At 61.0% G+C, this 115,343-nt stretch carries 96 protein-coding genes and 4 tRNA genes (2 of these 100 only partly in view); 38 read left to right on the top strand and 62 right to left on the bottom strand.

Translation table 11 applies throughout. The annotated features are described in order from the left end of the window. Window positions 1-1,257: the 5' portion of an FAD-dependent oxidoreductase gene (locus V9L13_RS02690; RefSeq protein ID WP_338801384.1), read on the bottom strand. The gene continues 135 nt to the left of window position 1, outside the view; 1,257 of the gene's 1,392 nt are visible here — the first part of the coding sequence; the start codon lies at window positions 1,255-1,257; its stop codon lies beyond the left edge, outside the window. 70 nt (window positions 1,258-1,327) lie between these two features. After that, window positions 1,328-2,653 (bottom strand): MFS transporter, encoded by a 1,326-nt coding sequence (locus tag V9L13_RS02685; RefSeq protein WP_103521220.1) that lies wholly within the window; start codon window positions 2,651-2,653, stop codon window positions 1,328-1,330. Between the two features lie 270 nt (window positions 2,654-2,923). On the opposite strand from V9L13_RS02685, the gene V9L13_RS02680 reads away from it, so the two are divergent. Further along, the gene (locus tag V9L13_RS02680) at window positions 2,924-3,796 is read left to right on the top strand and encodes a LysR family transcriptional regulator (RefSeq protein WP_103486580.1); all 873 of its coding nucleotides are present in this window, start codon (window positions 2,924-2,926) and stop codon (window positions 3,794-3,796) included. A gap of 121 nt (window positions 3,797-3,917) precedes the next feature. On the opposite strand, the gene V9L13_RS02675 is transcribed toward V9L13_RS02680, so the two are convergent. Next, window positions 3,918-4,778, bottom strand: a complete 861-nt coding sequence (locus V9L13_RS02675) for a LysR substrate-binding domain-containing protein (RefSeq protein WP_338801383.1) — start codon at window positions 4,776-4,778, stop codon at window positions 3,918-3,920. A 113-nt stretch (window positions 4,779-4,891) separates the two neighbouring features. Here V9L13_RS02675 and V9L13_RS02670 point away from each other — a divergent pair, with 113 nt between their 5' ends. The 3 genes from V9L13_RS02670 (at window position 4,892) to V9L13_RS02660 (ending at window position 7,720) form a co-directional block, all read left to right on the top strand. Continuing rightward, a complete protein-coding gene (locus tag V9L13_RS02670; protein ID WP_338801382.1) occupies window positions 4,892-6,001 on the top strand; it encodes a 2-aminoethylphosphonate--pyruvate transaminase in 1,110 nt (369 codons plus the stop codon). Window positions 6,002-6,146: 145 nt separating this feature from the next. Continuing rightward, window positions 6,147-6,974: a phosphonoacetaldehyde hydrolase gene (phnX, locus tag V9L13_RS02665; RefSeq protein WP_027614594.1), complete on the top strand. Its 828-nt coding sequence runs from the start codon at window positions 6,147-6,149 to the stop codon at window positions 6,972-6,974. 197 nt (window positions 6,975-7,171) lie between these two features. Continuing rightward, window positions 7,172-7,720 (top strand): cytochrome b, encoded by a 549-nt coding sequence (locus V9L13_RS02660; RefSeq protein WP_103486576.1) that lies wholly within the window; start codon window positions 7,172-7,174, stop codon window positions 7,718-7,720. A gap of 160 nt (window positions 7,721-7,880) precedes the next feature. Here the strand turns inward: V9L13_RS02660 and V9L13_RS02655 are convergent, their stop codons facing one another. Both V9L13_RS02655 and V9L13_RS02650 read right to left on the bottom strand, forming a co-directional pair. Continuing rightward, complete coding sequence (locus tag V9L13_RS02655; RefSeq protein WP_338801381.1) at window positions 7,881-8,807, bottom strand: pyridoxal-phosphate dependent enzyme; 927 nt, start codon at window positions 8,805-8,807, stop codon at window positions 7,881-7,883. Between the two features lie 227 nt (window positions 8,808-9,034). After that, the gene (locus V9L13_RS02650; protein WP_103486574.1) at window positions 9,035-11,071 is read right to left on the bottom strand and encodes an NADPH-dependent 2,4-dienoyl-CoA reductase; all 2,037 of its coding nucleotides are present in this window, start codon (window positions 11,069-11,071) and stop codon (window positions 9,035-9,037) included. Window positions 11,072-11,277: 206 nt separating this feature from the next. Between V9L13_RS02650 and V9L13_RS02645 the strand changes: the two genes are divergently transcribed. Further along, complete coding sequence (locus V9L13_RS02645) at window positions 11,278-12,408, top strand: nitrilase-related carbon-nitrogen hydrolase (protein WP_338801380.1); 1,131 nt, start codon at window positions 11,278-11,280, stop codon at window positions 12,406-12,408. Between the two features lie 3 nt (window positions 12,409-12,411). Then, a complete protein-coding gene (locus V9L13_RS02640) occupies window positions 12,412-13,452 on the top strand; it encodes an AraC family transcriptional regulator (protein ID WP_003223644.1) in 1,041 nt (346 codons plus the stop codon). 388 nt (window positions 13,453-13,840) lie between these two features. On the opposite strand, the gene V9L13_RS02635 is transcribed toward V9L13_RS02640, so the two are convergent. Both V9L13_RS02635 and V9L13_RS02630 read right to left on the bottom strand, forming a co-directional pair. Continuing rightward, window positions 13,841-14,728, bottom strand: coding sequence for a DUF2242 domain-containing protein (locus V9L13_RS02635; protein ID WP_338801379.1), 888 nt, complete (start codon window positions 14,726-14,728; stop codon window positions 13,841-13,843). Between the two features lie 92 nt (window positions 14,729-14,820). Continuing rightward, window positions 14,821-15,720: a LysR family transcriptional regulator gene (locus tag V9L13_RS02630; RefSeq protein ID WP_338801378.1), complete on the bottom strand. Its 900-nt coding sequence runs from the start codon at window positions 15,718-15,720 to the stop codon at window positions 14,821-14,823. A gap of 120 nt (window positions 15,721-15,840) precedes the next feature. Between V9L13_RS02630 and V9L13_RS02625 the strand changes: the two genes are divergently transcribed. Next, window positions 15,841-17,037: an MFS transporter gene (locus V9L13_RS02625; protein ID WP_338801377.1), complete on the top strand. Its 1,197-nt coding sequence runs from the start codon at window positions 15,841-15,843 to the stop codon at window positions 17,035-17,037. A gap of 596 nt (window positions 17,038-17,633) precedes the next feature. On the opposite strand, the gene V9L13_RS02620 is transcribed toward V9L13_RS02625, so the two are convergent. From V9L13_RS02620 to V9L13_RS02575, 10 genes are all read right to left on the bottom strand, one after another. Further along, on the bottom strand, window positions 17,634-19,505 hold the full coding sequence (locus V9L13_RS02620) for a SurA N-terminal domain-containing protein (RefSeq protein ID WP_003223636.1): 1,872 nt from the start codon (window positions 19,503-19,505) through the stop codon (window positions 17,634-17,636). Between the two features lie 236 nt (window positions 19,506-19,741). Further along, window positions 19,742-20,014: an HU family DNA-binding protein gene (locus tag V9L13_RS02615; protein WP_008077714.1), complete on the bottom strand. Its 273-nt coding sequence runs from the start codon at window positions 20,012-20,014 to the stop codon at window positions 19,742-19,744. Window positions 20,015-20,161: 147 nt separating this feature from the next. Then, window positions 20,162-22,558 carry an endopeptidase La gene (lon, locus tag V9L13_RS02610; RefSeq protein WP_338801376.1) on the bottom strand — a complete coding sequence of 799 codons (2,397 nt, stop codon included), beginning with the start codon at window positions 22,556-22,558 and terminating at the stop codon, window positions 20,162-20,164. 162 nt (window positions 22,559-22,720) lie between these two features. Further along, on the bottom strand, window positions 22,721-24,004 hold the full coding sequence (clpX, locus tag V9L13_RS02605) for an ATP-dependent Clp protease ATP-binding subunit ClpX (RefSeq protein ID WP_003223632.1): 1,284 nt from the start codon (window positions 24,002-24,004) through the stop codon (window positions 22,721-22,723). A gap of 112 nt (window positions 24,005-24,116) precedes the next feature. Next, window positions 24,117-24,752: an ATP-dependent Clp endopeptidase proteolytic subunit ClpP gene (gene clpP / locus V9L13_RS02600; protein ID WP_003223631.1), complete on the bottom strand. Its 636-nt coding sequence runs from the start codon at window positions 24,750-24,752 to the stop codon at window positions 24,117-24,119. Window positions 24,753-24,844: 92 nt separating this feature from the next. Further along, window positions 24,845-26,155 (bottom strand): trigger factor, encoded by a 1,311-nt coding sequence (tig, locus tag V9L13_RS02595; RefSeq protein WP_003223629.1) that lies wholly within the window; start codon window positions 26,153-26,155, stop codon window positions 24,845-24,847. A gap of 398 nt (window positions 26,156-26,553) precedes the next feature. Continuing rightward, window positions 26,554-26,629: transfer RNA gene (locus tag V9L13_RS02590), tRNA-His, on the bottom strand. A 76-nt stretch (window positions 26,630-26,705) separates the two neighbouring features. Continuing rightward, window positions 26,706-26,790 (bottom strand) — tRNA-Leu (locus V9L13_RS02585). A 58-nt stretch (window positions 26,791-26,848) separates the two neighbouring features. Further along, a tRNA-His gene (locus V9L13_RS02580) sits at window positions 26,849-26,924 on the bottom strand. A gap of 32 nt (window positions 26,925-26,956) precedes the next feature. Further along, window positions 26,957-27,033 (bottom strand) — tRNA-Arg (locus tag V9L13_RS02575). Between the two features lie 275 nt (window positions 27,034-27,308). On the opposite strand from V9L13_RS02575, the gene folD reads away from it, so the two are divergent. Together folD and pbpG are read left to right on the top strand one after the other, a co-directional pair. Next, the gene (gene folD / locus V9L13_RS02570; RefSeq protein ID WP_003223627.1) at window positions 27,309-28,163 is read left to right on the top strand and encodes a bifunctional methylenetetrahydrofolate dehydrogenase/methenyltetrahydrofolate cyclohydrolase FolD; all 855 of its coding nucleotides are present in this window, start codon (window positions 27,309-27,311) and stop codon (window positions 28,161-28,163) included. 229 nt (window positions 28,164-28,392) lie between these two features. After that, complete coding sequence (gene pbpG, locus V9L13_RS02565) at window positions 28,393-29,331, top strand: D-alanyl-D-alanine endopeptidase (protein WP_338801375.1); 939 nt, start codon at window positions 28,393-28,395, stop codon at window positions 29,329-29,331. 151 nt (window positions 29,332-29,482) lie between these two features. On the opposite strand, the gene V9L13_RS02560 is transcribed toward pbpG, so the two are convergent. From V9L13_RS02560 to V9L13_RS02550, 3 genes are all read right to left on the bottom strand, one after another. After that, the gene (locus V9L13_RS02560; protein ID WP_003223623.1) at window positions 29,483-29,677 is read right to left on the bottom strand and encodes a hypothetical protein; all 195 of its coding nucleotides are present in this window, start codon (window positions 29,675-29,677) and stop codon (window positions 29,483-29,485) included. A 12-nt stretch (window positions 29,678-29,689) separates the two neighbouring features. Beyond that, window positions 29,690-29,896, bottom strand: coding sequence for a DUF6021 family protein (locus V9L13_RS02555; protein ID WP_201138179.1), 207 nt, complete (start codon window positions 29,894-29,896; stop codon window positions 29,690-29,692). Window positions 29,897-29,985: 89 nt separating this feature from the next. Then, entirely contained in the window at window positions 29,986-30,657 is a 672-nt protein-coding gene (locus V9L13_RS02550; protein WP_201138180.1) for a peptidase C39 family protein, read from the bottom strand. A 210-nt stretch (window positions 30,658-30,867) separates the two neighbouring features. Between V9L13_RS02550 and V9L13_RS02545 the strand changes: the two genes are divergently transcribed. Then, window positions 30,868-31,059 carry a hypothetical protein gene (locus V9L13_RS02545; protein ID WP_045122375.1) on the top strand — a complete coding sequence of 64 codons (192 nt, stop codon included), beginning with the start codon at window positions 30,868-30,870 and terminating at the stop codon, window positions 31,057-31,059. Between the two features lie 59 nt (window positions 31,060-31,118). Here V9L13_RS02545 and V9L13_RS02540 read toward each other — a convergent pair whose 3' ends face one another. Then, window positions 31,119-31,868, bottom strand: a complete 750-nt coding sequence (locus tag V9L13_RS02540; RefSeq protein WP_338801374.1) for a TerC family protein — start codon at window positions 31,866-31,868, stop codon at window positions 31,119-31,121. 29 nt (window positions 31,869-31,897) lie between these two features. After that, window positions 31,898-32,140 carry a hypothetical protein gene (locus V9L13_RS02535; RefSeq protein ID WP_007965379.1) on the bottom strand — a complete coding sequence of 81 codons (243 nt, stop codon included), beginning with the start codon at window positions 32,138-32,140 and terminating at the stop codon, window positions 31,898-31,900. A 229-nt stretch (window positions 32,141-32,369) separates the two neighbouring features. On the opposite strand from V9L13_RS02535, the gene nhaR reads away from it, so the two are divergent. Beyond that, window positions 32,370-33,269 (top strand): transcriptional activator NhaR, encoded by a 900-nt coding sequence (gene nhaR / locus V9L13_RS02530; RefSeq protein WP_045122374.1) that lies wholly within the window; start codon window positions 32,370-32,372, stop codon window positions 33,267-33,269. Here nhaR and V9L13_RS02525 read toward each other — a convergent pair. Then, a complete protein-coding gene (locus tag V9L13_RS02525) occupies window positions 33,264-34,427 on the bottom strand; it encodes an MFS transporter (protein WP_338801373.1) in 1,164 nt (387 codons plus the stop codon). The two genes, nhaR and V9L13_RS02525, sit on opposite strands and share 6 nt — an antisense overlap. Before the next feature lie 334 nt (window positions 34,428-34,761). On the opposite strand from V9L13_RS02525, the gene sstT reads away from it, so the two are divergent. Then, window positions 34,762-35,994, top strand: coding sequence for a serine/threonine transporter SstT (gene sstT / locus V9L13_RS02520; RefSeq protein WP_338801372.1), 1,233 nt, complete (start codon window positions 34,762-34,764; stop codon window positions 35,992-35,994). A gap of 66 nt (window positions 35,995-36,060) precedes the next feature. Here the strand turns inward: sstT and V9L13_RS02515 are convergent, their stop codons facing one another. Further along, window positions 36,061-36,570 carry a DUF1993 domain-containing protein gene (locus V9L13_RS02515; protein ID WP_338801371.1) on the bottom strand — a complete coding sequence of 170 codons (510 nt, stop codon included), beginning with the start codon at window positions 36,568-36,570 and terminating at the stop codon, window positions 36,061-36,063. Between the two features lie 125 nt (window positions 36,571-36,695). On the opposite strand from V9L13_RS02515, the gene V9L13_RS02510 reads away from it, so the two are divergent. Continuing rightward, complete coding sequence (locus V9L13_RS02510; RefSeq protein WP_003223608.1) at window positions 36,696-37,340, top strand: DUF480 domain-containing protein; 645 nt, start codon at window positions 36,696-36,698, stop codon at window positions 37,338-37,340. Between the two features lie 111 nt (window positions 37,341-37,451). Here V9L13_RS02510 and V9L13_RS02505 read toward each other — a convergent pair whose 3' ends face one another. Then, window positions 37,452-37,970 (bottom strand): cupin domain-containing protein, encoded by a 519-nt coding sequence (locus V9L13_RS02505; RefSeq protein WP_338801369.1) that lies wholly within the window; start codon window positions 37,968-37,970, stop codon window positions 37,452-37,454. 187 nt (window positions 37,971-38,157) lie between these two features. Further along, window positions 38,158-38,976, bottom strand: a complete 819-nt coding sequence (locus V9L13_RS02500; protein WP_003223606.1) for a shikimate 5-dehydrogenase — start codon at window positions 38,974-38,976, stop codon at window positions 38,158-38,160. 256 nt (window positions 38,977-39,232) lie between these two features. Here V9L13_RS02500 and V9L13_RS02495 point away from each other — a divergent pair, with 256 nt between their 5' ends. The 3 genes from V9L13_RS02495 to V9L13_RS02485 all read left to right on the top strand — a co-directional run bounded on the left by V9L13_RS02495 (window position 39,233) and on the right by V9L13_RS02485 (window position 40,292). Further along, window positions 39,233-39,562: a hypothetical protein gene (locus tag V9L13_RS02495; RefSeq protein ID WP_003223605.1), complete on the top strand. Its 330-nt coding sequence runs from the start codon at window positions 39,233-39,235 to the stop codon at window positions 39,560-39,562. A 250-nt stretch (window positions 39,563-39,812) separates the two neighbouring features. Further along, window positions 39,813-40,007: a hypothetical protein gene (locus tag V9L13_RS02490; protein ID WP_003223604.1), complete on the top strand. Its 195-nt coding sequence runs from the start codon at window positions 39,813-39,815 to the stop codon at window positions 40,005-40,007. 102 nt (window positions 40,008-40,109) lie between these two features. Beyond that, on the top strand, window positions 40,110-40,292 hold the full coding sequence (locus tag V9L13_RS02485) for a hypothetical protein (RefSeq protein ID WP_258679342.1): 183 nt from the start codon (window positions 40,110-40,112) through the stop codon (window positions 40,290-40,292). Here V9L13_RS02485 and V9L13_RS02480 read toward each other — a convergent pair. Further along, window positions 40,289-41,350, bottom strand: coding sequence for an AI-2E family transporter (locus V9L13_RS02480; protein WP_338801368.1), 1,062 nt, complete (start codon window positions 41,348-41,350; stop codon window positions 40,289-40,291). The genes V9L13_RS02485 and V9L13_RS02480 overlap by 4 nt on opposite strands. Before the next feature lie 110 nt (window positions 41,351-41,460). Further along, window positions 41,461-42,078, bottom strand: a complete 618-nt coding sequence (locus tag V9L13_RS02475; RefSeq protein WP_247868469.1) for a cysteine hydrolase — start codon at window positions 42,076-42,078, stop codon at window positions 41,461-41,463. A 274-nt stretch (window positions 42,079-42,352) separates the two neighbouring features. On the opposite strand from V9L13_RS02475, the gene yegQ reads away from it, so the two are divergent. Further along, window positions 42,353-43,687, top strand: coding sequence for a tRNA 5-hydroxyuridine modification protein YegQ (yegQ, locus tag V9L13_RS02470; RefSeq protein ID WP_338801367.1), 1,335 nt, complete (start codon window positions 42,353-42,355; stop codon window positions 43,685-43,687). A 49-nt stretch (window positions 43,688-43,736) separates the two neighbouring features. Here the strand turns inward: yegQ and V9L13_RS02465 are convergent, their stop codons facing one another. Then, entirely contained in the window at window positions 43,737-44,600 is an 864-nt protein-coding gene (locus V9L13_RS02465; protein WP_338802823.1) for a LysR substrate-binding domain-containing protein, read from the bottom strand. Between the two features lie 101 nt (window positions 44,601-44,701). Between V9L13_RS02465 and V9L13_RS02460 the strand changes: the two genes are divergently transcribed. After that, window positions 44,702-45,595 carry a DMT family transporter gene (locus V9L13_RS02460; RefSeq protein WP_338801366.1) on the top strand — a complete coding sequence of 298 codons (894 nt, stop codon included), beginning with the start codon at window positions 44,702-44,704 and terminating at the stop codon, window positions 45,593-45,595. 178 nt (window positions 45,596-45,773) lie between these two features. Here the strand turns inward: V9L13_RS02460 and V9L13_RS02455 are convergent, their stop codons facing one another. Both V9L13_RS02455 and V9L13_RS02450 read right to left on the bottom strand, forming a co-directional pair. Continuing rightward, entirely contained in the window at window positions 45,774-46,004 is a 231-nt protein-coding gene (locus tag V9L13_RS02455) for a hypothetical protein (protein WP_003223599.1), read from the bottom strand. 385 nt (window positions 46,005-46,389) lie between these two features. Next, window positions 46,390-47,262 carry a LysR family transcriptional regulator gene (locus V9L13_RS02450; protein WP_045122372.1) on the bottom strand — a complete coding sequence of 291 codons (873 nt, stop codon included), beginning with the start codon at window positions 47,260-47,262 and terminating at the stop codon, window positions 46,390-46,392. A 160-nt stretch (window positions 47,263-47,422) separates the two neighbouring features. Here V9L13_RS02450 and ampC point away from each other — a divergent pair, with 160 nt between their 5' ends. Continuing rightward, window positions 47,423-48,589, top strand: coding sequence for a class C beta-lactamase (ampC, locus tag V9L13_RS02445; RefSeq protein WP_338801365.1), 1,167 nt, complete (start codon window positions 47,423-47,425; stop codon window positions 48,587-48,589). Window positions 48,590-48,691: 102 nt separating this feature from the next. Here ampC and V9L13_RS02440 read toward each other — a convergent pair whose 3' ends face one another. Then, the gene (locus V9L13_RS02440; RefSeq protein ID WP_338801364.1) at window positions 48,692-49,264 is read right to left on the bottom strand and encodes a DUF4174 domain-containing protein; all 573 of its coding nucleotides are present in this window, start codon (window positions 49,262-49,264) and stop codon (window positions 48,692-48,694) included. A gap of 209 nt (window positions 49,265-49,473) precedes the next feature. Between V9L13_RS02440 and V9L13_RS02435 the strand changes: the two genes are divergently transcribed. Continuing rightward, window positions 49,474-49,947, top strand: a complete 474-nt coding sequence (locus tag V9L13_RS02435; protein WP_338801363.1) for a GNAT family N-acetyltransferase — start codon at window positions 49,474-49,476, stop codon at window positions 49,945-49,947. Window positions 49,948-50,015: 68 nt separating this feature from the next. Here V9L13_RS02435 and V9L13_RS02430 read toward each other — a convergent pair whose 3' ends face one another. The 3 genes from V9L13_RS02430 to V9L13_RS02420 form a co-directional block, all read right to left on the bottom strand. Then, window positions 50,016-50,801 carry a sulfite exporter TauE/SafE family protein gene (locus tag V9L13_RS02430; protein WP_338801362.1) on the bottom strand — a complete coding sequence of 262 codons (786 nt, stop codon included), beginning with the start codon at window positions 50,799-50,801 and terminating at the stop codon, window positions 50,016-50,018. Between the two features lie 230 nt (window positions 50,802-51,031). Beyond that, a complete protein-coding gene (locus V9L13_RS02425; RefSeq protein ID WP_338801361.1) occupies window positions 51,032-52,246 on the bottom strand; it encodes an MFS transporter in 1,215 nt (404 codons plus the stop codon). A gap of 176 nt (window positions 52,247-52,422) precedes the next feature. Continuing rightward, window positions 52,423-53,172 carry a hypothetical protein gene (locus V9L13_RS02420; RefSeq protein ID WP_338801360.1) on the bottom strand — a complete coding sequence of 250 codons (750 nt, stop codon included), beginning with the start codon at window positions 53,170-53,172 and terminating at the stop codon, window positions 52,423-52,425. Window positions 53,173-53,406: 234 nt separating this feature from the next. Here V9L13_RS02420 and V9L13_RS02415 point away from each other — a divergent pair, with 234 nt between their 5' ends. From V9L13_RS02415 to V9L13_RS02405, 3 genes are all read left to right on the top strand, one after another. Further along, entirely contained in the window at window positions 53,407-54,555 is a 1,149-nt protein-coding gene (locus tag V9L13_RS02415) for an aldose epimerase family protein (RefSeq protein ID WP_338801359.1), read from the top strand. Between the two features lie 179 nt (window positions 54,556-54,734). Then, entirely contained in the window at window positions 54,735-55,556 is an 822-nt protein-coding gene (locus V9L13_RS02410) for an aldo/keto reductase (RefSeq protein WP_338801358.1), read from the top strand. Window positions 55,557-55,584: 28 nt separating this feature from the next. Then, window positions 55,585-56,055, top strand: coding sequence for a DUF1810 domain-containing protein (locus tag V9L13_RS02405; RefSeq protein ID WP_338801357.1), 471 nt, complete (start codon window positions 55,585-55,587; stop codon window positions 56,053-56,055). Here V9L13_RS02405 and V9L13_RS02400 read toward each other — a convergent pair. Further along, window positions 56,020-58,380, bottom strand: a complete 2,361-nt coding sequence (locus V9L13_RS02400) for a DNA polymerase II (RefSeq protein ID WP_338801356.1) — start codon at window positions 58,378-58,380, stop codon at window positions 56,020-56,022. The two genes, V9L13_RS02405 and V9L13_RS02400, sit on opposite strands and share 36 nt — an antisense overlap. Window positions 58,381-58,709: 329 nt before the next feature. On the opposite strand from V9L13_RS02400, the gene V9L13_RS02395 reads away from it, so the two are divergent. Further along, complete coding sequence (locus V9L13_RS02395; protein ID WP_338801355.1) at window positions 58,710-59,150, top strand: CBS domain-containing protein; 441 nt, start codon at window positions 58,710-58,712, stop codon at window positions 59,148-59,150. 155 nt (window positions 59,151-59,305) lie between these two features. Here V9L13_RS02395 and V9L13_RS02390 read toward each other — a convergent pair whose 3' ends face one another. Both V9L13_RS02390 and V9L13_RS02385 read right to left on the bottom strand, forming a co-directional pair. Next, on the bottom strand, window positions 59,306-59,929 hold the full coding sequence (locus V9L13_RS02390) for a glutathione S-transferase N-terminal domain-containing protein (RefSeq protein ID WP_338801354.1): 624 nt from the start codon (window positions 59,927-59,929) through the stop codon (window positions 59,306-59,308). 70 nt (window positions 59,930-59,999) lie between these two features. Further along, entirely contained in the window at window positions 60,000-61,088 is a 1,089-nt protein-coding gene (locus tag V9L13_RS02385) for a DUF1615 domain-containing protein (protein WP_338801353.1), read from the bottom strand. A 258-nt stretch (window positions 61,089-61,346) separates the two neighbouring features. On the opposite strand from V9L13_RS02385, the gene V9L13_RS02380 reads away from it, so the two are divergent. Beyond that, complete coding sequence (locus tag V9L13_RS02380; protein ID WP_338801352.1) at window positions 61,347-63,551, top strand: TonB-dependent siderophore receptor; 2,205 nt, start codon at window positions 61,347-61,349, stop codon at window positions 63,549-63,551. A gap of 208 nt (window positions 63,552-63,759) precedes the next feature. Next, the gene (locus V9L13_RS02375; protein ID WP_338801351.1) at window positions 63,760-65,295 is read left to right on the top strand and encodes an FAD-dependent oxidoreductase; all 1,536 of its coding nucleotides are present in this window, start codon (window positions 63,760-63,762) and stop codon (window positions 65,293-65,295) included. Window positions 65,296-65,419: 124 nt separating this feature from the next. Here V9L13_RS02375 and hemB read toward each other — a convergent pair whose 3' ends face one another. Both hemB and V9L13_RS02365 read right to left on the bottom strand, forming a co-directional pair. After that, complete coding sequence (hemB, locus tag V9L13_RS02370) at window positions 65,420-66,394, bottom strand: porphobilinogen synthase (RefSeq protein ID WP_003223551.1); 975 nt, start codon at window positions 66,392-66,394, stop codon at window positions 65,420-65,422. A 243-nt stretch (window positions 66,395-66,637) separates the two neighbouring features. Further along, entirely contained in the window at window positions 66,638-67,336 is a 699-nt protein-coding gene (locus V9L13_RS02365; RefSeq protein ID WP_338801350.1) for a glutathione binding-like protein, read from the bottom strand. Between the two features lie 296 nt (window positions 67,337-67,632). Here V9L13_RS02365 and V9L13_RS02360 point away from each other — a divergent pair, with 296 nt between their 5' ends. Then, complete coding sequence (locus V9L13_RS02360) at window positions 67,633-68,307, top strand: hypothetical protein (RefSeq protein ID WP_045122368.1); 675 nt, start codon at window positions 67,633-67,635, stop codon at window positions 68,305-68,307. A 137-nt stretch (window positions 68,308-68,444) separates the two neighbouring features. On the opposite strand, the gene mnmH is transcribed toward V9L13_RS02360, so the two are convergent. From mnmH to V9L13_RS02320, 8 genes are all read right to left on the bottom strand, one after another. After that, the gene (gene mnmH / locus V9L13_RS02355; protein WP_338801349.1) at window positions 68,445-69,548 is read right to left on the bottom strand and encodes a tRNA 2-selenouridine(34) synthase MnmH; all 1,104 of its coding nucleotides are present in this window, start codon (window positions 69,546-69,548) and stop codon (window positions 68,445-68,447) included. Next, a complete protein-coding gene (selD, locus tag V9L13_RS02350; protein WP_338801348.1) occupies window positions 69,548-70,582 on the bottom strand; it encodes a selenide, water dikinase SelD in 1,035 nt (344 codons plus the stop codon). The genes mnmH and selD overlap by 1 nt, the downstream gene beginning before the upstream one ends. Before the next feature lie 197 nt (window positions 70,583-70,779). Continuing rightward, the gene (locus V9L13_RS02345; protein WP_338801347.1) at window positions 70,780-71,145 is read right to left on the bottom strand and encodes a DUF4440 domain-containing protein; all 366 of its coding nucleotides are present in this window, start codon (window positions 71,143-71,145) and stop codon (window positions 70,780-70,782) included. 184 nt (window positions 71,146-71,329) lie between these two features. Then, window positions 71,330-72,460 carry a hypothetical protein gene (locus V9L13_RS02340; protein WP_338801346.1) on the bottom strand — a complete coding sequence of 377 codons (1,131 nt, stop codon included), beginning with the start codon at window positions 72,458-72,460 and terminating at the stop codon, window positions 71,330-71,332. Next, a complete protein-coding gene (locus V9L13_RS02335) occupies window positions 72,450-76,004 on the bottom strand; it encodes a toxin VasX (RefSeq protein WP_338801345.1) in 3,555 nt (1,184 codons plus the stop codon). Before V9L13_RS02335 ends, V9L13_RS02340 begins: the two co-directional genes overlap by 11 nt. Continuing rightward, window positions 76,001-76,867: a DUF4123 domain-containing protein gene (locus tag V9L13_RS02330; RefSeq protein ID WP_338801344.1), complete on the bottom strand. Its 867-nt coding sequence runs from the start codon at window positions 76,865-76,867 to the stop codon at window positions 76,001-76,003. The genes V9L13_RS02335 and V9L13_RS02330 overlap by 4 nt, the downstream gene beginning before the upstream one ends. Further along, window positions 76,864-78,867 carry a type VI secretion system tip protein VgrG gene (locus V9L13_RS02325; RefSeq protein ID WP_338801343.1) on the bottom strand — a complete coding sequence of 668 codons (2,004 nt, stop codon included), beginning with the start codon at window positions 78,865-78,867 and terminating at the stop codon, window positions 76,864-76,866. The genes V9L13_RS02330 and V9L13_RS02325 overlap by 4 nt, the downstream gene beginning before the upstream one ends. Before the next feature lie 156 nt (window positions 78,868-79,023). Continuing rightward, window positions 79,024-89,544: an autotransporter-associated beta strand repeat-containing protein gene (locus tag V9L13_RS02320; RefSeq protein ID WP_338801342.1), complete on the bottom strand. Its 10,521-nt coding sequence runs from the start codon at window positions 89,542-89,544 to the stop codon at window positions 79,024-79,026. Window positions 89,545-89,997: 453 nt separating this feature from the next. Between V9L13_RS02320 and V9L13_RS02315 the strand changes: the two genes are divergently transcribed. Beyond that, the gene (locus V9L13_RS02315; protein WP_003223538.1) at window positions 89,998-90,957 is read left to right on the top strand and encodes a nucleoside-specific channel-forming protein Tsx; all 960 of its coding nucleotides are present in this window, start codon (window positions 89,998-90,000) and stop codon (window positions 90,955-90,957) included. A gap of 15 nt (window positions 90,958-90,972) precedes the next feature. Continuing rightward, a complete protein-coding gene (locus V9L13_RS02310) occupies window positions 90,973-91,995 on the top strand; it encodes a purine nucleoside permease (RefSeq protein ID WP_338801341.1) in 1,023 nt (340 codons plus the stop codon). 122 nt (window positions 91,996-92,117) lie between these two features. On the opposite strand, the gene V9L13_RS02305 is transcribed toward V9L13_RS02310, so the two are convergent. From V9L13_RS02305 to V9L13_RS02295, 3 genes are all read right to left on the bottom strand, one after another. Beyond that, window positions 92,118-93,074, bottom strand: coding sequence for a zinc-binding alcohol dehydrogenase family protein (locus V9L13_RS02305; protein ID WP_338801340.1), 957 nt, complete (start codon window positions 93,072-93,074; stop codon window positions 92,118-92,120). 31 nt (window positions 93,075-93,105) lie between these two features. Next, window positions 93,106-93,279 carry a DUF1427 family protein gene (locus V9L13_RS02300; RefSeq protein ID WP_338801339.1) on the bottom strand — a complete coding sequence of 58 codons (174 nt, stop codon included), beginning with the start codon at window positions 93,277-93,279 and terminating at the stop codon, window positions 93,106-93,108. 211 nt (window positions 93,280-93,490) lie between these two features. Further along, a complete protein-coding gene (locus tag V9L13_RS02295; RefSeq protein WP_338801338.1) occupies window positions 93,491-94,258 on the bottom strand; it encodes a helix-turn-helix transcriptional regulator in 768 nt (255 codons plus the stop codon). A 146-nt stretch (window positions 94,259-94,404) separates the two neighbouring features. Here V9L13_RS02295 and V9L13_RS02290 point away from each other — a divergent pair, with 146 nt between their 5' ends. Together V9L13_RS02290 and V9L13_RS02285 are read left to right on the top strand one after the other, a co-directional pair. Further along, complete coding sequence (locus V9L13_RS02290; protein ID WP_003223528.1) at window positions 94,405-94,632, top strand: DUF6555 family protein; 228 nt, start codon at window positions 94,405-94,407, stop codon at window positions 94,630-94,632. A gap of 40 nt (window positions 94,633-94,672) precedes the next feature. Continuing rightward, window positions 94,673-94,945 carry a hypothetical protein gene (locus V9L13_RS02285; protein ID WP_003223526.1) on the top strand — a complete coding sequence of 91 codons (273 nt, stop codon included), beginning with the start codon at window positions 94,673-94,675 and terminating at the stop codon, window positions 94,943-94,945. A 22-nt stretch (window positions 94,946-94,967) separates the two neighbouring features. On the opposite strand, the gene V9L13_RS02280 is transcribed toward V9L13_RS02285, so the two are convergent. The 3 genes from V9L13_RS02280 to V9L13_RS02270 all read right to left on the bottom strand — a co-directional run bounded on the left by V9L13_RS02280 (window position 94,968) and on the right by V9L13_RS02270 (window position 97,138). Further along, window positions 94,968-95,135: a metallothionein gene (locus V9L13_RS02280; RefSeq protein ID WP_003223525.1), complete on the bottom strand. Its 168-nt coding sequence runs from the start codon at window positions 95,133-95,135 to the stop codon at window positions 94,968-94,970. 1,059 nt (window positions 95,136-96,194) lie between these two features. Then, window positions 96,195-96,650, bottom strand: coding sequence for a DMT family transporter (locus V9L13_RS02275; protein WP_121184635.1), 456 nt, complete (start codon window positions 96,648-96,650; stop codon window positions 96,195-96,197). A gap of 2 nt (window positions 96,651-96,652) precedes the next feature. Further along, window positions 96,653-97,138 carry a DMT family transporter gene (locus V9L13_RS02270; protein WP_201138544.1) on the bottom strand — a complete coding sequence of 162 codons (486 nt, stop codon included), beginning with the start codon at window positions 97,136-97,138 and terminating at the stop codon, window positions 96,653-96,655. Window positions 97,139-97,252: 114 nt separating this feature from the next. On the opposite strand from V9L13_RS02270, the gene V9L13_RS02265 reads away from it, so the two are divergent. Continuing rightward, window positions 97,253-98,188: a LysR family transcriptional regulator gene (locus V9L13_RS02265; protein ID WP_338801337.1), complete on the top strand. Its 936-nt coding sequence runs from the start codon at window positions 97,253-97,255 to the stop codon at window positions 98,186-98,188. Window positions 98,189-98,312: 124 nt separating this feature from the next. On the opposite strand, the gene V9L13_RS02260 is transcribed toward V9L13_RS02265, so the two are convergent. Together V9L13_RS02260 and V9L13_RS02255 are read right to left on the bottom strand one after the other, a co-directional pair. After that, entirely contained in the window at window positions 98,313-99,995 is a 1,683-nt protein-coding gene (locus tag V9L13_RS02260) for a methyl-accepting chemotaxis protein (RefSeq protein WP_338801336.1), read from the bottom strand. A gap of 193 nt (window positions 99,996-100,188) precedes the next feature. After that, on the bottom strand, window positions 100,189-101,508 hold the full coding sequence (locus V9L13_RS02255; RefSeq protein ID WP_003223519.1) for a Na+/H+ antiporter NhaC family protein: 1,320 nt from the start codon (window positions 101,506-101,508) through the stop codon (window positions 100,189-100,191). A 454-nt stretch (window positions 101,509-101,962) separates the two neighbouring features. On the opposite strand from V9L13_RS02255, the gene V9L13_RS02250 reads away from it, so the two are divergent. Next, window positions 101,963-104,110 (top strand): methyl-accepting chemotaxis protein, encoded by a 2,148-nt coding sequence (locus tag V9L13_RS02250; RefSeq protein WP_103522020.1) that lies wholly within the window; start codon window positions 101,963-101,965, stop codon window positions 104,108-104,110. Between the two features lie 202 nt (window positions 104,111-104,312). Here the strand turns inward: V9L13_RS02250 and V9L13_RS02245 are convergent, their stop codons facing one another. The 4 genes from V9L13_RS02245 to V9L13_RS02230 are packed head-to-tail and all read right to left on the bottom strand — an operon-like array spanning window position 104,313 to window position 106,923. Further along, window positions 104,313-105,626 carry a sensor histidine kinase gene (locus V9L13_RS02245; RefSeq protein ID WP_338801335.1) on the bottom strand — a complete coding sequence of 438 codons (1,314 nt, stop codon included), beginning with the start codon at window positions 105,624-105,626 and terminating at the stop codon, window positions 104,313-104,315. Beyond that, window positions 105,623-106,291, bottom strand: coding sequence for a response regulator transcription factor (locus tag V9L13_RS02240; protein ID WP_338801334.1), 669 nt, complete (start codon window positions 106,289-106,291; stop codon window positions 105,623-105,625). Before V9L13_RS02240 ends, V9L13_RS02245 begins: the two co-directional genes overlap by 4 nt. Window positions 106,292-106,294: 3 nt before the next feature. Continuing rightward, window positions 106,295-106,615, bottom strand: coding sequence for a PepSY domain-containing protein (locus V9L13_RS02235; RefSeq protein ID WP_338801333.1), 321 nt, complete (start codon window positions 106,613-106,615; stop codon window positions 106,295-106,297). Then, on the bottom strand, window positions 106,615-106,923 hold the full coding sequence (locus V9L13_RS02230) for a PepSY domain-containing protein (RefSeq protein WP_003223509.1): 309 nt from the start codon (window positions 106,921-106,923) through the stop codon (window positions 106,615-106,617). The genes V9L13_RS02235 and V9L13_RS02230 overlap by 1 nt, the downstream gene beginning before the upstream one ends. Before the next feature lie 261 nt (window positions 106,924-107,184). On the opposite strand from V9L13_RS02230, the gene V9L13_RS02225 reads away from it, so the two are divergent. The 4 genes from V9L13_RS02225 (at window position 107,185) to codA (ending at window position 111,697) form a co-directional block, all read left to right on the top strand. Further along, window positions 107,185-108,264, top strand: a complete 1,080-nt coding sequence (locus V9L13_RS02225) for a patatin-like phospholipase family protein (protein ID WP_003223508.1) — start codon at window positions 107,185-107,187, stop codon at window positions 108,262-108,264. Between the two features lie 95 nt (window positions 108,265-108,359). Further along, the gene (queD, locus tag V9L13_RS02220; protein WP_003223505.1) at window positions 108,360-108,716 is read left to right on the top strand and encodes a 6-carboxytetrahydropterin synthase QueD; all 357 of its coding nucleotides are present in this window, start codon (window positions 108,360-108,362) and stop codon (window positions 108,714-108,716) included. Between the two features lie 447 nt (window positions 108,717-109,163). Then, a complete protein-coding gene (codB, locus tag V9L13_RS02215) occupies window positions 109,164-110,435 on the top strand; it encodes a cytosine permease (RefSeq protein ID WP_338801332.1) in 1,272 nt (423 codons plus the stop codon). Between the two features lie 14 nt (window positions 110,436-110,449). Continuing rightward, entirely contained in the window at window positions 110,450-111,697 is a 1,248-nt protein-coding gene (gene codA, locus V9L13_RS02210; RefSeq protein WP_338801331.1) for a cytosine deaminase, read from the top strand. Window positions 111,698-111,826: 129 nt separating this feature from the next. On the opposite strand, the gene V9L13_RS02205 is transcribed toward codA, so the two are convergent. Beyond that, window positions 111,827-112,807 (bottom strand): diaminopimelate epimerase, encoded by a 981-nt coding sequence (locus tag V9L13_RS02205; RefSeq protein ID WP_338801330.1) that lies wholly within the window; start codon window positions 112,805-112,807, stop codon window positions 111,827-111,829. 372 nt (window positions 112,808-113,179) lie between these two features. Here V9L13_RS02205 and V9L13_RS02200 point away from each other — a divergent pair, with 372 nt between their 5' ends. Continuing rightward, window positions 113,180-114,331 (top strand): MFS transporter, encoded by a 1,152-nt coding sequence (locus V9L13_RS02200; protein WP_338801329.1) that lies wholly within the window; start codon window positions 113,180-113,182, stop codon window positions 114,329-114,331. A gap of 118 nt (window positions 114,332-114,449) precedes the next feature. Here V9L13_RS02200 and V9L13_RS02195 read toward each other — a convergent pair whose 3' ends face one another. Further along, window positions 114,450-115,343, bottom strand: partial view of a TonB-dependent siderophore receptor gene (locus tag V9L13_RS02195; RefSeq protein WP_338801328.1) — the 3' portion only. The gene runs 1,530 nt beyond the window's last position; the window shows 894 of its 2,424 coding nt (coding positions 1,531-2,424); the start codon falls outside the window, past its right edge; its stop codon occupies window positions 114,450-114,452.

Below are 115,343 nucleotides of genomic sequence, written 5' to 3'. Positions count from 1 at the left end.
ACGAATCGGCTCCGGCGGAAAATACCCCAGCGGCCCATTCACCAATGGCGAACGGGTCCAAGGGTTATCAAGCCCCTGCACCAACGAAGCGAGAATCTGCCCGCCCATGTGACACGGCCCGACACCACTGCCGGAATAACCAAAACCATAAAACACATTGCCACTGGCACTCATCTGGCCAAAAAACGGCAACCCGGTCACCGAGCGATCCGACGGCCCATTCCAGGTCGCATCGACCTTGACCTCGGCAAACGCCGGAAAAAACTCCCCAAGGCTGCGCTTGAGCAAATCCGCATAGGGCGACGGCTGATCAAACACCGGCAACATCCGCCCACCAAAAGCGAAGGTGTTACCCCCCTTGCCAAGCATGATCCGGCCGTCCGGCGTGTTGTGGTAGTAGTGCACGAAAATCCGCGAATCGAGCACCGTGACGCCGCTGGTCAAACCGATGTCCTGCAACAGATCCGGGCGTGGCTCGGTGATCAGCATGTCGCTGGAAACAATCGCCACGCTGCGCTCGAACTGCGGGAACGCGCGGGCCATCCACGCGTTCATCGCAAGCACCACCCGGTCAGCAATCACACTGCCGCCGGCGGTGTGAATACGCGCCGGGCGACCTTCTTCCAGGCCGGTCATCGCAGTGTTTTCATGGATCTTCACGCCGAGCTGCAACGCCACCCGGCGCAGGCCGCGCACCAGTTTGCCCGGTTGCACACTGGCAGCTGCCGGCGAGAACCAGCCCTCCAGGTGCTTGCTGGAACCGGCCATGCGCTGCACATCGGCCACCGGCCGCTGGCTGAACGAGTTGATGCCCTGCCGCTCCAGCGCCGCGATCACTGCGTCAGTCGAGCCGACCTGCGCCTTGTTTGTAGCGGTGTACAGCGTGCCGTCGATACGGTAATCGGCCTCGACGCCGTACTGTTCGCAGAACGCGCCGATGGCGTGGATGCTGCGCTCGGATTCCTTGACCAGACGTACCGCCTCCTCGACGCCGAACAGCCGCTCGAGGGTGAAATACTTGGCTGACCACGACAACGCACAACCGCCGTTGCGCCCGCTGGCACCGGCGCCGCAGATGTCGGCTTCGATCAGCAGCACATCGAGTTCAGGGTTCTGCTGCTTGAGCATGATTGCCGTCCACAACCCGGTGTAGCCGCCGCCGACGATGCACACGTCGGTGCGCACTTCGCCTTGCAGCGGTAGGCACGTTGCGGATGGATCGGCCTGCAAGGCCTGTTCGAGCCAAAACGGTCGCATGGGATTCTCCAGTCAGATGGCCACGATACAGCCTGCCGCGAGCGCCGCAGCAGGCCGCGAGGCAAGGGTTTCAGTTACGCAGGGGTTTGATGGTCAGCGGGCAATTGGGGATGGACGCGCGCGGTTCCATCACCCCGACCGGGCGGCTGTTCCAGTGCGGAATCAGCACCAGCGCCGAGAACAATGCGCAGCCGGCGAAGACGATGAACACCGTCACCGAATCGAAGTAGCCCGGCAGCAATCCGCCGAGCACTGCGCCGACCGAGCCGCAGCCGTTGACGAAACCGGCCGCGGTGGCACCGGCCTTGGCCTTGCCGAAGTCGATCGCCGCCGCGCCGCTGATCATCGAGTCCGGCCCGTACAGGGTCAGGCCCATGACAAACAGCAGCGCCACCACCAGCATCACGCTGCCGGTGTGCAACGCGCCCATGAACAGCGCCAACGTCACGGTCAGGGCCAGCAGGCTGAGGACGCAGGCCGGCATGCGCCGGGCGCCGAACAGTTTGTCCGAGGCCATGCCGATCATGATCGGCCCGAGCAGACCGGCCAGTTCGAACGAGGTGGGAATGATCGCCGCGCCGACCTTGCCGACACTGGGCATCTGTTCGAAGACAATCACCGGGCCCCACAGCAGAATCGCGTAGCGCGCCGGTTTCAGCATGAAATAAGCCAGGCCCAGCACCAGCACCGTGCGATTGCGCAGGATTTCCTTCAACGGCTCCCAGACGCTGAGTTTGCTGTTGGCTTCGGTCTCTGCCGCACTCAATTCCGGCTCCGGCTCCACCGCTGGCAAGCCGACGTCTTCCGGTTTGTTGCGCTGGAATATAAAGAACAGCACCGCCACCGCCGCCACTACCGCCGCACTGGAAATGAACGCCGCGTGCCAGGTGCCCATCAGCGTATACGCCCACCAGCCGGCGAACGGCGAGGCCACCAGACCGCCAAACGCGTAGCAGGAACTCCACAGACCGAGTACCCGCCCACGCTGTTCGGCGGGGAAGAAACTGCCGAGGTTCTTGCACAGCCCGGACCAGCCAGTGGACTGCGCCAGGCCCTGAATCAACATGCAAGTGGCGAAGATCGGCAGCGTGGCGAAGCTGCCCATCACCAGTGCCGCACCCGCGGAAATCAACAGCCCGCCGAGCACCACAACCCTTGGGCCAAAGCGGTCGGCGAGCATGCCCCAGGTGAATTGGCCGATGGCGTAGGCCGCCAGATAGATCGCATCGAGGTTGGCCATGGCCATCTTGTCGAGCATGAACGTCGGGTCTTCGGCGATGCCCAGTTTGGCCACCGAAAACGCTTTGCGGGTGAAATAGAAAGCGGCGTACGCGAGCCAGGTGATAGCGAAAATCTGCATGCGCCAACGCGCAATGGTGCCGATGTGCTTGTTCATTGTGGTTCTGACCTCAGGGTGTGAGTGTGCCGGCAGAATCGTTAAGTAAACGCCTGTGTTTTTTATTGTTGAGCACGGCGCCAGCGCCCCATCCCTGATGGCGATAGCGGTCAGATGAGTCCTGTTGTTGCACGCACAGGCTCATCGCCAACCCTGCTGTCCGAACAGACAGGCAGCGATGGCGTGAGCGGATCAAAGCAATTACTGTTTAATAAATAAAATCGATTTATCGTATTTCACACATAAGCTCAGCTTGTTACTGGAGGCTGCATGTCGGTGTCCCACGCCCAGCTCAAAGCCTTTCACGCCGTGGCTGTCCACGGAAGCTTCACCAAAGCCGCCGAACGGCTTTTTCTCACACAACCGGCGATTTCCGACCAGGTGCGCAAACTCGAGGAACGCTTTGGCGTGTTGCTGTTTCACCGCAACAAGCGTTCGGTGCGCCTGACCGATCTCGGTGAGCGTCTGCTGGCGATTACCCAACGGCTGTTTGTGATCGAGGCTGAGGCACAGGAGTTGCTGCAGGATTCCCGGGCCTTGCAAACCGGCAGCCTGATTCTGGCAGTGGATGCGCCGGTGCATGTGCTGCCGCAGATCGCGCGGTTTTGCGAGCGCTACCCGGGGATCAGCGTGAAGATCGAAACCGGCAACACCGATGAATCGCTGTTTCGCCTGTTCAACTATCAGGCCGATCTGGCGCTGCTCGGGCGCGATGTCACTGATGAGCGCCTGCTGTGCGTGCCACTGCGCAACGACCCGATGGTGGCGTTCGTTTCGCGCCATCACCCGTGGGCCGAGCGTGAGTCGATCTGCCTGGCCGATCTCGACGACACGCCGCTGGTGCTGCGCGAACACGGCTCGGTGACCCGGCAGACCCTGGAAGAAGAAATGGCCCGCGCCGGGTTCCGTATTCGCCCGGCGATTCAGGTCGAGGGCCGGGAAGCCGCGCGTGAGGCGGTGGTGGTGGGAATTGGTGTGGGGGTGGTGTCGGCGGCGGAGTTTGGCGCGGATTCGCGAGTCTGCGCGTTGCCGATTACCGATTGCACCCGGCGATTGACCGAGACGCTGGTGTGCTTGCGTGAGCAGAGTTCGCGGCGGGTGGTGGCGACGTTTCTCGATATGGTGCGCGAGAGCCTTGCGTAAACAGGTCTGGCCCCTTCGCGAGCAAGCTCGCTCCCACAGGGTTCTCGGTCGTTCACACATTATGTACACGCCACAATACCTGTGGGAGCGAGCTTGCTCGCGAATGACGCGCCGCGAATTGTCAGACTGTCGTCAGACCAAAGAACGCCTGAATCAAGCGCAACTCCCGCCGCCGCTCCATGCACCCGATCATGTGCCGATTGACCAACCCGTCCCCGACAATCGGAATCGCCACTACCCGCGGGTCATGGCTGACCTCCACCGAAGACACCACACCTACCCCCAGCTCCGCCGCCACCGCTTCGGTCACCGCCTCGCGACTGTCCAGCTCCAGCAACACTCGCGGATGCACCGCCGCCTGCATGCAGGCCTGATCAAAGGTGCGCCGGGTGATCGAACTCGGCTCGCGCAGCACCATGATCACCTGATCCAGCTCCTTGAGTTTTAGTTCGCCAGCACGCTGCGCCCACGTATGCCCGGCGGGCACCAGCGCGCAGATCCGCGATTCGCTCAAGGCTTGCAGGTGCAGGCCCTTGCGCGGTTCGACCTCGGTCAGCACCGCCACGTCCGCATGCTCGGATAGCAGCGCGGCGAGAGTTTCCTGCGCATTGCCCAGACGCAGATTCACCGTGATCCCCGGATAACGTGCGCGCAGGCTGGCGAGCATCGGCATGACCATGTGCGGACCGTCCGCCGCCACCTCCAGACGCCCGGTGAGCAACTGGCGGTTGGCCTCAAGCATGGTCTGCGCTTCTTCGGCCAGACCGAACATGGCGCGGGTGATCGCCGCCAGTTTGGTGCCCTCCTCGGTCAGTTCCACCCGGCGTGCCGTACGGCGCAACAAGGTGATCTGGTAGTGCTCCTCCAGCGCCTTGATGTGTCCGGTGACCGCCGGCTGGCTGATAAACAAGCGCGCAGCGGCGCGAGTGAAGCTGCCTTCCCGGGCCACGGCGTCGAAGGCACGCAGCTGGAACAGATTCATGAATAACCCTCACTGATGGCTGGCATAACAACAAACAATTTGATTGATGCAGCGGCGAATTGCAACGTATGCCCCGTAGCTTCATCCCACAGCGCTTTCGCGAGGACACACGAATGAGTACTGCCGCCCCCATCCTGCTCACTCCCGGCCCGTTGACCACCTCGGCGCGCACCCGCCAGGCAATGATGGTCGACTGGGGGTCATGGGATGACCGCTTCAATCAACTGACCGCCAGCCTCTGCGAGCAACTGCTGGCGATCCTCAACGGCGCTGCCACTCACCACTGCGTGCCGTTGCAGGGCAGCGGCACCTTCGCCGTCGAAGCTGCCATCGGTACCCTGGTGCCGCGTGACGGTAAAGTCCTGGTGCTGATCAACGGCGCCTATGGCAAGCGTCTGGCGAAGATCTGCGAAGTGCTCGGCCGCTCGTTCAGCACCTTTGAGACTGCCGAAGACGAACCGACTACCGCCGCCGACGTCGATCGTCTGCTGCGCGCCGACGGCGACATCACCCACGTTGCGCTGATTCACTGCGAAACCAGCACCGGCATCCTCAACCCGTTGCCGGAGATCGCTGACGTCGTTGCGCAACACGGCAAGCGCTTGATCATCGACGCCATGAGCTCGTTCGGCGCACTGCCGGTGGACGCGCAAAAAGTGCCGTTCGACGCGCTGATCGCCGCCTCCGGCAAGTGTCTGGAGGGCGTGCCGGGGATGGGTTTCGTCTTTGCTCGCAAACAATCACTGGCCGCAGCCGCCGGCAACTCGCACTCGCTGGCGATGGACCTGTACGACCAGCACAGCTACATGCAGAAGACCGGTCAGTGGCGCTTCACCCCGCCGACCCACGTGGTCGCGGCGCTGCACGAAGCGCTGCTGCAATACAACGAAGAAGGTGGCCTCCCCGCTCGCCATGCGCGCTACGCCGCCAACTGCCAGGCGCTGATGGAAGAGATGGGCAAGCTCGGGCTGCGCAGCTTTCTGCCGGCGGCGATCCAGGCGCCGATCATCGCCACCTTCCATGCCCCGAAGGACCCGCGCTACCAGTTCAAGGACTTCTACGAACGGGTCAAGGCCAAGGGTTACATCCTCTACCCCGGCAAACTGACTCAGGTCGAAACCTTCCGCGTCGGCTGCATCGGCCACGTCAGCCCGGACGAAATGCGCCAGGCCGTCGCGGCAGTGGGTGAAGTGCTGCGCGAGATGGAAGTCCTCGAGATCTGAACAACACCCTAATCCCCCTGTGGGAGCGGGCTTGCTCGCGAAAGCGGTTGAACATTCAACATTAATGTCGACTGACACAACGCCTTCGCGAGCAAGCCCGCTCCCACAGTTTTGAACCGTATTGCCAACTCAGGAATTGATTGCCATGAACTACACGAACCCAAGCAAACTGCAAGCCGCCATCCTCGACTGGGCCGGCACCGTGGTCGATTTCGGCTCGTTCGCGCCAACGCAGATCTTCGTCGAAGCCTTCGCCGAATTCGATGTGCAGGTGTCCATCGAAGAGGCGCGTGGCCCGATGGGCATGGGCAAGTGGGACCACATCCGCACCCTGTGCGATCAGCCGCAAGTGGCCGAGCGTTATCGCAAAGCGTTCGGCCGCACCCCGACCGATGACGACGTCACCGCCATCTACAACCGTTTTATGCCATTGCAGATCGAAAAGATCGCCGAACACTCGGCGCTGATTCCCGGCGCACTGGAAACCATCGCCAACCTGCGCCAGCAAGGGATCAAGATCGGCTCCTGCTCCGGCTATCCGAAACAGGTGATGGACAAGGTCGTGGCCCTCGCTGCCACTAATGGCTACGTCGCCGACCACGTGGTTGCCACCGACGAAGTACCAAATGGCCGTCCATGGCCGGCCCAGGCCCTGGCCAACGTGATCGCCCTGGGCATCGACGACGTCGGCGCCTGCGTGAAAATCGACGACACCGTGCCGGGCATCCTCGAAGGCCGTCGCGCCGGGATGTGGACTGTGGCGCTGATCTGCTCGGGCAACGCGCTGGGCCTGGATTACGCGGGCTACCGTGCATTGGGTAGCGACGAACTGGCCAGTGAACGCAAACGCATTCACGCGCTGTTCGCCGATTCGCGTCCGCACTACATGATCGACACCATCAGCGACCTGCCGGAAGTGATTGCCGATATCAACAAGCGCCTGGCCAACGGTGAAATGCCACAATCGAGCTGATCGCCGCTGCGTTAAAAGAAAAAACGCCAGTGTCTTCGTGACACTGGCGTTTTTTTATGAAAAAGCAGCACAACACCTGATTCAGCGCATTAAAAGACCGATCAGCATCAGGCAAATCCGTCAAAGCGGATTACAGTTAAAGCATGCCGTCGCACAAGAACGGCACGCAGCGACTCTGATCCGTGAGGAAATACCGTATGCCGTGGACAAGTTCCGAATCCCGCTACAGCACCGTGTCCGTGCTGCTGCATTGGCTGATGCTGGTCCTGTTGATCCTGGTGTATGCCAGCATGGAGTTGCGCGGGATCTTTCCCAAGGGCAGTGGCGGCCGCTCGCTGATTCGCGAAGTGCATTACATGCTCGGCCTGACCGTGTTCGTGCTGGTGTGGTTTCGTCTGGTGGCCCGCAGCATCGGCCCGGCACCGAAAATCTTCCCGGCGTCCCCCCAATGGCAGACCTTGCTGGCGCGGGTGATGCACTGGCTGTTGTACCTGTTCATGATCAGCATGCCGATCCTCGGCTGGCTGATCACCAGCGCCGAGGGGCATCAGGTGATGTTCTACGGCTTCGATCTGCCACTGCTGGTCAATGAAGACAAGGCTTTCGCCAAGCAGGTGGAACACTGGCACGTGTTGATCGGCAACATCGGCTACTGGCTGATCGGCCTGCATGCGCTGGCGGGGCTGTATCACCATTATGTGGTCGGCGATAACACCCTGTTGCGGATGATGCCCAAGCGCAATTGAACATTGGTTCAGTGACATGCCCTGTGGCGAGGGAGCTTGCTCCCGCTGGGCTGCGCAGCAGACCCAAATTCTGAAAATGCGGACAGTCAGGCAGAACACTGTCGCTGGACTTGCGACGGCTGCGCCGCCGAGCGGGAGCAAGCTCCCTCGCCACATAAGTTCAACTGCAGGAACTGAATCCGCGGCGCCCCTGCAAGCCGCCGGTATGCACGAAGATCAGCCGCGTGCCGTGCTCGAACCTGCCCGCTTCAACCTGCTGCTTCAGCGCCAATAACGCCTTGCCGGTGTACAGCGGCTCCAGCGGAACGCCGCTACTGCGCTCAGTGCTGTCGATGAATTCAAGCAACTGTGCATCAACCTTGGCGAAACCACCCCGGCTCGCGTCGAACAGCGCGTAGTCCACCGCAACCTGCCCCGCCTCCTGAACAATCGCCTCAACCTGCGGCGCCACGCCATGATCCTCCGGCACCGCCAGCGCACCGTACACCGGATGCTCTCCCGCCTCGGCGAGCACCAGCCCTGCCAACGTCGTCCCGGTGCCGCAGGCCAGCCACCAGCCGTGATAATCGCTCCAGCCCAATCCGGCCAATTGCGCGTTGACCTGCGCCTTCAGCGCCGCACAACCGAGCGCCCCGGGCAATCCGCCGCCGCCCTCCGGCACCGCATGAAGGTCCGGATACTGTGTCTGCCACGGCTGCCAGAACCCCGGCGCATGCCGATCCCGATAGCCGCCAAACCCCAGCCAGTGCAGTTGCATGCCGAACGCCTGCAAATCTGCAACCGTGGGCGTCTGCTGCGGATGCCCGCGCAACAGGCCGACTGTTTTGAAGCCCAGACGTTTGCCCGCCGCTGCGAGCGCATGCAGATGATTGGAATGCGCGCCACCAAGACTGATGATGCCTCGCGCCCCGGCGCGATCGGCGGCCTTGAGGTGCTCAACGAGTTTGAACCACTTGTTGCCACTGACCAGCGGGTCGATCCGGTCCAGACGCAGGATGGCGACCTCGATACCGGCGGCGCTGAGCCAGTCGAGCTGAAGTCGTTCGAGGGGGGCTTGGGGTAGCCAGTTGGCGGGAGGAAGAAGCATGGCCGAATGATCATTCTGGACTGAGCCGGCATTCTAATCGCTCACAGGACGCCATCGCGAGCAGGCTCACTCCTACAGGCTCCGCGCCATGCATAAATTCTGCGAACACCACAAATCTACTGTGGGAGCGGGCTTGCTCGCGAAGGCGTCGTGTCAGTCGACATGTGTATTGGCTGACACTCCGCTTTCGCGAGCAAGCCCGCTCCCACATTGGAGATTTGTGGGGCTTAGAGTTCAGCAGCCAGACGCGAACCCTGATTGATCGCGCGCTTGGCATCCAGCTCCGCCGCCACATCGGCGCCGCCGATCAGGTGCACGTTCTGCCCCGCCGCCACCAGACCGTCCTGCAGCTCACGCAGCGGATCCTGGCCGGCGCAGATCACGATGTTGTCCACTGCCAGCACTTGCGGCTCGCCGGTTTCGCCGATACGGATGTGCAGGCCTTCGTCGTCGATCTTCAGGTATTCGACGCTGTTGAGCATCTGCACCTGCTTGTTCTTCAGGCCAGTGCGGTGAATCCAGCCGGTGGTCTTGCCCAGACCGTCGCCGACCTTGGTTTTCTTGCGCTGCAACAGGAACACTTCACGGGCCGGTGCATGCGGCGCCGCTTTGATCCCGGCCACGCCACCACGGGCTTCCAGATTCGTGTCGATGCCCCACTCTTTCCAGAACGCGGTGCGATCCAGACTGGTGGCCACGCCTTGGTGGACAAGGAATTCCGAGACGTCGAAACCGATACCGCCCGCGCCGATCACCGCCACGCGTTTGCCCACCGGTTTGCGCTCGAGGATCACGTCCAGGTAGCTCAGCACCTTGGCATTTTCGACACCCGGAATCGCCGGCACACGTGGCGCGATGCCGGTGGCGAGGATGATTTCGTCGTAACCGCCCTCGACCAGTTTCGCCACGTCAACGCGAGTGTTCAGGCACACCTCGACATGGGTGGTCTGCAGCTTGCGCTTGAAGTAGCGCAGGGTTTCGAAGAACTCTTCCTTGCCCGGCACACGCTTGGCGATGTTGAACTGGCCACCGATTTCGCTGGCCGAATCAAACAACGTCACCTGGTGCCCGCGCTCGGCGGCCACGGTCGCGGCGGACAGACCGGCAGGGCCGGCACCGACCACCGCGATCTTCTTGATCTGCTGCACCGGCAGGTAGTTGAGCTCGGTTTCGTGGCAGGCACGCGGGTTGACCAGGCAACTGGTGAGTTTGCCGCCGAAGGTGTGATCGAGGCACGCCTGGTTGCAACCGATGCAGGTGTTGATTTCATCGGCGCGACCTTCCGCGGCCTTGTTGACGAAGTCCGGATCGGCGAGGAACGGCCGCGCCATCGAGACCATGTCGGCATCGCCTTCAGCGAGGATCTGCTCGGCGATTTCCGGGGTGTTGATGCGGTTGGTGGTAATCAGCGGAATGCTCACCGAGCCACGCAGTTTGGCGGTGACCTTGCTGAACGCGGCGCGCGGCACTTTGGTGGCGATGGTCGGAATGCGTGCTTCGTGCCAGCCGATGCCGGTGTTGATGATGGTCGCGCCGGCCTGCTCGATGGCTTTGGCCAGGGTCACGATTTCTTCCCAACTGCTGCCGCCCTCGACCAGATCGAGCATCGACAGGCGGAAAATGATGATGAAGTTCGGGCCCACCGCTTCACGTACACGACGGACGATTTCCACCGGCAGGCGCATGCGGTTTTCGTAGCTGCCACCCCAGCGGTCGGTACGGTGGTTGGTGTGCGCGGCGAGGAACTGGTTAATGAAATAACCTTCCGAGCCCATGATTTCCACGCCGTCGTACTCGGCGCTCTGCGCCAGTACCGAACAGGTGACGAAATCGCTGATCTGTTTCTCGATGCCTTCCTCGTCCAGCTCTTTGGGCTTGAACGGGTTGATCGGTGCCTGAATCGCACTCGGCGCGACCTGTTTCGGGCTGTAGGCATAACGCCCGGCGTGGAGGATCTGCATGCAAATCTTGCCGCCCGCTTCATGCACCGCGCGGGTCACGATGCGGTGCTTGAGCGCTTCTTCCTCGGTGGTCAGTTTGGCTGCGCCGGAGTACACGCCGCCCTCATCGTTCGGGCCGATACCGCCGGTGACCATCAGGCCGACACCACCCCGGGCGCGCTCGGCGAAGTACGCCGCCATGCGTTCGAAGCCGCCCGGTTTTTCTTCGAGGCCAGTGTGCATCGAACCCATCAGGGTGCGGTTGCGCAGCGTGGTGAATCCCAGGTCCAGCGGGGCCAACAGGTGCGGGTAATGGGCGGTCATCGGTAACTCCACAACGGGCGATCACGGAAATTGCGGGAGCTCTGCGTCCCCCGTCAGTCATGTTCGACAGACTAAGAGTCGCACTGCTGTCACTCAATGACCGAAACTGACAACTTATTGATCCAAATGCGCAGCGCCCCTTGGCAAGCGCCGGCATGCGCCCTACCCTAGTCGCCACACCCTGTACCCGGCTGTTGTTGGTTTTCATGCGCAAACTTCTGTATCTGTTTTTCTCCATGGCCATCGTTGCCGCCCTGAGCACCTACGCCATGTGGGCGGCGGACCGGCCGGCGGGGCATTACCTGTCGGACCTGCGCATCAAACTGGCGGTCGATCAGGGCACCCCAGCTGATCGAGGCAATCTGCTGGGCATCCAGCCGGAACTGTTCCCTACCGACTACCAGAGCCCCGAGCGCCTGCACCGCAAATTCGCGGCCTATCTGCAGCAAGCGCAGGATCAAGGATTGCTCAACGAAAAAACCGTAGTCGTCCTGCCCGAGCATGTCGGCACATGGCTGATGATCAGCGGCGAGAAAGACGAGCTGTACCAGGCCCCGACTCTCGTCGAAGCGATGAACTGGCTGGCGGCGAGCAATCCGTTGCTGTTCGCCCGCGCCTGGCTCACTGCCAAGGGCGAAAATCGCCTCGACGACGCGCACCTGCGCATGAAGTCCAAAGTCATGGCCAAGGATTACCAGGCGCTGTTCGGCGGGCTGGCCAAAGAATTCCACGTGACCTTGGTGGCCGGTTCTATCGTCTTGCCCGAACCGAGCATCCGCGACGGCCAGCTCAAGCCCGGCAGCGGCGCGCTGTTCAACAGTAGCGTGGTGTTCGGCCGTGATGGTGTGCCGCTGGGCCAGCCCCAGCGGCAGATGCACCCGATCTTCGAACAGCGTGACGTGATCAATAGCGAAGACGAGCATGCGATCAACGTGATCGAGACCCCGGCCGGGCGTCTGGGTGTGCTGATCGGCAGCGACAGCTGGTACCCCGACAACTATCGCCGACTCGACGAGCAAGGCGCGCAACTGGTGGCGGTGCCCGCCTTCGTCGTCGGTCACGACGCCTGGAATCAGCCGTGGGCCGGCTACAAGGGTTCGAGCACAGCGGGTTCGGTCAGCCTCAAGCCCGGGGAAATCAGTGAGGGTCAGGCCTGGCATCGCCTGACGCTGACCGCGCAGCCGCCGAGCAGTCGCGCGATTGCTGGGATGAGTGTGTTCCTGCGCGGCCAGTTCTGGGACAAGCCTGGTTCGGGACAAAGCTTCCTCAGCAGCAACGGCCAGCAATTCGCCGATGGTGAAGCCCGTGGTGCGCGTCTGCTGAACATCTGGTTGTAAGCCATGAAACCAATGCCGATGCGCCTTGGGGATCTGTCGGTTGGCTTCGTCCACAGCCTTGCCGATGCCGTGCGCAGCCATGGCGTCGACCCGCAACCGCTGCTGGAACAATACGGGCTGGACGCCGCTCGACTGGCCGAAGCCGGCGCGCGGCTGTCGATCCCGCGCTACATGCGTCTGGGGCACAGCGCGATTCAGTTGACCGGCGACCCGGCACTTGGCTTGCGCATGGGTCTGCTCAGTCGTTTGAGTCAGGCTGGGCTCGCCGGGGTCACCGCCGCTCAGGCGCCGACCGTGCGCGAGGCCGCCCGTTGCCTGATCCGCTTCGAGCCGTTGTACGGTTCCAACTATCGCGGACAGTCGAGTTTTCATGAAGACGCGAATGGCGCCTGGCTGCGCTTCTATTCGATCAGCCCGTACAACGCCTATAACCGCTTTGTGGTGGATTCAATCATCGCTGGCTGGCTGCATCAGCTGTCCAGCGTCGGCCGCGAGCAACTGCGAGCGGAACGCATCGAAATCGAATTTGACGAGCCAACCTATCGCGACGCCTACAGCGTGCTGGGCGACTGTCCGCTGCAGTTCGGCGCCGAACGCAATCAACTGCGCTTAAGCCTCACCAGCCTCGCTCAGCGCAACCCGGAGCACTGCCCGAGCACCTGGAAGCATTTGCTCGCGTTGTGCGAACGGGAGCTGGAGCAATTGACCCGCACCCGCAGTCTGCGTGAACGCATCACTCAGCTGTTGGGGCCGTTGCTCAATGGTGGCCGGGAACCCGACCTGGAAGAAGTGGCGGCGCGTCTGAAGCTGCCGACCTGGACGTTGCGGCGCAAACTGGCCGAGGAAGGCACGCAGTTTCGCGCGATCCTCAATGACACCCGCCGTGATCTGGCGATGACCTACATCCGCGACACCGAACTGGCGTTCGGCGAAATTGCCTACCTGCTGGGCTTTGCTTCAGCCGAGGCGTTTCAGCGCGCTTTCAAACGCTGGAGCGGTCAGACCCCTGGCGAGTTTCGCCGCAGTCACCGCAAAACCGCCTGACGCCTTACAGCTCGGTGGCGTCTTCTGCCGGTTCTGGCTGATCGAGTTCAAAGGCCTGGTATTCGAGCAGTTCTTCTTGATAGTCATCCATCGTGTCATCCCCCTGCTGCTCGCTTGAAAAATAGCCCGGTCAACTGACCAGTGCTTCGAGCATAACGTGCCCGTGTGAAGGAAAAGTGAAACCCTTCCTTCATGAAATAAAACGTAGCAGGTGGTCAGGAATTTATCGCGGGATTTTTGTCGGGGGAATGTAACGAGATTTGAGTACACCACAAAACAAATGTGGGAGCGGGCTTGCTCGCGAAAGCGCAGTGTCAATCGACATATACATTGACTGACACTCCGCTTTCGCGAGCAAGCCCGCTCCCACAGGAGGGCTGCGCGCAGCTTATTGCATTGCCGGAATCGGCTCGGACGGCGGCGGGATATTGGTCGGGTTGGCCGGCGGCGTGATCGTTTCGGTAGCCGGAGCAGGTTCAGCACTCGGTGCCGGGGTGATCGGCGCGGGCTCCGCAGGCGGCACCACGGGTTCGGAACCCACTGGCGTCGGTGCAACCGGGGCCGGCGCCGGGGTCGCTGCTGGGGCTGCCGGCGCGGTGGTCTGGGCTGGCTCGACAATCCCGGCTGGCGGCGGTGCAGGCGTTGTCTCTACCGCCGGTGCCGGGGTAGCCGGCGCTACAGCGGCAGGCTTCGGCTCCGGCACGCCGAGGTCGGTCTTGGGTTTTTCTTCGATGTGTGCGGCCTTCTTCGCATCCGCCGGCAGGAACAGTTCGACCAGGGTGAAGAATCGCTCGTAGAACTTCTGCGAGGTCACGGTCTCACTGGCGACCTTGACCATCGAATCATCGGAGGAACCGATCGGCATCGACACCGAACCCAACACGCCGACTCCGAGACTGGCGGAGTTGTTGGTCTTCTTCAGCGCGTAGCGATCCTGCAAGGCGTTGGCGAACACTGTGGCATGGTGCTTGGCACTGCCATCTTCGGCGCACACCACGTTGAAGCTGATCTCCAGATGGGTTTCACCGGTCTGCTGGAAGCTCTTGTGGCCACTGACCAGTTTCGGGTCGCTGCTGGTGATGATGTAGCCCTGGCTGAGCAGCGCACGACGGGCCGCCTCGCAACTGGCGACATCGGCAACCGGGTAATTGCGAGAATACGTACCGGAATCGTCGAAATTCTCATGCTCATAGATCGGCTTGTCTTTCGAACAGCCGGCCACAGCGGTCAACAACAGCGCCAACCCAACGACACGCATGGGAGTTGAAATCAACATTAAACATCCTGAGGGAAAACGGTCCGGGGCGTATTGTGCAACAGATCGCGGCCCCGCGGCGCACGGATTAGTGTCTTAAAACAGTTACAACTTTACCGAGGATGAGCGTCGGGAAAAAGCCGCGTCGATAAATGATCGATAAATACCCGCAATTTGGCGGTTGCATGGCGGCTCGACGGCCACAACACCCAGAACTGACCGACGTGTTGCAGTTGAGCATCCAGCACCCGTTGCAAGCGCCCCTGCGCCACTGCCTCATGGGTCATGAAGTCCGGCAGGCAGGCGATGCCCATGCCGGCAATGGCTGCATGGCTGACAGCTTCGATAGAGGTGCTGACCAGTCGGGTCGGCAGACGCGCTTCAAGTGCGCTTTCCTCGCGGATCAACGGCCACGGCTCCAGCTTGCCGGTGGCATGAAAGGTATGCCGCAAACAGGCGTGATCCGCCAGATCGGCCGGAATCTGCGGCATGCCACGTTGCTGCAGATAAAGCGGGCTAGCCACCAGCACCATGTGAAACTCGCCCAAGGGCCGCGCCATCAGCCGTGAATCCCGAGGCTTGCCGGTGCGAATCACTGCGTCGAAGCCCTCCTCGACCACATCGACCATGCGATCGGTCAGGTCCAGATCCAGCTCGATCTGCGGGTACAGCGCCATGAACTCGTTCATCACCGGCATCACCAGCCCATGCACCTGCGGCAGGCTGATACGCAACTTGCCATGGGGTTGCGACGCGGAATTGCACAGTTCGAACTCGGCGGCTTCCACCTCGGCGAGAATCTTGCGACAGCGCTCGAGGAACAGCGCGCCCTCGCTGGTCAGGGTGATGCTGCGAGTCGTGCGATGAAACAGCCGCACGCCAAGTCGCGTCTCCAGCCGCGCGATACTTTTGCCGACCGCCGAAGACGAAACGCCCTGCAGCCGCCCCGCTTCGGTAAAACTGCGGGTCTCGGCAACCTGCACAAACACCGAAATACTGCCCAGGCTGTCCATTCCACTCCTCCCATTCACGACATCCGTGTCCGATATGTTCGGAACCGTAACCCATTTTTCTCCAATGCGCAGCGTCCTAGCCTATGGCCTTCATCCCCTTCGGCACATGGACGCTGACTCATGAACGACGCACAACTCGCCTCACCAGGCCCCGACACTGCACTTGAAGAACCCGAACGCTTGCCCCTCGGCGCCCTGCTGGCCCTGGCCACCGCCGGCTTCATCACCGTGCTGACCGAAGCCATGCCCGCCGGCCTGCTCCCACAGATGAGCGCTGGGCTGAATGTCTCGCAAGCGCTGGTCGGCCAACTGGTCACGCTGTACGCCATTGGTTCGATGCTCGCCGCCATTCCGCTGACCATCGCCACCCGCAGCTGGCGCCGGCGCCCATTGTTACTGTCAGCCATCGGCGGCTTCGCCATCGCCAACAGCATCACCGCCCTGTCAGAGCTGTACTGGCTGACCTTGATCGCACGACTGCTGGCCGGGGTCTTCGCCGGGTTGCTCTGGGCATTGCTGGCAGGCTATGCCAGCCGCATGGTTGCGCCCCACCTGCAAGGCCGGGCCATCACCGTCGCCATGCTGGGCGCGCCGCTTGCACTGTCGCTGGGCATCCCGGCGGGAACGTTGCTCGGCACGATGGTCGGCTGGCGCCTGAGCTTCGCGATCATGACCGCACTGACGCTGCTGCTGGTGATCTGGGTGCACTGGCAAGTGCCGGACTTCCCCGGCGAGCGCGTAGGAAAACAACTGCCCCTGCGTCAGGTCTTCACCCTGCCCGGCGTGCGACCGGTACTGTTTGTGACCCTGTCCTACGTGGTTGCTCACAACCTGCTGTACACCTACATCGCACCGTTCCTGCAACCGTCGGGACTGGCCAGCGATATCGACCGGGTGCTGCTGGTGTTCGGCCTCGCCTCAGTGCTGAGCCTGTGGATCGTCGGCAGCCTGATCGACCACTGGCTACGCGAGCTGGTACTGATCAGCACGCTGCTGTTCATGCTCTCCGCCATCGCCTTGGGCCTGTGGCGAGAATCGGCGACCGTGGTCTACATCGCCGTCGCCGTGTGGGGCCTGGCATTCGGCGCGATGCCTTCGCTGCTGCAGACCGCTTCGGCGAAAACCGCTGGAGAGGCTGCTGATACGGCGCAGTCGATGCTGGTAACGCTGTGGAATGTCGGGATCGCCGGCGGTGGACTGGTGGGGGGATTACTGCTGGGGAATCTGGGGGTTGGCGCGTTTCCATGGATTGTTGTGGGGTTGCTGGTTTTGACTTTGTATGCGGCACTCAGGGCGCGGGGGAATGGGTTGGCTTGATTGGGACTGTGAGGGAGTGGGTGGCTGCTAGGCTGCCTTCGCGAGCAAGCCCGCTCCCACAGTGGGGCCGAGTACATCAGTAAGAGGTTGGTCGGCTGTCAGGCCGCCTTCGCCAGCAGGCTGGCTCCTACAGTTTAGGAAGCGTGCCCCGCATGCGGCGAAGCCGCCCCACTCAAATGGCCGAGTGTCAGCTCGCCGAAAGCTCTTGATCTTGCCGTGCCGGCCCCATCGGCAGGCTGAGTGGAGGGATTTATCCGGGGGTGGGAGCGCAGCGACCGTTCGACGCAGTCGAACACATCGAGAGGAGGTGCAGCGAAGCAAACCGTAGGCGATGCCCCCGGATGAATCCCGGAGCGAAGGAACCCGAGCCTAAGCGAGGGCCGAACGCCGGGGCCCAGACTTTTGGTTACTTTGGGGCGTTTGCCAAAGTGACTCGCCGTAAGGGCGAAACCGCCAGCCGCAGCACCCGAAGAACCGGATATTCACCCAATCCACAAGAACATGGTCGGCCCAAAGGCCGCCAAGCCCAAAAACCAAAGTCCAAAAAAAACCCCAACCATAAGGTCAGGGCTTTCCTGTTACCACTCAGTCAAACATCAATACCGCTTGATATCAGCCTGGCTTTCCAACTGCTTACGAAACGCCGCAAAGTCCTGCTGACCTTCACGCGACGCGAGGAAGCGACGGTACTGAGCCTTCTCTTCTTCAGTCGGCGCCACCGCCTCGTTGACACCATTCAGACGCACAATCATCAGACTGCCGTCCTGCAAGGTCACGCTGGTGAACGTCGGTTTGTCCTTGGCCGCCGGTTTCGGCATGCGGAACAACGCCTGCAGCACAGTCGGATCAATGCCTTCCTGAGCACGGGTCGCCGCCGTCACAACCTTCCAGCTCTGGCCATCAACCGCCTTGTCCAGCGGAGTCTTGCCATCACGCAGACTGGCGATCAACTGTTCAGCCTTGGTCTTGGCCGCAGCGCTGGCATGCTCTTTGGTCAGCTGGGCACGAATAGCAGTGTTGACAGCTTCCAGCGGCAGTTGCTCAGGCTTCAGGTGTTCCTTGGCGCGCAGCACGACCACGGTTTCCGGATCCAGCTCAATGCCGGTGCTGTTGGCATTTTCTTCCAGCACTTCCTGGCTGAACGCAGCGGCCACCACAGCACGGTTGGCTGCGATGCCTTCGCCACCTTCCCGGCCGAACGGTTTGGAGGTGTGCACGGTCAGTTTCAGGTCGGCCGCGGGCTGAGCCAGGTCAGACGCTTCGAACGCCGAGTCTTCGAGTTGCTTGGTCGCCTCGACGAAACGCTGCTCGACCTGCTGGGTCTTCAGCTCGCGGGTCAGCTTGTCTTTCAGGCTGGCCAGGGTCGGGACTTCCGGCGCTTCAACACCCAGCAGCTTGATCAGGTGGTAACCGAAATCGGTACGCACCGGCTCGGACACCTGGTCCTTGTTCAACGAGTACAGGGCTTTTTCGAAGGCTGGGTCATAGACGCCAGGACCTGCGAAACCGAGGTCACCGCCATTGTTGGCCGAACCCGGGTCCTGCGAGAACTCCTTGGCCAGCGCTTCGAATTTCTCGCCCTTGGCCAGACGCGCCTGGACTTCTTCGATCTTCGCCTTGGCCTGAGCGTCGGTCGTCTTGTCGTTGACTTCGATCAGGATATGCGCCGCACGACGCTGCTCCGACAGGTTGGCGATCTCTTTCTGATACGCCGCCTGCAGGTCTTCGTCCTTGACCGCAACCTGGTCAAAGAACGAGGACTTCTTCAGCTCGACGTAGTCGACAACCACCTGCTCAGGGGTCATGAACTCCTTGGCGTGCTCGTCGTAGTAGGCCTTGACCTCATCGTCGGTCAACTTGACCGCGGCCGGATCGGCCTTGACGTTCAGCGAAGCGAAGTCGCGAGTCTGTTTTTCCAGACGGGCGAATGCCAGCACTTCGGCGTCGGTGACGAAGCCGCTGCCGGCAACACCGGCGCGCAACTGACCAATCAGCATTTCCTGAGCCAGCATCTGGCGGAATTGCATACGGGAGTAGCCCAGTTGACGGATCACCTGGTCGAAGCGCTCGGAGCTGAACTTGCCGTCCACCTGGAATTCAGGGGTCTGCAGGATCACCTGATCCAGTGCGCCTTCGGAGAAAGCGAATTTCGATTGTTCTGCGCCTTGCAGCAGCAGCTTGCGATCGATCAGGCCCTTGAGGGCCGACTCGCGGAGCATTTTTTCGTCAAGCAAGGAAGCATCGAAGTCCTTGCCCAGCTGTTGCATCAACTGGCGACGTTGCATGTCAACGGCTTGGCTCAGCTCGTTCTGGCTGATTTCTTCACCATTGACCTTGGCCGCATCGTTGGAGTGCGTAGTGGCCTTGAAAATGGCATCGAAACCGGTCAAAGCCATCAGTGCAACGATGACCCCGATAATGGTCTTGGCAATCCAGCCTTGTGAATTGTCCCTGATATTCTGCAGCATGCGTCCCCCAGAAACGGTTGAACTTCAAAAATTAGGCAACCGTGGAGCGTGGGTAGAATCCGGATAGAAGAAAGGCGCATCCGAGGATGCGCCTTCTCGTAACTGGCGGAGCGGACAGGGCTCGAACCCTCGATCCCGGCGTAACAGGCGGCTGTTCCAGCGACCTGCTCTACCGCTCCGCTGCCAAGTCAGGCTTGACCCCGACCCGGATGGGTAAAAACCTGAAACAAACTAACTTAGTTGACAGCTTCTTTCAGTGCTTTACCGGCTTTGAAACCTGGCTTTTTAGCAGCAGCGATTTGCAGCGTCTTGCCGGTCTGTGGGTTACGACCAACGCGAGCTGGACGATCAGTCACGGAGAAAGTGCCGAAACCAACCAGAACAACGGAGTCGCCAGCCTTGAGAGCGCCAGTGACGGATTCGATTACAGCGTCCAGCGCACGGCCAGCAGCAGCTTTCGGGATATCAGCGGATGCAGCGATAGCATCAATCAGTTCCGACTTGTTCACTCTAAGTCCCCTTATATCTATTTTGAGATGATTCTAAGTTTTTTGGTGAAAGCAAAAACAGTGCTGAATGGCCTACAGACACTTAAGAGCCGCTTTATAACAAGGGCTCTAAAAAGCTGTCAAGGAAGCCCCCCAGGCAAAAACGGATTAATGCGTGCTAATTCTTTCCTTTGAATCAGACTCACGTTTTTCGTCCTTGGAAACTATCTCCGGAGCCACATCCGGCAAGGGCTCCGGCGCGTATTGCAGCGCAATTTGCAGGACCTCGTCAATCCATTTAACCGGTTTAATCTGCAGATCCTGCTTGATATTGTCAGGAATCTCCTTCAGATCGCGCACGTTCTCTTCCGGAATAATCACAATCTTGATTCCGCCGCGATGAGCCGCGAGCAGTTTTTCCTTCAGACCACCAATTGCCAGCACTTGACCACGCAGAGTGATTTCGCCAGTCATGGCGACATCCGCGCGTACCGGGATCCCGGTCAATGCCGACACCAGTGCCGTGCACATGCCCACACCAGCGCTAGGGCCGTCCTTCGGGGTCGCCCCTTCCGGCATGTGAATGTGGGTGTCGCGCTTCTCGTGGAAGTCCAGAGGAATGCCCAGGCTCTTGGCACGGCTGCGTACAACAGTCAGCGCGGCAGTGATCGATTCGACCATTACATCGCCCAGCGAACCGGTCTTGATCAATTGACCTTTACCCGGCACCACAGCCGCTTCGATGGTCAGCAGTTCGCCTCCCACCTGCGTCCACGCCAGGCCAGTCACCTGACCGATCTGGTCCTGTTGCTCAGCCAGACCGTAACGGAATTTGCGCACGCCGAGGAAATGCTCCAGCAGATCAGCTGTCACTTTTACCGAGAAGCGTTTTTCCAGCGCGTGCTCTTTGACGGCCTTGCGGCAGACCTTGGCGATCTGACGTTCGAGGCCACGCACACCGGCTTCGCGGGTGTAGTAACGGATGATGTCGCGAATCGCTTCTTCGTCGAATTCCAGCTCGCCCTTCTTCAGACCGTTGGCGGCAATCTGCTTCGGCGACAGGTACTTGACGGCGATGTTGATCTTTTCGTCTTCGGTGTAGCCCGGCAGGCGAATGACTTCCATCCGGTCCAGCAGTGCCGGCGGGATGTTCATCGAGTTCGAGGTGCACAGGAACATCACATCGGACAGGTCGTAATCGACTTCCAGATAGTGATCGTTGAAGTTGTGGTTCTGCTCCGGATCAAGCACTTCCAGCAACGCCGACGCTGGATCGCCGCGCATGTCGCTGCCCATTTTGTCGATTTCATCGAGCAGGAACAGCGGGTTGCGCACACCCACTTTTGTCATCTTTTGAATCAATCTTCCCGGCATCGAACCGATGTAGGTCCGGCGGTGACCACGAATTTCCGCCTCGTCACGCACGCCACCAAGGGCCATGCGCACGAATTTACGGTTGGTGGCGTGGGCAATCGACTCCGCCAGCGAGGTTTTACCCACGCCAGGAGGACCGACCAGGCACAACACCGGGCCACGAATCTTCTTCACGCGCTTCTGCACGGCGAGGTATTCAAGGATGCGTTCCTTGACCTCTTCAAGGCCATAGTGATCGGCGTCGAGAATGTCTTCAGCACGCGCCAGGTCGAGGCGTACCTTGCTCTGTGCCTTCCACGGCACCTGCACCAGCCAGTCGATGTAGGAGCGCACCACGGTGGCTTCAGCGGACATCGGCGACATCTGCTTGAGTTTGTTCAGCTCGGCGGAGGCCTTGGCCAGGGCATCTTTTGGCAAACCGGCAGCGTCGATGCGCTTTTTCAGCTCTTCGATTTCGTTGTGACCTTCGTCACCGTCGCCGAGCTCTTTCTGAATGGCCTTCATCTGCTCATTCAGGTAGTACTCGCGCTGGCTGCGCTCCATTTGCTTTTTGACGCGGCCGCGAATGCGTTTTTCGACTTGCAGCAGATCGATCTCGGCATCCAGCAACGCGAGCACGTGCTCGACCCGGGCCGACAGATCGATGATTTCGAGAATTTCCTGCTTCTGCTCGATTTTCAGCGCCATGTGCGCGGCCATAGTGTCGACCAGGCGGCCAGGCTCATCGATGCTGTTGAGCGATGACAGGACTTCAGCCGGGACTTTCTTGCCCAACTGCACATATTGTTCGAACTGCGACAGCAGGCTGCGCACGAACACTTCGGATTCGCGCTCGGCGGCATCGACTTCATCGATCAGCGAGACCTCGGCGCGGCAATGCCCGTCGACTTCACTGAAGCGCTCTACAGCGCCGCGCTGCTCACCTTCGACCAGAACCTTGACCGTGCCATCCGGCAGCTTCAGCAGCTGCAGCACAGTAGCAATCGTACCTACGCGATAGAGAGCGTCTTCACCGGGATCATCGTCAGCCGGGTTTCTCTGGGCCAGCAGCAGGATCTGCTTGTCGCCCGTCATCGCGGCCTCGAGGGCTTCGATGGATTTCTCGCGCCCCACGAACAGCGGGATAACCATGTGCGGATAAACCACGACATCGCGCAATGGCAGGAGAGGCAATTCGATGGTTGTCTTCATGATTTCGCCTCTACGGCGGCCATATGGCCGTAATCAGATGGAATTAAGCTTGAAACCAAGATGGGGGCTGCCTTGAAAAAAAACAAGCGCTAAGCGGATGTAAAAAACGACATAAAAAAAAGAGGCCCGAAGGCCCCTTCTTTGTTCCGGCAGTGTGGACGCTTACGCGTCCGGCGCTGCCTTGGCCGTCGGCTCACTGTTTTCATAGATATACAGTGGCTTGGACTTGCCTTCAATCACGCTTTCATCGATGACGACTTTGCTCACCTCGGACTGCGAGGGGATTTCGTACATCGTGTCGAGCAGCACACCTTCGAGAATCGAGCGCAGGCCACGAGCACCAGTTTTACGTTCCAGGGCACGCTTGGCGACCGATTTCAGGGCGTCGGTCCGGAACTCCAGATCCACGCCTTCCATCTCGAACAGCTTGGCATACTGTTTGGTCAGAGCATTTTTCGGCTCGGTGAGGATTTGCATCAGCGCAGCCTCGTCGAGCTCGTCCAGCGTCGCAAGCACCGGCAGACGACCGACGAATTCCGGGATCAGACCGAACTTGACCAGATCGTCAGGCTCGACTTCACGCAGGGATTCACCGACTTTCTTGCCTTCTTCCTTGCTGCGTACTTCTGCGTTGAAACCGATGCCGCCCTTGGTGGAACGGTTTTGAATAACCTTTTCCAGACCGGAGAACGCACCACCACAGATGAACAGGATGTTACGGGTGTCGACCTGCAGGAATTCCTGCTGCGGATGCTTGCGGCCACCTTGCGGCGGAACGGAAGCGACCGTGCCTTCGATCAACTTGAGCAAGGCCTGCTGCACGCCTTCACCGGAAACATCGCGGGTGATCGACGGGTTGTCGGACTTGCGGGAAATCTTGTCGATTTCGTCGATGTAGACAATGCCCATCTGGGCCTTTTCCACGTCGTAATCGCACTTTTGCAGCAATTTCTGAATGATGTTCTCGACATCTTCACCTACGTAACCGGCCTCGGTGAGGGTGGTTGCGTCGGCGATGGTGAACGGAACGTTCAGCAGGCGGGCCAGTGTTTCGGCCAGCAGGGTTTTACCGGAGCCTGTCGGGCCGATCAGCAGGATGTTGCTCTTGCCGAGTTCGACGTCGTCAGCCTTCTTGTCACGCTGATTCAGGCGCTTGTAGTGGTTGTACACCGCTACGGCCAGAACCTTTTTCGCACGCTCCTGACCGATTACATACTGATCAAGGATGCCGCTGATTTCTTTAGGCGAAGGCAATTTATGCGCGCTGCTTTCGGCCTGGGCTTCCTGCACCTCCTCGCGGATGATGTCATTGCACAGGTCGACGCACTCGTCGCAGATAAAGACCGAGGGGCCGGCAATCAATTTGCGTACTTCATGCTGGCTTTTGCCACAGAAGGAGCAATAGAGCAGCTTGCCGTTGTCCTCGCCGTTGCGGGTGTCAGTCATTCGTTCGATCCAAATCCGATAGGCTTGCAACACAAGATGAAGGCTATTGCGGGCTTTTTCAAGCCCGCTGGTGGTCGGACCTGCCGACCAACCTTATTTTGAGCTGCTTATTTTACGCAGGACGCTGGCTGATGACTTCGTCGATCAGGCCGTATTCCTTCGCAGCTTCTGCACTCATGAAGTTGTCGCGATTGGTGTCGCGCTCGATTTCTTCAAGGGTACGACCGCTGTGCTTGGCCATCAGCGTGTTCAGACGCTCGCGAATGAAGAGGATTTCCTTGGCATGGATTTCGATATCCGAAGCCTGACCCTGGAAACCGCCCAGTGGCTGGTGAATCATCACACGCGAGTTCGGCAGGCAGAAACGCTTGCCAGGAGCACCGGCCGTCAGCAGGAATGCACCCATGCTGCACGCCTGACCAATGCAGGTCGTCGATACGTTTGGCTTGATGAACTGCATGGTGTCGTAGATCGACATGCCCGCTGTCACCGAACCGCCCGGGGAGTTGATATAGAGATGGATGTCCTTGTCCGGGTTTTCCGCTTCAAGGAACAGCAATTGCGCACAGATCAGGTTGGCCATGTAGTCCTCTACAGGACCCACCAGAAAGATTACACGCTCCTTCAGAAGGCGCGAGTAGATGTCATAGGCGCGCTCGCCACGAGCAGATTGCTCGACAACCATCGGGACCAGGCCGCCGGCGGCCTGGATATCAGAGTTCTGCTGAATATACGAATTACGGAACATGCTCTGCAGTCACTCCCAAATAGTTATGTCTTGAATACGCATAAGCCAGCTCGAAGGCTGGCTTATGTGTGTACTTCTTAACGCAAAAACAATCAGTCGGCTTTTGGAGCTTCTACCGGCTTGACCGCTTCTTCGTAAGAGACCGATTTGTCGGTCACGCTAGCTTTCTGCAGAACAGTATCCACAACTTGTTCTTCCAGCACAACCGAACGGACTTCGTTCAGTTGCTGCTCGTTCTTGTAGTACCAGGACACAACCTGCTCAGGTTCCTGGTAAGCAGAAGCCATTTCCTGGATCATTTCGCGAACGCGGGCTTCGTCAGGCTTCAGGTCGAATTGCTTGACCACTTCAGCCACGATCAGACCCAGCACTACGCGGCGCTTGGCTTGCTCTTCGAACAGCTCGGCCGGCAGTTGGTCAGGCTTGATGTTGCCACCGAACTGCTGAACAGCCTGCACGCGCAGACGGTCAACTTCGTTGGACAGCAGAGCCTTAGGCACTTCGATCGGGTTGGTGGCCAGCAGACCGTCCATAACCTGATTTTTTACCTTGGACTTGATGGCCTGACGCAGCTCACGCTCCATGTTCTTGCGAACTTCGGTGCGGAAGCCTTCCAGACCGGTTTCCTTGATGCCGAATTGAGCGAAGAACTCTTCGTTCAGCTCTGGCAGCTTTGGCTCGGAAACGGTGTTTACAGTCACGGTGAACTCGGCGGTTTTGCCGGCCAGGTCCAGGTTCTGATAGTCCTCTGGGAAGGTCAGGTTCAGAACGCGCTCTTCGCCCGCTTTAGCGCCCACCAGGCCTTCTTCGAAGCCCGGGATCATGCGACCGGAACCCAGCACCAGCTGAGTACCTTTGGCCGAGCCGCCAGCGAATGCTTCGCCGTCAACCTTGCCAACGAAATCGATGTTCAGCTGGTCTTCGTTCTGAGCGGCACGATCGGCCACTTCGAAACGGGTGTTCTGCTTGCGCAGGATGTCCAGCATTTTGTCCAGATCAGCGTCAGCCACTTCAGCGCTCAGGCGCTCGACAGTGATGCCGTCGAAACCGGCAACGGTGAACTCAGGGAACACTTCGAATACGGCTACGTATTCCAGGTCCTTGCCAGCTTCCAGCGACTTAGGCTCGATCGAAGGCGAACCGGCAGGGTTCAGCTTCTGCTCAACCACAGCTTCGTAGAAGGAGGACTGGATGACATCACCAACAGCTTCCTGACGAGCGTCAGCACCGAAACGGCGCTTGATTTCGCTCATTGGCACTTTGCCTGGACGGAAGCCAGCAATCTTGGCCTTTTGGGCAGTCTGCTGCAGACGCTTGTTGACCTGGCTCTCAATGCGCTCAGCCGGCACGGTGACGCTCATGCGGCGCTCAAGAGCAGTAGTATTTTCAACAGAAACTTGCATGGATATTCCTCGTTGCACAGACGTTAGCCGGCCGTTTCCGACCCCAGAATCAAGGGCATGCATTCTAGTGGGTCAAACTCAAGAAGTCACCCTACTGAAAACGGGTAAAAAAACAGCAGGCCATTTATAGGTGTGAATGCATCAATGCACTCCACCCCGAAGATGAATAAAGACCATCACGCCAGGGCTCTGCTTCAACCGCTTCTATATATAGAAGAGACCGCGAGCCATCTCCCTGACGGCCGATCCTGCGAACATGGCCGGTGGTCGGCACGCAGGCCGCAAGCCCATGAACACGACGAAACGCCTTGCCCTTCGAGCCGAAAACCAGCGCAACAAACCACAAGCCGTAAAACAAAAAAGGCGCCAGACTGTTAAATCTGGCGCCTTTCGAAATATGGGGTGGACGATGGGGATCGAACCCACGACAACGGGAGTCACAATCCCGTGCTCTACCAACTGAGCTACGCCCACCATATTGCGTCACAAAAAAGCCATTCAACTTCTTTGCTGAACTTCATCAGGCCTGCGGCATGAATGAAGCTTTAATTGGTGCGGATGAAGAGACTCGAACTCTTACGCCTCGCGGCGCTGGAACCTAAATCCAGTGTGTCTACCAATTCCACCACATCCGCAGATGAAGCTTTTTAAAGCAAAGGCGCCAGACTGTTACATCTGGCGCCTTTCGAAATATGGGGTGGACGATGGGGATCGAACCCACGACAACGGGAGTCACAATCCCGTGCTCTACCAACTGAGCTACGCCCACCATATCGCGTTACTTGTGCCAAAGCTGCCTAATGGCGCACCCGGCAGGACTCGAACCTGCGACCATCCGCTTAGAAGGCGGATGCTCTATCCAGCTGAGCTACGGGCGCCTTGTTAATCTGTACCCTTGGAGGACTACAAACTAAGTGCTTTCCAGCTTCGCAGAACCGTAATTCCGCTCGACCTTCTTAACCAGTGCTAGGCTGTGCCCGACAAGTGCGACGAATAGTATAGAGCGACCTTTAGGTCGTCAAATCTTTTTTGAAAAAAATTCATTTAATTAAAGGAGTTAGGGGAATTTGCTGACCAAGCGCCTTTGCCCTCACCGCCTGACATGCGAGAATGCGTTCTCTTTTTTTCCCCTCTCGATGGTTAATCACGCGCAATGACTGCACAACTAATCGACGGCAAATCGATCGCCGCCAGCCTGCGCCAGCAGATCGCCCAACGAGTTGCCGAGCGTCGCCAGCAAGGCCTGCGCACTCCCGGCCTCGCGGTGATCCTGGTCGGCAGCGATCCTGCCTCTCAGGTTTATGTCTCGCACAAGCGTAAAGACTGTGAAGAGGTCGGCTTCCTCTCTCAAGCCTACGACCTGCCTTCCGAAACCACTCAAGAAGCACTGACCGATCTGATCGATCGCCTCAACGACGACCCGGCCATCGACGGCGTATTGCTGCAATTGCCGCTGCCGGAGCACCTGGATGCCTCCAAACTGCTGGAGCGCATCCGCCCGGACAAAGACGTCGATGGTTTCCATCCTTATAACGTCGGCCGCCTGGCCCAGCGCATTCCGCTGCTGCGCCCGTGCACTCCGAAAGGCATCATGACCTTGCTGGAAAGCACCGGCGTTGACCTTTATGGTCTGGATGCGGTGGTGGTTGGCGCGTCCAACATCGTCGGTCGCCCGATGGCGATGGAACTGCTGCTGGCCGGCTGCACCGTGACCGTCACGCACCGCTTCACCAAGGATCTGGCCGGCCACGTTGGTCGTGCCGATCTGGTAGTGGTAGCCGCCGGCAAGCCAGGTCTGGTCAAGGGCGAGTGGATCAAGGAAGGCGCGATCGTGATCGACGTCGGCATCAACCGTCAGGACGACGGCAAGCTGGTCGGTGACGTGGTGTACGAAACCGCCCTGCCCCGCGCCGGCTGGATCACTCCGGTACCGGGCGGCGTTGGCCCGATGACCCGTGCCTGCCTGCTGGAAAACACCCTCTACGCGGCAGAAACCCTGCACGCCTGAGACGTTTTTTCGCAATAAAAGAACCCCGCCCTGTGCGGGGTTTTTTGTTCCTGAGAAAAAACTCTAACCGTTCGACGGAAACCCCTCTTTTCACAGGCCTTTTCACGAGATTTTCAGGTCATTCAAACAACCATCGACAGTTCTTCAGCCATACTCCTAAAATGCGCCGTTTCTAAGAAATAACCCGTTACAAAATAACGGAATATCCAACCTTTATGAGTTCGCCCGCGTGAAAATTCGTCTTTCGATCCTGAGCCTGTTTTTCGCTTTTTCAGGCACATTCGTCACGCCAACCGTCAACGCCGCTGAAACCACCGCCGCGCCGCGCGACGCTTCGCAACTGAAGATCGCCTCCGGCAGCGCCCTGCTTATGGATTTGCAGACCAATAAAGTCATCTATTCGAGCAACCCGGATGTGATCGTGCCGATCGCTTCGGTGAGCAAGTTGATGACCGGCTTGGTAGTGGTCGAGGCGCACCAGAACATGGACGAATGGGTCGACGTCGACATCAGCCACACGCCGGAAATGAAAGGCGTGTTCTCCCGAGTCAAACTCAAGAGCGAACTGCCGCGTCGCGAGATGTTGCTGATTGCCCTGATGTCCTCGGAAAACCGCGCAGCCGCCAGCCTCGCCCACCATTATCCGGGTGGCTATGCCGCGTTCATCGCGGCAATGAATGCCAAGGCCAAAGCGCTGGGCATGACCAACACTCACTATGTCGAGCCGACCGGTTTGTCGGAACGCAACGTTTCCACCGCCCGCGACCTGAGCAAATTGTTGGTGGCCGCGAGCAAGCATCCGATCCTCAGCGAGTTGACCACCACCAAGGAAAAAACCGTGTCGTTCCGCAAACCCAATTACACGCTGGGTTTTCGCAACACCGACCATCTGGTGAACAAGGCCGACTGGGACATCAAGATCACTAAAACCGGCTTTACCAACCCGGCGGGCCATTGCTTGGTGCTGGTGACGCGGATGAGCAACCGTCCGGTCGCTCTGGTGATTCTCGATGCGTTCGGCAAGTACACCCACTTCGCCGACGCAAGCCGTATCCGCAGCTGGATGGAAACCGGCAGGAGTACCAACGTGCCGGCGGTGGCGCAACAATACAAGGCGGAGAAAAACCTCAAGGGTCGCCAGAGCGGCGTGGTCGAAGCCTCCAAGTAAAACGACGCACTCAACTGTGGCGAGGGAGCTTGCTCCCGCTGGGGCGCGTAGCAGACCTTCTTTTTTAACAAGAAAAGGCCTGCTGCGCAGTCCAGCGGGATCAAGCTCCCTCGCCACAGAGGTATTCAGCCAGCTGTTGAATACCCGTTATTCAATCATTGGGTAACGGCATTTTGTCGTCGTCCGGAATGCCGTCACCAGCGCTCGGATCTGGTGTCATCACATTAGGCCGCGCCAGCGGATCACGCAGCGGGCTGTCCGGGTCCAGCACGGGGTCCAGCTCTTCCTCGGGCGTGGTCGGCACACTGTCCGGATGTTTATCGTCGAAACTGGAATCGGTACTCATACGCACCTCACTTCAAGGTTTCAGATCGGCTAACGGGTCATAGGGTTTGGCCGGGCGCTTGCTGTCTTCGCCGGACTCCACGTCCTTCGGCGCCTTCGCGGGGCCAACCGGATCGACCTGCGGATCGTCGAGGTCCGGCGAATCCGGGTCGAAGCCCAGCTCGTGACCAGAGGAATGCTCGCTCGAGTGCGGGCCTTTGGGGGATGGGGAATCTGCCATGCTCGCCTCCTGAATCACCCGCCAATTCGGGCTCTATCATTAAGAGGCGTGCCGGGCGTGAGGGTGCCCGGCAGATGACGAACGGAAGTTTAATGTGCTGCCAGCGCCTTTTTCGCTTGCGCAGCTTCACGCTCCTGCCCTGCCTGCGCCAGCTCGTCCGCAGCCTTGAGCCAGCGTTGACGGTCGACTTCGGCGGGAATCTGCGACGGTTTCTGGATCAGCACCGCCCAGCCGCCCGACTTCTCGAACGCCGACTCAAAGGAACTGAAACTCATCAATTCGCGATGGTTCATGCCGGCGCGCAATAGTACTTTCTGCTTGCGTCGGTCGTAACCGGAGAGGATTGCGTAACGCGGTTCAGCCCAGAAGGCCGAGCCCTCGCTGAAACGCACCATCACCGGATAGCCAGCCGCGACCTGGGTCAGCAAGGCAGGCAGGTTGCTGTCCAGCGGGTACACGACCATCCCGTATTCACGCGCGAGGCTCTGCAGGTTCTGTTGCAACTTGTCTTCGGCGCCCGGCAGATGCAGCGGCTTTTCCAGCAAACCCGGGGTGATCACGATGCCCTGCTGCGACAACAGGCTCGCCAACACCTGCGGCCCGCTCTGATTAGCCTCGCCGCGATAAAACGTACCACTGAGCTCAACCCGCTCCGGCAAGCGCTTGACCTGCGGTGCCACACTGCCCGCACACCCTGCCAACACCGCCGCGCATCCGGCTACCAGCAATGCCGCACGAATTCGAGAAAATACCTGGCCCATCATCGCTCTCTGTTCAGACGCCGGTCATCTTGTTCCGGCAAAGCCCCGATCATAGGTCGACACAGGTCAGCGGTATAGCCTTAAACGGCAGATGCAGTGCTTACATAGAGCAAAGTGATTGGTCACCACCGACCTTTGGTCAATAGCTTGAAACACGCCAATGACTAGACTGTCAGTGAAAAAGACTGAAATGGAAAAAGTGGGTGCCCGATGCAGGGCAAAGAGGAGGCACTGATGAGCCTGACCATGACTATCGTAATGCTGATTGCCGGCTGGCTGGCTGTGGCCACCGCCATGTTGTGGGGCGTGCTGCGCATCGCCCGGCGCCACCATCATCCGCTGCCGCCTGTGGCGGTCGAGAAACCGCAAAAGCACAACGCACGCCACGCGACCGCGCACTGAAAAACCATAAAAAAGCCCCCTGAACTCAAAGGTTCAGGGGGCTTTTGACTGGTCAGCGATTACGCCTGCTCAGCCAGTTTCCTCTGCTTCGCCCGGCGCGACATCATGTTCAGCACTTCAATCGCTGCCGAGAACGCCATCGCCGCATACACATAACCTTTCGGTACGTGGGCGCCGAAGCCTTCGGCGATCAGCGTCATGCCGATCATGATCAGGAAGCCCAGCGCCAGCATCACCACCGTCGGGTTGTCGTTGATGAATTTGGCCAGAGGCTCAGCCGCAAACAGCATCACCATCACCGACACCACCACCGCGATTACCATGATCGGCAGGTGTTCAGTCATGCCCACCGCGGTAATGATGCTGTCGATCGAGAACACCATGTCCAGCATCAGGATCTGACCGATCGCGGCAGCGAAGCCCAGAGTCACAGTCGATGTCGCGGTTTTCGGGTCTTCCGGCGCCGGGTCCATGCTGTGATGGATCTCGGTCGTGGCTTTCCACACCAGGAACAGACCACCGGCAATCAGGATCATGTCCTTCCAGGAGAACGCCTGACCCATGATTTCGATCACAGGGGCGGTCAACTGCACGATGAAGGCGATGGTGCTCAACAGGGCCAGACGCAGGATCAGCGCCATGCCGATACCGATTCGACGCGCCTTCTGCCGATGCTGAACGGGCAGTTTGTTGGTCAGGATCGAAATAAAGATCAGGTTATCGATGCCGAGCACGATCTCCATCACCACCAGTGTGGCCAAAGCAACCCAGGCGGCGGGGCTGGCGGCGAGTTCTAACAGATATTCCATGGGTCAGTCCTGACTCTGTGTAAGACGGTTTAGATGGTCTTGGAGGAAGATTCGGATTTTTCCGCATCTTTTTCCGGTGTTTCTTTTTTCTCGATCAGGCCGCCGGTGGCGTCACTGAGCGCCTGTTCAGCAGCCTTGTGCGTATCGTCGATTGCCTGTTTGGCGCTTTCGGCAGCCTTGCCCATCAATTGCTGAGCGCTTTTCTCGGCCTGATCGCAACCGGCCATAAGCAGTAAAGACGTAAACATCAATGCAGGGATTGTGTATTTCATGAGGCTTTCCTTCGAATGAACAGACAGGGTCACAGACCGCCCGTCGATGGCTGGGCATTCTAGGGAGACAAACACTTCAGGAAAATTCGTATTTTTAGCGGCTATACTTCGGCTTTAACGAACCATGACAACTAGTGTAGGAGCTGCCGAAGGCTGCGATCTTTTGATCTTGCTTGAAAAAATCAAAGATCGCAGTCTGCGGCAGCTCCTACAAAGGGGGACGCGGCGGATGCTGAATTACCGACAACTGCATTACTTCTGGGTGGTCGCCAAGACCGGCAGCATCGTGCGTGCCTGCGAGCAACTCAACCTGACGCCGCAAACCATAAGCGGGCAGATCTCGCTGCTCGAACAAACCTACGGCATTGAACTGTTTCAACGGGTCGGCCGGCAGCTTGAGCTGACTGAGGCCGGACGTCAGGCCCTGCCCTACGCCGAGCAGATGTTCCAGCTGGGCGGCGAGCTGGAATTGATGCTGCGCGCCCAGCCCAACGAACAGCAGATCCTGTTTCGCGTCGGCGTGGCGGATGTGGTGCCCAAATCCATCGTCTATCGCCTGATCGCACCAACCATGGAGCTGAACGAGCCGCTGCGCATCACCTGCCGCGAGGACAAACTCGAACGCCTGCTGGCGGATCTGGCGATCCAGCGTCTGGATCTGGTGATCTCCGACAGCCCCATGCCGTCGCACCTCGACATCAAGGGCTACAGCCAGAAGCTTGGCGAATGCGGGATCAGTTTCTTCGCCACCGCAGAACTTGCGGCGCAATACGGGGAGGATTTTCCGCGCAACCTCAACGGCGCACCGCTGTTGATTCCCGGGGCGGAAACCGTGGTGCGCAGCCGTTTGCAGCGCTGGTTCGCCGAGCAGCAGATCCAGCCGCGAATCGTCGGGGAGTTCGATGACAGCGCCCTGATGCAGGCCTTCGGCCAGTCGGGCAGCGGGATTTTCATCGGTCCGAGCGTTATTGCCGATGAAGTCAGACGCCAGTACGGCGTCGAAGTGATTGGCCAGACCGACGCGGTGACCGAGTCGTTCTATGCCATTTCGGTGGAGCGCAAGGTCAAGCACCCCGGCATCGTTGCGATTACCGAAGGTGCCCGACGCGAGCTGTTTACGGCGTTATGAAGCCTGCGCGCACTCTTCACGCGGCTTGAGCGTCATCAACACCATGGCGAGGAACACCGACAACAGAATGAAGCCGGCAGCGGCGAACCCCAGAAAGCCGAGGCCGGCACTGTCGATCACCCGACCGCCGATCATCGCGCCCAGGCCGATCCCGAGATTGGCCCCGGCGATATTCAACGAAGCGGCAAACGCCGGTGCCTGCGGCGCGGCTTTCATCAGACGCACATGGCTGACCAGGAACAGCGCAGCCTGAGTGATACCCCAGATGCCCATGGCCACCGCCAATCCCACCGTCGAGTGAATGTTCGGCACCAGCGACACCATGCCGGCAATCATGAACGCGCAGAACAGCACCGAGGCGCCCAACGGATGACGATCCACCGCGCGACCGCCCAGCGAGTTGCCGACCAGCCCAACCGCACCGAAGCCCATCAGGCACCAGCCAACCACCGTGCCGTTGAACCCGGCCAGCCGTTCGAGAATGTCGGCCAGATAGGTGTAGGCGGTGAACATGCCGCTGAACACCAGAATCGACAACACAACATGGCCGATCATCAGCGGGTTGCGCAAGATCTTGAACTGCGAGGCGAAGCTGACCTGATGCTGGTGCAGGCTGGTTTTCGGCAGGTACACAAACAGCAACAAGGCCTTGGCGAAAGCGATGACCGCCAGAATCGCGAACGCGCTGCGCCAGCCGAATGCATCGGAAATCAACGTGCCCACCGGAATACCGAACACCGTCGCGCAAACGATGCCGAAGCCAATCTTGGCAATCGCACGGCCAGCGTAATCCGGACCGACGATGTCCACCGCCGTCTCACTGGCCAAGGCCCAGAACACCGGTAGACCCAGCGCCGGAATCAACCGGGCGATCGCCATGACCCAGATGTTCGGCGCCAGCGCCGCAACAGTGTTGGCCAGACCGAACATGATCAGAATGGTGATGAATAGCTTGCGCCGCTCGAAACGGGCGAAATACGCGGTCAAGAATGGACCGAACATCGCCACGGTGAAAGCGAATAAAGTCACCAGCAGACCGGCCTGCGGAATGGTCACCGCCAGGTCTCGGGCGATTGCCGGCAACAGGCCGACGATGACGAATTCCGTGGTCAGCACCGTGAAGCCGGCGGCGGACAACAGAAGAATGGGCAACAGCATGAGCAACTCCAGCAAAACGACGACACCAGCGATGACCGAGAGGCCCGCTGGCAGACTATGAAAATGAGGATGGCGAATCTTAACAGAGTGTTTCAGTGCTGACTTGCACAAACCTGCCGACTTGCCGATCAATCCGGTGGCAGATCGTCACAGGTCTGAAGGATAAGGCCTGCGCTGTGATAAAGTCCGCGCCCCGAAAAACGTACACCCGTATCAACGCCCCGTTTAGTGGCGTTGGTTTCGCGTCAGCCCTATCGTTGCATGCCGGTGACCTGCCCCCGATGTATCACCGGTTTCACGCAACCCTGAACCGTATAAAAACAGAGATGCCGTCATGACTGCTTCATCCCCTTCTCTCCTGCAACGCCTGATAAACCTCAGCCTGGTCACACAGATCCTGATCGGCCTGATTGCCGGTATTGCCTTGGCGCTGTTCGCTCCGGAAGCGGCGAAAGGTTCGGCGTTCATCGGCAAAGTGTTTGTCTCGGCGCTGAAAGCCGTGGCGCCGATTCTGGTCTTCGTGCTGGTGATGGCGTCGATTGCCAACCACAAGCACGGTCAGGAAACGCACATTCGACCGATCCTGTTCCTGTACCTGCTCGGCACCTTCGCCGCCGCAGTCGTGGCGGTTGTCGCCAGCATGGCTTTTCCGTCGCATCTGGTGCTGTCCACCGACAATGTCGCGGTGACCGCGCCAGGCGGCATCGCCGAGGTGCTGCAAAGTCTGCTGTTGAGCGTGGTCGACAATCCGGTCAGCGCCCTGATGAATGCCAACTTCATCGGCATTCTGGCCTGGGCGATCGGCATGGGCGTTGCCATTCGCCACGCCGGTGACACCACCCGCGAAGTGCTCGGCGACCTGTCCAACGGCGTGACGCTGATCGTGCGCGTAGTGATTCGTTTCGCGCCGCTGGGCATTTTCGGTCTGGTGGCCTCGACTCTCGCCACCTCGGGCTTCGGCGCGCTGATCGGTTACGCACATCTGCTGGCCGTACTGCTGGGCTGCATGCTGTTCGTCGCGCTGGTGATGAACCCGCTGATCGTGTTCTGGAAACTGCGTCGCAACCCGTACCCGCTGACCCTCAAGTGCCTGCGCGAAAGCGGCATCACCGCGTTCTTCACCCGCAGCTCGGCGGCGAATATTCCGGTCAATCTGGAACTGAGCAAGCGTCTGGGCCTGCATGAAGACACCTACTCGGTGTCGATCCCGCTGGGCGCGACCATCAACATGGCCGGCGCGGCGATCACCATCACCGTGCTGACCCTGGCGGCGGTACACACGCTAGGCATTGCCGTAGACATCCCGACCGCGATCCTGCTCAGCGTCGTCGCGGCGATCTGTGCCTGTGGCGCCTCAGGCGTGGCCGGCGGTTCGCTGCTGCTGATTCCGCTGGCGTGCAGCCTGTTCGGCATTCCGAGCGAGATTGCCATGCAGGTGGTGGCGGTGGGCTTCATCATTGGCGTGTTGCAGGACTCGGCGGAGACTGCGCTGAATTCGTCCACCGATGTGCTGTTCACCGCCGCTGCTTGCCTGGGTGAAGAAGCGAAAGCCCAACGCACCGCATAACCCCTACAAAAAACAAAAGCCCGCCAAGGCTTAAACCTTGGCGGGCTTTTTTTGTAACTGGGTGTTTTAGTAAGCGCCCATGTAATCGCGTTTACCCACTTCAACACCGTTATGACGCAGCAGGTCATAGGCAGTGGTCACGTGGAAGAAGAACTGCGGCAGACCGTAGCTCAGCAAGTAAGCCTGGCCGCTGAAGCGCTTCTCTTTCGGCGTGCCCGGACGGGTCACGATCTCGATGCCTTCCTTGCCGTTGATCTGCTCTGGCTTGATCTCGCCGATGTAAGCCAGGACCTTGGCGATCAGCGCCTGCAGCTCGGCGAAGGTGGTTTCGGTGTCGTCATATTTCGGGATTTCGACTTCGGCCAGACGCGAAGTAACGCCCTTAGCGAAGTCGACGGCGATCTGCACCTGATGCACCAGCGGGAACATGTCCGGGTACAGGCGTGCTTGCAGGAAGGCGTTCGGGTCGATGTTTTTCTCGGTGGCGTGGGCCTCAGCCTTTTTCAGGACATCGCTCAGGGCGTTGAGCATTTGTTGAAAAACCGGGACGGATGCGGCGTACAGGGAAATGGTCATGGCAGTCTCGTATGATGGCTGGGTGGAACGTGGAGGCGATTATAGCCATGCTTGATGACCACACGGCTTGCCTTTTGTTAGCCAAGGATTAGGCTAGGCGCCTTCGACTGCAGAGGGAACGCGCGATGACCACCGAACTTGAAACCACTACCGACGAACCACGGCTCAACGCCACGGAAATCCGCATTCTGGGTTCGTTGATCGAAAAACAGGCCACCAGCCCGGAAACCTACCCGCTGACCCTCAATGCACTGGTGCTGGCCTGCAATCAGAAAACCAGCCGTGAACCGGTGATGAACCTGACTCAAGGCCAGGTTGGCCAGAGCCTGCGGGCGCTGGAAAGCCACGGTTACGCCAAACTGGTCATGGGCAGTCGCGCCGATCGCTGGGAGCACAAGCTCGACAAGGCGCTGGAACTGGTGCCGGCCCAAGTGATTCTCACCGGTTTGATGTTCCTGCGTGGCCCGCAAACGGTCAATGAGCTGCTGACCCGCAGCGGCCGCATGCATGACTTCGAAGATGCCGAGCAGGTGGTGCATCAGCTTGAACGCCTGATCGCGCGCGGGCTGGCGGTGTTGATTCCGCGTCAGGCCGGTCAGCGTGAAGACCGCTACACCCATGCGCTGGGCGATCCGGCGGATATCGAGGCGATATTGGCGGCGCGACAGAATCCTGGGGAACGCTCTAGCGGCGGTGTTTCGGTTGAGCGCATCGAAGAACTGGAAGCGCGAATTGCAGCGCTGGAAGAGCGTCTGGCGCGCCTCGAATAATCACCACAATCCTATTGTGGGAGCGGGCTTGCTCGCGAAGAGGCCGTGTCAGTCACATCCCGGTGAATGACCCACCGCATTCGCGAGCAAGCCCGCTCCCACAGGGTCTATTTATTCACCCTCCCAGTAATCCACCCCGTCCGCCAGCCGCGCCACGGCAACAAAACCTGACGTATTGCCCTCGGCATCAACCTTGAAGTTGTCCATCACCGCGTATTTGTTGGAGTCCGGGTACTCACAGATATCCGGTTGCTGCTGGGTGCTGACCGCGAGGTAACGCAGCTCCGCGTCGCTGGTATTGATGATCTGATGCGCGGTTTCCGGGCCGCCCGGCGGGCAGGCAATCACGTCGCCTGCGCGGATTGGAAAGCGCTCGGCCCCCAGTCGCACCTCGCCCTCCCCGGCTACCACGTAGAACATCTCTTCGTTGACCCGATGGCTGTGAAACGGACTGCCGCGCATGCCCGGCGGCAGGGCATAGAGCCGATAACCGAGCTTCTGTGCGCCGAGATGCTGGCCGATGCGGGCCATGCGTTGTTGATAGCGGCCAGCGGTTTCGCCTTCCGGGGCCAGGGCTTCGGGCAGGGGTTCGAGTTCGACCTGGTGCAGGTTGAGGATGGGCGGATGCATGGTGGCGCCTCGATCAGGTTTTTGTGAGGGGCAAGTCTTGGCTTGCTGAGGCCGCAGTATAGGCAACCCGACTCACAACCGAGTCGCAGTCTTCGCGAGCAAGCCCGCTCCCACATTGAAATGCATTCCTCTGTGGGAGCGGGCTTGCTCGCGAAGGGGCCCGCTGGCTGAGCGCAAAACTCAATGATCAGCTGCGAGCAAACGCCACCGCCGCCGCAAACTGCTCCTCACTCGGCCGCACGCCCGTGTACAGCACAAACTGCTCCAGCGCCTGGATCGCAATGACCTCAAGCCCGGTGATGACCTTTTTACCCTCGGCCCGGCCCCGCACGATCAGCGGTGTCTCCGACGGAATCGCCACCACATCGAATACGGTCTCGGCAGCCTGGATCACTTCAGGCTCGAACGCCAGTTGCCCGGCCTCCGGGCCGCCGTCCATGCCCACCGGGGTGACGTTGATCAGCATCTGCGGCCGCTCTTCGCCCAGCTCCGCCTGCCAGCGATAGCCCAGCGAATCCGCCAACGCCCGTCCGGCACGCTCATTGCGCGCAACGATCAACCCATTCCTGTAACCACCATCGCGCAAGGCACTGGCCACCGCTTTGGCCATGCCGCCGCTGCCGCGCAGGGCGAACGTCGAATCCTTCGGCACCGCGTGGGTTTCCAGCAATTGCGCGATGGCGATGTAGTCGGTGTTGTAGGCCTTGAGGTGGCCGTTGGTGTTGACGATGGTGTTGATCGACTGGATCGCCGCCGCCGACGCATCCAGTTCATCGACCAGCGCGATGCACGCTTCTTTGAACGGCATCGACACACCGCAACCGCGAATCCCCAGCGCACGAATCCCGCCGACGGCCCCCGGCAGATCCTGACTGCTGAACGCCTTGTAATAGAAGTTCAGGCCCAACTGCTCATACAAATGGTTATGAAACCGCAGACCGAAGTTCCCGGGGCGCCCGGACAGGGACATGCACAGCTGGGTGTCTTTGTTGGGATTCATCTGCATGAAACTTCTCCTGAAAACCGACTTTCGGATGGACGGAGTTAGCCATTCCATCGTGTTGTGAACGATCATAAGCACTATCTGCAACGGGCTTCGCGAGGCTTTGGCCATACGGTAAAGAAGCCGGTACAGACCTTACACAAACTTTACCCAGACGCTGTGCTGATTTACAAAAACACGTTGTCTTAGAAGTATCCCCGCGATAGTCCTTGGGTCTAATTGCAGATTCAAGCGCCGGGTTGAATAACGAGGAATTATCATGATCCGTAAACTTCCTGTCTTAGCTTTGCTGATCGGTGCATTGGCTGTTACCGGACAGGCGCAAGCCGGTGGTTACTATTATCACGGTCACGGCGGCTGCTGCTGGGGCGGCGGACACGCTGGCTGGGTTGGTCCGGCCGCTGTCGGTGCAGTGTTGGGCGCAGTGGTAGCGGGTTCGGTGATGTCCTCACCGCGCACGGTTTACGTACAGCAACCGGTGTATGTACAACCGCAGCCGGTTTACGCACCGCCACCGGTCTACTACCAGCCACCACCTCCACCGGTTTACTACCAGCCACCGGGCTATTACGTTCAGCCTCGCTACTAAGGCCGACGTTTGTAGCGTACAGGCTGTAAATGAAACAGGCTCCGCCGCAAGGCGGGGCCTGTTTTCGTTCGGGTATGTCTGAATAAATCTTGCGAAGGTCGCTACCAGGACAATGCTGGCGACTAGAATCGGCATGATGAATACAGCGCCCTTTCCTGATGCTGAGGAAAACGGTCATCTATTTGTCATGACGGAGCCGCAATCTGAATCCGTCCGTAAACAACAGGTTGATAACAACAAGGACGACGATATGCCTACACAAAACCCGCATCGCATTGTCGGTTTATGCACCTCAGGCAAGGTGTACAACACGCTGACTGAGCTCAAGCACCTGGAAGGCCACCGCTGCGCCAAGTTTCTTTCGCTGCTGGCGGAGCATCTGGTGCACAAGGGCTTGCTCAATGAGCGCGAAGTGGTGCACATGCTCGACCAGGTTGTCGATTGAAACAGCCCTCACTGTTATCAATGACCACTATCGAAAGCGTTGATTGTCCCTGAGCGCAGCGAATCCCTAAGGTAGCTCCACAGATTGATGGAGGTACTTGTCATGGCTCAGGTTCAAATCATGTCGGTAGTTGGCAGCGCTGTTCCCGCCTCGCTCAGAGCGTCGGGATTGCTCGCCTGCTGGTATCTGGTGCGCGATGGCGAGCCGATCAGCGGCCCGCTCACTTCGCTGCCCGCGGCGCAGGCCCTGTCGCAGAAAATCGTCAGCCGCCCATTCCACGCTTAAGGCAACTGGACTTTCGGTTTGGTCTCGATGAACAACGCCCAACTGGACATGAACAGCGCCGCGATCAGCGGCCCGATCACGAAACCGTTGAGGCCGAACACCGCCAGACCGCCGAGGGTCGAGATCAGGATCATGTAATCCGGCATGCGCGTGTCCTTGCCGACCAGAATCGGACGCAGCACGTTGTCCACCAGGCCGATCACGAACACCCCGAACAGCCCTAGCACTACGCCCTGCCAGATCATCCCGCTGAGCAGGAAGTACACCGCCACCGGCGCCCAGACGATCCCCGCGCCCACCGCCGGTAATAGTGACAGAAAGCCCATCAGCACCGCCCACAGCAACGCGCTGGGAATGTCGAGAAACCAGAAAATCGCCCCACCCAATGCCCCTTGAGTGACCGCCACCACCAGGTTGCCCTTCACCGTCGCGCGTACCACCCGATTGAATTTCAACTGCAAACGGCGTTTGTGATTCTCTTCCAGCGGTACCGCGGTGCGAATCTTGCGCACCAGCTCGGCGCCATCGCGCAGAAAGAAAAACAGCAGGTACAGCATGATGCCGAAGCTGACCACGAACTCGAACGTACCCTGACCGAAACTGAACGCCTGACTGGCCAGCACCTGACTGCCCTGCATCGACGCCTTGACGATTTTCTCGCGCAGACCATTGAGTTCGCCCATGCCAAAGCGATCGAGCAGATGCTGGAAGTACGGCGGCAGGCTGTGTTTGAACTGCGCAATATAGGCGCCGATGTCCAGTTGGCCACTTTCGATGTTGGTGTACAGCGTCGCGCCTTCCTGGACCAACAACACGCTGAGGATGATCACCGGCAAAATCGCGATCACCAGACAAATGCCCAGGGTGCATAGAGAAGTCAGATTGCGTTGCCAGCCGAACTTTTGCTGCAACCGGCGCTGCATCGGCGCAAACAGGATGCCGAGGATCACCGCCCAGAACACCGCGCCGTAGAACGGCAGCAGAATCCAGATGAAAGCGACCGTCACCAACAGCAACAGCACGGTGAGGGATTTGAATTGCAGGTTTTTTTCGTTCATGTCCGATCCATGTCAGTCAGGCGTCTCGCACGCCCCGAACCTTAGTCAGCCGGGACGCGCGCGAGTGCCATCTTTGTTCATGGAGCATAGTTGCCGATCACGGCCAGCATTCAGCGCACCGGCAGCTTGACGATCTGCTCGGTGGTCATGACGTCACCGAAGGTGTCTTCCACTTCCGCCAGTGCAGCTTGGTGCAGGGAATCCTTGTCGATGGACGAGCCATTGACGCGGGTAATCGCACGGGTGGCCGAGGCGTCGGAGGCGACGATCACGTTGTAACCCAGCGGCGCAGCATCCCGCGCGGCGCCGGCGACGCAGGCGTGAGTCATCAGACCGGAAATGATCAGCGTATTGATGCCGGCCTTCTTCAGGCGCTCGTCAAGGTCGGTGCTGGCAAATACGCTGACCGTGGTCTTTTGCAGAACCACGTCTTGCGGGCGTGGCTGCATGTCCTTGTGAAATTTAACGGTCTCGCCATCGATGGCAAATACCGGCGAGCCAGCCGGCGCGACGTGCTGCACGTGATACACCGGGATCTTGTGGCTGTCGGCGAAGCTGATCAGCTCACGGGTTTTCGCCAGAGCGGCGGCACCGTCCGGGATCGGCATCCGGCCACTGAAATATTCATTCTGGAAATCGATCACCACCAGTGCGGATTTGCCGGCCGGCAAATGATCGGCCGGTGTGGCGCCGGACATCGCACGAATGGTCGGGTGGCTGTCAGCCATGGCCCCGGTGCTGGCCAAGACACCGGAAAATGCACAAGCGGTGAGAAAGCGACGAGTAAAGTTCTGCATGGGAGAGTCCTGCTTCGGTTGATTTGATGAGCGAATGTTAAGCAGCCACCGTCGCACCGAACACAGTGAAACCGACACATATTTTGTGCAGGATCTACACAAATGAGCCGCACAGGTCAGTCTCGCTGACTCAAACGTAGATCCAGATCAATAAACCGCGATTGCCACTGCACTACCCTGCCGCGCTTTTGCGACCGATGCCGCCATGAAGCCAGAACTCCCCCTCGCCGCCCCGGAACTGCTCGCCCCTGCCGGCACCCTGAAGAACATGCGCTACGCCTTCGCCTACGGTGCCGATGCGGTTTACGCCGGGCAGCCGCGCTACAGCCTGCGGGTGCGCAACAACGAATTCGACCACGCCAACCTCGCCCTCGGCATTCGCGAAGCGCAGACCCAGGGCAAGCGCTTCTATGTTGTGGTCAACATCGCCCCGCACAACGCCAAACTGAAGACCTTCCTCAAGGATCTGGCACCGGTGATCGAGATGGCACCGGACGCACTGATCATGTCCGATCCGGGATTGATCATGCTGGTGCGCCGGCACTTCCCGCAGATGCCGATCCACCTCTCGGTGCAGGCCAACACGGTGAACTGGGCGAGTGTCGAGTTCTGGCAGCAACAGGGGCTGAGCCGGATCATCCTGTCGCGGGAGCTGTCGCTGGAAGAAATCGGCGAAATCCGCGGACAGGTGCCAGGCATGGAACTGGAAGTGTTCGTCCACGGCGCGCTGTGCATGGCTTACTCCGGGCGCTGCCTGCTGTCGGGCTATATGAACAAGCGCGACGCCAATCAGGGCACCTGCACCAACGCCTGCCGCTGGAAATATTCGGCGCAGGCGGCCACCGAAAATCAACTCGGCGAGATCGTGCAGACCTTCCAGCCCGAGCCGACCCTCGGTATCGGCGCGCCGACCGATCAGGTGTTCCTGCTACAGGAAGCCAATCGGCCCGATGAGTTGATGCCGGCTTTTGAGGACGAGCACGGCACTTACATCATGAACGCCAAGGATCTGCGCGCCGTGCAGCACGTCGAACGCCTGACGCGCATGGGCGTGCATTCGCTGAAGATCGAGGGCCGGACCAAATCGCACTTCTATTGCGCGCGCACCACTCAGGTCTATCGCCGGGCAATCGACGACGCGATGGCCGGGCGCGAGTTTGATCGCAGCCTGATGACCGATCTGGAATCACTGGCCCAGCGCGGCTACACCGAAGGTTTCCTGCGCCGCCATGTGCATGACGAATACCAGAATTATCAGAACGGCAGCTCGGTGTCGGAGCGTCAGCAGTTCGTTGGCGAACTCACCGGCGAGCGCCGCGACCGGTTGGCCGAGGTCAAGGTGAAGAACCGCTTTGCCCTCGGCGATCATCTGGAACTGATGACGCCCAAGGGCAATTTCCACTTCGCTCTGCACCAGTTGCAGAATGCCAAGGGGGAGGCGATTGAAGTCGCCCCCGGCGACGGGCACACGGTTTACTTGCCGATTCCGGATGCGGTGGATTTGCGCTTTGGCCTGCTGATGCGCGACCTGACTCCCTGACCCCCTCCCCTGCGGCAGCTCCTACACAGGGAATGTGGGCGTAACGGAGTCAGAGGAATTCCTCGCGCAACATCTCCACAAAAGCCTCACGCGCCGGGTGCACCCCGGCGTTTTCATGCCAGTAAAACAGGTTGTCGATCGCCGTCAGCTCGGGAAACTCATAGCCCACGCATCCAGCGCCTTTGGCGTATTGCTCGAACACGCCTTTAGGCACCAATGCCACGCCGGCGCCAGCACTCACGCAACCGACAATCGCCCCGTAACTGGCCAGGCTGACAATCGGCAGCGCCTGCCCCTGACGCAACAGCCAGTGCTCCAGCGCCGCCCGATACGGGCAACCCTGCGGCCACATGAACACGGTTTTATCCTGCAAGTCGTGGATGTCACGCACCGGGCCGAACGACGTCGAAGCAATCAACAGCAGCTCCTCGCGGTACATCGGCGTGCGTTTGAGTTGCGCGCGCTCGACGTCCACCGCGACGATGGCGCCGTCGAGGCGATGGCTGACGGTGTCGTCGAGCAATTGGCCCCAGGTGCCAGTGGTCAACTCCAGCGCCACCTGCGGATAGCGCTGGTGAAACTTGGCCAACAGGCGCGGCAAACGCCCGGTGGCCGAGGACTCGATCGCGCCGATACGCAGCGGGCCGGACGGTTCGGCGGCGGGATCCACCGCGCGCTTGGCTTCGGCGGTCAGCGCCAGAATCCGCTCGGCATACGCCAGGAACGTCTGCCCCGCCGGGCTGATCCGCAGCCCGCGCCCCTCGCGCAGAAACAGCGCCACACCGAGTTCCGCCTCCAGCGCCTTGATCCGTGCGGTGATGTTCGACGGCACACAAAACAATTTTTCAGCGGCGCGGGCAATGCTGCCCTCGTCGGCCACGGTCTTGAACATGCGGATCTGCGCCAGCTCCATACTCATCACTCAAAGTGAACATTCAGCGCAGTATAAGTCAGTTGTGGAGACTTGTTCGCCGCCCGGATACTCGGCGCATCAACCCTTGCGGTGCGCCGATCATGCCGTCTCCTTCTCCCTTGAAAATCATTCTGGCCATGACCTTCGTGATCAGTTGCTGGGCCTATTCGCCGACCGGCATTCACATCGGCCTGCAGGCGTACGACCCCGGACATCTGGCGTTGCTGCGGTTTCTCCTGGCGTCGTTGTTCATGGCCGTGATCGCGGCGTTCAATGGCATTCGCCTGCCGCAACGACGCGACGTGCCGCTGTTGTTCGCCCTGGGATTTTTTGCCGTCAGCCTGCATCACGTGGCGCTGAACATCGGCCAGCAAAGCGTCAGTGCCGGCGCCTCCAGCGTACTGGCGCAGTCGAGCCCGCTGTTCAGTACGCTGCTGGCGCGTTACGTGTTCAAGGATCAGGTCAGTGTCTGGCGTTGGGGCTGCGTGTTGCTGGGACTGGTCGGCGTTGTGATCGTGGTCAGTGCCGATCGGGGCCTGGGGCAGATCGACGCGCATGGTTTGCTGATCCTGCTGGCAGCGCTGTCATGGAGCATTTATTTCGCCCTGCAAAAACATCACGCCCGACGTTATGACGGCTTTAGTCTGGCCTGTTATGCAGTGTGGTCGGGGACGCTGCTATTGCTGATTTATCTGCCGGGGCTGGGTGCGGCGGTAGTCAAAGCACCGCTTCGAGTGCAGTGGGCGGTGCTGGCGCTAGGGGTATTTCCCAGTGCACTGGCCTATCTGGCCTGGGGCTTTGTGCTCAGGCATGTGGATTTGAGCCGGGCGACGATGACGCTTTATCTGATACCGCCGACGGCGATGGGGATTGCTTCAGTGGGCCTCGGCGAGCAGCCGGCGCTGATGGTTCTGATTGGCGCGGCCGTGGTGTTGATCAGTGTGCTGGCGTTGAATCTGGAGCGGCGGGTGGTAGCGCGCACAATAGAAGTCTGATCATTGACCTTCAGCGACATTGTGACCGCCATCGCTGGCAAGCCAGCTCCCACAGGACAGGCGATATGAGACCACCGACCACTGTGGGAGTGGGCTTGCCCGCGATGAGGCCCGCCTGCACAACACAAACGCCAACTGAGACCGACAAAAAAACCGGCACCAAGGCCGGTTTTTTTCACTACCTGCGATCATCCGACAACGGCGTCGGCTCATCTGCCGGCGGCACATCATCGGCAGCCGGCGGATCCTTCCAGTCTTCCGGCCGATCGGCATCACTCAGCGGATCACGCCCCGGGCTCATGCCCGGCGGCGCATCGTGATCGGCCAGCGTCGGCTCGTCCGTGCCGGGCACCGGACGGGTTGGATCGGTCGGCAGCACACCACCCTGAAACAGCAAATCATTAGCCATGACACACCTCACCGAGGAGGTCCGGAAAATCCGGGCCATACAGCTTGGAAGCGTGCCTCTAAACGACGTGCTATCGAGCAGACCAACGGCAATCAGCCTTGAGCACTGAAACGGTCGCGGCTGTTGGTCAGGTGCAGCCACATGGCCGCGCGCGCGGCATCATCGCCACCGACTGGCACGGGATGACAGCGTGGCGATGCAGTTTTTGATTCCGGGATGGACGTTCGATACCAAGCGGCCGTGTCTGGTGCGCTGACATTCTCAAGCTCACCGTACTTCAAATGTGGGAGCGGGCTTGCTCGCGAAAGCGGAGTGTCATTCAACTCAAATATTGACTGACACGCAGCCTTCGCGAGCAAGCCCGCTCCCACAGGGGGGATTTGTATCAGGCAGAGATTTGTAGCAGCCAGTTTTTGAACGCCGTCATCGCTGCCGTCTCCGGCCGCGACTGCAAGCGCGTCAGCCAATAACTGCCGGTGGTGATTTCAATCGCAAACGGCTGGCGAATCACGTCCGCCGCCAGTTGCCGGGCGAACATCAGCGGCGGCGCCAAGGCCACCCCGCTGCCCTGCAGCGCCGCTTCCATCATCGCCAGCGACGAATCGAACACAATGCTCTGCGGCGGTGCCGCGTGGGTGGCCAGGCCGGCGGCGTGAAACCACTCCGGCCACTCATCGGTGCGATAGGAACGCAGCAAGCGTTGTTGCAGCAGATCGCCCGGGGTGTGCAGCTGCCGGGCAATTTCCGGTACGCACAGTACCGATAGTGGAGCGTCGAGCAGACGCGTTGCCTCGATGCCATGCCACGCTCCGGCGCCAAAACGAATCGCGTAATCCAGACCTTCGGCGGCGACGTCGACACGATTGTTGTTGGTCGACAGCCGCAAATCTATGAGCGGATGTTTCGCCTGGAAGTCTGCCAGTCGCGGCAGCAGCCAACCGACCGCAAAGGTTCCTACGGCGCCCACGGTCAACATTTCCCGATACTGACCGCCGGCCAGCCGCTCGAGCATCTGCGCGATATGATCGAACGACGTGGTCAACACCGGCAGCAGGGTTTCCCCTTCACTGGTCAGCATCAGCCCACGGGGCAGGCGTTTGAACAGGGTGACATTGAGCTGCGCTTCAAGGCTTTTGACCTGATGGCTCACCGCCGCCTGGGTCACGCACAGTTCCACGGCGGCGCGGGTAAAGCTCAGATGCCGTGCCGAGGCTTCGAACGCGCGCAGTGCATTGAGCGGCAATTGAGGTCGAATCATGCCCAGTCCCAAATTTTTCTAATGGCTCATGCGAAATATCATCGTTTGTCGACGAGTGCCAGACTGCCTAAATTGTCGGCGCTGATCAGCTGCCCAACATTGCAATTGCCCGCAGTCTAGCGGGATAACACCCTCAACACTCATGGAGAGTGGTTCATTTATGTCATTCATCAATCCGAGCAACGTCATTTCCTGCAGCGCTTTCGGCCTGTTTTTCGGCGCCGCAGCGTGCATGGCTGCCACGCCCAGCGACGAGCAACTGCAAGCCCTGGTGAACAAATCCGTCACCCCGGTGATGCAGCAGCAGAACATCCCCGGCCTCGCCGTGGCCATCACCGTCAACGGCCAGCCGCATTACTTTAATTACGGCGTCGCCGCCAAGGATACCGGGCAGAAAGTCAGCGAAAACACCCTATTCGAAATCGGCTCGGTGAGCAAAACCTTCGCCGCGACCCTGGCCGGCTATGCGCAGGCGACGGGCAAACTGGACCTGTCGACCAAGGCCAGCCAGATCTGGCCAGAACTCAAGGGCAGCGCCTTCGATGGCATCAGCGTGCTGCAACTGGGCACCTACAGCGCCGGCGGCCTGCCGCTGCAATTCCCTGACGAGTGGGACTCGGCGGACAAGATGCTCGGCTACTACCAACAGTGGAAACCGAGCTTCCCGGCCGGTAGCCAGCGCCTGTATTCCAACCCGAGCCTGGGCCTGTTCGGTTATCTGGCCGCCAAGACCCTCGGTCAGCCATATGATCAGGTGATGAGCGAAACCCTGCTGCCGAAACTCGGCCTCAAGCAAACCTTCATCCATGTGCCCGCGTCCGAAGCCAAGCTTTACGCCCAAGGTTACGACAAGAAAGACCAACCGGTTCGGGTCACTCCAGGCGCACTGGATTCCGAAGCCTACGGTATTAAAACCAGTGCTGCGGATCTGCTGCGGTATGTCGAGGCCAACCTGAAACCGGCCAGCCTTGAAGCGCCACTGCAAAAAGCTATCGCCGCGACCCACACCGGTTACTACACCGTTGGCGACATGACCCAAGGTCTGGGCTGGGAGCGTTACGCCTACCCGATCAGCCTCGATAAATTGCAGAACGGCAACTCGACGCCGATGGCCATGGAAGCGCATAAGGTCAAATGGCTGGCCTCGCCACAGCCTGAACCGGCCAACGTGCTCTACAACAAAACTGGCGCGACCGGAGGCTTCGGCGCCTATGTGGCGTTTGTGCCGTCGAAGGATCTGGGCATCGTGATCCTGGCGAACAAGAATTACCCGAATGCGGAACGGGTGAAGATTGCCCACGAAATATTCAGCGCCCTGACTGACTGATATTGAAACTGTGGCGAGGAGATTTATCCCCTCTCCACAAACGGGCAATAAAAATGGGCAACCCTGCAGAGGTCGCCCATTTTTTTGATTCAGGCCATGCCGTCAATCATCCGGCATTTCCGGCGGCTTGCTCGGTTTCGCGGGTTTGGTTGGCTTGGCGCCCTTCTCGCCTTTCTTGGCTGCCGGTTCGGCGGCAGTGGCCTTGGTATCGGCGACCGTTGGTACGGTGATGTCTTTCTCGCTGGCCGGCAGCGCATCAACCGTGTCGAAGATTTTCTTCAGGTCTACCGACTTCGCTTCATCGCCCGAGGCCGAAAGTTTGATTTCGCCGTCCTTGCCGATCAGGAACACTTTCGGGTACGCGCCGGCACCGAGTTTCAGCGAACGCAGCAAAGCCATGGTGTCTTGCTGGCCGAGGTCTTTGCCATCGAGCTGACCGGCCATATTGAGGATGGTGTAGACCTTGATGTTGCGATCAGTCACACCTTTCTTGCTCGCCGGATCGTCCAGCGATTTTTTCAGCCCCACCCACACCGGGTCGACGGTGCTTTGTGCGATTACGATCAGCGGTCGGGCCCGTCCCATATCCCCGGCTATGGGCGAGTCGTTGTCAGCGGCGAACAAGGGGCCGGCAATCGCCAGCAAGAGTGTCAGGGTCAGTGACCTGATGAGCATGCGCATCTCCTTTTGATATCCACGCTCTAATGATTGCGCATCGTGGCGATTGTTCCGGGGTCGTGCCCGGCAAATATGTTTCGCCTTGTCAGAAGCTTAGGTCAGCCCCGTCATTGCGCAACCGCATCGGCGTAATCGTGACGCGGATTTGATTACCTTTTATGAGCGCATTAGGGTGGCCGTTCTGCTCACGAAATGGAGTTCACCCCATGCACATCGACTACCTGTGCGATCACCCGCATTTGATTGAGGAACTGGCCGAACTCAATTTCAAGGAATGGGGCGAGTTCCGTCCCGGCGACACCCTTGCAGCCCGCACCGAACGGATGCGCGCCGCCTGCGGCAAAGGTGCAATTCCCAGCGTGGTGGTGGCCATTGAAGACGGCAGATTGCTCGGTGGCGCGCTGTTGATCGACAGCGACATGAAGATCCGTCCCCAACTGACGCCATGGCTGGCGGGCGTCTACGTAAAATCGGAAGAACGCGGGCGCGGGATTGCTTCGCAGCTGGTCAACAGGATCGTCGATGAAGCGGCGGCGTTGGGGGTGGCCGAGTTGTATCTGTACACCGACGCGGCGCAGTCGCTGTATGCGCGGCTGGGATGGGAGGTGGTCGAGGATCTGGTTTACGAAGAACTGCCGGTGACCGTCATGAAATTCAACATCATTCATACCCCAGTGTAGGAGCTGCCGCAGGCTGCGATCTTTTGATTTTGAAGGTCAAAAGATCGCAGCCTGCGGCAGCTCCTACATCAGAACGCCAGTTTGTAACCGATCAACAGCAGCATGGTCGCCAGGCACGGGCGCAGCAATTCATCGGAAATGCGCCCGGTCAGGTGGCTGCCGAGCCAGATGCCCGGCAGCGAACCCATCAGCAGGAAGCCCAGCACGCCCCAATCCATGTTGCCCATGCTCGCATGCCCCAGCCCCGCAACGAGGGTCAGCGGTACGGCGTGGGCGATTTCGGTGCCGACCAGACGCCGGGTCGGCAACAGCGGGTAGAGGATGAACAGCGCGACCGTGCCCAAGGCGCCGGCGCCGATTGAAGTCAGGGCGACCATGGTGCCGAGGATCAGGCCGGTGATCACCGTCATCACATTCAGGCGCGCGCCGCTCGGGTTGTAGTTGCCGCCAGCGCGTTTGTGGGCGAATTCGAGGAGGCGCTTCTTGAACAGAATCGCCAGCGCGGTGGCGAAAAGCACCCAACCCAAGGCTTGTTTGATGATTGCGTTCATTGCGTCGGGCGCGGTGTGCAGACTGCTGAGAAACCACAAGGTCATTGCCACCGCTGGCACGCTGCCGAGGGTCAGCCAACCGGTGATGGCCCAGTCGATGTTGTCGTTTTTCTTGTGCACCAGCACGCCACTGGATTTGGTAATGGCTGCATACAGCAGGTCAGTGCCCACCGCTGTTGCCGGGTTGATGCCGAACCACAGCAGGATCGGCGTCATCAAGGAACCACCGCCGACACCGGTCATGCCGACAATAAAACCTACCACCAGCCCGGCAATCACCAGGCCGAAATTTGCCAATTCCATTAAGACGTCCAGAAAAAACGACAGGAAAAATCTGGCCCGCAGCATAGCGATTTTTCATATAACCACATATATCAATGCGGTCTATCGTTATGCCTTCCAGCCACACCGCCTTTATCTGAGTGGGAGCGGGCTTGCTCGCGAAGACGGTGAGTCATTCACGTAGATGTCGACTGACACGCCCTTTTCGCGAGCAAGCCCGCTCCCACAGGGGTTATAGGGTGCCAGGTAGATCAATGCACGCGCCGGCCCGGTTTGAAACTGTGATGACGGTTGATCCACACCGTCGCCAGCGCAATCAGCGACAGGATCAACAGCGCCCACGGGAACGACATCGCCCCCGCCCGATCCAGCAGCAGCCCGCCAAACAGACCGCCGCCGGCAATCGCCACGTTCCAGGAGGTGGTGAGCATCGCCTGCACCACGTCCACATGCTCGCCAGCCGAATCCGCTGCTGCCGTCAGCAGCAACGTCGCCGAGCCACCAAACGACAAGCCCCACACGGCCATGCAGGTGTAGATCAGCCACGGCGACGGTGACATCAGCGCCAGCACCAGGGCGGTCACGGCAAACACCGCGAGGCTGATCAGGGTCAGCCAGCGCAACCAGCGATCCACCAGCAGGCCGATGATCCAGATCCCGACCAGCGAACACAGACCAAACACCAGCAGCACCAGATCGACCCGCTCGGCCAGCCCGGCCTGCATCAGGAACGGCGCAATGTAGGTGTAGAGAATGTTGTGCCCGAGCATCCAGGTCAGCACCACGAACAGCACCGGCCGTACGCCCGGCAGACGCAGCGATTGCAGCAGCGGCAGGCGTTCGGCGCTGGTCTGGCCCGGACGATCGGGCACCGCCAGCACGATCCACGCCGCCAACACCAATGCCAGCGCCGACATGATCCCGAACGAAGCGCGCCAACCGATCAGGTTGCCCAGCCAAGTCCCCGCCGGTGTGCCCAGCGACAGTGCCACTGGGGTGCCGAGCATGGCGATCGCCAACGCCCGCCCCTGTTGATGCGCCGGCACGATCCCGCGGGCGTAACCGGCCATGATCCCCCATGACAGGCCAGCTGCCATCCCGGCTAGAAACCGCGAAGCGAGGGTCAGACCGTAATGGCTGGAGAACGTGGTGATGGTGTTGAACACCAGGAAACCGCCGACCGTCATCAGCAGCACCCGCCGCCGTGGCCAGCCCCGGGTGGCGACGGTCAGCGGAATCGCCGCGACGATCGAGCCCAGCGCATACAGCGTCACCAGTTGCCCGGCGAGCACTTCGCTGACCCCAAGCCCGGCGCCGATTTGCGGCAGCAGCCCGGCGGGCAGGGTTTCGGTGAGGATGGCGATAAAGCCGGTCATGGCGAACGCCAGCAACGCGGCATAGGGCAGTTTTTCTGCACGGGTGGCGTGGTCGAGGCGGGTGAATTCGGTGCTTGCGGAGTCGGTCATGACAGGTGCAGCTCCCTTTGGATCAATAGTAGCGATGGATTGTATACAAAAACCCCACTCACAATTTGATCAATGTGGGAGTGAGCCTGCTCGCGAATGCGCTGGATCTATCAGAGATTCAGCGCCTGGCAGATCGCTTTCGCGAGCAGGCTCGCTCCCACATTGGATCTCCGCACTTACTGCACCGGCAGGAAATTCAGGAACAGCAGGCTCTGCGCGTAATTCAGGCCGATGCGCCGGTAGCGCTCGTCGAGCATCTGCGTCAGCAAGTCGAGGCGCGCGACGATCTTGCCGAATTCGGTGGCGAAACTGAGGTTGCTACCCTCCTCCGAGATTTCGTTGGAGAACAGCAAGGGCTGGCCTTCCTTGTTCTGGCGCTGGGACAGAATCCACGTGGCTTTCTCGATGTTGCGCGCGGCGTTGTGGACGAAGGTCGGGTTGATCGCATCGGTCATGTAGAACTCGACGCGATTGCCATGGGCGGTGACCAGCATGCTGCCGATGGCATAGATGAAGGCGCCGACCCGATCCCCGAGAAACTCCGGACTCATCGCATAGCTGAGCGCCGCCAGATCTTTGCGCCCGCCCAACACCGGTAACGGTTGCTGCTGCTCGACGGCCAAGCGCACCTGTTTCACCGCCGTGTTGATGTCGAGGAAGCCCGACTTGCGCAGTTCTTCCGGGTTACGCAAATACAGCTTGCCCATCAGGCGATAAAGGCTGTTGAGGTTGTCGCGCATCGCCAACGTGGCCATGCGATCGACGCTGGTCTGCAGGAATTCCTGCGGTTGACCGTCACGCATCTGAGCGATGAAACCGTTGCCGGTCTGGTGCGTGCAACCGCTGACAAACAGCGACGACAGACAGGCCAGCAACAGGCACGGGCGGCGAACGAATCGGGCGATCGGGGGAAAAACTCTCGGCATGAATTCTCGAACAGGCACATTCCTGCGCGGCGGGCGTCGCCGCATCCTGGCCATGGATAGAGCCGTCGAATCCGGAAAAGTGCAGCGCTGGCACGATTTCCCGACCTTCGGCAACTATTTAGTATGACTTTATATTTGAACTAAACCTTTAACCGGCTATAAATTCTGACTCAACCCACAATTAGCATGACTATTACCCTGTTTTGAAAACAACAACAAAAAGGAAGGTCAACCATGCTTCAATCACGTCACCTGCTCTCCGGCCTCGGACTGTCCCTGATGATCGCCACCCTCTCCGCCAACGCGGCCGGCCTCAGCGCCGAACACAAAGCCTTCGGCAAAACCAATGACGGCACGCCCGTCGAGCAATACATTCTGCGCAACAGCCACGGCATGCAGGCGACCGTCATCACCTACGGCGCCACCCTGCAATCGCTGCTGGTACCGGACAAACACGGCAAAGCCGCTGACGTGGTGCTCGGTTTCGACGATGTCCAGGGTTACCAGAAAGGCACGGCGTATTTCGGCGCGACTATCGGCCGTTTCGGCAATCGCCTGGCCGACGGTGCATTCGAACTCGACGGCAAGCGCTATCAGGTGCCGCAGAACGACAAGTCCAACGCCTTGCATGGCGGCACTGTGGGCTTTGACAAAAGGGTCTGGAAAGCCGAGCCCGTCACAGACAAGGATTCGGTCGGCGTGACCCTGACCTACCTGTCGGCGGACGGCGAAATGGGCTTCCCCGGCAACCTCACCACGCAAGTGACCTATCGCCTGACCGACAGCAACGAACTGCGCATCGAGTACAAGGCCAGCACCGATAAACCGACAGTGCTCAACCTGACCAACCACAGCTACTTCAACCTCGTCGGCGCCGGCAATGGCGACGTGTTGAAACAAGTCGCGACCCTGCACGCCAGCCGCTATACCCCGGTCACGGCCAAGCTGATCCCGACCGGCGAACTGGCACCCGTGGCCGGTACGCCGATGGACTTCACCAAGCCCACCGCGATCGGCACGCACATCAAGGCCGATCACCCGCAGTTGAAATTCGCCGAACCGAAACAGGGCGGCTTCGATTTCAACTGGGTGCTGGATACCAAAGGCGATGTGAGCAAGGTCGCCGCTGAAGTCAGCGATCCGCAGTCCGGGCGGCATTTGCAGCTGTTCACCAGCGAGCCGGGGGTGCAGTTTTACACCAGCAACTTCCTCGACGGCACGGTCAAGGGCAAGGGTGGCAAGGTCTATCCGCACTGGGGCGCGTTTACCTTGGAGACTCAGCATTATCCGGACTCGCCGAATCAGCCGGATTTCCCAAGTACGCGTCTCGATCCGGGGCAGACTTACAACCACAGCGTGGTGTTGAAGTTCTCCGCTAAATGACACTTGCCTTGTGGTGAGGGGATTTATCCCCGATGGGTTGCGCAGCAACCCTGCTTCTTGGGGGCGCTGCGCGCCCATCGGGGATAAATCCCCTCGCCACAGGTTCATCGCCCTCCATTGGAACCCCTGCGCTATCCTGCTGCCCACTAAGGTATCGACCATCAGCACAGGAGGTTTGAATGCGTACCCTCGAACTGGCAGGCGTGCAGGTTCCAGTGATTGGCCAGGGCACTTGGCGCATGGGCGAAGATCGCTCGGCGCACCCGCGTGAAGTGTCCGCGCTGCGCCAAGGCATCGAACTGGGCATGACCCTCATCGACACGGCGGAAATGTACGCCGAGGGCGGTGCCGAAAGCGTGGTCGGCGAAGCGATTGCCGGTCTGCGCGATCAGGTGTTTCTGGTGAGCAAGGTCTACCCGCACAACGCCAGCCGCAAAGGCATCCCCCAAGCCTGTGAGCGCAGCCTGCGCCGGCTCGACACCGATTACATCGACCTCTATCTACTGCATTGGCGCGGCCAGTATCCGCTGGATGAAACCGTCGAAGCGTTCGAACGCCTGCGCGAGGACGGCAAGATCGGCCGCTGGGGCGTGTCGAATTTCGACGTCGATGACCTCGAAGAGCTGGCCAATCCTGCCTGCGCCACCAATCAGGTGCTGTACAACCTGGAAGAGCGCGGCGTCGAATTCGACTTGCTGCCATGGTGCCAACAACAGCGTATGCCGTTGATGGCGTACTGCCCGATCGGTCAGGGCGGCGCGATGCTCGCCGAACCGGTGCTCAAGCAGATTGCCGCTCGTCACAACGTGACCCCGGCACAGGTTTCACTGGCGTGGATTCTGCGTCAGGATGGTGTGATTGCGATTCCCAAGGCTGTGCGACCGGAACACGTGCAACTCAATGCACAAGCGGCGCAGTTGCAACTGGATGCCGGGGATCTGGCGGCGCTGGACCAGGTATTTAAAGCGCCACAACGCAAGCAGCGGCTGGCGATGGTCTGAGTCGCTGCCGGCTGGCGAGGGCTTCGTCATGAGAAGCACTGATCAGTGCGACCCGTTCAATCTTCAGCGTTTCGTCCAGGCCCAGGATCCGGTATTCGAACGGATCCAGCGTGAACTCGGTGAGGGGCGCAAGCGCAGCCACTGGATGTGGTTTGTGTTTCCGCAGTTTGCCGGGCTGGGCGGCAGCGAAATGTCCCGGCGCTTCGCCATTCAGTCTGCCGAGGAAGCCGAGGCTTACCTGGACCATGACCTGCTCGGCGCTCGACTGCGCACCTGCACGCAGCTGGTGCTGAACATCCGTCAGCGCTCGATTGCCGAGATTTTCGGCCACCCCGATGACCTGAAGTTTCACTCCTCGATGACGCTGTTTGCCCAGTTTGGCGCCGAGGACAGTCTGTTCAATCAGGCACTCGAACGTTACTTCCACGGCATCCTCGACGAATGGACCCTGCAACTGCTGGACTCAAAACAGGCCCAGTTGCCCCCCGATCAGGGTTGAAAAATCGTCGTCGACAAACGGCAGAATCGCATCGGCCACCGGTTGCAGCTGGCGGGTGATGTAGTGGTCGTAGTCAATGGCGGCGCGGCGCACTTCCAGCGGTTCCGGCCCGGCCAGGGTGATCACGTAACTGATCCAGCCACCGTTCTGATACTGCCGCGGGCGCCCGTGCTGTGCGTTGTAATCGTCGGCCAGCCGCGCCGCGCGCACATGCGGCGGTACGTTGCGTTCGTAGTCATCGAGCGTGCGGCGCAGGCGCTTGCGGTAGACCAGTCGCTCATCGAATTCGCCGGCCAGGGTCTTGCGCACGTAATCGCGCACATAATCCTGATACGGCTTGCGCTGGAAGATCCGCTCGTACAGTTCCTGCTGGAATTGTCGGGCCAGCAGCGACCAGTCGGTGCGCACTGTTTCCAGGCCCTTGTAGACCATTTCTTCACTGCCGTCGGCGCGGCTCACCAGTCCGGCGTAGCGCTTTTTGCTGCCCTCCTCGGCGCCGCGAATGGTCGGCATCAGAAAACGTTTGTAGTGCGTTTCGTACTGCAATTCGAGGGCACTTTGCAGGCCGTACTCCTCGCGCACATGCTCGCGCCACCAGTCGTTGACGTGCTTGACCAGCGCCTGACCGATCTGCGCCGCTTCCTCCTGCCCGTGCGGACGGCGCAGCCAGACGAAGGTCGAGTCGGTGTCGCCATAGATCACTGCGTGGCCCTGCGCTTCGATGAGCTGACGGGTGCGCAGCATGATCTCGTGGCCGCGCAGGGTGATCGACGACGCCAGACGCGTATCGAAAAACCGGCAACCGCTGGAACCGAGCACGCCGTAGAAGGCGTTCATGATGATTTTCAACGCCTGCGACAGCGGCGCGTTGTGCTCGCGCTTGGCGGTCTCGCGGCCCTCGGCGACCCGCGCGACAATTGACGGCAGGCAATGCCGGGTGCGCGAAAATCGGGCGCCCCGAAACCCCGGCACTGAATCGGCATCGTCCGGGTGTTGCAGGCCTTCGATCAGGCCCACCGGGTCGATCAGAAAGGTGCGGATGATCGACGGATACAGGCTCTTGTAATCGAGCACCAGCACCGACTCGTAGAGGCCCGGTTGCGAATCCATGACGAAGCCGCCCGGGCTGGCCTGCGGCGGATTGGTACCCAGGTTCGGCGCAACGAAACCCTGGCGGTGCATCAGCGGCATGTAAAGGTGAGTGAACGCCGCCACCGAGCCACCGCTGCGATCCGCCGGCAGCCCGGTAACGCTGGCGCGTTCGAGGAGAAACGTCAGCAACTCGGTCTTGGCGAAGATCCGCGTGACCAGCTCACAGTCCTTGAGGTTGTACTTGGCCAGCGCCGGTTTGTCCTCGGCGAACATGCGGTTGATCTCGTCCATGCGCTGGTACGGGTTGTCGATCGCCTTGCCCTCGCCGAGCAGGGTCTGCGCGACGTTTTCCAGGCTGAACGAGGGAAAACTCCAGGTCGCCGAACGCAGCGATTCAATGCCGTCGATGATCAGCCGCCCCGCCGCCGAGGCAAAGTAGTGCGTGCGGCTACCGTGTTCGCGCCACTGCATCTCTTCGCCGCCGCGCCCGATTTTCAGCGGCACGCCGAGGCGCCGCGCATGTTCGTGGAGGATGCGCAGGTCGAACTGCACGACGTTCCAGCCGATGATTGCGTCGGGATCGTGGCGGGCGAACCAGTCGTTGAGTTTCTTCAGGATCACGGTGCGCGAGTCGCAGTATTCGAGATCGAAGTCGACGATGCTGGCATCGCCATTTGGCGCGCCGAGCATGTACACCTGACGCTGGCCGCAACCTTCCAAAGCAATGGAATACAGTTCGCCGGTTTCGGTGGTTTCGATGTCCAGCGAGACCAGGCGCAGTTTGGGCCGGTATTTGGGATCGGGCTTCAGTTGGGCGTTGAGCAAGACGCCGTCGGCATCGGCAGTGCCGCTGAACAGCACCGGCGCGGTGATGAAGCGCTCCATCAGGTAGCGTTCCGGCGGGCGCACGTCGGCTTCATAAACGTCGACACCGGCGCGGTTGAGCGCGGTTTCCAGGCGCAGCAACTGGCCGTGTTGCTGACAATACAGGCCCAGCACCGGGCGATGCTCGAAATCCTGCAGGGCCAGCGGGCGCAGTTCGACGTTCTTTTCGTCGTGCAGCAGGCGTTCGGCTGCTTCGCGTTGTACGGCGGGGATAAACGCCACCGAAGTCTGCGGCGCCAGGCGCACACGGCGCGGCCCGGCGTCGGTCGCCAGCCAGAACTCGACTTCGGTACCGACCGGGGTATCGCGCCAGTGCCGGGTCAGGACGAAGCCCTGCTGTAAATCCACCACTGCAACCTCAGGAATTGAATCAGAGGGGCATTCTACGCTGCCCTTCAAGCGATAACCCCATTCCCTGTGGTGAGGGAGCTTGCTCCCGCTCGGCTGCGCAGCAGTCGTAAAACCAGGCAATGCGGTGCATCAGGCAAACCGGATTCTCAGGGTTTGGGCCTGCTACGCAGTCCAGCGGGAGCAAGCTCCCTCGCCACAGGGTTAGAGCGAAGCCGGAAAAACCGGCAAATGACGTTTTTTGCGTGCTATCTGCCGCTTTGCCACCTTGCTCTGCGCGCCAGCGTCTACGATGCTTGGAGAACAACGACAACACCTGAGTAACCGCCATGAAGACCGTCGCCCAACTGCTCAAGCTCAAAGATCAGAAAAATCAGGAAGTGCACCAGATCAAACCCGATCACATGGTGCTCGAAGCGCTGATGAAGATGGCCGAAAAGAACGTCGGGGCCTTGCTGGTGGTAGAAGACGACAAGGTGGTCGGCATCATCAGTGAGCGTGACTACGCGCGCAAACTGGTGCTGCACGGGCGTTCGTCGGTGGGCACACCGGTGCGCGACATCATGGTTTCGCCGGTGATCACCGTGGACACCCACCAGACCGTCGACACCTGCCTGAGCATCATGTCCGACAAACGCCTGCGCCACTTGCCGGTGGTGGAGAACGGCAAGCTGATCGGCCTGTTGTCGATCGGCGACCTGGTCAAGGAAGCGATTGCCGAACAGGCGGAGCTGATCAAACAGCTGGAGCAGTACATTCGCGGGGAATAAACCCTTCCCACTTACAGGAGTGAGCCCTGTGGCGAGGGGATTTATCCCCGATGGGGCGCGAAGCCCCCCCAGAAAAGCCGGGACCGCTTCGCAGTCCATCGGGGATAAATCCCCTCACCACAGAGTTCACTCCTACATTTTGGTTTATGGGGTGTTCAGGACGGCCAATGCCGGGCGAAGACCGGTGCCAGCACCGGATGCCGGTCAATGCGCTGCAACCACGCATGAAACCCCGGCCGCGTCTGGCGCAGATGCTCGCGACTCCCCGCCCAACGCGTCACCACCGCCGCGAGCACGTCCAGTGCTCCCGGTTTTTCGTCGTCCAGATACAGCTCGGCGGAAAACTGGTCGGCGAACACCTCCCAACTCCAGTGCAAACGCTCGCGGGCGCCGGCCATCAGGTTCTGCCGCGAAGCTTCGTCCGGCATCACCAGCCAGCGCTCGGGGTAATCGATGACGCCGATGGCCGCGTAGCAATTGCTGGCGATGTAGACCATGCCGCGAATCGCCTGGTCGCGATCCGCCGCCTTGGCCGGCAACAGACCGGACTCGGGAAAACTCAGGCCCAGATGAATCAGAATCGCCACACTCTCGGTGATCGCACTGCCATCGGGCAATTGCAGGGTCGGTACCTGCTTCAATGGATTGAGCTGCGCCAGCGCCTCGGCGGCTTCGCTCGAGGCTTCGATATCGATGAAGCGATAAGCGATCTGGCACAACTCCAGCGCCGCCTCGATGGCGGCGGCGCCTGAATTTCTGTGCCCGTAGAGTTGATACATGACGCCCCCCTTTCACTTGTTTGCACGATCTCCAGGGTCAACTGTAGCTGCTTCGCCGCCAACGGCAGGATCACCCCTTGGCCATGCAGCGTTTGTAGCGCTCGTCCACCCGTTTGGCGAACCATGCCGTGGTCAATTTGCGGGTGATTTTCGGGCTCTGCAGCACGATCCCCGGCAACACCGCGCGCGGCAAAGTCTTGCCTTCGGCCTTCTCGGCCAGTTCGAACACTCGTTGATAAAGCTTGGTGTCTTCAAACTCCAGAGTCTTGCCCTTCTCCAGTTGATCGCGAATGGTCGGGTTGCGCATGCCCAGCGACTTGCCGAGGGTGCGCACCGCCAGCTCGGTGCTACCGGGCATGATCGAGTCGTAGCGGATCACATCGCCATCCAGCGCCAGCGGGATGCCCGAGGCTCGGCTGACGGCGTTCTGGAACGCGGCATTGCGGCTGGCGTACCAACCAGCGTTGAAGTCGGCAAAGCGGTACAGCGGCTCGCGATAACTCACCGGATAGCCGAGCAAATGGGCGATGCCGAAGTACATGCCGCCACGGCGGGTGAACACTTCGTGGCGAATCGTGCCGCTTACCGGGTACGGATAATCCTTGGCATGTTGCTCGGCGAATTCGACGCTGACCTGCATTGGCCCGGCGGTGTGTACCGGGTTGAAGCCGCCGAACAAGGTGCGGCCCATCGGCACCATGCCGATGAAGTCGTCGAAGATTGCGCTCAGCTCCTTCTCGCTGCGTGCCGCGTTGAGGCGTTCGCTATAGGTTTTGCCGGTGGGCGAACGCACGGCCAGTGCGGCGCTGACCAGCATTCCGGGGATGTGAGCCTTGCCGGCACGGCGATCGATTTCGTCGCGGGCGATCTTGCCCAGGCCCGGCACAGTCGGGTCGACCTGAAAAGTCGACTCCTGCTCGGCCACGGCCAGCACCGAGCACAGATTTTGCGTGGTCGGGCTGATGTGCTGGGCGGCGAACGCGGCGTAGATGTCGGTGGCCCAGCCCTGGCGGTCGGGCACTTTCGCCGGCATCAGCCGCACGATTTCGGCCTTCACTTCGGCGGGCGCACGCGGCGCCGGCGCCTGGCTGCGCTGGCCGGCGCAACCGGCGAGCACCAACAGCGCGGCAAGGGTGATCAGTAATCGAGGGGTGTGCATGGCGCTCCTTGGCGTGCATTGAGGCGGGTTCACCATACGATCAAAAGTGTGACGCAGGCTAGGATCAGTGACCTTTGTGGTGAGGGGATTTATCCCCTCACCACAGGTTTCCATTCAGGTCTGGAATTTCAGCAAGATAAACCGTTTGCAAAACGTTACTGCGAACTCCTATCATTTGCGCCTGGAGTCGCATTTGCGCAAGGAGTTCCCCGCGCCGTTCAAATTTTCTCATCGGCGGCGCGCCGCCAGGTACGAAACATGTCCACTCCTGCTCGACCCGGTGTTCCTTTTCGCCCAACGCTTCTCGCTTTACTGTGCTCCCTGACGGTCACTGCCTACGCGGCCGATGACAACAGCAAGGCGTTGGTGCTCGACAACGTCAACATCAATGCCCAGGCGCCGACGCCCAGCGCCCTGCCCCCGGTTTATTCCGGCGGTCAGGTCGCCCGTGGCGGTCAGCTCGGCGTGCTGGGCAATCAGGACATGATGGACGTGCCGTTCAGCGCTGCGTCCTACACCGAACAGCTGATTCAGGACCAGCAGGCCGAAGACGTCGCCGACGTGCTGCTCAACGATTCTTCGGTACGTCAGGCCTCGGGTTTCTCCAACCAGGCGCAGCTGTTCATGATCCGCGGCCTGCCGCTGAACGGTGATGACATTTCCTATAACGGCCTGTACGGCGTGCTGCCGCGGCAGATCATTTCCACCGACGCCCTGGAGCGCGTGGAAGTGTTCAAAGGCCCGAACGCCTTCATCAACGGCGTGACTCCGACCGGTTCCGGTATCGGCGGTGGCGTCAATCTGCAACCCAAGCGCGCCGGCGACGAGCCGCTGCGCCGCTACACCACCGACATCAACAGCGAAGGCCGCATCGGTCAGCACTTCGACATCGGCCAGCGTTTCGGCGAAGACAATCGCTTCGGCGCCCGGATCAACCTGTCCCAGCGCGAAGGTGATACCGGCATCGACCACGAAAACCAGCGCTCGAAACTGTTCAGCATCGGCCTTGATTATCGCGGTGACGCGCTGCGTATTTCCGGCGACTTCGCCTATCAGAAGGAACGCGTCAACGGTGGGCGCAACTCGGTCAACCTCGGCACCGCCACGCACATTCCGGACGCGCCGTCGGCCGACACCAATTACGCGCCGAAGTGGGGTTACACCGACATCGAAGACACCTTCGGCATGCTCCGCGCCGAATACGACCTGAACGACAACTGGACCGCATACGTCGCCGGCGGCGCCAAGCACACCCGCGAAGTCGGGCGCTACAATTCGACCACGCTGGTGGGCAACAACGGCGCCTCGTTCACCACCGGCTCGTTCATCCCTCACGATGAAGACAACACCAGCCTGATGGCCGGCCTGAACGGCAAGTTCAACACCGGTGCTGTCAGCCACAAGCTCAACTTCGGCCTCAGCGGTCTGTGGGCCGAGCAGCGCAGCGCCTATGATTTCGACCTGACCAAGTACGCCAACAACATCTACCACCCGGTGGAAACCCCGTCGCCGGTCGGCAACTTTTCCGGCGGCGACGTCAGCGATCCGGGCATTGTCGGCAAGACCTTCAACCGCAGCCTCGCGCTCTCCGACACCCTCGGTTTCTTCGATGATCGCCTGTTGATCACCGCCGGCCTGCGTCGCCAGCAACTGGTGGTGCAGGGCTACAACTACGCCAGTTACGGCAGCGGCAGCCGCAAGTCGAGCTACGACGAATCGATCACCACGCCGGTCTACGGCATCGTGTTCAAGCCGTGGGAGCACGTGTCGTTCTACGCCAACCACATCGAAGGTCTGGCCCAGGGCCCGACCTCGCCGGCCAGCACCGGTGGCTTCCAGGTAACCAACGGCAACGAAGTCTACGCGCCGGCACGCTCCAAGCAGACCGAGGCCGGAGTCAAAGTCGACATGGGCACTTACGGTGCGAGCCTGGGCGTGTATCGCATCGAGCAGCCAAGCGATGGTTACTGTGAAATCAACAGTGCCACCACTTGCACCTACGTGCGTGAAGGCGAGCAGATCAACAAAGGCGTGGAAATGAACGTCTTCGGCGAGCCGATCAGCGGCCTGCGCCTGCTCAGCGGCGTGACCGTGATGCACACCGAACTGAAGAACACCCAGAACGGCGCCAACGACGGTAACCGTGCCATTGGCGTGCCGAGCTTCCAGTTCAACGCCGGCGCCGATTGGGATGTACCGGGCCTGCAAGGCGTGGCGCTGAATGCGCGGATGCTGCGCACCGGCGGCCAATATGCCGACGCAGCCAACAACCTTAGTCTGCCGACCTGGAACCGCTTCGACGCGGGTGCGCGTTACGCGTTCAAGGTCTCGCAGAAAGACGTGACCCTGCGTCTGGGCGTCGAAAACCTGGCCAACAAGAAATACTGGGAATCGGCGCAGGGCGGCTATCTGACCCAGGGTGAGCCGCGCGTGGCGAAGTTGTCGGGCACCATCGACTTCTAAACGTCATCCCTTCGTAACAAGGGCCCCCGCAGCTTTGCCGTTGCGGGGCCTTTTTTTGCGCCGGGTCATAAGCCCCCTTCGCGAGCAAGCCCGCTCCCACCTTGGAATGCGTTCGACTGTGGGAGCGGGCTTGCTCGCGAAGAGGCCGGCACTGGCTACCCTTTCCATCTGATCCATACTTGCTGCACAGCCAACGGAGGACAGGCCCATGAACCGCAGTGACGTTCTGATCATCGGCGCCGGCCCCACCGGTCTGGTGCTGGCCCTGTGGCTGAGCAAACTCGGTGTGCGCGTGCGCATCATCGACAAGGCCTCCGCCCCCGGCAGTACGTCACGAGCGCTGGCGGTGCAGGCGCGCACGCTGGAGTTGTACCGGCAACTGGATCTGGCCGACACCGTGGTGCGCAACGGCCATCGGGTGGCGGCAGCAAATTTCTGGGTCAACGGCAAACCGGTCGCGCAATTGCCGCTGAACCGCATCGGCGAAGGCCTGACGCCCTACGCATTCGTCGAAATCTTCCCGCAGGATCAACACGAACGGCTGCTGATCGAGCGTCTCGAAGATTACGGCGTCACCGTCGAACGCGACACCACCCTGGAAAGTTTCGAAGAGACCGGCGACGGCCTCACCGCGCATTTGCGCCTGCCCGATGGCGAACAGGAAATCTGCCAGACCTGCTATCTGGCGGGATGTGATGGCGCCCGCTCAGTGGTGCGCAAAACCCTCGACACCGGTTTCCCCGGCGGTACCTATCAGCAGATTTTCTACGTCGCCGACGTCAAGGCCAGCGGCCCGGCGATGAACGGTGAGCTGCACCTGGATCTGGATGAAGCGGACTTCCTCGCCGTGTTTCCACTGGCCGGCGAAGGCCGTGCCCGCCTGATCGGCACGGTGCGTGACGTGCGCGCGGATCGCGCCGAAAGCCTGGAATTCTCCGATGTCAGCAGCCGCGCCATCGAACACCTGAAAGTGCACATCGAAGACGTAAACTGGTTCTCGACCTACCGCGTGCATCACCGCGTGGCCGAGCACTTTCGCAGCGGTCGGGCGTTTCTCCTCGGCGACGCCGCGCACGTGCACAGCCCGGCGGGCGGTCAGGGCATGAACACCGGCATTGGCGATGCGATCAATCTGGCGTGGAAACTCGCCGCCGTGCTCAACGGCAGCGCCACGGCGAAGCTGCTCGACACGTACGAAACCGAACGCATCGCCTTCGCCCGGCGACTCGTATCGACCACCGACAAAGTGTTCAGTTTCGTCACCGCCGAGGGGCGCATCGCCGATCTGCTGCGCACGCGCCTGGCACCGTTTCTGATCCCGAAAATGGCCTCATTCGAGGCCAGCCGCGAGTTCCTCTTCCGCACCGTCTCGCAAGTCACCCTCAACTACCGCGGCATGCCGCTGAGCCAGGGCACGGCCGGCCACGTCCACGGTGGCGACCGCTTGCCGTGGGCGCATGATGGTGAGGGGGATAATTACGAACCGCTGCGGCAGCCGTGCTGGCAGGTGCATGTGTACGGCGACACCAGCGACGAGATGATCGCCTGGTGCAATGAACACAACCTGCCGCTGCACGTGTTCGACTGGCGGCCGGCGTTTGATACGGCGGGGTTGGCGCGTAACGGGTTTTATCTGCTGCGCCCGGATACCTATGTGGCGATTGCCGATAACAGTGCGGATCCGAAAGTGATCGAGCGGTATTTCAGGGATCACGGAATAAGGGCGTTCTTCGCCTGCCCCTGACACAGCACAACCCCACTGTGGGAGCGGGCTTGCTCGCGAAGGCGGCGGGTCAGTCAACCCATTCGTTGCTGATACACCGCCTTCGCGAGCAAGCCCGCTCCCACAAGGGGTTCTGTGGTGTCTGTCAGATCCCGGCCAATGCCAGATCCATCGCAAAGTAGGTGAAGATCAGATCCGCACCCGCGCGCTTGATCGCGCCCAGGCTTTCACGCACCACACGGTCCTCGTCGATCGCACCGGCCTGCGCGCCGAACTTGATCATCGCGTACTCGCCGCTGACCTGATACGCCGACAGCGGCAGGTTCGAGGCTTCACGAATGTCGCGGATGATGTCGAGGTACGCGCCGGCCGGTTTGACCATCAGCGCATCGGCGCCTTCCTGCTCGTCGAGCAGCGATTCACGCAGGGCTTCGCGGCGGTTCATCGGGTTCATCTGATAGCTTTTGCGGTCGCCCTTCAGCGCACTGCCACCGGCCTCGCGGAACGGGCCGTACAGCGCCGAGGCGAATTTGGTCGAATAAGCCATGATCGGAATCTGGGTGAAACCTGCGTCATCCAGCGCGCGGCGAATCGCCCGCACCTGACCGTCCATCGCCGCCGACGGGGCAATCACGTCAGCGCCGGCACGCGCCGCGGCCACCGCCTGTTTACCAAGGTTGATCAGGGTCTGGTCGTTGTCGACTTCGTGGTTGTGCATCACACCGCAGTGGCCGTGATCGGTGTATTCGCAGAAGCAGGTGTCGGACATCACGATCATTTCCGGCACCGCGTCCTTGGCAATCCGCGACATGCGCGAAACCAGGCCGTTTTCGCGCCAGGTGTCGCTGCCGTTGGCGTCCAGATGATGGGATACGCCAAAGGTCATCACCGACTTGATGCCGGCACGGGCATAGCGCTCGATTTCGCTGGCCAGCTTGCGCTCGGGAATGCGCATCACCCCCGGCATGCTCTTGATCGGCACGAAGTCATCGATCTCTTCTTCGACGAAAATCGGCAGCACCAGATCATTCAGGCTGAACTCGGTTTCCTGGAACAGACTGCGCAGGCTCGCATTGCGGCGCAGACGGCGGGGACGTGCTTCGGGGAACTGGCTGGACATGGATCTTCCTGAAAACGGCAGATGAGACGAAAGTCGTAGGGGGCGAAGCTTATGCCTTCGGTGGGCGCAGGTACAAACCTGGATCAATCAAGAGTGCATTACCGAGGACGCAATAATCTGCGGGCGTCATCACTATTCCTGTGGGAGCGGGCTTGCTCGCGAAGGAGGTGTATCAGAAAAAGACGTGTTGACTGACACGACGCCTTCGCGAGCAAGCCCGCTCCCACAGGGTTATGTGTGGCCTCAGGAAGGAATGGTCAACCCGCGCACCACAGCCGGCCGCGCCAGAAAGCGCTCCAGCACCCGGGTCACGTTCGGAAAGTTGCTGATGCCCACTAGATCCCCCGCCTCATAGAACCCGATCAGGTTACGCACCCACGGGAACGTGGCAATGTCGGCGATGGTGTAGCGCTCGCCCATGATCCACTCGCGACCTTCCAGACGTTTGTCGAGCACGTTGAGCAGGCGTCTGCTCTCCTCGACATAGCGGTCACGCGGACGCTTGTCCTCGTAGTCCTTGCCGGCGAATTTGTTGAAGAAACCGAGCTGGCCGAACATCGGGCCGATACCGCCCATCTGGAACATCAGCCACTGAATCGTCTCGTAGCGCAGCGCGCCTTCCTGCGCCAGCAACTGGCCGCTCTTGTCGGCGAGGTAGATCAGGATCGCGCCGGACTCGAACAGCGGCAGCGGCTGGTCTTGCGGGCCGTGGGGATCGAGGATCGCCGGAATCTTGTTGTTGGGGTTCAGCGACAGGAACTCGGGAGACAGCTGATCCTGCGTGTCGAAGCCCACGCGGTGCGGCTCGTAGGGCAGGCCGATCTCTTCGAGCATGATCGAGACCTTGACGCCGTTGGGGGTCGGCAGGGAATAGAGCTGAATCCAGTCAGGGTACTGCGCGGGCCATTTGTGGGTGATGGGGAACGCGGACAGATCGGTCATGGGAAGCATCCAGTCACATGGGAAGCAATGATCATAATGTAGGAGCTGCCGCAGGCTGCGATCTTTTGATCTGGCTTTAAAAACCAAGATCAAAAGATCGCAGCCTGCGGCAGCTCCTACACGAACCGTAACATCCTGCGGGTAAGGTGCCTGAACCAAACCGGCCTCAGAGGACTCTGAGCTATGCCTTTCGCACAGGAAGCGCAACACACGACATGGACAACATCCGGTGCTGGGAGCCCGCGGTGTAAGGGTTGGTCAACCCCAACCGAATCTGCTGAAGAATCCTTTATTCGATGACGAACCTCATGAGTTTCGCCAAACGCTTCAAACATCGCGCCTACGTGGCCCTGCCCTCCCTGCTGGCGGTCAGTGCGCTGACCTTGTCGCTCGAATCGAGCCAGATTCGCGCGCAACCGGTGGACGGCACCCAGACCCTGATTTTCCTGCGTCACGCGGAAAAGCCCGCCGGCGGTCTCGGCCAGCTCAACTGCCAGGGTCTGAACCGGGCGATCGAACTGTCGACCCTGCTGCCGGAAAAATTCGGCAAGGCCGATTACGTGTTCGCCGCCAACCCGACACGCAATGTCGAGGAAGGCGAACAAGACAACTCCTACAGCTACATCCGCCCGTTGATGACCATCAGTCCCGCGGCGATCAAGCTCGGCCTGCCGGTGAACATCGAGTTCTCCGCCAACGACACCAGTGACCTGGCGCGCGAGTTGACCGAAGACAAATATCACAACGCAACGATCTACACCGCGTGGTCGCACGGCTATCTGCCGGAGCTGATCAACAAGGTTGCCGGCAAGGCCGTCGGCGAAAAGCAGACCATCACCGATGACTGGGCGGCTGGCGATTTCGATTCGCTGTATGTGCTGACCCTGACCTGGCACAACGGCAAGGCCAGTCTGCAGAGCCACAGCTACAAGCAGGGGCTGGATAACGGCAAGGTGACTTGTCCGACTTGATTCTTGCGGTGCCTGTGCCGGCCCTTTCGCGAGCAAGCCCGCTCCCACAATGGATCTTCACTGGGCAGAAATTTTGTGCCTGACGCAGATCCCCTGTGGGAGCAGGCTTGCTCGCGAAGAGGCCCGCAAGAACACCCTCAAACCTGCTGATTCACCCGCTCGCGCAAATACTCCAACACCGCCCCGCGCTCCCCGGCGAACTCGATCCGGCCGCCCTTCTTCTCACGCTGGAACGCATACATCGGGTCGTAATACTCGCGCAGCAACACGCTGATCCAGTCACGGAACGCCTCGACCGATCCGCTGCGCGCCTGCTCCGCCAAGGCCTCTTCCATCTGCAGGAACATCCGCTGATGGCGTTCGCCGCCCAGCCGGCGCTGGATATTGTTCAAACTCGCAATCAGCCGCTCGGCATACAGCGCAAAGCCCTGCTCGCCATGCACCGCGACAAACTCGGCGTGCAGGTTGATCACATAATCCTGGAGGATCCGCTCGACCCGCTGCTCCAGGCTGTCTTCGAGCCAGACCATCGGCGCCACTTGCATGCCTCGGTACAACGGCAGTGGCAAAGCACAACTGCCGACTACCCGGCTCTCGTCTTCCAGCACAAACTGCTGGATTCCGCCCGCGCGCTTTTTCAGCAGATCAACGGCCAGACGGTTCTCAAAATCGATGTTGGTCGGTTGGCCGGTGGCACGCTTGCCGAAACTCGAGCCCCGATGATTGGCGTGGCCTTCCAGATCCAGACCATTACTCAACTGCACCAACAGTTCGGTCTTGCCGGTGCCGGTCATCCCGCCCAGCAGCACCAGATCGCACTCGGCCACGGCCTGATCGACCGTCTCCAGCAGGAACGTGCGCATGGCCTTGTAGCCACCGCCGACCCGCGGGTAATCGATACCGCCCTGCTCCTTGATCCATTGCTGGACGATCTGCGAACGCAGGCCGCCGCGAAAGCAATACAGATAGCCGTCGGGGTGTGCCCGGGCAAACTCGACCCAGCCTTGAATGCGCTGCTCCCGCACTTCGGCAGACACCAGCCGCTCACCCAGGGCGATGGCGGCTTGTTGTCCATGCTGCTTGTAGCAAGTCCCCACCTGCTCGCGCTCGCGGTCGTTCATCAGCGGCAGGTTGACCACGCCGGGAAACGCGCCGTGGGCAAACTCGACCGGCGCACGGGCATCCATCATCGGCCGGTCATTGAGGAAAATGTCGCGGTAATCGGTGCAGTCGCGTGACATCAGATCACCTCGACTGCGTGGGTCTGTCGCTCGACCAGCTCGCCGATCGGCGCCAGGTCCAGGCCCAGTTCGGCAGCCACCGCGAGGAATTCGGCGTTGCCTTCGGGAGTCACTGCAATCAGCAGACCGCCGCTGGTCTGCGGGTCGCACAGCACGCGCTTGTGCAACTCCTGCAGACGGCCGAGCTTGCTCGAATAACTGTCGAAGTTGCGCAGAGTGCCGCCGGGCACGCAGCCCTGTTCAAGATAGTATTCGACGCTGTCCAGACGCGGCACGTGGTTGTAGCCGATGCGTGCAGTCAGGTGGCTGCCATCGGCCATTTCCACCAGATGCCCGAGCAGACCGAAACCGGTGACGTCAGTCATCGCGGCGACCCCGGCCAGTTTGCCGAAACGGCTGCCGGGCTTGTTCAGGGTGCACATCCAGTCGCGGGCCACACCAATGTCACCGGGGCGCAATTTGCCCTTTTTCTCGGCGGTGGTCAGGATGCCGATGCCCAGCGGCTTGGTCAGGTACAGCAGGCAACCGGCGGTGGCGGTATCGTTGCGCTTCATGTGGCGCTTTTCCACCAGACCGGTCACGGCCAGGCCGAAGATCGGCTCCGGCGCATCGATCGAATGCCCGCCGGCCAGCGGAATACCCGCCGCGTCACACACCGCCCGTCCACCGCGAATCACTTCCCGCGCCACTTCCGGCGCCAGCACATTCACCGGCCAGCCGAGGATTGCGATCGCCATCAGCGGATCGCCGCCCATCGCATAGATGTCGCTGATCGCGTTGGTCGCGGCGATCCGGCCGAAGTCGAACGGGTCGTCGACAATCGGCATGAAGAAGTCAGTGGTCGATACCACACCGCGCTCGGCATCGATCTCGTACACCGCCGCATCATCACGCGAGGCATTGCCGACCCACAGTTTCGGGTCAAGGTTCTGCGCACCGCTGCCGGCCAGAATCACTTCCAGCACCTGCGGGGAAATCTTGCAGCCACAACCGGCACCGTGGCTGTATTGGGTCAGACGAATCGGCTCGCTCATGGGAGAGTCTCTGGCAGTTGATGGGGCGGATTCTAGCAGAGCGCGGGCCGGCTGAATTTGCGCTGACTGTCCAGGCCCCCTTCGCGAGCAAGCCCGCTCCCACATTTGATCGCTGCCATCCGCAAATCCTGTGTTCACCGAAGATTCCCTGTGGGAGCGAGCTTGCTCGCGAAAGCTATCGCCCGCTCACCCCCGCTTCACGGCCGGGCACAAAAGGTGCCCTGATGAAAAACCATCTGCCACTGCTCGCCCTGCCGCCACCATACCGAACTGCGCAAACTGTCCGCCGGCACCCGCTGCTCGACAGCGACGGTATGGCAGTGATACGTCACCAGCGCCGAATCCTCCGACAACAGCTTGAGCGTGAACTGACTGACGGTACGTTGTGCGAACACTTGCTGCGGCAGCGCTTCCAGCACATCAGATTTGTTCCAGATGCCGCCGCTGGCGCCGAATTCGACAAAGTCGTCCGCGATCAGCAGTGCCAGTTCAGCGGCGTCCTCGCGCACAGCACGGGATAGCAGGCGCTGCTCAAGATGCAGCAGATGGTGTAACAGATCCATGGCATAAACCCTTCCGTTGAAGCACGAGGTCAAACAGTCGCCGTCTTCGGCAGGTCCTACAAGAAATAGCGTCTTACATCCCGAGGCTACATCGCCTTGCGTCATTGCCTACGACAACGCCAGAATCGTCCGGACTTGACGATTTGAAGGCTGCTGAGGGCGAACAGGTTCAGAGAATAACTATTCATACTCCACGCTTAACGCTGGGTGTTGCGCTTTGTACTTCGGCAAAAATCTCGGTAATCGGTCTGCGTGGTTGGCGCTTTTGCATCTGCCTTACCTGCTCGCTTAACCGCAGCAACTCCTCACTCGGTTTGGCCCATTGATCTTCTGGCAGCGACTCTGACCATTGGCGCATGGCCTCGGGCAAGGCTTGCTTGCCGATTCTTTCGAGGCGGCGCACTTCCCATTCGACGAGGCGGTTGGGAATCGTCCATAGGGTCATGACGTGATACAGGTACCAAAAGAAGCCGGACAGCCGCGTGCGTGAACCGTCGCGAATCTGCTGATGCATGCGTGCGCGGGCGTTGTGGAAGGTGTGCAGGCCTTCGTGGGACGGGTCGTCGGGGCCTTGCAGGTCTTGCAGATCCTGAATCGATTTGAGGTCGTTGACTTCGTATTCCATGTAGCCGCGAATGGCTTCCCAATGGCTGATGGCGAGTGGCAGCGCGGCGCAGGGGAATTCGAGGCTGGTGAGGGTTTCGCCGTGGTAGAAACCGATACCCATGCCGTATTGACGGTGGATGCCGTATTGGGTTGCGCCCTGGGCTTCGATGATCCAGGCGGAGAGGGATTCCCAGGGGACGAAGACGGGTTCGGTGGCGTCTTTGGGCATGAAGCAGACTTCGCGGCGTTGGCGGTTGAAACGGGTCGGGATGATTGAGGCGCGTTTTTTGTGGTTGTGGTGCCAGACCGCGAGACCGATGAAAAGCCCCCAAAAAAGAGCAAGAAAGGCCTTCCCATAAGCCTCATGAAAAATTCCTCGTATGGCATGGAAAATGTCCTCCCAATCCATCCCGAACAAAAAGAACAGAAAACCACCGATCAAGGGAAACAGAAAGGCAATCATGCATGCAACGCTGAATGGCCCACCCAAAGTCATTTGCCACATAAAAACTTGTGGAGCCCCCAACCCAAAGCCCATGTAACCGTCATTCAGCTCACCAATATGCGGGCCATAAGGTGGTATCTGTGTTGGTAGGGGAAGCGGCGCGAGATAGGTAATTCTGCCGCTCGGAAAAGGTTCGATATCGCCGGCTTTTCGCGGACGTGCAACCTGCAGTGCGCTGACAGATGGATTGTGGTTATTCGCCATGATCGGCTTGCTCCAGAAACTGGGCTTCTACTAGCAACATGGGCGGATTTCCTTTGACCAGTTGAGGAGCAACCACCGCAAAATGCCCGTCACCCTGCGGGTCAATATGGATGACACGGGTTCGCGACGCCCACTCACCTTTGTCGTTCAGGTTTTGAACGCATACGGCCAATTCCAGTGTTTCTTTTGCTGGCGTGTACTCGGCGCTGTGATCAATCGGGTATTGAAGGCAGAGCACCAATCCTTCTGGCGATGACTTGACGATTCGCAGGCTGCTTAACACTTCGTCGCTAAGCACGTCTTTACGTTCTCGCGGCGCGCCTCGACCGTGGAGGGGCATGGAGATACGGTGTGCGCCAATGCCCAGCCGGTGTTTCGGCTTCCCATCCAAAGGAGGAAGAAGGTTTTCCAATGTCAGTCTGGGTAGGACCAGATGGATATCGCTGGGTTTGGCTTTGAATAACAGGTTTTTCAGCCAAGAGTCGTAGGGGTTCGGACCAAGTTGTGCGTAAGGCGCCTGTATCAGAAAGGCCAAATAACTTTGGTAGTCCTCCAAGGAGTGATCACCGCGCATCTCCGCATCCAGGCTCCAAGGCGTGATTTTCAGCCACTTATTGTGAGCGCTAAGGTTATAGCGATTGAAGAGCCAGGTGCCACTGAGTTCCAAAACGGTAAATAACGCGCCTGCCAGGTTGAACCGAAAAAACACGGTAGAAAGGCGTGTGCCGGCTGCGGCCCAAGCGGCAGTTCTTGCTTCACTGTTAGTGGCAGTAACCACGGTATAACCGGCGTATAGGGTCTGCCCCAGACCATACGTATTGACGGTAGTCATTCCGCCGGCTCCAAATGTTGCCAGTGCGGCCGCACCCTGCGCAGGGTGATTACCGCTTCGAATTGCTTGTTGCCAGTTTTTATGTTGAGTAATCAAGCTAGTGAATGAAGAGATAAATCCCAAAAGATAGGTCGGAATTCCTAACCCTAGATGCAACTTCCCCATCTGCACATGCACATGCTGCAAGGCATGGAGTTGAAGCCCAGCAACAAGCGCCGTGCTCCGAGCTTTCAATGCCGTATCTGCCAAGCTCTGTGCCGCGGTAAAACCAGCGGCACCGGTAGTCATCAAAGCATTCAGAACAGGTCCCCAAACCCGTTCGTTCCTGGACTGATTTTTTAGTTCTTTAATAGCCCCCACCAAATTCACCACCTGCACCAAAACCACCACCAACCCCATCCCTTCCGTCTTCACCAGACTGGTCCTGGACAGCCCTCCGATCCCCAACCGAATATTCCCCAACAAACTCCGCAACTCCCCCTGCTGTGCCGGCGGAAACACCACTGTCACCCCCGCTCTTGCAGGCGTGGCGCCGTACAACCGGGCCGAGCGATCCGGTAGTTCTTCAATCGGGCTCAACGCCGCCGCCAGCCGTCCTTCCACCTGGGTCAATTGCGCCCGCACCCGCACAATCTCTTCCTGCAACTCCACCGCCCTTGGCGTCTTGTGGCCCGGACGATTTTTGTTGTGGGTGATCTGGTTGCGTTCGCGGTTGAGGGTTTTCAGGTATTCACGTTCGCGCAGCAGCTCTTTGATCACGGTTTGCAGCGCGGCCTGTTCTGCGGGGCTGGCGACGGTGAAGGTCACACCGCTGGTTTTTGCCGCGTCGAAGAGGCGCAGGCGCAGTGCTTTGGGCAGGCGCTGGAACAGTTCATCGAGGTCGGGGATTTTCTCGCCCGCCAGGTCGAAACCTTCCAGCGCCCGACCAAGGCCCAGGTTCAGTGCCGGGCTGTAGGTGTCCTGCACGGCTGCCGCGACGACACGGGTGTGTTCAGGCATGTCGTCGAGGGCCGGCAGTTGCGGTTGTTCGATCTTTTTCAGTTTGGCCAGCCAGTCCGGCAGGTTGTTGAACGTCGCCATACCGGCGTTGAACAGCGTCGAGTATTGCCCGCTCTGCTCCGATTGCAGGCGCAGCGGCAAGGTGTAGAAGGCGGTTCGGGTCAGTTCCGGGTGTTGCTCCACAAACCCGAGCATTTTCTCGCTGGCTTCGTCGCTGCGGCATAGATCCTTGAGGCAGGCGTACTCGGCGCTGAGCGCATGATGGAGTTGCGCCGCCACTTGCGCATCGTAGTACCAGGCTGCACGGTGAAAGCGGCCGGCGACCAGCAGTTGCGTGCGGTCAGCGGTGATGCGTTCGAGCAGGCGGTTCCAGCGGCCGAGGTCGTCGCGCAGCAGGTTCAGTCGCTCGTCCATGGCCGGGCGGTCGATCAGGTCGTTGATGCCGCGCTTGCCGCTGAGCAGCGGGCCGTCGAGCACGTCCTTGATGCGGCGCTCCTGATCCTTGCCGAGGCTGAGCAGGATTTCCAAGTGCCGTTCGACAAAGTCCTCAGGGGCGACTGCAAGAAAGTACCGCCGCGTGTAAAAACGCCGATCCACCTCAGCCGTGGGCGCGGCGCGGTTGGGCTGCATTTCGTCGTCGGTCCCCTTGGCACGCAGTTTTTGCAGCTCTGGCGGCGGCGGTGCATCGGGTTGGACCTCCCCGCCCTTGTTCAGGTAGTCGAGCAGCGCACGGCGTGTGTTCTCCCGATCCGGCTCGGGCAGTTGTTCCAGATCGGCAAACAGCGCCTTGGCCTGCGGGTGTTCACTGGCCTTGGCCAGACCGTCGAAGTCCTGATCACTGAGCTGGCTCAAGGACTCGATGTAACTGGCCAGCAGGTAATCGCGCGCGTTGTTGCCACTGTTGCTCCATTCATCGACCCAACCGACCACAGTGTCCTGATACTCGGCCAGATCGCGCATCACCCCCAGATCGTAGTCGACCAGCAGAAACAATGTGTCGTCCTGATAGGGCCCGCGTACCCGGCCGAGGAATTCGCCGATGTGTGCCGCGCGAAAACGCTGCGGCTGCTCCCACAGATAAGGTTCGCGTTCGTGCTCGGGGGCGTCGCTGACCTGCACGGTCGGCATGCGCGTAGCATCGGTTTCGGCGACAGGCTCTGCACTGACCGCCACCTCTGCCAGCCACTGTCGGGCTTGCGCCACGGTCAGCAAGTGCTCGCCGCCGGTCTGGCAATGCACCGGCCCCAGATCAACCGCCTGCATGAAGTGCTTACGCTCTTGGGCACTGTCCAGCACCTGCCGGCATTTGCCTGCCGTCCACTGCACTTCGGCGAAGGTCACGTACAGCGTGCTTTGGCGCGAGAAGATCAGTGCCGGACGCTCCTCAATGGCCGCGCGCTGATCCTCAGCCACCGTTTTACCCTGATGCAAAAGCGCGGTGACGATGCCGTCGAGCATTCGGTACTCGTACAACTCGCCGCTAAGGCTGTCGATGATGTACAGCCAGCCGTCGCGCAAGCGGCGAATGCCCAGCGGGCGGGCGGTCAGGGTGTACGGCATCTTCAATTCCGTGCTCGGATCGAACGCCCTTTCCACCAGACCGTAGCTCAACGGCAGCAACTGCACGTGGGTTTGCCGTAGCGGGCAGCTGTCGAGGGAGCCGAAGGGTTTCTTGGAGGCTGCGGCGGCGTCGAGGATGGCGGGATGGGTCATGGGCGTTCCCTTTGACTGACCCACCGCTGCGCCATATCAACGGCCAGCGTGACACGCTCGCCCGGTGATTGCAGGGAGGGCGTGTGGAGCACGTGGTGGATTGGCGGGTGTTCGGCGATGTCGTGGCTGTCGAGCAGCGCAAGCAGGTTGGCGTAGTTGAACAACTCGGATTGACTGCTCAGGCCGAGGGCACTGGCTTGGGTTTCCATACGATCCAGCAATGGCCAGCGCTGGCCCAGCGTTTCCCCGACATGGAATTCACGGAAGTGCTTCAACAGATGCGCATCCAGCTCCAGCAACCTGCGACGCCGGTCAACCTGATCCAACGCCGCGTTCAGCTCCGGATCAAGGCGATACGGCACGGCAAGCACCGGACACTCAGCCAGCCGAGGTCGATGACCGTGCCAAACATCATTGACGCAGTCCGCCGTCACCACACAGGTCAAAGGTCCGAACAATCGCTGATCGGCATGGGCAAACAACGCGTGCGCCACCGCCGCATCGGCGATGCGCAAAAATGCCGATTGCCCGGCGGGCAACTCGACGACCAGCAGTTTGCGCAGGTGCTCGGCAACGCTGTGCATAGGCGCGGCGCTGAACAGCAGCACGCCCCACTCCGCCTGCGCATGTTGCAGATGGAACCGGGCCAGCGGATCGTCCGCGTGCGCAATCGCGACCAACAGGGGCGATATGTCGCGCAACGCTGAAAAGGGTGGCTGGTCGTAGAGGGCAACGGTACCGGGCGCCGAACTGTGCTGTTTCAGCCGCGCCGGCAAGTCGGGGATCGTCGCACCGTCCAGCAACAGAAAGGCCTGTTGCTCGGTCCACGGCAGACCTTCGGGAAAAGCGCTCGACAAGCTCATGCGTGGGCCGCCTCGCAGGCCAGGCAACGCGAGCCGCGTGCGGAAACGAATGCATGGCGCTGCTGAACCGGATCGAACGCCACCTTCAACAATGGCAACGCCCCTGGCACCAAAGGCTCTGCCGCCATCCCCAGCGCAGGCGCACCGCCCTGGACAATCGGCACGCTGCTGCAAATGCCTTCCGGCCCCAGCGTCAACCAATGCCCGCCGGCCGTGATCGTCACATGCGTACCACCATCGATCACCACTTGCTGGCCCGCGCCCAGGTGGATCTGCTGCGCTGCGCTAAGCCGTTGGCTGGCTACCCGAACGTGCCGGTCGCCCTGAACCCACAGGTGATCATCCTGCTTGAGTTCGGTCAGACGGTTGCCATGGGTCAGATGATGTTCATCACTGCGCAGGTCGTGGCTGGCCAGACCACCGATCACCACCGTGCGCTGATTGTCGACCTGCAGCCGCTGGTCATTGAGTACCAACTGGACAAAGTCACGCTGGGCGCGGATGGCGATTTCTTCGGCGCCTTTCCTGTCCTCGATACGCAGCTCGTTGTAGCCGCCTCCACCGGGGGTGCTGTGGCTGCGAAGCACCGTGCGCGATTGTTCAGCGGGCAAATTCAGCGGCACGGGCGTCGCGGCGTTGGCCAGACAACCGAGGACAAACGGCTTGTCGGGATCGCCGTCAGTGAAACCGACCAACACTTCCATGCCGACACGCGGGATCTGCACGCTGCCATATTGATCATGGGCCCAGCCACTGGTGACCCGCAGCCAGCAGCTGGATTGTTCATTGCGCTGCCCTTCCCTGTCCCACAGCAACTGGACCTTTACCCGGCCATAGGCGTCGCAGTAAATCTCCTCGCCGGGAGGCCCGGTGACCACGGCATGCTGGTTGCCGGTCATTCGGGGTTTGGGGTGTTCAAGCGCGGGGCGGAAGATGACGTCCCAAGGTGTCGCGACGAAGTCATTACGATAACCCTGGCTGAAGCCGTCACCGGAATCAGTGCCGGTGGCCGACTCCTCCAGCACTTGCGGCTGCTTGCCAATGTGCTCGACGCTGGTCAGCAGCCACAAACCATTAAGGTCGGCGCGCGGATGTCCGCCCATGTCTACGAAGCTGCCACTGCGCATCAGGCTTTGGTCGCTGCGACCTTTCCCCTGACGGTAATCGGCGCGATGCCGTTCGAGGCTTCTCTGGCTTAGATGTCTGCCACGATCACGGTGGGTGAACTGCCCGGGAAAGCTGTAATCCTCGAGTACAGGAAGCCGCGCTTCCCTGGCCGCGGCATCGAGTTGCACCGTGGGGTTTTCAAAATGGTAATCACGGCGGCTGACCTGGGTGGGACGGGTCTCCAGGCGCACGGTGAAACGCTCGATCACCGACGCCTCGGCGACCATGCCGCTGCCCTGCGCATAGGCAGTCGGCGCGTCGGGCCTGGGGAACACGGTCTGGTCATCGCCGAACACCAACAGGTGCCGATTGGGGCTGTGCTGGAAATGAAAATGCAGCCCCTCCTCCTCGCACAACCGCTGGATGAAATGCAGATCGCTCTCGTTGTATTGCACGCAATACAAGCGCGCCGGGTACTCGGCATTGAGCACAAAGCGCCAGGCATCGGCCTGCATGCCGTGATCACTCAACACTCGCGCGATGATTTGCGGCACGCTCTGATGCTGAAAGATGCGCTGGTTGTGACGATGAGCGAGATAGGCCAGATGCGGCACCAAAAGGATCTGGTAGCGCGTCAGACGTGCGCCGGAGTCGCCTTGGGCAACTCGATAAACCTGTCCATGAAGGCCCGAACCGTCTGCGCAGAAAGACACAAAGGCTGGGCGATGCAGAAGAGACTCGAGATCCAGGTCACGGCGTTCACTGACCAGTTCGAGTTCGACCTCATAGGTTTGGTTGAGCGCCTCCCTGGCTCGGAATTCGAGCACTTGAAGATCGCTGGAGACACCTTCGATATCAAGTCTGAAAACAATAGGTTTGCCGACGGTCAGCATCCACATTTCCCTGTGTCTTTTTAGGCACGGGACTTTGCGTGGATCTACAGATAGCCGCAGTCGGGAAAGTCGCTTATTTGTGTAGGACGCATCCGGGATCTTTTGCAGTGCAAAAAAAACCGCCCTTTCGGGCGGCTAAAGTACTTCGACCATGATTCAGAAGCTTTGACTGAAGCTGATGTTGAACGCGCTGTCGTTGTTGTCGCTCGACACCTGGCCCGAGTAGCCGATGCCCAGCTTGCCGGTCGGGGTGACCTGGAAGTCCACGCCGGCTTCGAGCAATGCGCTGTCCTTGGCGATGGGTACGCCCTGGGTGCTGAACGAGGCGCCGCCGTCGATGAAGGTCAGGTCGGCGTCAGGTTTGGTGTCGCCGTAGGCATGTCGCCAGCCGATGGCCGCACGTGGCGTCAGTTGGCTGCCGTTGGCCAGGGTCACCAACTTGCCGATGCGCACACCGAGAGTCGAGTAGGTGATGTCCTGATCGGCATCAGCCTTCAGGCGCCCCACTCCACCTTTTTCCTTGCCGGTGTCGCTGTCGTAGTTGACGTAGGCAAGACCGGCGAACGGTTCGATGGCAACGCCTGCCGCGTTGATCGCGTAACCCACTTCACCGAACACCTGCGCACTGCGTGCGTCGTAATCGGCCTTCAGACGATCATTGTAGCTGCCAACGCTGACATCGCGTTTGGTCTCGATGCTGTGCCAGCTGTAAGCCGCGCCGAGGCGCACCGCCAGTGCATCGAATTGCGAGTTCAGGTAACCGGCCAGGTGGTAGCTGTCGACCTTGGCATCGGAGTTGCGATCATGCGCGTTGAGGTTGCTGCGGGTGTAGCCGGCCGCCATCCCGGCACGCCAGGTGTCATCCAGCGCCTTGTCGGTGCCGAGCATGAAACCGCCCAGGTTGCGATCAACCTTCGCCGTGTTGCTGTCGCCGCCCATGTCGCCCCAGGCACCGATAGCCCGGATCCAGCCGACCATTTCACCGTGGCAGCCGTTGCTGCTCAGTTGCGTGTCGCTCGGTGCCAGGGTTTTGCGTGGATCATCGGCGGCGCTGCACGATGGCTGGCGCATGCGGTCATTGACCGCCTCGCGGATGAAGCGCGAATCCTCCAGCATCGCGCTGGCGGTGCTGGCGTGGATTTCTCCGGAGAGGCTGTCGAACGCATTGCGCGCACCGGCCACGCTGAGGTTGACGATCTGGTTCTGCAACGCCGCGCCGGCCGCTCCGTTATTGGACAGTGCCGTGGCGGTGCCGCGCTGGTTGCCCGTGGCAGCGACATCGGCGAACGAGTTGCCGTTGCGGCTCACGGCCAGGGTGACCGAGTCGGCACCGTAGACCAGCGAGCTGTCGAGGAACGCGTACTGCGGCAGATCGGTGGCACTGAAGGTGCCGGTCACCCCACCGCCCGCAGTGATCAGCGAGTAAGTGGTGTTGCCGGTGAACGGCGCCAGGCTGTTGACCACCAGACCGCCGCCCAATGCCGCCGTACCACCCACCGCCAGTGGCGTGGCGGTTGGCGAGCTGACGGTCAGCGCCAGCACACCATCACTGCTGTTGGTCAGGTTGCCGGCCACGCTCAAGGTGCCGTCAGCGCCACCGGAAGCCACCACGCCATGGTTGAGCACCGAACCGACGCTGCCGTTACCGCTCAGGCCTGCCCCGTTGGCGACCGTGACTTGCCCGCCCAGCGATGCTGGCGCCGCACGGCTGCCGACCTGCAGCACGCCCTGATCGACCGAAACGGTGCCGCTGAACGGTTGATTGCCAACCATAAGCAGGCGACTGACACCACGTTTGAGCAAAGCTCCGGTGCCGCTGAGCACACCGTTGAACTGACCGTCGGTGTTCTGCTGGAACACCAGCGTAGCGTTGTCGGTGATGTTGCCTTGCAGGCTGGTGGTGTTACCGATCAGCGTACCGCCACTGACCGTGGTGCCACCGCTGTAGGTGTTGGCGCCCGTCAGCACGAGGGTGCCAGAATCGAGTTTCTCGATACCGCCGGTGCCGATCAGCGGCACGTCGATTTCAGCACTGGCCCCGGCATTGACCCGTACCGGCGCCAGGCTGCCGTCGGCACCGTTGACCGGCGTCAGCGTACCGCCAGCTCCCGGCACCAGGTTGTAGCCGCCGGTAAGGAATTGCAGACCGGTAAAGTTCTGATTGCCCTGCACGGTGACCGTACCGGCCTGGCCGCCGAACACTGCGAATTGACCATTGGACGCCAGCGCCTGCGTACCGCTCGGATCGGTCCAGTTGGTGCCCGGTCCCCACACGCCGCTACCGCCACCAATGCTGCCGTCAGGATTGGTGGTGCCGCCGTTCCAGAACTGCACTTCACCCGGTGTGCCCTGCACCAGCAGGTTGACCTGATTGGCGATGGCGGTTTGCAGCGTCAGGTTGGCCGCCGATACCGGCAGGCTGCCGTAAACCAGACCGTTGTCGGTCAGGCTGCCGCCGTAGCGGAACAGTTGATAGACCCCGGTACCAAAGCCGCCGGCGTTGCTGATATTCAGTGTGCCGTCGAGGGTCAGGTTGCCGGCGACGTTGACCACCGTGGTGGAACTGGCGGCCGAGCCGAGGCTGAAGTCCAGATTGGTGCCCGAGGACAACGCCAGCGAACCGACCGACAACGGTGTAGCCGAACCGCCACCGCTCAGTGTTGCACCGCTGGCCAGTTGCACGTTGCCGCCCAGTTGTCCGCTGCCGCCGATTTGCGCACCGCTGGCGACGTTGACGTTGGCGCTGTTGAGCACGCCGTTGACGATCAGATTGCCCGCCTGCACCGAAGTGTCACCGGTGAAGGTGTTGTTGCCGGTCAGCAGCAACTGGCCAGTGCCGGTTTTGTTCAGCGTGCCGGCGCCGGTGAGGTTGCCGGTGTAGCTGCCGTCGGCATTCTGCGCGAAGGTCAGCGCCGCGTTGTTGACGATCGCGCCTTGCAGGCTGCTGGTGTCGCCGGTAGTCGTGCCGCCGTTCAGCGTGGTCCCGCCGCTGTAGGTATTGGCGCCACTCAGCACGAGATCACCGCTGCCGTTTTTCACCAGACTGCCTGTGCCAGTAACGGCACCGAGCAGCGTGGTGTTCTGGTTACCGGCCAGGGTCAATTGCGACCCCAGATTGATCGCGTTGGCCAGTTGCAGCGCCGAAGTGCTGTCGAGGGTGCCGTTGCCGGTCACGTTGAGCGCACCGCTACTGATTGCGCTGTTGTTGCCCAGCACCAGCGTGCCGCCTGCGAGTTGAGTGCCGCCGCTGTAGGTATTACTGCCATTGAGGGTCAGGCTCGAAGCACCGGACTTGATCAGGCTGCCCGCCCCGCTGACTACACCGTCGAGGGTCAAGGCGTTGCTGCCAGCGACAGTCAGGCCACCGTTCACCACCACATCGTTGCCCAGCGTGACGGCCGCGTTGCTGTCCAGTGCGGTACCGTCCGCAGCAGTCAACACGCCAGTGCCGAGCGCGGCATTGTTGCCGACCACGATCTTGCCGCCATTGAGTGCGGTGCCGCCGGTGTAGCCGTTGGCGGCGTTGAGCACCAGGGTGCCGGTGTCGTATTTACCCAGTGTGCCGGCGCCGTTGAGCGCCACGCCAATGGTCGCCGTAGCGTTCGGATCGACCCGCACGGTGGCGTTGCCCAGCGAACCGTTGACCAGATTCAGCGAACCCGCCGTACCGTTCTGCAGGCTGTAGCCATCGGTGACGAACTGCATGCCGGTGATGGTTTGCGCGCCGTTGACGGTCACGGTGCCCGCCGTGCCCTGGAACACTGCGAAGCTGTTGGTCCAGGCCTGGTTGGTGGTGCCGTTCACATCAGTCCAGTTGGTGGTGCCGGTACCCCAGGTGCCGCTGCCGCCATCCACCGAACCGTTGGCGACGAGTTGGTTGCCGTCCCAGAACTGCACGGTGACTCCCGGTGCGGTGACCAGCAAATTGATCTGGTTGGCCAGCGCCGTTTGCAGGGTCAGATCGCCCGGGGTCACGCTGCCCGGCACAGTGCCGATCAGCATGCCGTTGTCAGTGAGGCCGCCGGTGTAGTTGATCAGGCGATACACGCCGCTACCGAAGCCGCCGATATCGCTGACATTCAAGGTGCCGTCGAGGGTCAGGTTGCCGCCGACGTTCACCAGCGCATTACCGCCACCGGAGACCGGTGCACCCAGGCCGACATCGAAGTTGGCGTTGCCGTTGAACACCAGCGAATCCACCGACAGCGTGCTGCCGGTGACAGCTGCCAGATGCCCGCCATCGGCCACGGTCACGGCACCGGTCAAGGTGCCGCTGCCGCCGAGAGTGCCGCCGCTGTTGACCAGCACGTTGCCGCTGGCCAGCGAACCGTTGACCTGCAGGGTGCCGGCGTTGACGTTGGTATCGCCGGTCAGGTCGCTGATGCCGCTGAGGGTCAGGGTACCGCTACCGAGTTTGGTCAGGCCGCCGTCGCCGCTGAGGACACCGGCGAAGGTGCTGCTGACGTTGTTGCCACCGAGGCTCAGGGTGTTACCGGTGCCGATCAACGCGGTACCGCTGCCGGTCAGGCTGGCGAGGCTGCCCGAAGCGCCGAGATTCAGCGCCGCGCCGCCCGCGAGATTGACCGTGGCGTTGTTGCCCAGCGCCGAATTGCTCAGGGTGGTCAGGCTGCCGGACAGCACATCGAAGGTGCCGCTGAAGGTGTTGTTGCCCGACAGCGTTACATCGGCCAGACCGTTTTTGGTCAGGGTGCCGGCCCCGGCGATCACGCCACCGAGGGTCAGGTTGTTGTTGCCGGTCAGACCGAGGTTGGCATTGAGGTTGATGTTGTTCGCCAGCACCAGCGGGGAACTGCTGTCGAGACTCGAAGCGCCCGCCACTGTCAGCGCACCGCTGCCCAGTGCTGCGCCGGTGCCGAGGGTCAGCGTACCGGCATTCAGCGTGGTGCCACCGGTGTAAGTGTTGATGCCGTTGAGCGTCAGGTTCGACGCGCCGTTCTTGATCAGCCCGCCGGTGCCGCTGACCACGCCGCTGAGCGCTACGTCGCTGCTGCCGGTATTGGTCAGATTGGCGTTGAGCACCACGTTGTTGCCCAGCGACACCGCGGTGTTGCTGTCCAGCGCCGAGGCACCGGCCACGGTCAGGTTGCCCAGACCGAGTGCGCCGTTGCTGCCAGCGGTCAGTGTGCCGGCGTTGAGAGTGACGCCGCCGAGGAAATTGTTAGCCCCGCTCAGGATCAGGTTGGCCGCGCCATTCTTGGTCAGGCTGCCGGCGCCATTGATCGCGCCGCTCAGTGTCAGATCGTTGCTGCCGACGACACCAAGGTTGCCCGCCAGATTGATCGCGTTACCCGCCGTAAAGGCGCCGCTGGCATCCAGTGTGGTGCCGCTCGCCGCGTTCAGAGTGGCCGAGCCCAGCGCGCTGTTCGACGCCAGAATCAAGCCGCCCGCATTCAACGCCACCGGCCCGAGGAAAGCGTTGTTGCCACCGAGAGTCAGGCTGGCCGAACCGTTCTTGATCAAGCCGCCGGTGCCGGAAATGACACCGTTGAGAGTCAGCGCATTACTGCCCAGCAGGGTCAGATTGCCATTGAGCGTGGCGGCATTGCCCAGGGTCACGGCCGTGTTGCTGTCCAGTTGCGTGCCAGCGTTGGCAATCAATGCGCTGGTGCCCAGTGCGATGTTGCTGCCGACCACCAGGGTGCCGCCGTCCAGTTGCGTGCCGCCGGTGTAGCTGTTGGCACCGTTGAGTACCAGGGTGCCGGCATCGAGTTTGTTGAGGATGCCGCTGCCGTTGATGTCCACGCCGACCGTGGCGGTCACGCCCGGATCGACCCGCATCGCCGTGGTGCCACCGCTGCCATTGACGGCGGTCAGTAGCCCCGACGTGCCGTTGACCACGTTGTAGCCATCGGTGAGAAATTGCATCCCGGTGAAAAGTTGGGTGCCGTTGACCGACACTGTACCGGCCGTGCCCTGGAACACCGCAAAATCGCCGGCCCAGGTCTGGTTCAGCGTGCCGTTGGAATTGGTCCAGTTGGTGCCGCCGGCAGTCCATGTACCGGTGCCGCCGTCCACATTACCATTCGGGATGGTCTGGCTGCCGTCCCAGAAACGCAGGTTTGTGTTCGGTGCCGACACCACCAGGTTCACCTGATTGCCAAGGGTCTGCACAAGGATGTCACCGAGGCCATAACCCACCGGCACACCGGCCACGGTCAGGCCGTTGTCGGTCAGTGCGCCTATGTAGTTGAACAAGCGATAGACACCCACGCCGAAGCCGCCGGCATCGGTGACGTTGAGGTTGCCGTCGAGGGTCAGGTTGCCGCCGATGTTCATCAGCGAGGAGGTCGATGGCGTGGCGAGGCTCGCGTCGACATTGCTGTTGGCAGTGAGAATCAGCGACGAGGTGGACAAGGTATTGCCCGAGGACAACGCCAGATGACCGCCGTTGTTGATGGTGATCACGCCAAGCGCCGAACCGGTCCCCGTGAGGGTCGCCCCGGTATTGACGTTGAGCTGGGAACTGGCCAGCGAACCGGTAAGGTTCAGCGTACCGCCGTTGACATTGGTGTTGCCGGTGATGCCGTTTATGCCGGTGAGGTTCAGCGTCCCGGTGCCGACTTTGGTCAGCGCACCGCTGCCACCGAGGTCGCCGTCGAAGGTGCTGGTGCTGCTCACGCCGCCCACGTTCAGGGTGTTGCCGCCGGCGACCTGCACGCTGCCGCTGCCGCTCAAGCCGTTGAGGCTGGCGGTGCTGTTGAGATAGAGATTGGCACCGGCGCTGATGTTGGCGCCGGAGGTGTTGCCCAGCGCCCCGCTGCTCACGGTGGTGACGCTGCCGGAGGTGATGTTCAGCGCACCGGTGAAGGTGTTGTTGCCGCTGAGCGTCAGGTCGCCGAAGCCTTCCTTGGTCAGGCTGCCGGCGCCATCGATCACGCCGCTGAGGTTCAGGGTGTTGCTGCCGGCCAGGGTCAGGCCGGCGTTGAGGGTGATGTTGTTGCCGACGCTCATGCCGGTGCTGGTATCCAGCGTCGACGCGCCGCCGACGGTCAGGCCACCACTGCCCAATGCAGCGGCCGAACCCAGTGTCAGCGTACCCGCGTTGAGCGTGCTGCCGCCGCTGAAGGTGTTGGTGCCGTTGACGGTCAGGTTGGCCGCGCCGTTCTTGATCAACTGGCCGGCACCGCTGATCACGCCGCCGAGGGTCAGGTCCTGGGTGCCGCCGACGCTCAGCGCCGCGTTCAGCACGACCGCGTTGGCCAGGCTGACCAGCGGCGAACTGCTGTCGAGCGTTGCCGCACCACCGACCGTCAACGCACCGGTGCCGAGCGCCGAACTGTTGCCGGCGGTCACCGTACCGGCGTTCAGCGTGGTGCCGCCGGCGTAGGTGTTGGTGCCGTTGAGGTTCAGATTGGCCGCGCCGTTTTTCACCAGGCTGACGGCACCGGCGACGGTTCCGGTGAGGGTAAGATCGGCGCTGCCACCGATGTTCATCGCACCGGCCAGGTTGACCTGATTGCCCAGCGTGACGGCAGTGTTGGTGTCCAGCGTGGTGCCGGCTGCCGCGTTCAGCGCACCGCTGCCCAGCGCGGTATTGCTGCCGACAATCAGCTTGCCGACGTTCAGCGCGGTGTTGCCGAAGTAGGTGTTGGCGCCGTTGAGGATCAGGTCGGCCGGGCCGCTTTTGGTCACACCACCGACCCCGGAGACCACGCCTGCGAGGGTCAGCGCGTTGCTGCCGCCGATTGTCACGTTGCCGCCGAGGTTGACGTTGTTCGCCAGGCTGGTCGCGGTGCTGGCGTCCAGCGTGGTGTTGTTGCCAGCGTTGAGCACGCCGGTGCCGAGCGCGGTGTTGGAGCCGACGATCAGTGTCCCGGCGTTCAGCGACGTAGAGCCGGTGTAGGTATTGGCGCCGATGAGGGTCAGGGTCGAAGCGCCAGTCTTGATCAGGTTGCTGCTGCCGCTGATCACGCCGCCGAGGGTCAGCGGGTTGGCACCGCCGGCAGTCAGATTGGCGCTCAGGGCAATCGCGTTGTTCAGCGTCACGTTGGCGCTGCTGTTAAGCGTTGCGCCCGCACCGCCCACGGTCAACGTGCCGGTGCCGAGTGCCGCGCCGTTGCCGACGGTCAGGCTGCCGGCGTTGAGCGCGGTGCCACCGGTGAAGGTGTTGGCGCCGTTGAGGGTCAGGTTGGCGGTGCCGTTCTTGGTCAACTGGCTGGCGCCACTGATCACGCCACCGAGGGTCAGCCCGTTGCTGCCGCCGATCCCCAGATTGTTGTTGAGAATGACGTTATTGTTCAGCGTCACCGCTGTATTGCTGTCGAGGGTCGCAGCGCCGCCGACGGTGATATCGCCGCTGCCGAGCGCAGCGTTGGCACCCGCCGTGATGGTGCCTGCGTTCAACGCAACAGCACCGAGGAAAGTATTGGCGCCGTTGAGAATCAGGTTGGCCGCGCCATTCTTGGTCAGCCCGCCGCTGCCGCTGACCACGCCGCCAAGGGTCAGGTTGGCGTTGCCGGCGATGTTCAGGTTGCCGCCGAGGGCGACGGCGTTGCTCAGCGCCACGGTGGTGCTGGCGTCGAGGGTGGTGCCCGCCGCCGTGGTCAGTGCGCCGGTGCCCAGTGCGGTGTTGGAGCCGACGATCAGCGTGCCGTTATTCAGCGCGGTGCCACCGGAGAACGTGTTGTTGCCGCTGAGGGTCAGGTTCGCGGTGCCGCCCTTGATCAGGTTGCCGGCGCCGCTGATGACACCACTCAAGCCAAGCGCCTGAGTGCCACCGATGGTCAGCCCGCCCGCCAGCGCCACAGCGTTGGCCAGCGTCACCGCCGTGGTCGCATCCAGTGTAGTGCCGGCCGCAGCGTTCAATGCGCCTGTGCCGAGGGCAGTGTTGCTGCCGACGAACAAGCTTCCGCCGTTGAGCGCGGTGGTGCCGCTGTTGGTGTTGTTGCCGGTCAGGGTCAGGCTGGCGCTGCCGCTTTTGGTGATCGCGCCAGTGCCGGAGACGATGCCGCCCAGGGTCAGCGCATTGCTGCCGAGCACGTTCAACGCACCGGTGATGCCGAGGTTGTTGCCCAGTGTCACGTTGCCGGTGCTGTCGAGGCTGGTGCCGTTGCTGGTGTTGAGGACACCGGTACCCAGTGCGTTGTTGTTGCCGACGCGCAAGGTCCCGGCACTGAGACTGGTGATCCCGGTGTAGGTGTTGATGCCGTTGAGGGTCAGGCTGCCGCTGCCGGTCTTGGTCAGGTTGGCGGCGCCGCTGATCACTCCGCCCAAGGTCAGCGCACCAGTGCCGGTCGCGGTCAGGGTGCTGTTGAGCGTGATCGCGTTAGCCAGCGAAATCGGCGTCGTCGCCGAAATGCTCGAAGAGCCGCCGACGGTGATGCCGCCGTTACTGAACGCCTGATTGTTGCCTACCAGCACCACACCGCCGTTGAGCACGGTATTGCCGGAGTAGGTGTTGATACCGTTGAGGTTGAGCTGGCCGCTGCCAATCTTGGTCAGGCCGCCCGTGCCGGAAATCACCCCGTTGAGGGTCATGCCGTTGATGCCCTGCAGGGTCAGGCCGCTCGCGCCCAGGTTGATCTGGTTGCCCAGCGTCAATCCGGCATTGCTGGCCTGCAGGATCCCGCCGTTGGACGTCAGCACACCGCTGCCGAACGCCGCGTTGTCATTGAACTGCGCGACACCGCCATTGAGGGTGGTCGCACCGCTGACCAACGGCCCCTGCAAGGTCCAGGTGCCGCTGTTGAGGGTCAGGTTGTTGAAGTTGACGTAGGTGGCGCTGGACGCCGTTCCGGTCCCGGTGGTGCCGCCGCCAAGGCCGATCGGGTTTTGCAGGATCAGCGTGTTGGTACCCGCCGCGCCGCCATCGATCGTTCCGGTCGGGGCGAAGGTCAGGTTGATGCCGATCAGGCCACCGAGGCCGACGGAGACTTGCACACCGTCGCCGACGTTAACGCTGGAACCGGTGATCGCGTAGAAGGTGTTGGTGCTGCCCGCCCCCATCGACACGCCACCGGTAATGTTACCGGCGTTGGTGAAGGTGTTGCCCGCCACTGACGTTTCAAACGCAATCCGGCCATTGATGGTGCCGCTGGCACTGTTGGTCATGTTGACTTGCGAACCGCCATACACCCCGACCACAGGGGTATCGGCCAGGGTGATGCCGCCGACCGACAGCCCGGTGGAGGTGATGGTGCCGTCGTTGGTGATGGTCGTGGTGCCCGACACCGAGTTGTTCACGGCAATCCCCAGCCCGTCGATGCTGGTCAGGTTGAGCCCGAGCAACATGCCGGTGCCGCGAATGAGCCCGGTGGCGTTGTTGACGATGCTCACCGTGCTGGTCGCGCCGGTACCGATGAACGCACCGCCACTGAGGATCGACACCAGGCCCAGCAAGGCCGGGTCGAGGGTGCCGGAGTTGTTCAGGTTGATGTTGGCCCCGGTCAGGTTGAGCACCTTGCCGCCCAGGGTGGCGTTCATCTGCGCCCCGTTGGTGACGTTGACCGTCAGGCCGCTGGTGGCACTGCTGTAGTCATTGAGAAACAGCGGCAGCGTCGGGACGCCCGAACAGGTAATCGTCGAACCTGCCGCCGAGCAGGTCGCGAGCGCCTGCTCGCTGACCCCACCGAACAACAGTCCGGCGACGCTCAGGTGCACAGCAAGGGAAAGTGGGGAAAAACGCGAAACGAGGGCGACACCAAACCTTGCTTCCACGGGCTACTCCTTGTCGTGGCCAAATTCTTCCTTGAAGGCGTGGGAAACGTGCTTATTCCACACGCGAATCAAGACTGCGACGGTCATCACAAAACCGCGTCTTGGCTGACAAGCTAGTAGACACCCCGCGATGGGGCACTGATTAAATGGTGTTAATACTTTAATACTAGACCCGTCTAGAACGAGGGTTTCGGCCCGTAAACACTGGATTCGACGACAACTGACCACCCCTGTGGGAGCGGGCTTGCTCGCGAAGGCGTCGTGTCAGACAGCGCTGTTTCAACTGACACACCGCTTTCGCGAGCAAGCCCGCTCCCACAAGGGGAAATGGGTATATCGGGAAAACTGGTACGCCTTGTGCAAACGTTTGCGACCTGCCTGTAACGGCTTTTTCGTAACAAAAACGTACAGACCCGCAGAAACCGGGCCTCGATCCGCAAAAAAGGACTTTGAATGCACGCCGCTTCCCTTCTCCGCGCCCCATTTGCGCGCACGTTCGCTGTTTCCCTGCTACTGACCGGCGTTACCGGAGTTCTCAGCCATACCGCACTGGCGCAACCGGTCCTGCCCGAAGAGTCCGCTCAGGGCGAGGCTCTCAGCCCGGAAGCTGCCCCGCCGAAAAAAGGCGCTTACCTGTCGGACTGGTACAACCAGGACCTGACGCTGATCGGCAGCAAGGACATCAGTTTCGGGCCGCAGCCGGCCGACGATATCTATCTGGAATACGAATACTTCGGGCGCAAGGGGCCGTTCGAGCTGTACGGCTACATAGACATTCCGAAGATCTTCAACATCGGCAACAGCCACGACAAAGGTGTGTGGGATCACGGCTCGCCAGTGTTCATGGAACACGAGCCGCGCATCTCCATCGACTACCTCGCCGGCCGCAGCCTGGCCATCGGCCCGTTCAAGGAATGGTACGTGGCGTTCGACTGGATCTACGATCACGGCAGCCGCAAGGAGAACCGCGCCAACACGCTGTACAGCGGCTTCGGCACCGACATCGACACCCATTCGCGGGTCAACCTGTCGGCCAACCTGTACGGGCGCTACCAGTGGGAAAACTACGGTGCGAGCAATGAGTATTCGTGGGACGGCTACCGCGCCCAGCTCAAGTACATCGTGCCCATCGACAAATTCAGCAACGGCGCGTCGCTGACCTACATCGGCTTCACCAATTTCGATTTCGGCTCCGACATCCACAAGGACAATCCGGCGCGCACCGCCAATGCCACGGTGGCGACCAACGTGTTGCTGTATTCGTTCACCCACTTGCGTTTCACCCTGGTCGGTCGCTATTTCCACAACGGCGGCAACTGGGAAGACGGCAGCGAGCTGAACTTCGGCGACGGCAATTTCCGCGCGCGCTCCAACGGTTGGGGCTACTACGCCGGCATTGGCTACCAGTTCTGAATCAAGGAGATTTTCATGCAAGCAATGACGCGTCTGACCCTGGCCGCTGCGGCCCTGCTCTCTTCCACTACTTGGGCGGCTGAAGCGCCGATCCAGCCGAAAGTGGTGCTGATCACCATGTTCGCCCCCGAGGCGCAGAACTGGATCGAGCGCCTCGACCTGAAACAGGAAATCCGCGTGCCGGGGCTGTCCGCCGAGTACCCGAGCATTCGCTGCAACAGCCAGCAGGTGTGCCTGCTGACCACCGGCATGGGCCAGACCAACGCCGCGGCTTCGACCCTGGCCCTGGCGCTGTCGCCGAAATTCGATCTGCGCAAAAGCTGGTTCCTGATCGCCGGGATCGCCGGCATCAGCCCGAAACACGGGACCATCGGCACCGCGGCGTGGGCGCATTATCTGGTGGAGTTCGGTACGCAATGGGAGCTGGATTCGCGCGATGCGCCGTCGAGCTGGCCGACCGGTTACCTCGGCATCAACACCAAAGGCCCGAACGAAAAACCGCCGTTGGACTACAAGACCGAAGTTTTCGAACTCAACCCGAAACTGCAGGCCAAAGCCTTCGCCCTGAGCCACAAGGTCGAACTGAGTGAAAGCAAGGAGTCGGCGGCCTGGCGCCTGAAATACCCGTCCGCCCCGGCCAACCAGCCGCCAGTGGTTACGCGCTGCGACACGCTGGCGGGCAACACCTGGTTCTCCGGTACACGCCTGAGCGAACGCGCCGAGGTCTGGACCAAGTTGCTGACCGACAATCAGGGTGAATACTGCACCACGCAACAGGAGGACAACTCCACCTATGAAGCCCTGCTGCGCGCCAGTCGTGAAGGTCTGGTGGATGTGCAGCGTCTGGCCGTGGTACGCGCCGGCTCCGACTTTGATCGCCCGGCTCCGGGCGGCAGTGAAGTGGACAACCTGCTGAAATACGCCGATCAGGGCGGCTTCGTGCCGGCGCTGGAAAACCTCTATCGCGCCGGCAATCCGCTGGTGCAGGACATCCTGAAAAACTGGTCGGCGTGGGAAAACGGCGTCCCGCAATCCTGAAACCTGCGCAGCAAAAAATGTGGGAGCGGGCTTGCTCGCGAAGGCGTCTTACCAGTCAATAAATCCGGTGACTGACAGACCGCTTTCGCGAGCAAGCCCGCTCCCACAGTTGTTTTGCGGTGTTAGGGGATAAGAATAATCTTGTCGCCACCGCCCTGATTCACCTGCGCATAGCGCTGCACCCCCTCCGCCAGCGGCACCTCCACCAGGCCTTGTGGCAACGGCAGCCGATCCTCATCGAAGAAGCGTCCGAACTGCTCAAGCATCGCCGCACAGGCTTGCACGCTGTACAGCAGCGAGTTGATCCCGACCACCGAACCACCCTTGCGGTACAGCGCCAGCGCTGGCAACTGCACATGGCCATCGACCGGTGCGGCAATGATCGCAATGCGCCCGAACGGTGCCAATGCCGCTACCGAGGCCGGCAGCCAGAAACCGGTGGTATCGAAGATCACGTCGGCGCCGCCGCTGTATACCGCGTTGACCTGCGCGCCGAGGTCTTCGGGTTTATCCAGCTGAATCGTCGAATAACCCTGCGCCTGCAACTCCTTGACTTGCTCCGGCCGCCGCGCGGCCGCCAGAATCTGCGCACCCCGCACCTTGGCCAGCGCCAACGCCGCCGTGGCCACCGCACCGCCGCCGATCACCAGCAAACGTGTTTCGCCAGTCACCAGGCTGCGCTCCAGCGCATCCCACGCCGTGGTGTACGGCACGCCGAGGCTCGCAGCCTGGGCGAAACTCAGATGCGCCGGTTTGGCTGCCACTCCGGTGGCCGGCAGTTTGACGAACTGCGCATGGGAGCCATCGGCAAAAAAGCCCAGGTCGCGCCCGGTGCCCCAGACCTCTTTACCGATCAACGCTTGCGGCCCTTGCACCACTACGCCTGCGAAATCACGACCGGGAATCCGCGGCAATGTGGTGTACGGAAAACGCCCGAGCACGTTCTTCACATCGCTGGGGTTCAGGCCGGCGGCCTTGATCTCGACCAGCACTTCATCAGCGCCAGGCACCGGGGTCGGCACGTCAACGAAACGCAAGGAAGACAGGTCGCCGGTTTTATCGAATTGCAGTGCTTTCATGAGGACATCCACCAAAGGAAAAAAGGACAGTTCAGGACCACCAACCGGCGACCAGTTGCCGGCCCATCGGCCACAACTGCTCACCCGCGAGCATGCCCAGCAGCCCCACCAGCGCAATGGCCGGTGGCGCCGGGGAACGGAAATTCAGCGCGCCATAGAGCAGGCCGACACCCAGACCGATGGCCAGCGAAATCAGATAGTTCATGGAGGAAACTCCGCCGCGAAAAGACAATGGGCAGAGTCTAGGGAAGGATGAGCGGAGGCGTCGGCCAAGGACTTCTGAATTTCGGCCAAATCCGTGAGTTCACTGCTGTCCCCTGTGGGAGCGGGCTTGCTCGCGAAGGCGGCGGGTCAGTCTCTTATTCTTCACAGACATAACGCTTTCGCGAGCAAGCCCGCTCCCACAAGAGTTGCGCTCAGGTGGTCATAAATTGCGAAGGCGCCACACCCAGCTCGCGCCGGAACATGTCACTGAAACTGCTCGGCGAATACCCCAGCTCGCGAGCAATCGCACTCACTGGCACGCCCTGAATCAACTCGGCCACCGCCGTCGCCAGTTGCACCTGCCGCCGCCATTCGGCGAAGCCCATGCCCAGGCTGTCCTTGAACAACCGCGCCAGCGTGCGCACGCTGGCCCCGGCGTTTTCCGCGTGCTGCTCGAACGGGATCTCCAGCGACGGTGCCACCATCACCGCCTGGCACAAATTCATCAGGCGCCGGTCGGAATCGTCCGGCAGCGGGATCTTCAGTTGCGAGCGCCGGGCGCGCTTGAGTTCCAGTAGCGCCAGCCCGACCAGGGCCTCGTAATAGGCCGGCTCGCCGCTGTCGCCCTGCTCCACCAGCCCGACGATCAACTCACGCAACAGCCCACCGACCTCGATCACCTGCACGGTAGAATCCAGTGTCGCCGCCAGCACCGGTCGCAGGTAAATGTTGCGCATCTGCAAGTCCGACACCACCCGAATCCCATGCGGCACCCCGGGCGGCAACCACACCGCCCGCTGCGGCGGCACCACCAGCGCCTCATGCGGCGTCTCGACCCACATCACCCCGCTCATCGCATACAGCAACTGCCCCCAGACATGCTCGTGCGGCTCGATGAACAAGCCACGCGGATACGTGCGCGCCAGCGGCTGCACCGGGACATCGGTATCACTCAAATCAGGGGGGGCGGCGAGGGCCATGGCGAGCAATCATTGGGGGTTGGCGGAGCGGCCATGTTAACCACTGCGCCCATGCGTCGCCAACGATAGATACCGTCGGACAATCCGAGTGAATTTTCCCGGTGCGCGGTGATCCTTCTAATACCACAGGGAGGATTACGGGCTTTATGAACAACGCAAAACTGTTTGTCATCGACTACACCCTTCACGGCACGCCCAAGTCGTTCATTATCCGTTCGGACAAAATGGACAACGCCGAGGCGTGGCACTGGGCAAGCTGCGACGCCGGCGTGGGTCGCATCCCGCGTTTCGGCCGGGAAAAGGTACAAAAGACCAGCAAACCGATGGCGGAGAAATTCGGCGTGGAAAACGTCACATGGCGACCGGCGAGCTAGACTCTCGCCAGGCAATGGGGACTCTTTGGGGGCGTACACAATGACCAGCATCTTCAGCCCGGCACATCTGGATTACGGACTGGACACTCTGTTCGGTCGTATTACCAAAAGCGTGGACTGTCAGGTGGGTCTTGAGGCTGTCGAAGACGATCCGTATAGCTTCGCCCTGCGCGTGCCGGCGCCGTTACCGGAAGATCTCGACCAGGCGAAAACCGTGGTGGTCAGGGTCGACGGTCGACGACTGCAAGGCACGGTACGCCGTACCGAACGGCTGGATGATGAAAGCCTGAAACTGCAAGTGGAGCCTGATTAGGCTCCACTTTTTTTGCGCGGGATTATTTGGGGTGGGCGCAATGGCAGCCCTTGCTTGAACACTCTTCACCGCCCTTGTGGTGGTGCGCGCAGGCCTCGCAGCAGTAGTGTTTGCCGTGTACGGCGTAAGAGTGGTCGCCTTCTTTGATGGTGCATTTGCAGTTGGGGCAGTCGCATTTTCTATCGGGCATGGGGGCAGACTCCTTTTTTGGTGGTTGTCTGGGCTTTTGGGATAAGCCGTAAATACCAGTGTAGGAGCTGACGAAGGCTCGGGCCGCGTTCGGACGATCTTTTGATTTTGCTTGGGTGCGATTTGGATCTTGGGGATTGGGTGTATATCCGTTTTTTCGGGTGCTGCCGCTGGCGGTTTCGCTCTTACAGCGAGTCACCTTTTCCAAACGCCGAAAAGGTAACCCAAAAGGCTTTGCCCCGGCGTACGGCACTTCGCTGAGGCTCAGTGTTCCCTCGCTACGGTGTCCATCCGGGGGCATCGCCTCCGGTTTGCTTCGCTGCACCTCCTCTCGATGGATGCGGCTTCGCCGCATGGCGCTGCGCGCCTAACCCCCGGATGAACACCTCCGCTCGGCCTGCCGAAGGGGCTGAAGATCAAAAGCCACATCAAAAGCCAAAGCCAAAGCCAAATCGGATCAAAAGATCGCAGCCTTCGGCAGCTCCTACATGGGATTGGGTGTATTCAGTTGGAGATTGGTCGGCTGACAGGCCGCCTTCGCGAGCAAGCCCGCTCCCACAGTTGGGCCAGGTGCATCAGCAAGAGATTGGTCGGCTGGCAGGCCGCCTTCGCGAGCAAGCCCGCTCCCACAGTTGGGCCGGGTGCATCCGCAAGAGATTGGTCGGCTCGTAGGCCGCCATCGCCAGCAGGCTGGCTCCTACAATTTAGAGAGCGTGCACCCCACGCGGCGAAGCCGCCCCACTCAACACAATGAGCGTTAGCTCGAGTACCGCTTTTGATCTCAGGGCCCGTCGGCAGGCTGAGTGGAGGGATTTATCCGGGGGTGGGAGCGCAGCGACCGTTTGGCGCAGCCAAACACAGCGAGAGGAGGTGCAGCGAAGCAAACCGTAGGCGCTGCCCCCCGGATGAATCCCGGAGCGAAGGAACCCGAGCCTAAGCGAGGGCCGAACGTCAGGGCACAGACCTTTTGGTTACTTTTGGGGCGTTTGCCAAAAGTGACCCGCCGTAAGGGCGGAACCCTAATCAGCCTTCACCAAAAAAACGGATATACACCCAAAACTCAATCAGAACGACGAACACTACTCCGATACATAAAGACCAAAGCCAACCCCAGACAAACCATCGCCAACACCCGCGAAGACGAAAGCTCGATCGCCGGATTCCCCAACCAGCCAAAATTATCAATCAACATCCCCATCCCAAGTTGACCAACAATCACCGCAACAGTCGCCACCGCCGTCCCGACAACAGGCACTGCGCCGACCATCACCATCATGTAAACCACCCCAAAAAGCGCCCCGCAGACCTGCCACTTCGGCACATCGAGCAAACTCACCGCATGGGCCGGCTCAAAAAACACAATCAACAACCCGGTGATCACCGCCCCGACGAAAAACGTCAGCAAACTGCTGCGCAACACCCCGACGCTTTCACCGAGCCGTCCATTGATCGCCGCCTGGACACTCAACACCGCGCCCGCCAACACCACCACTGCCAACAAAATAACCAGACTCATCTTCAACCCCGCGCAATCAGAACCAATGCCACCACAATCAACCCCAATGCCAGCCACCGCTCGGCATTGACCTTCTTGCGCGTCGCGCCGAACCAGCCGAAATGGTCGATCAGCACACTCTTGCCGACCTGCCCGGACAAAATCGCGATCATCGTCATCGCAATCCCGATATGCGGTGTCGCCAGGGTCAGCACCACCACATAGATCGGCCCGAGGAGTCCGCCGATCAACTGCCAGCGCGGCAGGTCAGTCAGCGCCGGGCCTTTCTGCGGGCCGGCGAACAACAGCAGCAAAAACAGAATCGCCGAACCCACGCCGAAGATGCTCAAAGTCGCCCACAGATGTCCGACCTGCTCCCCCAACGGCCCCAGCAACCCGGCCTCCACCGACAGACCCATGCCGGCCAGAATCACCAGCGGCAGCAACAACAGGCGCAACCCCGGCCGAGTCGCCGGCGCCGCCACACTCACTTCTTCCAACGTCTGCATCATCCAAAACCCACGCAAGTAAACGATGGCGCGGATTATCGGCTGGCGCCGCTGTGCGATAAATGGGAGCATCCAGACAACACTTTTGCGCAACTCGCACAGCAGGACGATTCCATGCACGGGCTGAATGAACTGGGCTTCAAAGCGCTGAGGCTATTTGTGGCGGTGCTCGACCACGGCAGTTTTTCCGAAGTCGCCCGGCGCGAGGGCGTGGCGCCCTCTTCGATCTCGCGGCAGATCCAGTTGATGGAGCAGGCGCTGAACCAGCAATTGCTCTACCGCCACACCCGCGCCGTGACGCCGACCGAGGCCGGGCGCATGCTCGGCCACCATGCGCGGCTGGTTCTGGTGCAACTGGAAGAAGCCGAGCAGGCGTTGCAGGAACAGCAAAGCGAACCCACCGGGCTGGTGCGGATCAACGCGCCGGTGGTGTTCGGCCAACGCCATCTGACACCGTGGCTCGGTCAGTTGTGCGCGCGCTATCCGAAGCTGCAACTGGACATCCAGCAGACCGACCATTACGTCGACCCGTTGCAGGAAGGCGCCGACCTGCTGTTCCGCATCGGCCCGATGCACGACTCGAGCATGCAGGCGCGGATTCTCGCGCCGCACCGTTTCCAGGTCGCGGCCAGCCCGGCTTATCTGAAGCGCCACGGCACACCGCAACACCCGGAGGATCTGGCGCAGCACCAATGCCTGGCCTACAAAGGCGCGACCGGTCAGCAACGCTGGTTTTTCCGGCGGGATCAGGGCGACTGGACGCCCTACTCGGTCAAAGGCCCGATCACCGGCAACCACGCCGACACCCTCACCCAAGCGGCCGAGCAAGGCCTCGGGTTGGTGATGTTTCCGTCATGGCTGATTGGTGAAGCGGTGCGCGAAGGCAGGCTGGTACCGGTGCTGGGGGACCATCAGGTGTCGAACAGCCTCGAACCGCAGCAGATCGCGGTGCTGTGGCCGGGGAGTCGGCGGCTGTCGGTCAAGGTGCGGACGGTGATTGATTTCTTCGTCGAGTGCTTCGGCGAAGTGCCCTACTGGGACAGACCATGAGCCTTGCACAAAACCCAATGTGGGAGCGGGCTTGCTCGCGAAGGCGTCGTGTCAGTCAACGATTCTGTATCTGACACGACGCCTTCGCGAGCAAGCCCGCTCCCACAAAGTTTTTGCAGCAACCTTAAATACGGAACTGGCCCACCAGTTTGCCCAATCGCCGGCCAAGTTCGGCCAGGCTGCGCGAAGTCTGCGCGCCCAACTGGGTCTCATCCGCCACGCTGTCCACCGCCACCGCGATCTGATGCACGCTGCGGTTGATCTCTTCGGCCACCGCGGTTTGTTCCTCGGCTGCGCTGGCGATCTGCGCGTTCATCGAGTTGATGGTCGCGATCAGGTCAGCCATGGCGTCCAGCGACGCCCCGGCCTGATTGGCCTGCGCCGAGGTGCCATCGCCCGCTTCACTGGAACGGCGCATCGCCTCGACTGCCGACTGCGTGCCGGCCTGCAGGCGATCGATCATGCCCTGAATTTCCTGGGTGCTGATCTGCGTGCGGCTGGCCAGTGCTCGCACTTCGTCCGCCACCACCGCAAAGCCACGCCCGGCCTCCCCGGCGCGCGCCGCTTCAATCGCCGCGTTCAGGGCCAGCAGGTTGGTCTGCTCGGCAATCGAGCGGATCACCCCGAGCACGCCGACAATCGACGACACGTCCTGCTGCAGGCTGTCGAGCGACACGCCGCTGCTGCGAATGTCATCCACCAGCGCATGAATCTGTTTGATGCTGCCAGCCACCACGCGTTTGGCGCTCTGGCCTTCTTCATCGGTCTGCTGCGCGGCGACGGCGGCGTTCTGCGCGCTCTTGGCAACTTCCTGAGCAGCGGCGGACATCTCGTTGATCGCCGTGGCGACCTGATCGGTCTCGTGGCGCTGACGCTCCATCGCCTGATCGGAACGCTGAGCCTGATCGGAAACCTGGGTCACCAGGCCGGTCAGTTGCGTGGTCATCTCGGTGATCTGCCGCACCAGACCGTGGATCTTGTCGACGAAACGGTTGAACGAGCCAGCCAGTTCGCCGAGTTCGTCCTGGCTGGTGATGTTCAGCCGACGGGTCAGATCGCCCTCGCCCGCCGCGATGTCGTCGAGGTTGGCTTTCATCAGGTTCAGCGGGCGCAGAATGGTGTTGGCCAGCAGCATCCCCGCGATGGCAATCACCAACAGCACCACCAGCGCCACACCAACGATGCTGAGGATCACCCCTTCCATGCGCTCCTGCACTTGCGCCTGCACCACCGCGACTTGCGCTTCGATGCCGTCGAGGTTGACCGAGGTACCGACCGCCATGTCCCATTTCGCCAGGTACTCGGTGTAACCGAGTTTCGGCACCAGCACGTTGGCATTGCCCGGCAGTGGCGAGCTGTATTGCAGATAGTGGGTGCCGTCCTTCGCCACTTTCACCAGGCCGAGGTTGACGTAGACGCCGTTCGGGTCACGGTTGTCCTTGAAACTTTTGCCCACGCCTTCGGGATCGTTGGCCTTGAACAGGCGCACGGTCTCGGAGTCGTAGCCGAAGAAGTAGCCGTCCTTGCCGTAGCGGATGCCCGACAGCAGCTTGATCGCCTGCGCCCGCGCCGCGTTGTCACCGGGGGCGGCAGCGTCGTACAGCGGCTTGATCGTGGTCATCGCCACGGCGACGTAACTTTGCAGCGTGGCCTTGGCGTCGGCCAGCAGGCGCTCGCGGGTCTGTTCGACTTCGGTGTGCGCCTGTTGCTGGAGAATGAACAGCGTGGTCAGGCTGATGACCAGCGCAAAGAGCAGCACCGGCAGGACGGCAAGGGACAGGACTTTGGCCTTGAGACTCAAGCGCATGGGGGGGCTCACTCTTTTGGTTTTATTGGCGTGGTTAAAGGCGTTAACGGCACGCGCAAGCAAAAGTTGAGCGGGGGATTCACCGCATTCCCCTGTGGGAGCGGGCTTGCTCGCGAAGGCGTCGTGTCAGTCAACATTTATGTTTCTGATACACCGCATTCGCGAGCAAGCCCGCTCCCACAGGTTTCAGCGTTTACAACACCATCGCGGCCACCCAGCCAAACGCCAGCAGCGGCAGGTTGTAGTGCAGGAAGGTCGGGACCACGGTGTCCCAGATGTGGTGATGCTGGCCATCGACGTTCAGCCCGGAGGTCGGGCCCAGTGTCGAGTCCGAGGCCGGCGAGCCGGTGTCGCCCAGCGCCCCGGCGGTGCCGACGATGCACACGATGGCCATCGGGCTGAAGCCCAACTGCACGCACAGCGGCACGAAAATCGCCGCCAGAATCGGCACCGTGGAGAACGACGAGCCGATACCGATGGTTACCATCAGGCCCACCAGCAGCATCAACAGCGCGCCGATCGCCTGACTGTGATCGATCCACGCCGCCGCACTTTCGACCAGCGAGCGCACTTCGCCGGTAGCCTTGAGCACTTCGGCGAAACCCGAGGCAGAGATCATGATGAAGCCGATCATCGCCATCATTTTCATGCCTTCGGTAAACAGGTCATCGGTCTCGCGCCACTTGACGATGCCCGAGGCCGAGAAGATCAGGAACCCGGCCAGTGCGCCGATAATCATCGAATCCAGCAGCAACTGAATGATGAACGCGGCGGCGATTGCCAGACCGGCAATGCCAATGGTCTTCGGGTTGTAGGCGACGCTGACTTGCTCGACCTGCTCGATCTTCTCCAGATCGTAAACGCGCTTTTTCCGATAGCTGAAAAACACCGCCATCAACAGGCCGAAGACCATGCCCAGGGCCGGAATCGCCATGGCGTGCATGACGTTGATCTGGCTGATATCGACCCCGGCCTTGCTGACGTTGGCCAGCAGGATCTGGTTGAGGAAGATGTTGCCGAAACCCACCGGGAACACCATGTACGGGGTGATCAGGCCGAAGGTCATGACGCAGGCGATGAGCCGGCGATCCAGCTGCAACTTGGTCAGTACATAGAGCAGCGGCGGCACCAGCAGCGGGATGAACGCAATGTGGATCGGCAGGATGTTCTGCGAGGCAATCGCCACCACCCACAGCAGGCCGATCAGCAGCCACTTGACGCTGCCGCCGCCGGTCGAGTGTTGGCGGTCGACCATCGCCAGGGCCTTGTCGGCCAGCGCATGGGCCAGTCCGGACTTGGCAATCGCCACGGCAAAAGCGCCGAGCAACGCGTAGGACAATGCTACCGTCGCCCCGCCACCCAGGCCGCTGTTGAACGCCTTGAGCGTGGCGTCGATGCCCAGACCACCGGTCAGGCCACCGACCAGCGCACCGACGATCAGGGCGATCACCACGTGCACGCGGGACAGGCTGAGGATCAGCATGACGCCGACCGCAGCAATCACTGCATTCATTTCACTACCTCAAAAACACTGCGATGAAATCATCACCGCCAGACAGGATGAGTCCGCCAACGCTTGACCGGCGGATTTGCAAAGAGGGTCTTATTAGAAGGGCGCGCACTGTGCCGCAGAGTGGCGGCGGTGTCAAAGCGAGCGGCTGAACTGAAATGTAACTGACAATGCAGAACCCTGCGGTAAGGAGATCAATGTAACGGGCAATGGAGAACCCTGTGGCGAGGGGATTTATCCCCGATCGGCTGCGCAGCAGTCGCCAAACCTGACTATGCAATTTCTTTGAACGATTGTGAGGGCGGCTTCGCCCCCCATCGGGGATAAATCCCCTCACCACAGGTATCTGATCGCCAGCATGCGGCAATTGGTCATATTGCGTCTGAACAATAAAGAAAGCCGAAACGCGGCCGTTACAGTGCAAAGTCTCAGATATTTATCGAATAAGGACGTCTCCATGTCGCTCAGACAACTTTCCATTCAATGGAAAATCACCCTGCTCGCCGGCCTGTGCCTGGCGGGCATCGTGACCCTGCTGGTGGGTCTTTCGCTGTATCGCATGGAGCACAGCTCCGAGCTGGTGAAAGCTTCGAGCATGGAGATGCTGACCGAGTCAGCCCAGGCGCGCATTGAATCCCAAGGCGAAGTGCAGGCTGCCGGGATTCGCCAGCAGTTCATGGACGCCTATCAATACGGTCACGGTTTCTCGCGGCAGGTGCTGTTCCTGCGCGAACAGGCCGAGAAGCGCTTCCTCGACGCCTTCGACCTGCGCGAAGACATGACCCGCCAGGTCAAGTCCGCCCTGCAAGCCAACCCGGATCTGCTCGGTCTGTCGCTGGTGTTCGAAGCCAACGCGCTGGATGGCAAGGATGAACTGTTCGCCGGTCAGGCCGAGCTGGGCAGCAACGACAAGGGCCGCTTCGCCCTGTACTGGTCGCAGCCGACGCCCGGCAAAGTCACCTCGATGGCACTTCCGGAAAGCGACATGGCCGACACCAGCACCGGCCCCAGCGGTCAGGCCGCCAACGCCTGGTTTACCTGCCCGCGCACCACGCTCAAGCCGTGCGTGATCGAACCGTACTTCTATGTGATCGACGGTCAGAACGTGCTGATGACCAGCATCGTCTTCCCGCTGATGGTCAACGGTAAAGTCATCGCCTCGCTGTCGGTAGACATCAACCTCAACAGCCTGCAAGCGATCAGCCAGGGCGCGAGCAAAAAGCTCTACGACGGCCAGACTGCCGTGAGCATCATCAGCCCCACCGGTCTGCTCGCCGGCTACAGCCCGGACGCCAGCAAACTGAGCAAGCGCCTGGATGCCGTGGATACCGTCAGCGGCGCCGAACTGCTGCGTCAACTCGCCGCCAGCAGCAGCGTCAGCAGCCTGCACAGCAACGGCCAGTTGAAAGTGTTGTCGCCGTTCCAGCCGATCCCCGGCGGCCCGTCGTGGGGCGTGTTGCTCGACGTGCCGGAAAAGGTGCTGGTCAGCCGCGCCGAAGCGCTCAAGCAGCAACTCGATGCGAGCAACAACTCCGGCACCCTGATCGAGCTGAGCCTCGGCGTGCTGGCGGCATTGGTCGGCCTGCTGCTGGTGTGGCTGATGGCGCGCAGCGTGACCAAACCGATCCTCGGCGTGGCGCATATGCTCGAAGACATCGCCAGTGGTGAAGGTGATCTGACCCGCCGTCTGGCCTATGACAAGCAGGATGAACTCGGTCAACTGGCCGGCTGGTTCAACAAGTTCCTCGACAAGTTGCAACCGATCATCGCCGAGGTGAAACGCTCGGTGCAGGACGCACGCAACACCGCCGACCAGTCCTCGGCCATCGCCACCCAGACCAGCGCCGGCATGGAACAGCAATACCGTCAGGTCGATCAGGTCGCCACTGCGTCCCACGAAATGAGCGCCACCGCGCAGGACGTTGCGCGCAGCGCCGCGCAAGCCGCCGAAGCGGCGAAGGACGCCGACCGCGCCACCCGTCAGGGCCTGACCGTGATCGACCGCACCACTGCGAGCATCGACACCCTGGCCGCCGACATGAGCGCGGCGATGGTTCAAGTCGAAGGCCTGGCCGCCAACAGCGAAAAGATCGGCACCGTGCTGGAAACCATCCGCGCCATTGCCGAACAGACCAACCTGCTGGCCCTCAACGCCGCGATCGAAGCAGCGCGTGCCGGTGAAGCCGGGCGCGGTTTTGCCGTGGTCGCCGACGAAGTGCGCAACCTCGCCCGCCGCACCCAAGAGTCGGTGGAAGAAACCCGTCAGGTGATCGAACAACTGCAGACCGGTACTCAGGATGTGGTCGGGTCGATGGGCAACAGCCATCGTCAGGCTCAGGGCAGTGTCGAGCAGGTCGGGCAAGCGGTGACCGCACTGCGCCAGATCGGCGATGCAGTGACGGTGATCAGCGACATGAACCTGCAGATCGCCAGCGCGGCGGAAGAACAGAGCGCGGTGGCCGAGGAGATCAACAACAACGTGGCGACCATTCGTGACGTGACCGAATCGCTGTCCGGGCAGGCCAATGAGTCGGCGCGGGTGAGCCAGTCGCTGAACAGCCTGGCGAATCAGCAGCAGAGTCTGATGGATCAGTTCCGGGTCTGATTCGAAGGTGGTGGGGTGTCAGTGGGCTTTCCCCCTCACCCCAGCCCTCTCCCCCAAGGGAGCGAGGGGGAAAGGGAGCCGATCTCCGTAGGCTTCAAGGCTGGAGTCCGGCGCGATATCTCATTTCGGTGTAGCTCGAAAAAACACCTCGGTCAGTCCCCTCTCCCCCCGGGAGAGGGTTAGGGTGAGGGGCTTCCAAGACTCACCGCCGAGGCAATTCGATCACTACCTTCAACCCGCCCCACTCGCTCTCGCCCAGCACCAGCACGCCGCCCCACGTCTCGACGATATCGCGCACAATCCCCAGCCCCAGACCATGCCCGTCAGTCTGCTCGTCGAGCCGCGTGCCACGGCTGAACACCTGAGTGCGTTGCTCTTCGGGAATCCCCGGCCCGTCATCTTCAACGCTCAGGGCGTAGCCGTCAGTTCGTTCGATCACACTCAGACGCACCTCGGCATCCGCCCACTTGCAGGCGTTGTCGAGCAGGTTGCCAAGCAGCTCCAGCAAGTCCTCGCGATCCCAAGGCAGTTGCAGCCCAGGTGGCGCGACGTAGCTCAGCGCCAGATGCTCGCCGTGGATCATGTTCAGCGTCGTCAGCAGGCCCGGCAATTCCGCGTCACAGTCGAACAACGCACCCGGCAGCGCATCACCGGACAACCGTGCGCGATTGAGTTCACGATTGAGCCGCTGTTGCACCTGCTCCAGTTGTTCCTTGAGGATCTTGCGCAGCTCCGGATGGGCGTCGAGTTTTTCGCTCGATGCCAGACTCAAAAGCACCGCCAACGGCGTTTTCAGCGCATGCCCCAGATTGCCCAGTGCATTGCGTGAACGCTTGAGGCTGTCTTCGGTGTGCGCCAGCAAATGGTTGATCTGCGCCACCAGCGGCTCCAGCTCTACCGGCACCTGATCGTCCAACTGCGAGCGCTGACCCTGCTGCAACTGGGCGATCTGTTCGCGCGCGCGTTCCAGCGGCTTCAACGCGCGGCGCACCGTCAGCCGTTGCAGGAGCAGAATCAGCAGCAACCCGGCCAACCCCAGACCGAGGCCGATCTGGCGCATGCGCTGGAAACTCTCGCGCACCGGGGTGTAATCCTGGGCGACGCTGATCGAGATCGACTGCCCCAGACGTCGATAGTCCGAGCGCAATACCAGCAACTGCTGACCGTCCGGCCCCAGTTGCAGGTTGCTGTGCAAACCGGGGTGTTCCAGCAGCGGCAGATCCTGATCCCACAGCGAACGCGAGCGCCAGTGGCTGTCGGCAAAATCGATGCGGAAGTAGTGCCCGGAAAACGGTCGCTGATAGGCCGGCGACAGGTGCCGCTCATCCAGCTGCAAACCCTGCGGGCCGCGCACCAGCGCCACCAGCAGGCTTTCGCTGTCGTTGCGCAGACCGGCTTCGAGATAGCGCTGCAAACCGACTTCGAACAACCACAGACTGGTTTGCGCCAGCACCACGCCGACGATCACCATCACACTGATCAAGCCCAGGCTCAAACGGCGCTGGATCGACCTCACGAAGCTTGCCCGCCGAACAGGTAACCCTGGCCGCGACGGGTTTCGATCACGGCTTTACCAAGCTTGCGCCGCAGATGGTTGACGTGAACTTCGAGGACGTTGGAATCACGCTCGGTCTCGCCGTCGTAGAGGTGCTCGGCGAGGTGGGTTTTCGACAGGATCTGTTCCGGGTGCAGCATGAAATAACGCAGCAGGCGGAATTCCGCGGCGGTCAGCTGAATCTCGCTGCCGTCGCGAATCACGCACTGGCGACCTTCGTCCAGATGCAGGCCGGCGGCCTTGAGCGTCGGCTGGTTGGCCTGGCCCTTGGAGCGGCGCAGCAACGACTGCACTCGCAAATGCAGCTCTTCGGGATGGAACGGTTTGGTCAGGTAATCGTCGGCGCCGGCCTTCAGGCCTTCGATGCGCTCGGCCCAGGAATCGCGGGCGGTGAGGATCAGCACCGGGGTCGACAGGCCACCGGCACGCCATTGCGCCAGCACATCAAGCCCGGGAACGCCGGGCAGGCCGAGGTCGAGAATGATCAGGTCATAGGGCTCGCTGCTGCCCTGATAAACCGCATCGCGCCCGTCCGCCAGCCAGTCCACCGCGTAGCCTTGGCGCTGCAGGCCGGCGATCAGTTCGTCGGCGAGCGGCACGTGGTCTTCCACCAGAAGCAAACGCATCGGTCAATCTTCCTTGTCTTTGAGTAATTGGCCGGTATCGGCTTTCAGATGCAGTTCGCGCGCCACACCCTCGACCGTCAGCAACTCGACTTCATAAACATAGACGTCGTGCTTTTCCTCCAGCTCGACTTCCAGCAGTTTCGCTCCGGGGTAGCGATCCAGTGCCTGTTGCAGCACCTGTTCCAGCGGCAGGATCACCCCCTGCTGACGCAGACGCAGTGCTTCATCGGGGCCAAGATCACGGGCCACCGCCACCGAGCAGAATGCCAATAGCACCAGGGCCAGTCGGCTGCCGGTGCGTGGCTGTAACAAATACGGCTTCATTAAGTATCCTGATGATCCTTGAGCACTTGCCCACTGACCGCGTCCAGTTCCAGGTCCCACTCCAACCCTTGCGGGTCACGCATTTCGATTTGGTAGATGTACTTGCCGTACTGCTCTTCCAGCTCGGTATCGGTGATGGTCGACCCCGGGTGTCTGGTCAGCGCCGTGGCGTTGAGCTTCTCGAAGGACACGATAGTACCAGCGTCGCGCAGACGCAGGGCTTCATCGGGGCCAAGATCGCGGGCGTGGGCGAGGCTGGCGGTCAGGCCGATGATCGCGGCGATGGACAGGGCAGTCAGGGTTTTCATGGGTGTCTCCGTATTTTTATGTGCAGCTACGGTGGGCACCTTAGCGGGATGAACTTAACTGAAACTGAATTGCCATCATTGCGCATGGCCCCAACCACATTTGCAGATTCATGCAAAACCCTGTGGGAGCGGGCTTGCTCGCGAATGCGGTGGGTCAGCAATAATGATGGCGACTGACACAGCGCATTCGCGAGCAAGCCCGCTCCCACAGGGTCAAGTAGTGCGCCTATAATCCAAAGCTTGCTAACGATCGAGACCGGTATGACCGCCATCCACATCAAGTTCCCCGCCCTCACCCTCAAGGCCGGCCCTCGGGCCATGGCGCGCATTCGTGCCCAGGGGCTGAACGCCGCTGACGTCGGCACCCTGCCCGGTGCGGCCGGCGGGCCGAAGGCATTGGGGATTCAGGGGCTTGATCTGGCGTTGTTCGGCGAATGGCTGCCGAGCGCACCACGCGAGCGCTCGCTGATCGGTGCTTCAGTCGGCTCCTGGCGCTTCGCCAGCGCCTGCCTGCCGGATGCCGCCGAAGGCATTCGCCGCCTCGGCCAGTTGTATGCCGAGCAGAACTTCAACAAAGGCGTGACCATGGCCGAGATCAGCGCGAGCTCGCAGCGCATGCTCAATGACCTGCTCGACGGCCGCGACGCCAGCATCCTCAACAATGCCGACTACCGCCTGAACATCATGGTGGTCAAAAGCCACGGACGCCTGGCCGACGACCATCGTGGCCGCCTCGGCCTGGCGCTGGGTTCGGTAATCGCCGATAACCTGCGCGGTCGCGCGCGCCTGTCGCGACACTTCGAACGGCTGATCATTCACGACCCGCGCCTCGCCCCGCCGGTCAATGCGCTGCACGACTTCCCGTCGCGCTTCGTTGCCCTCAATGCCGGCAACCTGCGCCAGGCGCTGCTGGCGTCCGGTTCGATCCCGATGGTCATGGAAGGCGTGCGCGACCTGCCGGGTGCCGGTGCCGGCACCTTTCGCGATGGCGGGCTGCTCGACTATCACCTCGACCTGCCCTACAGCGGCGACGGCATCGTGCTCTATCCACACTTCACCGACCGGGTCATTCCGGGCTGGTTCGACAAGACTCTGCCCTGGCGCAAGGCCTCGGTCGAGCGCTTGCAGGACGTGCTGTTACTGGCACCGTCGAAGGAATATCTGGCGCGCCTGCCCTACGGCAAACTGCCGGATCGTAACGACTTCAAGCGCTTCATGGGCGATGCGCCGAGCCGCCAAAAGTACTGGCACGCGGCGATGGACGAAAGCCGCCGCCTCGGCGACGAGTTTCTTGAACTGGCGGCCAACGGTCGCCTCGCCGAGCGCTTGCTGACCCTTTAGTCAGTGTTTTCCCGCATCGCCAAACACAAGCTGGTAAACTCGCCGCCTGCCCGAATCGCTGCGGCGAACGCCACCTGAACAGAGCCGAAAATACTGTGGAAATCTTCAAGGAATTTACTTTCGAATCCGCCCACCGCCTGCCGCACGTACCGGACGGCCACAAGTGTGGGCGCCTGCACGGTCACTCGTTCAAGGTGGCGATTCACCTGAGCGGCGACCTCGATCCGCACACCGGCTGGATCCGCGATTTCTCCGAGATCAAGGCGATTTTCAAGCCGCTGTACGAGCGTCTGGATCACAACTACCTGAACGACATTCCCGGCCTGGAAAACCCGACCAGCGAAGTCCTGGCCAAATTCATCTGGAATGAAATGAAGCCCCTGCTGCCGGAACTCAGCGCGATCCGCATTCACGAGACCTGCACCAGCGGTTGCATTTATCGCGGTGAGTGATTCAACACAATCCCCCCTGTAGGAGTGAGCCTGCTCGCGATAGCGGTTTGTCAGACACATTGATTTCAGATGTGCCGATGCCATCGCGAGCAGGCTCACTCCTACAAAGGATTGGTGTTTTGTCAGGAAAATAGAGAACAGCCCCCGAGGCTGTTTTTTTATGCCTATGCTTTTTGGCTTCCCCCGACATCCCCGATCTCTGCCCCCCACACAGTTCAAAACTGTGGGAGCGGGCTTGCTCGCGAAAGCGGTGTATCAGTCGCCATCTGCATTGGCTGACCGGGCGCATTCGCGAGCAAGCCCGCTCCCACATTGGGCCTGTGTGTGTTCTGGTGCACTGCTTTCGCCCCGAAATCCCTGACTCGGCTATACATAATCCGCATAACGGTCGTTGGCACGACCACTGCAACCCACCCCGCGTCTCCCCAATCCAGCAAGGAACGCCCCATGACGCAGAACGATCCCGGCAACGACTACCCCCTCAGCGAAGTCCCGATGCATGCACGCAAAGGCCTGGCCTCAACCGCCATGGTGCTGCTCGGTTTCACCTTCTTCACCGCCACCATGTTTGCCGGCGGCAAGCTCGGCGTCGCGTTCAGTTTTGGCGAGATGCTCGCGGTGATCATCATCGGCAATCTGCTGCTCGGGCTCTACGCGGCAGGGCTGGGTTACATCGCGTTCAAAAGTGGCCTGAATTCGGTACTGATGGGGCGCTTCTGTTTCGGCGAGGTCGGCAGCAAGCTCAGCGACCTGATCCTCGGTTTCACCCAGATCGGCTGGTACGCCTGGGGCACCGCGACGGCGGCGGTGGTGCTGGGCAAATACTTCGAACTGGAGCAAGGCACGGTGCTCGGCCTGATGGTGCTGTTCGGCCTGGTGTTCTGCGCCACGGCGTATGTCGGTTATCGCGGCCTGGAGATCCTGTCGTACATCGCAGTGCCGGCGATGATGTTGCTGCTGATGCTGTCGATGTGGGTCGCGACGGTAAAAGTCGGTGGCCTCGATGGTTTGCTCAGCGTGGTGCCGACGGGTTCGCTGGACTGGTCGACCGCGATCACGTTGGTGTTCGGCACTTTCGTCAGCGGCGCGACCCAGGCGACCAACTGGACACGCTTCTCGCGGTCGGCACGGGTTGCCGTGCTGGCGAGCCTGATCGGTTTTTTCATCGGCAATGGCCTGATGGTGCTGATCGGTGCCTACGGCGCAATCGTCTATCAGCAGCCGGACGTGGTTGAAGTGTTGCTGCTGCAAGGTTTCGCCATGGCCGCGATGGCCATGCTGTTGCTGAATATCTGGAGCACCCAGGACAACACCATCTACAACTTCGCCGTCGCCGGCTGCAACCTGCTGCGCACCGGCCGACGCAAAACCGTGACCCTGGCCGGCGCGGTGATCGGCACCCTGCTCGCCCTGCTGGGCATGTACGACATGCTGGTGCCGTACCTGATTCTGTTGGGCACGGTGATTCCGCCGATTGGCGGGGTGATCATGGCTGACTTTTTCTTCCGCTGGCGCGGGCGCTATCCGCGTCTGGCCGACGCACGGCTGCCGGCGTTCAACTGGCCGGGGCTGGGGGCTTACGCGGTTGGCACACTCGCTGCGTTCCACTCGCCGTGGGTCGCGCCGCTGGTAGGGATTGCCGCCGCCGCGCTAACGTATGTCATCGTCACCGGCCTGCTCGGCGCCCGTCGCGCCACCGTGCCATTACAAGACCTATAAGAAGGATTCGCCTGATGCACATCATCAACGCCCGACTGCGCAACCAGGAAGGTTTGCACGAATTGCACTTGGAAGACGGTCTGATCCGCAACATCGGTCGCCAGACCGAAGCCCCGACCCTCAACCCCGGCGACCTCGATGCCGGCGGCAATCTGGTGGTGCCGCCCTTCGTCGAGCCGCACATCCACCTCGACGCCACGCTGACGGCCGGCGAGCCACGCTGGAACATGAGCGGCACGCTGTTCGAGGGCATCGAGTGTTGGGGCGAGCGCAAGGTCACCATCACCGAAGAAGACACCAAGACCCGCGCCAAGAAAACCATTCAGGCCCTGGCCGCCCACGGCATCCAGCACGTGCGCACCCACGTCGACGTCACCGACCCGCAGCTCACCGCGCTCAAGGCGATGCTCGAAGTACGCGAAGAATCCCGGCATCTGATCGACCTGCAAATCGTCGCGTTCCCGCAGGAAGGCATCGAGTCGTACCGCAACGGTCGCGAGCTGATGGAAGAAGCGATTCGCATGGGCGCCGATGTGGTCGGCGGCATTCCGCATTTCGAGTACACCCGCGATCAGGGCGTCAGTTCAGTGAAGTTTCTGATGGACCTGGCCGAACGCACCGGTTGCTTGGTGGATGTGCATTGCGACGAGACCGACGACCCGCACTCACGCTTTCTCGAAGTGCTCGCCGAAGAGGCACGCAGCCGCGACATGGGCGCGCGGGTCACGGCCAGCCACACCACGGCGATGGGTTCTTACGACAACGCTTACTGCGCCAAACTGTTCCGCCTGCTCGGGCATTCCGGGATCAGCTTCGTCTCATGCCCGACCGAAAGCATTCACCTGCAGGGGCGCTTCGACAACTTCCCGAAACGCCGGGGCGTGACCCGGGTCAACGAGTTGCTTGAAGCCGGGATGAACGTGTGTTTCGGCCAGGACTCGATCGTCGATCCGTGGTATCCGCTGGGCAACGGCAACATCCTGCGCGTGCTTGAGGCCGGGTTGCACATCTGCCACATGCTCGGTTATCGCAACCTGCAGAACGCGCTGGACCTAGTGACTGACAACAGTGCCAAAGCCATGCACCTGGGCGAGCGTTACGGCCTGGAACAGGGGCGTCCGGCGAACCTGCTGATTCTGTCGGCGGACAGCGATTACGAAATGATTCGCAGCCAGGGCTTGCCGCTGTATTCGATTCGCGGCGGCAAGGTGCTGATGCAGCGGCAGATGTCGGTGGTGGCGTTCAGCAGCGGACAAATCTGAAACTGTTGTCAGGCTGATGGCCTCATCCACTGGCAAGCCAGCTCCCACAGTATTCAGCAGTGAACGCGTGATTTGTGTTCACCACACAACCCTGTGGGCGCTGGCTTGCCAGCGAAGGCGATTGCCGCTTCAGCCGATCAATCGCGCCGTACCAAACAACCTGACCCGCACCAATTCACCCTGCTCTTCTTCAAGCAACAGCGGCGCCGTTCCTCCCGGCATCACCACCTGCACTTCCCCACTCGACACCCAGCCCACCGCCCACGCCGCACACGCCACTGCGCTGGCGCTGGTGCCGGAAGACGCCGTCGGCCCTTCGCCACGCTCGAACACCCGGGCGACGATACGCTGCGCTGACTCAAGCACCGCCCATTGCAGATTGACGCCCGCCGGGCATGGCTGGCCGGCGCCGGTCGGCATCGCGTAGGCGATTCGGGTCAGACCTTCGGCCCATGGCGGTTCGCGCATTTGCGGGTTGCTCGGCAGATCGGCGACGTCGCTCAACAACGTCACACAATGCGGATTGCCAATGCGCACGAACTGACTGTGCTGCCACGCGGGATCGAGCTGGGCCAATGGTTCTACATGGCTCATTTCACGCCCGTTGAACTCACGACTTTCAATATTCTGCGCATCCACCGCCGACGGCCCAAAGACCGGTTGACCAAGGTCCAGCCAGAAGCCGCTGACACCTTCGATTTCAGCCGGTTTTACCGAGGTTTCCACAGCGTCCCCTTTGTCGTGATGCACCCGCAGCGACGCCCCTTCCGCCGGCATCAGTCCCTGCTCCAGCAACGACTGGGAAAAAATCGTCAGACCATTGCCACTGCGTTCGGCCAAGGTGCCGTCGGTGTTGACAATCAGCACGTCGAACGGCGGCGCTGACTGGAACGGGCCGATCAACAGACCATCGCTGCGGTGCGATTTGCTCCCCGCCGGACGCTGGCCCTCCGGCCAGTCGCAGCACAGCGCAATGGCTGCCTGACTCCAGGCCTGTCTCGACACAACACACTGCGCGGCACCGACCGGCAAATCGATCCCCGCCTCACGAAGTGCCTGGGGCGAAACTACCCCGTAGATATTGCCCCGCGCATCGTAGAACTGCGTCATCACCGGCCTCACTCACCTTGTCGAAGCCATCACTGTAAACCGCGATCCCCTGTAGGAGTGAGCCTGCTCGCGATAGCGCAGTATCAGGCGCCCTGGTCATTGCCTGAGCCACCGCCTTCGCGAGCAAGCCCGCTCCCACATTAAATGGCGGGCGCTCACAAAACTGCTGTCATGCGCAGATCACTGTGGGAGCGGGCTTGCTCGCGAATGCGGTGTGTCAGTCACTATATTCGTTGGCTGACACACCTCTATCGCGAGCAGACTCATCCCTACAGGTTAGGATGTCGACTGCACTTCCCCGAGACCTGCGATCGAACCTCGACGCGCGATCACTGTCATTCGGGGACGCGACGTTTTTTGCCAAGGATCGATATGACCAGCCTCAACCCCCAAGACACCTTCGTCCCCGGACGCCTGCAACAGATGTCGACGCGCATCGCCTTTTTCATCGCCGGCCTCGGGATTGCCGCGTGGGCGCCGCTGGTGCCGTACGCCAAAGCCCGCGCCGGGCTCGATGAAGGCACGCTGGGCCTGTTGCTGTTGTGCCTGGGAGTCGGCTCGATTCTGGCGATGCCGCTGGCGGGGATTCTCGCCACGCGCTTCGGCTGCCGCAAAGTCGCGACGGGCGGCACCCTGCTGATTTGCGCGGCACTGCCGTTGCTGGCAACGGTATCGTCGATACCGGCGCTGATCGCCACGCTGTTCATGTTCGGTGCCGGGTTGGGCACGGTGGATTCCACCGTCAACCTGCAAGCGGTGATCGTCGAACGGGCCAGCGGCAAGCACATGATGTCGGGGTTTCATGGCCTGTTCAGCCTCGGCGGGATTGTCGGCGCGGCCGGTGTCAGCGCCCTCCTCGGCCTCGGGCTGACGCCGCTGGCAGCGATGCTGGTGGTGGTGGCGGTGTTGATCGGCGCACTGTTCAAAGCGGTGCCGCACATGTTGCCCTACGGCAGTGAAAGTTCCGGCCCGGCATTCGCCATTCCCCACGGTATCGTGCTGTTCATCGGCGGAATGTGCTTCATCGTGTTCCTCACCGAAGGCGCGGCGCTGGACTGGAGCGCGGTGTTCCTCGCCCAGGAACGCGGGATCGACACAGCGTATGCGGGGCTCGGTTACGCAGCGTTTGCCCTGACCATGACGGCGGGACGTTTGATGGGTGACCGGATTGTCCGGCGTCTGGGCGCCACACGGGTGATTCTGTTTGGCGGGCTGTTGGCAGCGGCAGGCCTGTTTCTCGCAACCTTCGCCCCGAGCTGGGAAGCCGCGCTGCTGGGTTATGCGCTGGTCGGCGCCGGCTGTTCGAACATTGTGCCGGTGCTGTACACGGCGGTGGGCAAGCAGACGGTGATGCCGGAAAGCATCGCGGTGCCGGCGATCACCACACTGGGTTATGCGGGGATTCTGGCGGGGCCGGCGGTGATCGGCTTTGTCGCGCATGCCAGCAGTTTGAGTTTTGCTTTCGGGTTGATGGCGCTGCTGTTGCTGGCCGTGGCCATTGGCGGCAAAGTCCTCAAGGTCTGAACACCCATCATTGTGGCGAGGGAGCTTGCTCCCGCCGGGTTGCGAAGCGACCCCAAAAAATCGGGCCTGCTGCGCAGTCCAGCGGGAGCAAGCTCCCTCGCCACAGGGTCAGGCGTCATTAGAAACCGACGCTGGCCTGCACAAAGAACGTCCGTGGCGCCCCCACATACATCCCCGAATTGTTGTCGCTGGAGCGGGTGAAATACTGCTTGTCGAAGACATTTTTCACCCCGGCGCCAAGCTTCAGGTTCGACACCTGCGGCCCGAAGTCATACCCGCCGCGCACGTTCCAGGTCACGTACCCCGGGATGTCGCCGTACTGCCCGTCAGCCGTGCCTTCGGTGATGTAGTTGCCGTTGAAGCTGCCATCGGCGTTGACCCCGGTGCCCGGCGAGCGCTGTTTCGATTGGGCGAAACCGTCGATGTTGTAGGTCCAGCGATTGATGTCGTAACGCAAGCCCACGGTCGCCACCTGCCGCGAATAGAACGGCAGATCACGGCCCTTGAAGCCCGGAATCTCGCCTTCGTAGGTGGCGCGGGTGTAGGTGAATCCGGCGTTGGCGGTCAGACCGTCGAGACGCGGGTCGAGCGCTGCCATGTCGTAATGCACCGACGCCTCGATACCCTGGTGCTTGGTCGCACCGAGGTTGGTCCAGCCGACATCGTTGCTGATGTATTGCAGCTCGTCATCGAAGTCGATGTAGAACAGCGTCACTTCCCCGCCCCACACGTCATCGTTGTAGCGCGTACCGATCTCGTAGGACTTGGCTTTTTCCGGCTCCAGACCGTTGGCGGTCTGGTCACCCGAGCCGCCCTGGCCGAGCTGGAAATACTGCAGGCTGCCGAACGAGGTTTCGTAGTTGGCGAACAGTTTCCACGCGTCCGACAGGTGATACATCACGCTCAGCGCCGGCAGCGGTTCGTTGCTTTCGATGCTGCGGTTTTTCTCCGGAACGCGCTTACCCGAGGTGTCGAGTACGGCGCGGTCGTGCCAGTCGGTGCTGATGTGCTC

It is taken from the genome of Pseudomonas sp. RSB 5.4 (assembly GCF_037126175.1).
Lineage (GTDB): Bacteria > Pseudomonadota > Gammaproteobacteria > Pseudomonadales > Pseudomonadaceae > Aquipseudomonas > Aquipseudomonas fluorescens_H.
This window is presented reverse-complemented; position numbering and strand designations above follow the sequence as displayed.

Coding starts and splice junctions, on each gene's coding strand:
- selD (WP_338801348.1), bottom strand. CDS start 70,582: ATGAGCGAGCCGATTCGTCTGACCCAATACAGCCACGGTGCCGGTTGT.
- V9L13_RS02515 (WP_338801371.1), bottom strand. CDS start 36,570: ATGACCATTTCCCTGTACGCCGCATCCGTCCCGGTTTTTCAACAAATG.
- V9L13_RS02440 (WP_338801364.1), bottom strand. CDS start 49,264: ATGCTCATCAGGTCACTGACCCTGACACTCTTGCTGGCGATTGCCGGC.
- V9L13_RS02300 (WP_338801339.1), bottom strand. CDS start 93,279: ATGAACTATCTGATTTCGCTGGCCATCGGTCTGGGTGTCGGCCTGCTC.
- V9L13_RS02655 (WP_338801381.1), bottom strand. CDS start 8,807: ATGCTTCTTCCTCCCGCCAACTGGCTACCCCAAGCCCCCCTCGAACGA.
- V9L13_RS02285 (WP_003223526.1), top strand. CDS start 94,673: ATGACCAGCATCTTCAGCCCGGCACATCTGGATTACGGACTGGACACT.
- clpX (WP_003223632.1), bottom strand. CDS start 24,004: ATGACTGACACCCGCAACGGCGAGGACAACGGCAAGCTGCTCTATTGC.
- V9L13_RS02420 (WP_338801360.1), bottom strand. CDS start 53,172: ATGCCGAGAGTTTTTCCCCCGATCGCCCGATTCGTTCGCCGCCCGTGC.
- V9L13_RS02540 (WP_338801374.1), bottom strand. CDS start 31,868: ATGGAATATCTGTTAGAACTCGCCGCCAGCCCCGCCGCCTGGGTTGCT.
- V9L13_RS02675 (WP_338801383.1), bottom strand. CDS start 4,778: ATGAATCTGTTCCAGCTGCGTGCCTTCGACGCCGTGGCCCGGGAAGGC.
- V9L13_RS02255 (WP_003223519.1), bottom strand. CDS start 101,508: ATGAATGCAGTGATTGCTGCGGTCGGCGTCATGCTGATCCTCAGCCTG.
- V9L13_RS02475 (WP_247868469.1), bottom strand. CDS start 42,078: ATGGCTGACAGCCACCCGACCATTCGTGCGATGTCCGGCGCCACACCG.
- tig (WP_003223629.1), bottom strand. CDS start 26,155: ATGCAAGTTTCTGTTGAAAATACTACTGCTCTTGAGCGCCGCATGAGC.
- V9L13_RS02670 (WP_338801382.1), top strand. CDS start 4,892: ATGAGTACTGCCGCCCCCATCCTGCTCACTCCCGGCCCGTTGACCACC.
- V9L13_RS02335 (WP_338801345.1), bottom strand. CDS start 76,004: ATGACCCATCCCGCCATCCTCGACGCCGCCGCAGCCTCCAAGAAACCC.
- sstT (WP_338801372.1), top strand. CDS start 34,762: ATGACTGCTTCATCCCCTTCTCTCCTGCAACGCCTGATAAACCTCAGC.
- V9L13_RS02660 (WP_103486576.1), top strand. CDS start 7,172: ATGCCGTGGACAAGTTCCGAATCCCGCTACAGCACCGTGTCCGTGCTG.
- clpP (WP_003223631.1), bottom strand. CDS start 24,752: ATGTTCCGTAATTCGTATATTCAGCAGAACTCTGATATCCAGGCCGCC.
- V9L13_RS02260 (WP_338801336.1), bottom strand. CDS start 99,995: ATGCGCTTGAGTCTCAAGGCCAAAGTCCTGTCCCTTGCCGTCCTGCCG.
- V9L13_RS02380 (WP_338801352.1), top strand. CDS start 61,347: ATGTCCACTCCTGCTCGACCCGGTGTTCCTTTTCGCCCAACGCTTCTC.
- V9L13_RS02200 (WP_338801329.1), top strand. CDS start 113,180: ATGACCAGCCTCAACCCCCAAGACACCTTCGTCCCCGGACGCCTGCAA.
- V9L13_RS02310 (WP_338801341.1), top strand. CDS start 90,973: ATGCAAGCAATGACGCGTCTGACCCTGGCCGCTGCGGCCCTGCTCTCT.
- V9L13_RS02685 (WP_103521220.1), bottom strand. CDS start 2,653: ATGAACAAGCACATCGGCACCATTGCGCGTTGGCGCATGCAGATTTTC.
- ampC (WP_338801365.1), top strand. CDS start 47,423: ATGTCATTCATCAATCCGAGCAACGTCATTTCCTGCAGCGCTTTCGGC.
- phnX (WP_027614594.1), top strand. CDS start 6,147: ATGAACTACACGAACCCAAGCAAACTGCAAGCCGCCATCCTCGACTGG.
- V9L13_RS02545 (WP_045122375.1), top strand. CDS start 30,868: ATGCAGGGCAAAGAGGAGGCACTGATGAGCCTGACCATGACTATCGTA.
- V9L13_RS02365 (WP_338801350.1), bottom strand. CDS start 67,336: ATGACCGATCTGTCCGCGTTCCCCATCACCCACAAATGGCCCGCGCAG.
- V9L13_RS02280 (WP_003223525.1), bottom strand. CDS start 95,135: ATGCCCGATAGAAAATGCGACTGCCCCAACTGCAAATGCACCATCAAA.
- nhaR (WP_045122374.1), top strand. CDS start 32,370: ATGCTGAATTACCGACAACTGCATTACTTCTGGGTGGTCGCCAAGACC.
- V9L13_RS02250 (WP_103522020.1), top strand. CDS start 101,963: ATGTCGCTCAGACAACTTTCCATTCAATGGAAAATCACCCTGCTCGCC.
- V9L13_RS02410 (WP_338801358.1), top strand. CDS start 54,735: ATGCGTACCCTCGAACTGGCAGGCGTGCAGGTTCCAGTGATTGGCCAG.
- V9L13_RS02340 (WP_338801346.1), bottom strand. CDS start 72,460: ATGGCGAATAACCACAATCCATCTGTCAGCGCACTGCAGGTTGCACGT.
- V9L13_RS02205 (WP_338801330.1), bottom strand. CDS start 112,807: ATGACGCAGTTCTACGATGCGCGGGGCAATATCTACGGGGTAGTTTCG.
- V9L13_RS02330 (WP_338801344.1), bottom strand. CDS start 76,867: ATGAGCTTGTCGAGCGCTTTTCCCGAAGGTCTGCCGTGGACCGAGCAA.
- V9L13_RS02525 (WP_338801373.1), bottom strand. CDS start 34,427: ATGCTGTTGCCCATTCTTCTGTTGTCCGCCGCCGGCTTCACGGTGCTG.
- V9L13_RS02325 (WP_338801343.1), bottom strand. CDS start 78,867: ATGCTGACCGTCGGCAAACCTATTGTTTTCAGACTTGATATCGAAGGT.
- V9L13_RS02315 (WP_003223538.1), top strand. CDS start 89,998: ATGCACGCCGCTTCCCTTCTCCGCGCCCCATTTGCGCGCACGTTCGCT.
- V9L13_RS02465 (WP_338802823.1), bottom strand. CDS start 44,600: ATGGAGCTGGCGCAGATCCGCATGTTCAAGACCGTGGCCGACGAGGGC.
- V9L13_RS02305 (WP_338801340.1), bottom strand. CDS start 93,074: ATGAAAGCACTGCAATTCGATAAAACCGGCGACCTGTCTTCCTTGCGT.
- V9L13_RS02500 (WP_003223606.1), bottom strand. CDS start 38,976: ATGCAGATGAATCCCAACAAAGACACCCAGCTGTGCATGTCCCTGTCC.
- V9L13_RS02360 (WP_045122368.1), top strand. CDS start 67,633: ATGACGAACCTCATGAGTTTCGCCAAACGCTTCAAACATCGCGCCTAC.
- V9L13_RS02430 (WP_338801362.1), bottom strand. CDS start 50,801: ATGGAATTGGCAAATTTCGGCCTGGTGATTGCCGGGCTGGTGGTAGGT.
- V9L13_RS02535 (WP_007965379.1), bottom strand. CDS start 32,140: ATGAAATACACAATCCCTGCATTGATGTTTACGTCTTTACTGCTTATG.
- codA (WP_338801331.1), top strand. CDS start 110,450: ATGCACATCATCAACGCCCGACTGCGCAACCAGGAAGGTTTGCACGAA.
- codB (WP_338801332.1), top strand. CDS start 109,164: ATGACGCAGAACGATCCCGGCAACGACTACCCCCTCAGCGAAGTCCCG.
- V9L13_RS02270 (WP_201138544.1), bottom strand. CDS start 97,138: ATGCAGACGTTGGAAGAAGTGAGTGTGGCGGCGCCGGCGACTCGGCCG.
- lon (WP_338801376.1), bottom strand. CDS start 22,558: ATGAAGACAACCATCGAATTGCCTCTCCTGCCATTGCGCGATGTCGTG.
- V9L13_RS02230 (WP_003223509.1), bottom strand. CDS start 106,923: ATGAAAACCCTGACTGCCCTGTCCATCGCCGCGATCATCGGCCTGACC.
- V9L13_RS02480 (WP_338801368.1), bottom strand. CDS start 41,350: ATGAACGAAAAAAACCTGCAATTCAAATCCCTCACCGTGCTGTTGCTG.
- V9L13_RS02630 (WP_338801378.1), bottom strand. CDS start 15,720: ATGGACAGCCTGGGCAGTATTTCGGTGTTTGTGCAGGTTGCCGAGACC.
- V9L13_RS02405 (WP_338801357.1), top strand. CDS start 55,585: ATGAGAAGCACTGATCAGTGCGACCCGTTCAATCTTCAGCGTTTCGTC.
- V9L13_RS02235 (WP_338801333.1), bottom strand. CDS start 106,615: ATGAAGCCGTATTTGTTACAGCCACGCACCGGCAGCCGACTGGCCCTG.
- V9L13_RS02625 (WP_338801377.1), top strand. CDS start 15,841: ATGAACGACGCACAACTCGCCTCACCAGGCCCCGACACTGCACTTGAA.
- V9L13_RS02510 (WP_003223608.1), top strand. CDS start 36,696: ATGACCACCGAACTTGAAACCACTACCGACGAACCACGGCTCAACGCC.
- V9L13_RS02385 (WP_338801353.1), bottom strand. CDS start 61,088: ATGCACACCCCTCGATTACTGATCACCCTTGCCGCGCTGTTGGTGCTC.
- V9L13_RS02450 (WP_045122372.1), bottom strand. CDS start 47,262: ATGATTCGACCTCAATTGCCGCTCAATGCACTGCGCGCGTTCGAAGCC.
- V9L13_RS02680 (WP_103486580.1), top strand. CDS start 2,924: ATGTCGGTGTCCCACGCCCAGCTCAAAGCCTTTCACGCCGTGGCTGTC.
- V9L13_RS02265 (WP_338801337.1), top strand. CDS start 97,253: ATGCACGGGCTGAATGAACTGGGCTTCAAAGCGCTGAGGCTATTTGTG.
- V9L13_RS02375 (WP_338801351.1), top strand. CDS start 63,760: ATGAACCGCAGTGACGTTCTGATCATCGGCGCCGGCCCCACCGGTCTG.
- V9L13_RS02345 (WP_338801347.1), bottom strand. CDS start 71,145: ATGGATCTGTTACACCATCTGCTGCATCTTGAGCAGCGCCTGCTATCC.
- V9L13_RS02425 (WP_338801361.1), bottom strand. CDS start 52,246: ATGACCGACTCCGCAAGCACCGAATTCACCCGCCTCGACCACGCCACC.
- V9L13_RS02415 (WP_338801359.1), top strand. CDS start 53,407: ATGCTTCAATCACGTCACCTGCTCTCCGGCCTCGGACTGTCCCTGATG.
- mnmH (WP_338801349.1), bottom strand. CDS start 69,548: ATGTCACGCGACTGCACCGATTACCGCGACATTTTCCTCAATGACCGG.
- V9L13_RS02550 (WP_201138180.1), bottom strand. CDS start 30,657: ATGGGCCAGGTATTTTCTCGAATTCGTGCGGCATTGCTGGTAGCCGGA.
- V9L13_RS02455 (WP_003223599.1), bottom strand. CDS start 46,004: ATGGCTAATGATTTGCTGTTTCAGGGTGGTGTGCTGCCGACCGATCCA.
- V9L13_RS02275 (WP_121184635.1), bottom strand. CDS start 96,650: ATGAGTCTGGTTATTTTGTTGGCAGTGGTGGTGTTGGCGGGCGCGGTG.
- V9L13_RS02485 (WP_258679342.1), top strand. CDS start 40,110: ATGGCTCAGGTTCAAATCATGTCGGTAGTTGGCAGCGCTGTTCCCGCC.
- V9L13_RS02495 (WP_003223605.1), top strand. CDS start 39,233: ATGATCCGTAAACTTCCTGTCTTAGCTTTGCTGATCGGTGCATTGGCT.
- V9L13_RS02505 (WP_338801369.1), bottom strand. CDS start 37,970: ATGCATCCGCCCATCCTCAACCTGCACCAGGTCGAACTCGAACCCCTG.
- V9L13_RS02395 (WP_338801355.1), top strand. CDS start 58,710: ATGAAGACCGTCGCCCAACTGCTCAAGCTCAAAGATCAGAAAAATCAG.
- V9L13_RS02435 (WP_338801363.1), top strand. CDS start 49,474: ATGCACATCGACTACCTGTGCGATCACCCGCATTTGATTGAGGAACTG.
- V9L13_RS02295 (WP_338801338.1), bottom strand. CDS start 94,258: ATGGCCCTCGCCGCCCCCCCTGATTTGAGTGATACCGATGTCCCGGTG.
- V9L13_RS02225 (WP_003223508.1), top strand. CDS start 107,185: ATGACCGCCATCCACATCAAGTTCCCCGCCCTCACCCTCAAGGCCGGC.
- V9L13_RS02555 (WP_201138179.1), bottom strand. CDS start 29,896: ATGGCAGATTCCCCATCCCCCAAAGGCCCGCACTCGAGCGAGCATTCC.
- V9L13_RS02635 (WP_338801379.1), bottom strand. CDS start 14,728: ATGTTGATTTCAACTCCCATGCGTGTCGTTGGGTTGGCGCTGTTGTTG.
- V9L13_RS02460 (WP_338801366.1), top strand. CDS start 44,702: ATGCCGTCTCCTTCTCCCTTGAAAATCATTCTGGCCATGACCTTCGTG.
- V9L13_RS02620 (WP_003223636.1), bottom strand. CDS start 19,505: ATGCTGCAGAATATCAGGGACAATTCACAAGGCTGGATTGCCAAGACC.
- V9L13_RS02645 (WP_338801380.1), top strand. CDS start 11,278: ATGCGCAAACTTCTGTATCTGTTTTTCTCCATGGCCATCGTTGCCGCC.
- V9L13_RS02490 (WP_003223604.1), top strand. CDS start 39,813: ATGCCTACACAAAACCCGCATCGCATTGTCGGTTTATGCACCTCAGGC.
- V9L13_RS02290 (WP_003223528.1), top strand. CDS start 94,405: ATGAACAACGCAAAACTGTTTGTCATCGACTACACCCTTCACGGCACG.
- hemB (WP_003223551.1), bottom strand. CDS start 66,394: ATGTCCAGCCAGTTCCCCGAAGCACGTCCCCGCCGTCTGCGCCGCAAT.
- V9L13_RS02240 (WP_338801334.1), bottom strand. CDS start 106,291: ATGCGTTTGCTTCTGGTGGAAGACCACGTGCCGCTCGCCGACGAACTG.
- V9L13_RS02640 (WP_003223644.1), top strand. CDS start 12,412: ATGAAACCAATGCCGATGCGCCTTGGGGATCTGTCGGTTGGCTTCGTC.
- folD (WP_003223627.1), top strand. CDS start 27,309: ATGACTGCACAACTAATCGACGGCAAATCGATCGCCGCCAGCCTGCGC.
- yegQ (WP_338801367.1), top strand. CDS start 42,353: ATGAAGCCAGAACTCCCCCTCGCCGCCCCGGAACTGCTCGCCCCTGCC.
- V9L13_RS02560 (WP_003223623.1), bottom strand. CDS start 29,677: ATGAGTACCGATTCCAGTTTCGACGATAAACATCCGGACAGTGTGCCG.
- V9L13_RS02650 (WP_103486574.1), bottom strand. CDS start 11,071: ATGACCGCCCATTACCCGCACCTGTTGGCCCCGCTGGACCTGGGATTC.
- V9L13_RS02390 (WP_338801354.1), bottom strand. CDS start 59,929: ATGTATCAACTCTACGGGCACAGAAATTCAGGCGCCGCCGCCATCGAG.